The sequence below is a fragment of the Luteibacter sp. 3190 genome (assembly GCF_031456385.1).
Lineage (GTDB): Bacteria > Pseudomonadota > Gammaproteobacteria > Xanthomonadales > Rhodanobacteraceae > Luteibacter.
In genome coordinates this window covers 341,893-454,757 of sequence record NZ_JAVDUO010000001.1, presented here as the reverse complement: position 1 = coordinate 454,757, position 112,865 = coordinate 341,893, and the positions used below count along the sequence as shown (strand labels likewise).

The 112,865-nt window shown below is 68.3% G+C and carries 103 protein-coding genes and 6 tRNA genes (2 of these 109 only partly in view); 41 read left to right on the top strand and 68 right to left on the bottom strand.

Annotated features, from left to right (window positions below):
• Together thiD and J2X58_RS02120 are read left to right on the top strand one after the other, a co-directional pair.
• Positions 1–350 carry the final stretch of a bifunctional hydroxymethylpyrimidine kinase/phosphomethylpyrimidine kinase gene (gene thiD, locus J2X58_RS02125; protein WP_310046180.1) on the top strand. The gene continues 427 nt to the left of window position 1, outside the view, so only the last 350 of its 777 coding nucleotides appear in the window; its start codon lies beyond the left edge, outside the window; the stop codon is at positions 348–350.
• 100 nt (positions 351–450) lie between these two features.
• Positions 451–1,377, top strand: a complete 927-nt coding sequence (locus J2X58_RS02120; RefSeq protein WP_304441824.1) for an aspartyl/asparaginyl beta-hydroxylase domain-containing protein — start codon at positions 451–453, stop codon at positions 1,375–1,377.
• A gap of 45 nt (positions 1,378–1,422) precedes the next feature.
• On the opposite strand, the gene J2X58_RS02115 is transcribed toward J2X58_RS02120, so the two are convergent.
• The 3 genes from J2X58_RS02115 to grxC form a co-directional block, all read right to left on the bottom strand.
• Positions 1,423–2,445 carry an isocitrate dehydrogenase gene (locus J2X58_RS02115; protein WP_090054359.1) on the bottom strand — a complete coding sequence of 341 codons (1,023 nt, stop codon included), beginning with the start codon at positions 2,443–2,445 and terminating at the stop codon, positions 1,423–1,425.
• Positions 2,446–2,556: 111 nt separating this feature from the next.
• Entirely contained in the window at positions 2,557–2,946 is a 390-nt protein-coding gene (locus J2X58_RS02110; RefSeq protein ID WP_090054360.1) for a carboxymuconolactone decarboxylase family protein, read from the bottom strand.
• On the bottom strand, positions 2,946–3,215 hold the full coding sequence (gene grxC / locus J2X58_RS02105; protein WP_090054362.1) for a glutaredoxin 3: 270 nt from the start codon (positions 3,213–3,215) through the stop codon (positions 2,946–2,948). The genes J2X58_RS02110 and grxC overlap by 1 nt, the downstream gene beginning before the upstream one ends.
• A 158-nt stretch (positions 3,216–3,373) precedes the next feature.
• On the opposite strand from grxC, the gene J2X58_RS02100 reads away from it, so the two are divergent.
• The 9 genes from J2X58_RS02100 to J2X58_RS02060 all read left to right on the top strand — a co-directional run bounded on the left by J2X58_RS02100 (position 3,374) and on the right by J2X58_RS02060 (position 14,036).
• Positions 3,374–4,990, top strand: a complete 1,617-nt coding sequence (locus tag J2X58_RS02100; protein WP_310046177.1) for a M48 family metalloprotease — start codon at positions 3,374–3,376, stop codon at positions 4,988–4,990.
• A gap of 88 nt (positions 4,991–5,078) precedes the next feature.
• Positions 5,079–5,768 (top strand): phosphate regulon transcriptional regulator PhoB, encoded by a 690-nt coding sequence (gene phoB, locus J2X58_RS02095; RefSeq protein WP_045827901.1) that lies wholly within the window; start codon positions 5,079–5,081, stop codon positions 5,766–5,768.
• 58 nt (positions 5,769–5,826) lie between these two features.
• A complete protein-coding gene (phoR, locus tag J2X58_RS02090) occupies positions 5,827–7,104 on the top strand; it encodes a phosphate regulon sensor histidine kinase PhoR (protein ID WP_310046175.1) in 1,278 nt (425 codons plus the stop codon).
• Positions 7,105–7,204: 100 nt separating this feature from the next.
• Positions 7,205–9,277, top strand: a complete 2,073-nt coding sequence (ppk1, locus tag J2X58_RS02085) for a polyphosphate kinase 1 (protein ID WP_254779150.1) — start codon at positions 7,205–7,207, stop codon at positions 9,275–9,277.
• Positions 9,274–10,419 (top strand): glycosyltransferase, encoded by a 1,146-nt coding sequence (locus tag J2X58_RS02080; RefSeq protein ID WP_310046174.1) that lies wholly within the window; start codon positions 9,274–9,276, stop codon positions 10,417–10,419. The genes ppk1 and J2X58_RS02080 overlap by 4 nt, the downstream gene beginning before the upstream one ends.
• Complete coding sequence (locus J2X58_RS02075; protein ID WP_310046172.1) at positions 10,416–10,937, top strand: hypothetical protein; 522 nt, start codon at positions 10,416–10,418, stop codon at positions 10,935–10,937. The genes J2X58_RS02080 and J2X58_RS02075 overlap by 4 nt, the downstream gene beginning before the upstream one ends.
• Positions 10,938–10,981: 44 nt before the next feature.
• Positions 10,982–12,499, top strand: a complete 1,518-nt coding sequence (locus tag J2X58_RS02070) for a Ppx/GppA phosphatase family protein (RefSeq protein ID WP_090054374.1) — start codon at positions 10,982–10,984, stop codon at positions 12,497–12,499.
• 65 nt (positions 12,500–12,564) lie between these two features.
• Complete coding sequence (locus J2X58_RS02065; RefSeq protein ID WP_310046170.1) at positions 12,565–13,311, top strand: peptidylprolyl isomerase; 747 nt, start codon at positions 12,565–12,567, stop codon at positions 13,309–13,311.
• Positions 13,308–14,036, top strand: coding sequence for a UDP-2,3-diacylglucosamine diphosphatase (locus J2X58_RS02060; protein WP_310046169.1), 729 nt, complete (start codon positions 13,308–13,310; stop codon positions 14,034–14,036). The genes J2X58_RS02065 and J2X58_RS02060 overlap by 4 nt, the downstream gene beginning before the upstream one ends.
• Before the next feature lie 132 nt (positions 14,037–14,168).
• Here J2X58_RS02060 and J2X58_RS02055 read toward each other — a convergent pair whose 3' ends face one another.
• The 9 genes from J2X58_RS02055 to J2X58_RS02015 form a co-directional block, all read right to left on the bottom strand.
• Entirely contained in the window at positions 14,169–14,969 is an 801-nt protein-coding gene (locus J2X58_RS02055; RefSeq protein ID WP_310046168.1) for a ferritin-like domain-containing protein, read from the bottom strand.
• Between the two features lie 53 nt (positions 14,970–15,022).
• Entirely contained in the window at positions 15,023–16,501 is a 1,479-nt protein-coding gene (gene purF, locus J2X58_RS02050) for an amidophosphoribosyltransferase (protein ID WP_090177783.1), read from the bottom strand.
• Positions 16,502–16,517: 16 nt separating this feature from the next.
• Complete coding sequence (locus J2X58_RS02045; protein WP_090177785.1) at positions 16,518–17,150, bottom strand: CvpA family protein; 633 nt, start codon at positions 17,148–17,150, stop codon at positions 16,518–16,520.
• 43 nt (positions 17,151–17,193) lie between these two features.
• Positions 17,194–18,234 carry an SPOR domain-containing protein gene (locus tag J2X58_RS02040; protein WP_310046166.1) on the bottom strand — a complete coding sequence of 347 codons (1,041 nt, stop codon included), beginning with the start codon at positions 18,232–18,234 and terminating at the stop codon, positions 17,194–17,196.
• Between the two features lie 88 nt (positions 18,235–18,322).
• Entirely contained in the window at positions 18,323–19,588 is a 1,266-nt protein-coding gene (gene folC, locus J2X58_RS02035) for a bifunctional tetrahydrofolate synthase/dihydrofolate synthase (RefSeq protein ID WP_310046165.1), read from the bottom strand.
• Positions 19,585–20,211 carry a GNAT family N-acetyltransferase gene (locus J2X58_RS02030; protein WP_310046162.1) on the bottom strand — a complete coding sequence of 209 codons (627 nt, stop codon included), beginning with the start codon at positions 20,209–20,211 and terminating at the stop codon, positions 19,585–19,587. Before J2X58_RS02030 ends, folC begins: the two co-directional genes overlap by 4 nt.
• Positions 20,212–20,436: 225 nt before the next feature.
• Positions 20,437–20,856, bottom strand: coding sequence for a hypothetical protein (locus J2X58_RS02025; protein ID WP_090054390.1), 420 nt, complete (start codon positions 20,854–20,856; stop codon positions 20,437–20,439).
• A 77-nt stretch (positions 20,857–20,933) separates the two neighbouring features.
• On the bottom strand, positions 20,934–23,078 hold the full coding sequence (rlmKL, locus tag J2X58_RS02020; protein ID WP_090177794.1) for a bifunctional 23S rRNA (guanine(2069)-N(7))-methyltransferase RlmK/23S rRNA (guanine(2445)-N(2))-methyltransferase RlmL: 2,145 nt from the start codon (positions 23,076–23,078) through the stop codon (positions 20,934–20,936).
• On the bottom strand, positions 23,075–23,593 hold the full coding sequence (locus tag J2X58_RS02015; protein ID WP_090177797.1) for an alpha/beta hydrolase: 519 nt from the start codon (positions 23,591–23,593) through the stop codon (positions 23,075–23,077). Before J2X58_RS02015 ends, rlmKL begins: the two co-directional genes overlap by 4 nt.
• A 45-nt stretch (positions 23,594–23,638) precedes the next feature.
• Between J2X58_RS02015 and J2X58_RS02010 the strand changes: the two genes are divergently transcribed.
• The 3 genes from J2X58_RS02010 to J2X58_RS02000 are packed head-to-tail and all read left to right on the top strand — an operon-like array spanning position 23,639 to position 26,005.
• The gene (locus J2X58_RS02010; protein WP_310046160.1) at positions 23,639–24,193 is read left to right on the top strand and encodes an N-acetylmuramoyl-L-alanine amidase; all 555 of its coding nucleotides are present in this window, start codon (positions 23,639–23,641) and stop codon (positions 24,191–24,193) included.
• 49 nt (positions 24,194–24,242) lie between these two features.
• Positions 24,243–25,109 (top strand): acyl-CoA thioesterase II, encoded by an 867-nt coding sequence (gene tesB / locus J2X58_RS02005; RefSeq protein ID WP_090054397.1) that lies wholly within the window; start codon positions 24,243–24,245, stop codon positions 25,107–25,109.
• Between the two features lie 5 nt (positions 25,110–25,114).
• Positions 25,115–26,005, top strand: a complete 891-nt coding sequence (locus tag J2X58_RS02000; RefSeq protein ID WP_217642619.1) for a LysR family transcriptional regulator — start codon at positions 25,115–25,117, stop codon at positions 26,003–26,005.
• Here J2X58_RS02000 and J2X58_RS01995 read toward each other — a convergent pair.
• From J2X58_RS01995 to J2X58_RS01965, 7 genes are all read right to left on the bottom strand, one after another.
• Entirely contained in the window at positions 25,980–27,212 is a 1,233-nt protein-coding gene (locus J2X58_RS01995) for an MFS transporter (protein ID WP_310046157.1), read from the bottom strand. The genes J2X58_RS02000 and J2X58_RS01995 overlap by 26 nt on opposite strands.
• A gap of 103 nt (positions 27,213–27,315) precedes the next feature.
• Positions 27,316–27,771: a hypothetical protein gene (locus J2X58_RS01990; protein ID WP_310046155.1), complete on the bottom strand. Its 456-nt coding sequence runs from the start codon at positions 27,769–27,771 to the stop codon at positions 27,316–27,318.
• 55 nt (positions 27,772–27,826) lie between these two features.
• Positions 27,827–28,801, bottom strand: a complete 975-nt coding sequence (locus J2X58_RS01985) for a multidrug resistance efflux transporter family protein (protein ID WP_310046154.1) — start codon at positions 28,799–28,801, stop codon at positions 27,827–27,829.
• Positions 28,801–29,142: a hypothetical protein gene (locus J2X58_RS01980; RefSeq protein WP_090054405.1), complete on the bottom strand. Its 342-nt coding sequence runs from the start codon at positions 29,140–29,142 to the stop codon at positions 28,801–28,803. Before J2X58_RS01980 ends, J2X58_RS01985 begins: the two co-directional genes overlap by 1 nt.
• 96 nt (positions 29,143–29,238) lie before the next feature.
• The gene (gene recJ, locus J2X58_RS01975; RefSeq protein ID WP_310046149.1) at positions 29,239–30,951 is read right to left on the bottom strand and encodes a single-stranded-DNA-specific exonuclease RecJ; all 1,713 of its coding nucleotides are present in this window, start codon (positions 30,949–30,951) and stop codon (positions 29,239–29,241) included.
• Positions 30,948–31,859 carry a phosphoglycerate mutase gene (locus J2X58_RS01970; RefSeq protein ID WP_310046148.1) on the bottom strand — a complete coding sequence of 304 codons (912 nt, stop codon included), beginning with the start codon at positions 31,857–31,859 and terminating at the stop codon, positions 30,948–30,950. The genes recJ and J2X58_RS01970 overlap by 4 nt, the downstream gene beginning before the upstream one ends.
• Before the next feature lie 2 nt (positions 31,860–31,861).
• A complete protein-coding gene (locus J2X58_RS01965; RefSeq protein ID WP_310047877.1) occupies positions 31,862–33,751 on the bottom strand; it encodes an ATP-binding cassette domain-containing protein in 1,890 nt (629 codons plus the stop codon).
• 231 nt (positions 33,752–33,982) lie between these two features.
• Here J2X58_RS01965 and J2X58_RS01960 point away from each other — a divergent pair, with 231 nt between their 5' ends.
• The 6 genes from J2X58_RS01960 (at position 33,983) to J2X58_RS01935 (ending at position 38,372) form a co-directional block, all read left to right on the top strand.
• Entirely contained in the window at positions 33,983–34,267 is a 285-nt protein-coding gene (locus J2X58_RS01960) for a hypothetical protein (RefSeq protein ID WP_177191153.1), read from the top strand.
• A gap of 94 nt (positions 34,268–34,361) precedes the next feature.
• The gene (locus J2X58_RS01955; protein ID WP_310046145.1) at positions 34,362–35,396 is read left to right on the top strand and encodes an agmatine deiminase family protein; all 1,035 of its coding nucleotides are present in this window, start codon (positions 34,362–34,364) and stop codon (positions 35,394–35,396) included.
• A 45-nt stretch (positions 35,397–35,441) separates the two neighbouring features.
• Positions 35,442–36,332, top strand: a complete 891-nt coding sequence (locus tag J2X58_RS01950) for a carbon-nitrogen hydrolase (RefSeq protein WP_090054415.1) — start codon at positions 35,442–35,444, stop codon at positions 36,330–36,332.
• 22 nt (positions 36,333–36,354) lie between these two features.
• Positions 36,355–37,587 (top strand): TraB/GumN family protein, encoded by a 1,233-nt coding sequence (locus tag J2X58_RS01945; RefSeq protein WP_310046141.1) that lies wholly within the window; start codon positions 36,355–36,357, stop codon positions 37,585–37,587.
• Between the two features lie 96 nt (positions 37,588–37,683).
• Complete coding sequence (locus tag J2X58_RS01940; RefSeq protein WP_090054419.1) at positions 37,684–38,004, top strand: cytochrome c; 321 nt, start codon at positions 37,684–37,686, stop codon at positions 38,002–38,004.
• 17 nt (positions 38,005–38,021) lie between these two features.
• Positions 38,022–38,372 (top strand): cytochrome c, encoded by a 351-nt coding sequence (locus J2X58_RS01935; protein ID WP_090054421.1) that lies wholly within the window; start codon positions 38,022–38,024, stop codon positions 38,370–38,372.
• A gap of 97 nt (positions 38,373–38,469) precedes the next feature.
• Here J2X58_RS01935 and J2X58_RS01930 read toward each other — a convergent pair whose 3' ends face one another.
• On the bottom strand, positions 38,470–39,063 hold the full coding sequence (locus J2X58_RS01930) for an NfuA family Fe-S biogenesis protein (protein ID WP_310046140.1): 594 nt from the start codon (positions 39,061–39,063) through the stop codon (positions 38,470–38,472).
• 139 nt (positions 39,064–39,202) lie between these two features.
• On the opposite strand from J2X58_RS01930, the gene J2X58_RS01925 reads away from it, so the two are divergent.
• Positions 39,203–39,544 carry a 4a-hydroxytetrahydrobiopterin dehydratase gene (locus J2X58_RS01925; RefSeq protein ID WP_310046138.1) on the top strand — a complete coding sequence of 114 codons (342 nt, stop codon included), beginning with the start codon at positions 39,203–39,205 and terminating at the stop codon, positions 39,542–39,544.
• Positions 39,545–39,546: 2 nt separating this feature from the next.
• Positions 39,547–40,947: a CPBP family glutamic-type intramembrane protease gene (locus J2X58_RS01920; protein ID WP_310046136.1), complete on the top strand. Its 1,401-nt coding sequence runs from the start codon at positions 39,547–39,549 to the stop codon at positions 40,945–40,947.
• A 12-nt stretch (positions 40,948–40,959) separates the two neighbouring features.
• Here the strand turns inward: J2X58_RS01920 and J2X58_RS01915 are convergent, their stop codons facing one another.
• The gene (locus J2X58_RS01915) at positions 40,960–41,907 is read right to left on the bottom strand and encodes an RluA family pseudouridine synthase (RefSeq protein WP_090054429.1); all 948 of its coding nucleotides are present in this window, start codon (positions 41,905–41,907) and stop codon (positions 40,960–40,962) included.
• A 350-nt stretch (positions 41,908–42,257) separates the two neighbouring features.
• Here J2X58_RS01915 and rne point away from each other — a divergent pair, with 350 nt between their 5' ends.
• Positions 42,258–45,629 (top strand): ribonuclease E, encoded by a 3,372-nt coding sequence (gene rne, locus J2X58_RS01910; protein ID WP_310046135.1) that lies wholly within the window; start codon positions 42,258–42,260, stop codon positions 45,627–45,629.
• A gap of 95 nt (positions 45,630–45,724) precedes the next feature.
• Here the strand turns inward: rne and J2X58_RS01905 are convergent, their stop codons facing one another.
• A complete protein-coding gene (locus tag J2X58_RS01905) occupies positions 45,725–46,378 on the bottom strand; it encodes a response regulator (protein ID WP_090054433.1) in 654 nt (217 codons plus the stop codon).
• Between the two features lie 374 nt (positions 46,379–46,752).
• Here J2X58_RS01905 and J2X58_RS01900 point away from each other — a divergent pair, with 374 nt between their 5' ends.
• A complete protein-coding gene (locus J2X58_RS01900) occupies positions 46,753–46,911 on the top strand; it encodes a hypothetical protein (protein ID WP_310046132.1) in 159 nt (52 codons plus the stop codon).
• A 5-nt stretch (positions 46,912–46,916) separates the two neighbouring features.
• On the opposite strand, the gene J2X58_RS01895 is transcribed toward J2X58_RS01900, so the two are convergent.
• From J2X58_RS01895 to serC, 22 genes are all read right to left on the bottom strand, one after another.
• Positions 46,917–47,123 carry a hypothetical protein gene (locus J2X58_RS01895; RefSeq protein ID WP_310046131.1) on the bottom strand — a complete coding sequence of 69 codons (207 nt, stop codon included), beginning with the start codon at positions 47,121–47,123 and terminating at the stop codon, positions 46,917–46,919.
• A gap of 164 nt (positions 47,124–47,287) precedes the next feature.
• A complete protein-coding gene (locus J2X58_RS01890; RefSeq protein WP_310046129.1) occupies positions 47,288–49,510 on the bottom strand; it encodes a CBM35 domain-containing protein in 2,223 nt (740 codons plus the stop codon).
• A 100-nt stretch (positions 49,511–49,610) separates the two neighbouring features.
• Complete coding sequence (locus tag J2X58_RS01885; protein WP_310046128.1) at positions 49,611–51,857, bottom strand: alpha-galactosidase; 2,247 nt, start codon at positions 51,855–51,857, stop codon at positions 49,611–49,613.
• 4 nt (positions 51,858–51,861) lie between these two features.
• On the bottom strand, positions 51,862–52,788 hold the full coding sequence (locus tag J2X58_RS01880; RefSeq protein WP_310046126.1) for an aldose 1-epimerase: 927 nt from the start codon (positions 52,786–52,788) through the stop codon (positions 51,862–51,864).
• A 326-nt stretch (positions 52,789–53,114) separates the two neighbouring features.
• Entirely contained in the window at positions 53,115–53,840 is a 726-nt protein-coding gene (locus J2X58_RS01875; RefSeq protein WP_090054442.1) for a FadR/GntR family transcriptional regulator, read from the bottom strand.
• Between the two features lie 88 nt (positions 53,841–53,928).
• Entirely contained in the window at positions 53,929–54,129 is a 201-nt protein-coding gene (locus J2X58_RS01870) for a hypothetical protein (RefSeq protein ID WP_310046124.1), read from the bottom strand.
• A 162-nt stretch (positions 54,130–54,291) separates the two neighbouring features.
• Positions 54,292–54,504 (bottom strand): hypothetical protein, encoded by a 213-nt coding sequence (locus tag J2X58_RS01865; protein WP_090177843.1) that lies wholly within the window; start codon positions 54,502–54,504, stop codon positions 54,292–54,294.
• A gap of 415 nt (positions 54,505–54,919) precedes the next feature.
• Positions 54,920–55,174 (bottom strand): hypothetical protein, encoded by a 255-nt coding sequence (locus J2X58_RS01860; RefSeq protein WP_090054447.1) that lies wholly within the window; start codon positions 55,172–55,174, stop codon positions 54,920–54,922.
• Positions 55,175–55,282: 108 nt separating this feature from the next.
• On the bottom strand, positions 55,283–56,197 hold the full coding sequence (locus tag J2X58_RS01855; RefSeq protein ID WP_310046123.1) for an NAD(P)/FAD-dependent oxidoreductase: 915 nt from the start codon (positions 56,195–56,197) through the stop codon (positions 55,283–55,285).
• Entirely contained in the window at positions 56,190–56,639 is a 450-nt protein-coding gene (locus tag J2X58_RS01850) for an Rrf2 family transcriptional regulator (RefSeq protein WP_310046120.1), read from the bottom strand. Before J2X58_RS01850 ends, J2X58_RS01855 begins: the two co-directional genes overlap by 8 nt.
• A 54-nt stretch (positions 56,640–56,693) precedes the next feature.
• Positions 56,694–57,191: a carboxymuconolactone decarboxylase family protein gene (locus J2X58_RS01845; protein WP_345784555.1), complete on the bottom strand. Its 498-nt coding sequence runs from the start codon at positions 57,189–57,191 to the stop codon at positions 56,694–56,696.
• Between the two features lie 232 nt (positions 57,192–57,423).
• A tRNA-Leu gene (locus tag J2X58_RS01840) sits at positions 57,424–57,510 on the bottom strand.
• A gap of 76 nt (positions 57,511–57,586) precedes the next feature.
• Positions 57,587–57,662, bottom strand: a tRNA-Gly gene (locus J2X58_RS01835).
• Between the two features lie 19 nt (positions 57,663–57,681).
• Positions 57,682–57,755, bottom strand: a tRNA-Cys gene (locus tag J2X58_RS01830).
• An 80-nt stretch (positions 57,756–57,835) separates the two neighbouring features.
• Positions 57,836–57,911, bottom strand: a tRNA-Gly gene (locus J2X58_RS01825).
• A gap of 38 nt (positions 57,912–57,949) precedes the next feature.
• On the bottom strand, positions 57,950–58,564 hold the full coding sequence (gene pgsA, locus J2X58_RS01820; protein ID WP_090055814.1) for a CDP-diacylglycerol--glycerol-3-phosphate 3-phosphatidyltransferase: 615 nt from the start codon (positions 58,562–58,564) through the stop codon (positions 57,950–57,952).
• 48 nt (positions 58,565–58,612) lie between these two features.
• Positions 58,613–60,436: an excinuclease ABC subunit UvrC gene (gene uvrC, locus J2X58_RS01815; RefSeq protein ID WP_310046118.1), complete on the bottom strand. Its 1,824-nt coding sequence runs from the start codon at positions 60,434–60,436 to the stop codon at positions 58,613–58,615.
• A gap of 212 nt (positions 60,437–60,648) precedes the next feature.
• Positions 60,649–61,440, bottom strand: coding sequence for a 3-deoxy-manno-octulosonate cytidylyltransferase (gene kdsB / locus J2X58_RS01810; RefSeq protein WP_310046117.1), 792 nt, complete (start codon positions 61,438–61,440; stop codon positions 60,649–60,651).
• A 76-nt stretch (positions 61,441–61,516) separates the two neighbouring features.
• The gene (aroA, locus tag J2X58_RS01805; RefSeq protein ID WP_310046116.1) at positions 61,517–62,827 is read right to left on the bottom strand and encodes a 3-phosphoshikimate 1-carboxyvinyltransferase; all 1,311 of its coding nucleotides are present in this window, start codon (positions 62,825–62,827) and stop codon (positions 61,517–61,519) included.
• Positions 62,824–63,936: a histidinol-phosphate transaminase gene (gene hisC, locus J2X58_RS01800; RefSeq protein ID WP_090054461.1), complete on the bottom strand. Its 1,113-nt coding sequence runs from the start codon at positions 63,934–63,936 to the stop codon at positions 62,824–62,826. The genes aroA and hisC (J2X58_RS01800) overlap by 4 nt, the downstream gene beginning before the upstream one ends.
• Positions 63,933–65,033, bottom strand: a complete 1,101-nt coding sequence (gene pheA, locus J2X58_RS01795; protein ID WP_310046115.1) for a prephenate dehydratase — start codon at positions 65,031–65,033, stop codon at positions 63,933–63,935. The genes hisC (J2X58_RS01800) and pheA overlap by 4 nt, the downstream gene beginning before the upstream one ends.
• A gap of 81 nt (positions 65,034–65,114) precedes the next feature.
• Positions 65,115–66,200 (bottom strand): 3-phosphoserine/phosphohydroxythreonine transaminase, encoded by a 1,086-nt coding sequence (serC, locus tag J2X58_RS01790; protein ID WP_310046114.1) that lies wholly within the window; start codon positions 66,198–66,200, stop codon positions 65,115–65,117.
• Positions 66,201–66,334: 134 nt separating this feature from the next.
• Here serC and J2X58_RS01785 point away from each other — a divergent pair, with 134 nt between their 5' ends.
• Positions 66,335–72,988, top strand: coding sequence for a neuraminidase-like domain-containing protein (locus J2X58_RS01785; protein ID WP_310046112.1), 6,654 nt, complete (start codon positions 66,335–66,337; stop codon positions 72,986–72,988).
• A 4-nt stretch (positions 72,989–72,992) separates the two neighbouring features.
• Here the strand turns inward: J2X58_RS01785 and J2X58_RS01780 are convergent, their stop codons facing one another.
• Positions 72,993–73,763: an FHA domain-containing protein gene (locus tag J2X58_RS01780; protein WP_310046110.1), complete on the bottom strand. Its 771-nt coding sequence runs from the start codon at positions 73,761–73,763 to the stop codon at positions 72,993–72,995.
• 127 nt (positions 73,764–73,890) lie between these two features.
• On the opposite strand from J2X58_RS01780, the gene J2X58_RS01775 reads away from it, so the two are divergent.
• Together J2X58_RS01775 and infA are read left to right on the top strand one after the other, a co-directional pair.
• On the top strand, positions 73,891–74,166 hold the full coding sequence (locus J2X58_RS01775; protein ID WP_090177867.1) for a polyhydroxyalkanoic acid system family protein: 276 nt from the start codon (positions 73,891–73,893) through the stop codon (positions 74,164–74,166).
• Positions 74,167–74,268: 102 nt separating this feature from the next.
• Positions 74,269–74,487, top strand: a complete 219-nt coding sequence (gene infA, locus J2X58_RS01770) for a translation initiation factor IF-1 (protein WP_019466733.1) — start codon at positions 74,269–74,271, stop codon at positions 74,485–74,487.
• Positions 74,488–74,666: 179 nt separating this feature from the next.
• Here the strand turns inward: infA and clpA are convergent, their stop codons facing one another.
• Complete coding sequence (gene clpA / locus J2X58_RS01765; RefSeq protein ID WP_310046107.1) at positions 74,667–76,934, bottom strand: ATP-dependent Clp protease ATP-binding subunit ClpA; 2,268 nt, start codon at positions 76,932–76,934, stop codon at positions 74,667–74,669.
• 78 nt (positions 76,935–77,012) lie between these two features.
• Complete coding sequence (clpS, locus tag J2X58_RS01760; protein ID WP_090054475.1) at positions 77,013–77,345, bottom strand: ATP-dependent Clp protease adapter ClpS; 333 nt, start codon at positions 77,343–77,345, stop codon at positions 77,013–77,015.
• Between the two features lie 122 nt (positions 77,346–77,467).
• Here clpS and J2X58_RS01755 point away from each other — a divergent pair, with 122 nt between their 5' ends.
• The 3 genes from J2X58_RS01755 to hflD are packed head-to-tail and all read left to right on the top strand — an operon-like array spanning position 77,468 to position 79,710.
• Positions 77,468–77,956 (top strand): NUDIX hydrolase, encoded by a 489-nt coding sequence (locus J2X58_RS01755; protein ID WP_310046106.1) that lies wholly within the window; start codon positions 77,468–77,470, stop codon positions 77,954–77,956.
• A complete protein-coding gene (mnmA, locus tag J2X58_RS01750; protein WP_310046105.1) occupies positions 77,953–79,050 on the top strand; it encodes a tRNA 2-thiouridine(34) synthase MnmA in 1,098 nt (365 codons plus the stop codon). Before J2X58_RS01755 ends, mnmA begins: the two co-directional genes overlap by 4 nt.
• 33 nt (positions 79,051–79,083) lie before the next feature.
• The gene (hflD, locus tag J2X58_RS01745; protein WP_090054480.1) at positions 79,084–79,710 is read left to right on the top strand and encodes a high frequency lysogenization protein HflD; all 627 of its coding nucleotides are present in this window, start codon (positions 79,084–79,086) and stop codon (positions 79,708–79,710) included.
• An 80-nt stretch (positions 79,711–79,790) separates the two neighbouring features.
• Here hflD and J2X58_RS01740 read toward each other — a convergent pair whose 3' ends face one another.
• On the bottom strand, positions 79,791–80,732 hold the full coding sequence (locus J2X58_RS01740; RefSeq protein WP_090177875.1) for a LysR family transcriptional regulator: 942 nt from the start codon (positions 80,730–80,732) through the stop codon (positions 79,791–79,793).
• A gap of 215 nt (positions 80,733–80,947) precedes the next feature.
• Between J2X58_RS01740 and acnA the strand changes: the two genes are divergently transcribed.
• A complete protein-coding gene (gene acnA / locus J2X58_RS01735; protein ID WP_310046103.1) occupies positions 80,948–83,692 on the top strand; it encodes an aconitate hydratase AcnA in 2,745 nt (914 codons plus the stop codon).
• 63 nt (positions 83,693–83,755) lie between these two features.
• Here the strand turns inward: acnA and J2X58_RS01730 are convergent, their stop codons facing one another.
• The gene (locus tag J2X58_RS01730; protein WP_310046102.1) at positions 83,756–84,202 is read right to left on the bottom strand and encodes a hypothetical protein; all 447 of its coding nucleotides are present in this window, start codon (positions 84,200–84,202) and stop codon (positions 83,756–83,758) included.
• A 113-nt stretch (positions 84,203–84,315) separates the two neighbouring features.
• Between J2X58_RS01730 and J2X58_RS01725 the strand changes: the two genes are divergently transcribed.
• Positions 84,316–86,004, top strand: a complete 1,689-nt coding sequence (locus J2X58_RS01725) for an AMP-binding protein (RefSeq protein ID WP_310046101.1) — start codon at positions 84,316–84,318, stop codon at positions 86,002–86,004.
• A 33-nt stretch (positions 86,005–86,037) separates the two neighbouring features.
• Here the strand turns inward: J2X58_RS01725 and J2X58_RS01720 are convergent, their stop codons facing one another.
• A complete protein-coding gene (locus tag J2X58_RS01720; RefSeq protein ID WP_090055818.1) occupies positions 86,038–86,394 on the bottom strand; it encodes a PilZ domain-containing protein in 357 nt (118 codons plus the stop codon).
• A gap of 129 nt (positions 86,395–86,523) precedes the next feature.
• Positions 86,524–87,711 (bottom strand): DNA polymerase IV, encoded by a 1,188-nt coding sequence (gene dinB / locus J2X58_RS01715; protein ID WP_090054488.1) that lies wholly within the window; start codon positions 87,709–87,711, stop codon positions 86,524–86,526.
• A 394-nt stretch (positions 87,712–88,105) separates the two neighbouring features.
• Here dinB and J2X58_RS01710 point away from each other — a divergent pair, with 394 nt between their 5' ends.
• The 4 genes from J2X58_RS01710 to arsC all read left to right on the top strand — a co-directional run bounded on the left by J2X58_RS01710 (position 88,106) and on the right by arsC (position 91,638).
• Positions 88,106–88,912 carry a ScpA family protein gene (locus tag J2X58_RS01710; protein ID WP_217642649.1) on the top strand — a complete coding sequence of 269 codons (807 nt, stop codon included), beginning with the start codon at positions 88,106–88,108 and terminating at the stop codon, positions 88,910–88,912.
• Positions 88,913–89,012: 100 nt separating this feature from the next.
• The gene (gene scpB, locus J2X58_RS01705) at positions 89,013–89,852 is read left to right on the top strand and encodes an SMC-Scp complex subunit ScpB (protein ID WP_310046099.1); all 840 of its coding nucleotides are present in this window, start codon (positions 89,013–89,015) and stop codon (positions 89,850–89,852) included.
• Complete coding sequence (locus J2X58_RS01700; RefSeq protein ID WP_310046098.1) at positions 89,849–91,297, top strand: pseudouridine synthase; 1,449 nt, start codon at positions 89,849–89,851, stop codon at positions 91,295–91,297. The genes scpB and J2X58_RS01700 overlap by 4 nt, the downstream gene beginning before the upstream one ends.
• A 5-nt stretch (positions 91,298–91,302) precedes the next feature.
• Positions 91,303–91,638, top strand: coding sequence for an arsenate reductase (glutaredoxin) (arsC, locus tag J2X58_RS01695; protein WP_310046096.1), 336 nt, complete (start codon positions 91,303–91,305; stop codon positions 91,636–91,638).
• A gap of 92 nt (positions 91,639–91,730) precedes the next feature.
• Here arsC and hisIE read toward each other — a convergent pair whose 3' ends face one another.
• The 9 genes from hisIE to J2X58_RS01650 are packed head-to-tail and all read right to left on the bottom strand — an operon-like array spanning position 91,731 to position 99,072.
• Entirely contained in the window at positions 91,731–92,336 is a 606-nt protein-coding gene (hisIE, locus tag J2X58_RS01690; protein ID WP_310046094.1) for a bifunctional phosphoribosyl-AMP cyclohydrolase/phosphoribosyl-ATP diphosphatase HisIE, read from the bottom strand.
• A complete protein-coding gene (gene hisF / locus J2X58_RS01685; protein ID WP_310046092.1) occupies positions 92,333–93,103 on the bottom strand; it encodes an imidazole glycerol phosphate synthase subunit HisF in 771 nt (256 codons plus the stop codon). Before hisF ends, hisIE begins: the two co-directional genes overlap by 4 nt.
• Positions 93,097–93,849 carry a 1-(5-phosphoribosyl)-5-[(5-phosphoribosylamino)methylideneamino] imidazole-4-carboxamide isomerase gene (locus J2X58_RS01680; protein WP_310046090.1) on the bottom strand — a complete coding sequence of 251 codons (753 nt, stop codon included), beginning with the start codon at positions 93,847–93,849 and terminating at the stop codon, positions 93,097–93,099. Before J2X58_RS01680 ends, hisF begins: the two co-directional genes overlap by 7 nt.
• Positions 93,846–94,436, bottom strand: coding sequence for an imidazole glycerol phosphate synthase subunit HisH (gene hisH, locus J2X58_RS01675; protein WP_310046088.1), 591 nt, complete (start codon positions 94,434–94,436; stop codon positions 93,846–93,848). Before hisH ends, J2X58_RS01680 begins: the two co-directional genes overlap by 4 nt.
• Positions 94,436–95,500, bottom strand: coding sequence for a bifunctional histidinol-phosphatase/imidazoleglycerol-phosphate dehydratase HisB (gene hisB, locus J2X58_RS01670; RefSeq protein WP_090054506.1), 1,065 nt, complete (start codon positions 95,498–95,500; stop codon positions 94,436–94,438). The genes hisH and hisB overlap by 1 nt, the downstream gene beginning before the upstream one ends.
• A complete protein-coding gene (gene hisC, locus J2X58_RS01665) occupies positions 95,497–96,561 on the bottom strand; it encodes a histidinol-phosphate transaminase (protein ID WP_310046087.1) in 1,065 nt (354 codons plus the stop codon). The genes hisB and hisC (J2X58_RS01665) overlap by 4 nt, the downstream gene beginning before the upstream one ends.
• Positions 96,558–97,865: a histidinol dehydrogenase gene (gene hisD, locus J2X58_RS01660; protein WP_310046085.1), complete on the bottom strand. Its 1,308-nt coding sequence runs from the start codon at positions 97,863–97,865 to the stop codon at positions 96,558–96,560. Before hisD ends, hisC (J2X58_RS01665) begins: the two co-directional genes overlap by 4 nt.
• Positions 97,862–98,755, bottom strand: a complete 894-nt coding sequence (gene hisG / locus J2X58_RS01655; RefSeq protein WP_090054511.1) for an ATP phosphoribosyltransferase — start codon at positions 98,753–98,755, stop codon at positions 97,862–97,864. The genes hisD and hisG overlap by 4 nt, the downstream gene beginning before the upstream one ends.
• A complete protein-coding gene (locus J2X58_RS01650) occupies positions 98,752–99,072 on the bottom strand; it encodes a YerC/YecD family TrpR-related protein (RefSeq protein WP_090054513.1) in 321 nt (106 codons plus the stop codon). Before J2X58_RS01650 ends, hisG begins: the two co-directional genes overlap by 4 nt.
• 146 nt (positions 99,073–99,218) lie before the next feature.
• Between J2X58_RS01650 and J2X58_RS01645 the strand changes: the two genes are divergently transcribed.
• Positions 99,219–99,998 (top strand): response regulator, encoded by a 780-nt coding sequence (locus tag J2X58_RS01645; protein WP_090054515.1) that lies wholly within the window; start codon positions 99,219–99,221, stop codon positions 99,996–99,998.
• Here J2X58_RS01645 and J2X58_RS01640 read toward each other — a convergent pair.
• Entirely contained in the window at positions 99,919–101,808 is a 1,890-nt protein-coding gene (locus J2X58_RS01640) for an aromatic amino acid lyase (RefSeq protein WP_090177908.1), read from the bottom strand. The two genes, J2X58_RS01645 and J2X58_RS01640, sit on opposite strands and share 80 nt — an antisense overlap.
• A gap of 28 nt (positions 101,809–101,836) precedes the next feature.
• The gene (gene hisS / locus J2X58_RS01635; protein ID WP_310046082.1) at positions 101,837–103,222 is read right to left on the bottom strand and encodes a histidine--tRNA ligase; all 1,386 of its coding nucleotides are present in this window, start codon (positions 103,220–103,222) and stop codon (positions 101,837–101,839) included.
• A 154-nt stretch (positions 103,223–103,376) separates the two neighbouring features.
• On the opposite strand from hisS, the gene J2X58_RS01630 reads away from it, so the two are divergent.
• The 3 genes from J2X58_RS01630 to J2X58_RS01620 all read left to right on the top strand — a co-directional run bounded on the left by J2X58_RS01630 (position 103,377) and on the right by J2X58_RS01620 (position 106,324).
• Positions 103,377–103,453 (top strand) — tRNA-Pro (locus J2X58_RS01630).
• A 219-nt stretch (positions 103,454–103,672) separates the two neighbouring features.
• Entirely contained in the window at positions 103,673–104,215 is a 543-nt protein-coding gene (locus J2X58_RS01625) for a DUF922 domain-containing protein (protein ID WP_310046081.1), read from the top strand.
• A gap of 432 nt (positions 104,216–104,647) precedes the next feature.
• A complete protein-coding gene (locus J2X58_RS01620; protein ID WP_310046080.1) occupies positions 104,648–106,324 on the top strand; it encodes a beta-L-arabinofuranosidase domain-containing protein in 1,677 nt (558 codons plus the stop codon).
• Positions 106,325–106,378: 54 nt separating this feature from the next.
• On the opposite strand, the gene J2X58_RS01615 is transcribed toward J2X58_RS01620, so the two are convergent.
• From J2X58_RS01615 to J2X58_RS01590, 6 genes are all read right to left on the bottom strand, one after another.
• Positions 106,379–106,471, bottom strand: a tRNA-Ser gene (locus tag J2X58_RS01615).
• Positions 106,472–106,542: 71 nt separating this feature from the next.
• The gene (csrA, locus tag J2X58_RS01610) at positions 106,543–106,737 is read right to left on the bottom strand and encodes a carbon storage regulator CsrA (protein ID WP_090054525.1); all 195 of its coding nucleotides are present in this window, start codon (positions 106,735–106,737) and stop codon (positions 106,543–106,545) included.
• 304 nt (positions 106,738–107,041) lie between these two features.
• The gene (alaS, locus tag J2X58_RS01605) at positions 107,042–109,675 is read right to left on the bottom strand and encodes an alanine--tRNA ligase (RefSeq protein WP_310046078.1); all 2,634 of its coding nucleotides are present in this window, start codon (positions 109,673–109,675) and stop codon (positions 107,042–107,044) included.
• A 68-nt stretch (positions 109,676–109,743) separates the two neighbouring features.
• The gene (locus J2X58_RS01600; protein WP_310046077.1) at positions 109,744–110,250 is read right to left on the bottom strand and encodes a regulatory protein RecX; all 507 of its coding nucleotides are present in this window, start codon (positions 110,248–110,250) and stop codon (positions 109,744–109,746) included.
• Positions 110,237–111,277 (bottom strand): recombinase RecA, encoded by a 1,041-nt coding sequence (recA, locus tag J2X58_RS01595; RefSeq protein WP_090054529.1) that lies wholly within the window; start codon positions 111,275–111,277, stop codon positions 110,237–110,239. Before recA ends, J2X58_RS01600 begins: the two co-directional genes overlap by 14 nt.
• A 97-nt stretch (positions 111,278–111,374) precedes the next feature.
• A complete protein-coding gene (locus J2X58_RS01590; protein ID WP_090054531.1) occupies positions 111,375–111,884 on the bottom strand; it encodes a CinA family protein in 510 nt (169 codons plus the stop codon).
• A gap of 804 nt (positions 111,885–112,688) precedes the next feature.
• Between J2X58_RS01590 and J2X58_RS01585 the strand changes: the two genes are divergently transcribed.
• Positions 112,689–112,865, top strand: the beginning of a protein-coding gene (locus J2X58_RS01585; protein ID WP_310046073.1) for a hypothetical protein. The gene runs 240 nt beyond the window's last position; the window shows 177 of its 417 coding nt (coding positions 1–177); its start codon is at positions 112,689–112,691; its stop codon lies beyond the right edge, outside the window.

The following is a 112,865-nucleotide window of genomic DNA, read 5'->3' as shown; positions in this document are numbered from 1 at the left end:
CCGAAGCCGAAGCGCTGCTCGGCAGGGCGCTGGGGCGTGACATCGATGCGGCCGGGGCCGACCTGCTGGCCCTCGGCGCACGTGCGGTACTGCTGAAAGGCGGGCATGGGCGCGGGGCGGAGGTCGTCGACCGCTTTTACGACGCCCACGGCATGTTCGAGGTGCGCCATCCTCGCCTGCCGATCGAAGGCCACGGAAGCGGTTGCACGCTCGCGTCCGCCGTGGCGGCGGGCCTCGCGCGAGGCAAATCGCCGCACGCGTCCGTCCGCGCGGCGATCGCGTGGGTGGACAAGGCGTTCCGGCGCGGCTGGCGGCCAGGCGCGAGCGCCGTCCACGTGCTCGGACATTGAGCGCGGAGTATCCTATCGGCGTTGATACCGGCCCCCGGGGCCCCAGATATCGCCCGTCACCCTCGAGTCCAACCCCATGAATTTCCTCGGGCCGCGCTTCATCGTCCTGTACATCCTGATCCTCTTCACGCTGTGCGTCCTGCTCGTGCACCTGCGCGGCCGCTCGCGCCTGCGCTTCGATCGCCAGCTGGTGGATCACTCGGCGATCTTCGCTCCGTACAACCTGCTGATGTACGCGTTCTCCGCGGTGCCGGCGCGCCCGATCCTCGATCGCCGCGGATTCCCGCAACTCGACCTGCTGCAGAACAACTGGCAGGTCATCCGCGAGGAAGCGATGCACCTCTTCGACGAGGGGTTCATCCGCTCGGCGGAAAAGCACAACGACGCCTCGTTCAACTCGTTCTTCAAGCAGGGCTGGAAGCGCTTCTACCTGAAGTGGTACGGCGAGCCGCTCGCCTCCGCCGAAGCCCTCTGCCCGGAAACGGTGAAGCTGCTGAACTCGATCCCGAGCGTGAAGGCGGCGATGTTCGCGCTGCTGCCGCCCGGCAGCAAGCTCAACCCGCACCGCGATCCCTTCGCCGGCTCCCTGCGCTACCACCTCGGCCTCATCACGCCGAACTCGGACGACTGCCGCATCTTCGTCGACGGCGAGATGCACGCCTGGCGCGACGGCAAGGACGTCGTCTTCGACGAGACCTACGTGCACTGGGCCGAGAACCGCACCGACCAGACGCGCGTGATCCTCTTCGCCGATGTCGAGCGCCCGCTGAAAAGCGGCATGATGACGGCGATCAACAAGCGCGTCGGCGCCTTCATGGGCTCGATCACCGCGTCGCCGAACAGCGACGACGGCAAGGAGCAGGTCGGCTTCGTCAATCGCATGTTCGCGCTGAACCAGCGTGGCCGCGAGCGCACGCGGCGCTTCAAGAAAGCCAACCCGAAGCTCTTCCGCGTCGCCAAGTACATCGGCATCGTGCTGATGGTCTGGCTGATCTTCCTCGCACCGTACCCCTTCTTCCGGGGTTGACCGGACAAGAAAAACCCCGCTTTCGCGGGGTTTTCTTCGTTGCGATCAGGCCGTGGCCTTGATCCTCTCGACGATGGCATCGCCGAAGGTATCGGTCGTGCCGGTGCCACCGACGTCGGGCGTCGTGCGGTCGCGGGCGTTCATGACGTCGCTGATCGCGGCGCGCAGGCGCGTGCCCTTGGCCACCATGCCGAGATGATCGAGCATGTCGGCCGCGGCGAGCAGCAGCGCGCACGGGTTGGCCTTCTTCTGGCCGGCGATGTCCGGTGCCGAACCGTGGACGGCCTCGAAGATCGCCGCGTCCTTGCCGATGTTCGCGCCCGGGGCGAGGCCCAGGCCGCCGACGAGACCCGCGCAGAGGTCGGAGAGGATGTCGCCGAACAGGTTGGTGGTGACGATCACGTCGAACTGGTACGGGTTCATCACCAGCTGCATGCAGGCGTTGTCGACGATCATTTCCTGGAACTCGAGGTCCGGGAAGTCCTTCGCCACTTCGCGCGCCACGTCGAGGAACAGGCCCGACGAGGTCTTCATGATGTTGGCCTTGTGCACGGCCGTGACCTTCTTGCGGCCCTTCTGCCGGGCCATCTCGAAGCCGTAGCGGCAAATGCGCTCCATGCCCGGCCGCGTGTTGCGGATCACGGACACGGCGACCTCGTTCTCGCCCTCGCCCTCACGCGTCTGGCCCTCGGCCATGTACGCGCCCATGGTGTTCTCGCGGACCGTGATGATGTCGATGTTGTCGTAACGCGCCTTCGTGCCCGGGAAGCTGATCGCCGGACGCACGTTGGCGTAGAGGTCGAACTTGCGGCGCAGGGTGACGTTGATCGAGGTGAAACCGCCGCCGATCGGCGTGGTCAGCGGGCCCTTCAGCGCCACCTTGTGCTTGGCGATCGCATCGAGCGTGCCCTGCGGGAGCAGGTCGCCGTGCTTCTCGAGGGCCACCACGCCGGCATCCACGTAGTCGTAGGTCAGGCCGCAGTCGAGGGCATCGAGGACGCGGATGGTCGCGTCCATGATCTCGGGGCCGATGCCGTCGCCGGGGATAACGGCAATGGTCTTGCTCATGGGGTAACTCCTGGAGGAAAGCGGGTCGCATGCGCGCCGGGGACGCGCGCGGGGAGGAAAATCGCCCAATTATCGGCGATCCGGCCCGCTTCCTTCAAGGTTCACTGCGGCTCAGGCGGCCGGATGGTCCTCGCAGGCCGCCGCGTCCGCCGGGGCTTCGCCCTCGAGCGAATCGAGGAAATCGACCGCGCGACGCAAGTGCGGGATCACGATCGAGCCGCCCACGACGAGGCCGACGCTGAACACTTCGAAGAACTCGTCGCGATTCACCCCGGCTTCCTTGCACTGGGCGACGTGGTAGCTGATGCAGTCGTCGCAGCGCAGCACCATGGAGGCGACCAGACCGAGCATTTCCTTGGTCTTCACGTCCAGCGCGCCAGCCCGGTAGGTCTGGGTGTCCAGGGCGAAGAAACGGCGGACGACCTGATTGTCCTCACCGAGGATCCGCTCGTTCATGCGCTTGCGGAACGCGGTGAATTCCTCGACGCGATCGCCGGCCATCAGTGCGCCGCCTCGAGGATTTCGGCCAGGCGGCCGTTACGGTCGGCGGCCGCCAGGTCGTCGAAGCCGCCCACGTGCGTGCCGTTGATGAAGATCTGGGGCACCGTGCGGCGGCCGCCGCTCTTTTCGAGCATGACGTCGCGCTGTGCCGGATCCATGTCGATGCGCACCTCGTTCCAGGCCAGGCCCTTGGCCTTCAGGAGGTTCTTCGCCGCGACGCAATAGGGGCAGACGGCGGTGGAATAGATGGTGATGTCGGGGGTGGACATGGGAGGGTTTCCTGAAACCGGATGACCGCTAAATGACGGTTTGGCGCCCATTTTACAAGGCGGACGAACCGTTGGGCAGCGCCGCGGTCCAATGCGATCCGAGCGCCTCCGGCGTGGAGGTCGACTCATCGTTAAGTGATGGTATCGTCGCCGAACCTATGCGCCCCTCGTTCTCCCGCCTCGCCCTCGCCGCCGCCACCGCCCTCGTCACGCTCGTCGCGGGGGCGCAGGACGCCGTCCGCCTGCCCGATCTGGGCAGCTCGGCGAACGCCCTGATCAGCCCCCGCGAGGCCGATCAGTACGGGGCGATGATGCTCCGCCAGATGCACGCTCTCGACCTCACGGTCGACGACGCCCTGCTCGACCAGTACATCAACGACCTCGGGTTCCGCCTCGTCGCGGCGAGCGACCGGCCGAAGGACCACTTCCAGTTCTTCATCGTCCGCGACACCCAGATCAACGCGTTCGCCGCGCCGGGCGGCTACATCGGCGTGAACGCCGGCCTGATCAACATCACCACCAGCGAGGCCGAGCTGGCGGGCGTCATCGCGCACGAAATCGGGCACATCACGCAGAACCACCTGTATCGGGCATTCGAGGATTCCAAGAAGAACGCGCCCCTGATGGCCCTCGTCCTGCTCGGCGCCATCGCGGCGGGCGCCGGCGGCGGCGCGGGCGATGCCGCGCCCGCGGTGCTGATGGGCGGCCAGGGCCTGCTCCTGCAGCGGCAGATCAACTTCACGCGCAAGGACGAGATCGAGGCCGATCGCGTCGGCATCCAGACGCTCGCGAACTCGGGCTACGATCCCGACGCCATGGCCGACTTCTTCGGCCGCATGCAGGACACCATGCGCGTCGGCGAAGGCGAGGAAGCCCTGCCGGCGCTGTTGCAGACCCACCCCGTCACCCTGGACCGCATCAGCGACGCGCGGGCGCGGGCGCGCGTGCTGGAGGAGCGGATCGCGAACCGGCCGCCGCTGCCCACCATCGACAAGGCGACTTGGGAGAAATCCACCGCCCCGGTGCTGTTCGTCAAGGATCCCACGACCCTGATCTCCGCCGGCGCCAAGGTGGCGAAGGACAGTGTCGCCGATACCTACGCGCTCATGCGCGAGCGCGATCGCGTGCTGTCCGGCGATGTCCAGAAGCTGGCCGCGTACTACGCCACGAACCTGGAACGGAAGGATTTCGACACCGCCGCGAACCGCTACGGCTACGCGGTGGCGCTCATCCGCTCGAACCGCGGCGCCCAGGCCATCGGTCAGCTGCAACCGCTGCTCGCGCAGCAGCCCGACAACGTCGTCATCCGCCTGGCGATGGCCGACGCGTACGTCGACGCCGGCAGGCACGGCGACGCCATGGCGATCTACAAGGCGCTGCACGCCAACTCGCCCCGGAACCGCGCCGTGACCCTGGGCTACGCGAAAGCGCTGGCGGACACCGGCCGGGCAGACGACGCGCGCGCAGCCACGAGCCTGCTCAGGCCCATGCTCGACGACAGCGACGATCCGGAGATCTTCCGCACCTTCGCGCGGGCCAGCGAGCGCTCCGGCGACACCGTGCGCGCCGCCGAAGCCTATGCGGACAGCGCCTACCTTGCCGGGCGGCCGTTCGACGCCATGGAGCAGCTCAAGCGGCTCCTGAAGCGCGACGACCTCGACTACTACCAGCGCTCCCGCATCCAGGCCCGGATCAGCGACCTGACGCCCCTGCTGCTGGAGCTACGCAAGCGCCGGGTCAGCACCGACGACAACCCCGACGGCCGGAGCCAGTAAGAGGTTCCGGACAATTGTGACGATTGTCATTGCCGTGTAACACAGCATGGCTGCAATATGACCGTCATAGCCAATGAGCGGCCCCAGCGTGCACAAACGCATCCTTATCGTGGAAGACGAGGCTTCGATTCGCGACATGGTCGCCTTCGCGCTTCGCAAGGCGGGCATGGACGCGGCGCACGCCGCCGACGCCCGCGCCGCACAGATGGCCATCTCCGAGCGGGTCCCCGACCTGATCCTGCTCGACTGGATGCTCCCCGGCACCAGCGGTCTGGAGCTGGCCCGGCGCCTGCGCCGGGAGGAACTCTCGCGAGAGATTCCGATCATCATGCTCACCGCGCGCGGCGAGGAGATGGATCGCGTCAACGGCCTGGAGGCCGGGGTCGACGACTACGTCATCAAGCCCTTCTCCACGCGCGAGCTGATCGCCCGCATCAAGGCCGTCCTGCGCCGCAGCCAGGGTGACGACGGCTCCGGCGTCGTCGAGCTGGGCGGCCTGCGCATCGACGGTCCGGCGCACCGCGTCTTCGCCGGCGACGACGCCGTGCCCATCGGCCCCACCGAATACCGCCTGCTGTTCTTCTTCATGACGCACCCCGAGCGCGTCTACTCGCGTGCCCAGTTGCTCGACCACGTCTGGGGCGGCAGCGTCTACGTCGAGGAACGCACGGTCGACGTCCACATCCGTCGCCTGCGCAAGACGCTGGAACCCTGGAAGCTGGACGACATGGTCCAGACCGTCCGCGGCGCCGGTTACCGGTTCTCCGCGAACACCTAGGTATTCGCGGGCCGGGCGCGCTATGGTGCGATCCACCAGACCGTCACCGGCCCTTTCCATGCTCGACCGCTTCCTCGCTTCCTGGCGCCTGCCCGCCGCGTGCCTCGCCCTCCTGGCGGCGGGCGCGGGATTCGGTGCGCTCGCGGGCGCGCCGCTTGCCGGCGTGACCCTCGTCGCGCTGCTGGAAACCGTCGTGCTGCTGTCGCTGTTCCGTCACAAAACGCGGCCAATGTTGCAGCCGTCCGCGTCGACCCGCTCCGAACATGACCGTCTGATGACCCGCACCCGTCGAATCGCTTCCCGCCTGCGCGACCTGCGCAGCGCGGCCGGAACCCTGCCCGACGCGGTGGTCCTGCTGGATCACTCCTGGCACGTGCGCTGGTTCAACCATGCGGCCGAGGACCTGCTCGGCCTGAAGCGTCCGCGCGATCGCGGCCGCCTTATCGAAGACCTGCTGCGCAACTCGGAGCTCGCCGACTGGCTGGCCGACGGTGGCCGCGAGCCGCTCAACGACGCGACGGCGCCGGGTCATCCGAACCGCCACGTGACCGCGACGCTGCTGCCCTTCGGCAGCCGCCAGCGCCTGCTGCTCGCGCGCGATACCAGCCACCTCACCCGCCTCGAACAGATCCGCCGCGACTTCGTGGCGAACGTCTCGCACGAGCTGCGCACGCCGCTGACCGTGATCCACGGCTACCTCGAGCTGCTCGATCCCGAGGACGTCCCCGAACTCGCGCCGGTACTCGACGAGATGCGCGCGCAGTCCAAGCGCATGGGCCAGATCGTCGAGGACCTGCTGACCCTGTCGCGCCTGGAAACGCAGGACCACGTGGCCGACGAACAGGTGCAGATGGCACCGCTGCTGGCGAGCCTGCGCAAGGAGGCCGAAGCCCTGAGCCAGGGGCGGCACACCGTGACGCTCGACATCGCCACGTCGTACGACCTGCTCGGCTCGCCGAAGGACCTGCACAGCGCGTTCTCCAACCTCGTGAGCAACGCCGTGCGTTACACGCCGACCGGCGGCCGCATCGCCATTAGCTGGACGGGCACCGACGACGGCGCCCGGTTCGCGGTGCAGGATTCCGGTTTCGGCATTCCCGCCGCGCATATCGCGCGACTCACGGAACGGTTCTATCGCGTCTCGTCGAGCCGCTCGCGCGACTCGGGCGGCACCGGCCTCGGCCTGTCGATCGTCAAGCACGTGCTGAACCTGCACCAGGCCCGGCTCGTGATCGAGAGCGAGCCCGGCAAGGGTTCGACGTTCGCCTGTGTTTTCGGCAGCGATCGCCTGCTCGACGGCACGCGCCTGCAGGAAGCCGCGGGGCAGCACCCGTAGGCGGGGGCGGCCGATGGTTCCGGGGCTTGCTGCATCGCCGCTTTCCGGCATGATCGCGGATGAGACACCATCGGCTGTCATGAAGCGCGTGGCCAAACGAATGAGCGACATCGACCTCGGCGCCCCCGGGCTCTACATCAACCGCGAGCTCGCGGCGCTGGAATTCAACTTCCGGGTGCTGGCGCAGGCGCGCGATCCCGACGTCCCCGTGCTGGAGCGGCTGCGCTACCTCACGATCGTCAGCAACAACCTCGACGAATACTTCGAAGTGCGCGTGGCCGTGCTCAAGCACAAGCACGCGCTCGGCGCGGCCATCCCCGGCGCCGACGGCCTGTCGTCCACGGAAATCCTCACGCGCATCCGCGAACGCACGCTGGAACTCGTGGACGAGCTGTTCACCATCTGGCGCGAGGAACTGCAGCCGGCGCTCGCCGCCGACGGCATCCGCTTCCTCACGCGCGACACCTGGAGCGACAAGCAGCGCCGCTGGCTGCTGGGTTATTTCCAGAACGAGATCATGCCGGTGCTCTCGCCGCTCGGGCTCGATCCCGCGCATCCGTTCCCGCGCATCCTCAACAAGACGCTGAACCTCGCCGTGGTGCTGAAGGGCCGCGACGCGTTCGGTCGCGAAGGCCACATGGCGCTGGTGCGCGCGCCGCGCTCCCTGCCGCGCATCATCCACATCCCCGCCGAGGTCTCCGGCGGCGACGGCGACTTCGTCTTCCTCGCCGAGGTACTTCAGGCCTTCGCCGACGAGATCTTCCCCGGCTTCCAGGTCTGCGCCGCGTACCAGTTCAGGGTGACGCGAAACAGCGAACTGGTGGTGGAGGAAGCGGAGGTCGAGAACCTCGCGCGCGCCCTGAGCGAAGAGCTCGCCGGACGCGGCTACGCGCGACCGGTGCGCCTGGAGGTGGGCGAGGATTGCCCGCGCGCGATCACCGACATGCTGATCGCGAACTTCCAGTTGGAGGAAGCCGACGTCTATCGCTGCGACGGCCCGGTGAACATCATCCGCGCCGGGCTCGTCTACGACCAGATCGACCGGCCGGAACTGAAGTTCCCGCGTTTCACGCCGCGACTGCTGCCCGCGTTCGAGAAAGGCGTGAACGAGTTCGACGTGCTCGGCACGCGCGACGTGCTGCTGCACCATCCGTACGAATCCTTCGCGTCCGTGGTGGAGCTGCTGCGCCGCGCGTCGCAGGACCCGGGCGTCCTGGCGATCAAGCAGACGCTGTATCGCGCCGGCAAGGATTCGCCGCTGGTCGACCTGCTGGTCGAGGCCGCGCGCAACGGCAAGGACGTCACCGTCGTCATCGAGTTGCGCGCGCGCTTCGACGAGGAGGCCAACATCGGGCTGGCCAACCGCCTGCAGGAGGCCGGCGTGCAGGTGGTCTACGGCGTCGTGGGTTACAAGACGCACGCGAAGATGCTGCTCATCGTGCGTCGCGAAGGCAGCGGCCTGCGCCGTTACGTGCACCTGTCCACGGGCAACTACCACCAGGGCAACAGCCGCGGTTACACCGACATCGGCCTCATGACGGCCGACGCCGAGATCGGCGAGGACATCCACAAGGTGTTCCAGCAGCTCTCGGGCCTGGGTCCCATGATCCAGCTGAAGCGCCTGCTGCATTCGCCGTTCACGCTGTACAGCAGCGTCATGGCGAAGATCGAACGCGAGATCGAACACGCCGCCAACGGCCGGCCCGGCCGCATCGTCGCGAAGCTCAACGCGCTCAACGAAGCCCACGTCGTCGAGGCGCTGTATCGCGCGTCGGTCGCCGGCGTGCAGATCGACCTCATCATCCGTGGCGCCTGCACGCTGCGTCCGGGCATCCCCGGCGTGTCCGAGAACATCCGCGTGCGCTCGATCATCGGCCGCTTCCTCGAGCACAGCCGCGTGTACTGGTTCGGCAACGACGGCGCACCCGAGCTGTATTGCGCGAGCGCGGACTGGATGGAGCGCAACCTCATGCGGCGCATCGAGATCGGCGTGCCGATCCTCGATCCCGAACTCGCGCGCCGCGTCTACGACGAAACACTCGACAACTACCTGCGCGACAACACGCAGGCGTGGCTGCTCGGCAGCGACGGCCGCTACACGCGCAGCCATCCCGGCCGCGGCGAGGCGCCGCATAGCGCCCAGCAGGCGCTGCTCGCGGCCTATAGCGGATGACGAAGCGCATCCTGCTCCTGTCGGTATCCGCGGGAGCGGGACACGTGCGCGCCGCCGAGGCGCTGGAGGCCAGCGTGGCCGCTCTTGCCGCCGAAGGCCACGACGTCGAAGCGCGGCACCTCGATGTCATGGATTACGTCCCGTCGAGCTTCCGCCGCATCTACGCCGATTTCTACCTGCGCCTCATCACGCGGCATCCGCAGCTGTGGGGCATGCTCTATCGCATCACCGACGACACGCGGCCGGATGCCGTGACCGAGCGCATGCGCCGCACCATCGAGCGCCTGCACACGCGCCGCCTGCGCACGGCGATCGCCGCCTTCGCGCCGGACGCCATCGTCTGCACTCATTTCCTTCCCGCCGAGATGCTCGCCCGGCAGAAACGCAAGGGCCGCATCGAGGCACCGGTCTGGTTGCAGGTCACCGATTTCGACCTGCACCGCATGTGGATCATCCCCGGCATGGCGGGCTACTTCGCGGCCAGTCCCGAGATCGCCCGGCGCATGGCCGCCGTCGGCCTCCCACCGGAACGCGTGCACACCACCGGGATACCGATCATGCCGGCGTTCGCCCAGGCGCACGACCGGCGCGCGCTCGCCGCCTCGTTCGGTCTCGACCCCGATCGGCCCGCCTACCTCGTGATGGGTGGCGGGGCCGGCGTCGGCGCGCTCGACGAACTCGCCGAAGCGCTCCTCACGGACAGCGACGGCTTCCAGCTGGTGGTGCTCGCGGGGCGGAACACCGCGATGCTCGAACGGCTGCGCACGCTGGCCGCCACGCGCTACCCGGACCGCCTGTTCCCGCAGGGCTTCACGCGGCACGTCGAGCGGCTCATGGCCTGCTGCGATCTCGCCGTCACGAAGCCCGGCGGCCTGACCACGTCGGAATGCCTCGCGATGGGCCTGCCGATGATCGTCAACGCGCCGATCCCCGGCCAGGAAGAACGCAACGCCGACTATCTTCTCGAACAGGGCGCCGCGTGGAAGGCGATCGACGCCGTCGCGCTGGCCTGGCGGATCGGCCAGCTGCGCGCCGACCCGCCGCGACTCGCCGCGATGGCGGAGCGGGCACGCGCGATCGGACGGCCCCACGCCGCGCGCGACGTGATCCACACCGTCATCGCCCACCTGGACGCCGCATGATCCATTCTCCCGGACGGCGCGTGGCGTCCGTCGCCGCCACATTCCTGTTCACGCTGCTGCTCGCCTTCCTGTTCGCCCACGTGGAGATCGAGATCGAAGGCCCGCATGGCTGGGCGAGCAGCCTGCCGACCTGGCGGGTGGAGAATCACTGGCTGCTCGACCTGCTCTGGGGCGGCCGCGCGATGACGGGCTACCACGCCTGGGTGTTCCCGTTCATCGCCCTGTTCTTCCACTTTCCGATGGTGTTCCGCGGCTTCTGGAGCTGGCGGGCCCAGGTGCGCGCCATCGCCTGCGTGATGCTGTTCTGGGTGGCCGAGGACGGCCTGTGGTTCGTCCTCAACCCGGCCTTCGGGCTCGCGCGCTTCGACCCGGTCGACGTGCCCTGGCACCGGCACTGGTGGGGTCCGGCGCCCGCGGACTACTGGGTCTTCGGCTTTCTCTGCCTGCTGCTTTTCGCGCTATCGGCGATGCCGAAAGCCCGTCCTTCCCACGATCGCTCGCTTGCACGCAAGCCCTGACCCCATGCCAGAATCAACCGATAGCCCGCTGCGGACATTTCCCCTTGGCACCGACAGCTAAATCGCAGATCAACGAAGGCGAGCTCCTTGCCGCCGTCGACCTCGGCTCCAACAGCTTCCACATGGTGGTGGCGCGCTACGAACACGGCGAACCCCGGGTGATCGATCGCCTCCGCGACTCCGTGCGCATGGCGGTCGGCCTGCGCCCCGACGGCACGCTCGACGCCAGCCACCGCGCCGCGGCGCTCGCGAGCCTCGCCCGTTTCGGCCAACGGATCGCCGGCATTCCCGCCCTGCACGTGCGTGCCGTGGCGACGAACACGGTGCGCCGGCTCGCCTCGCCGCACGCATTCCTCTCGGCCGCCGAGGCCGCGCTTGGCCATCCCGTGGAAATCGTCTCGGGACGCGAGGAAGGACGCCTGATCTTCCTCGGTGCCGCGCACGACCTGCCGGCGTCGCGCGACCACCGCCTCGTGATCGACATCGGCGGCGGCAGCACGGAGTTCATCATCGGCCGCGGCACGTCGCCGGTGCTGACGGAAAGCGTGCAGGTCGGTTGCATCGCCTCCACACTGCGCTTCTTTCCCGGCGGCAAGATCACGCGCAAGCGCTGGCAGCGCGCGCGGCGCGAGATCGGCGTGCTGCTGCAGCAGTTTTCCGAGGACTATCGCGAAGCCGGCTGGGGTGACGCCTACGGTTCGTCCGGCACGGCGAAGGCCATCGGTGCCGTCGTTCGCGCGATGAAGCTCTCCGAGGACGGCATCACGCCGGAGTCGCTCGCCGCGATCCGCGAGGCGCTGATCGAGCAGGGCTCCTCCGCGACGCTGAAGCTGCCCGGCCTCGCCGACGATCGCGCGGAAGTCTTCGCCGGCGGCGTGGCGATCTTCGAGGCCGCGTTCGACGCGCTGGGCATCGATCGCCTGCGGGTATCGGAAAGCTCGATGCGCGAAGGCCTGCTGTGGGACCTGATCGGCCGTTCGGCCGGCACGGACCCGCGCATGGCCAGCATCGATTCGCTGGCCGCGCGTTACGGCGTCGATCGCGCGCAGGCGCGTCGCGTCGAAACCACCGCGCTGTCGCTGTTCGATCAGCTGGCGAAAGTCTGGAAGCTCGACGACGACGCGCGCGAATGGCTTTCGTGGGCGGCGCGCGTGCATGAACTGGGACTCGCCATCGCCCATAGCCAGCACCAGCGTCATGGCGCCTACATCCTCAAGCACGCGGACATGGCCGGCTTCTCGCGCCAGGAGCAGCAGCTGCTCGCCGCGATCGTGGAGTCGCACCGGCGCAAGCCCGAGAAATCCACGATCTCCGCCCTGCCCGTGCGCTACCGCGTGCTGGCCCGGCATATCACGGCCATCCTGCGCCTCGCCGTCCTCTTCCGTCGCGCGCGCCGGGCCGAAGCCCTGCCCAGGATCCGCGTGGTGGCGACGCGCCAGCGGCTGCGCCTGTCCCTCCCGGCGGACTGGCTCGACCAGCATCCGTTGACCGAGGCCGACCTGGAGCAGGAGCGTGAGCCCCTGGCCGAACTGGGCCTCGAGCTGGAGATCGTGACCGAATGAGGGCGATCGCACCCGCGAAGGGGGGTATCATGGCGGGATCGTTCCAGCGTCACGACCGGTCACCCATGTTCAGAGCCGTACTTGCCAGCGTCTTCCTCGCCCTGCCCGTCGCCGCGCTCGCGCAGCAGGCGGCCCGGCCCGCGGCATCGGCGCCTGCGGCGGTCGAGCATCCGCGCGTCGTCATGCACACGACGCAGGGCGACTTCACGCTGGAGCTGTTCCCCGAGAAAGCCCCGAAGAGCGTCGCGAACTTCCTCCAGTACGTGCGCGACGGCTTCTACGACGGCACGGTCTTCCACCGCGTGGTCGACGGGTACATGGTGCAGGGTGGCCTCTACAGCCGCGACCTGACCCAGCGCCGCACGCGTGCGGCCATCCCGAGCGAGGCAGACAACGGGCTGTCGAACCTGCGCGGCACCGTCGCCGTGGCGCGCGGCACCGACGCCAATTCCGGCACCTCGCAGTTCTTCGTCAATCTGGTCGACAACCGTCGTCTGGATTACGTCAGCAACCAGAGCGGCATGACCTGGGGCTTCGCCGTGTTCGGCAAGGTCGTCGCCGGCATGGATACCATCGACAAGATCGCCAAGCTGCCCACGCGTCCGCAGGGCCCTTTCGTCGGCGACGTGCCGAATCCCCTGGTGATCATCGATTCCGCGAGTGTCGTGGGCGAGGACAAGCCGGCGCCCGCCGGTGCCGCCACCGCCGGTCCTCCGGCCAAGGCCGCCCCCGCGACGGCCACGCCGGCGAAGGCCTCCGAGCCGAAGAAGGGCGAGAAGAAGCCCGCGGCGACGTCGTCGAAGCCGGCATGAGCACGCTGTTCATCGCGGACCTGCACCTCGACGACGCCCGGCCCGACATCACCGCCCTCTTCGAGCGCTTCCTCGCGTCCGACGAGGCGCGCGGCGCGAATGCCTTCTACATCCTCGGCGACCTGGTCGAAGCCTGGATCGGCGACGACGACGACGCGGAACTGCCCGCGCGCATCGCGACCGCGACGCGCGGCCTTCGCGACGCGGGCGTGCCGGTCTACTTCATGGTCGGCAACCGCGATTTCCTGCTCGGCGAGTCGTTCGCCGAACGGGCGGGCATGGAATTGCTCGACGATGGCACCGTGCACACGATCGAAGGCGTCCCGACCCTGCTGATGCACGGTGACGTGCTCTGCACCGACGACGTCGAATACCAGGCGGTGCGCGCGCAGGTGCGCACCGACGCCTGGAAGCGACAGATCCTCTCGATGCCGCTGGAGGCTCGTCGCGCGTTCGCCGCCAAGGCGCGCAGCGACAGCAAGTCGCGCACCGGCCGCATCGACGAGACGATCATGGACGTCAACCAGGGCGCGGTCGAAGCGACGATGCGCGATGCCGGCGTCGTACGCCTGGTGCACGGCCATACGCACCGGCCGGCCATCCACGACTTCGCGCTCGACGGCGCACCCGCCCAGCGCATCGTGCTGGGCGACTGGTACGACCACGGGTCGGTGCTTCGCATCGACGGTGAATCGACGGAACTGCGCGGACTGACTTCGTCCTGACCGCATCGCGGCAAGCGGTAACACACCCTGACGCGACCCTGTTGGAGCGCACCTGGGCGCGATCAGCTGCTCGCGACAAGCACCCAATCGCGCCCAGGTGCGCTCCAACGGCCGAGCAGCGGAGGCTGAGAATCAGCCGAGCGTCCGCAGCCAGACGAGTTCGGATTCCGAAAAGCCGGCCGCGCGGCGGGCATCGAGGTTGAACGGCCCGCGCAGTGAGCCGTTCATGTAGTCGTCGAGAAGCGTCGCGAACGTCGCTTCGGGATCGATGCCGTCGCGGGCGCAGCACCAGTGGAACCAGCGCGTGCCGGCGGCGACATGCGCGACCTCCTCGCGAAGGATGACCTCGAGGATCGCCACAGTGCGATCGTCGCCCTGACGGCGTAGCCGTTCCATCATGCCCGGCGTCACATCGAGGCCACGCGCTTCGAGCACGCGCGGCACCAGCGCCATGCGGGCGGTATCGCTATGGGCGGTCTTCTCCGCCATCTCCCACAAGCCGTTATGCGCGTCGAAGTCGCCGTACGCGTGGCCGAGTTCGGCGAGCCTTTCAGAGAGCATCGTGAAGTGCCGCGCTTCGTCGTTGGCGCACGATGCCCAGTCGCGGTAATAGGCGTCGGGTTTGCCGCGAAAACGATAGATCGCGTCCCATGCCAGATCGATGGCGTTGAATTCGATATGCGCGATCGCGTGGACGAGCGCGGCGCGCCCGGCCTCCGTCCCGAGGCCGCGCTGCGCGAGTTCGCGGGCGGGAACGAGCCGGGGCCGCGCGGGGCGGCCCGGAAGACCGATGGGATCCGGTGGCGGCGATGCGGCGTCAGGGCCGAGCGTGCCGGCGTTCAGCGCGGTCCACGCCGCGAAGGTCAGGCGGACCTTCTCCGCGGGCTCGGTCGCATCGAGGCAGCGGCGGGCGGCGGCATGGAGATCGTTCATGGCTGTAAAAAACGCTAGTGGGAAGCGCGCCAGCGCGCTTCCCACGACCGCCGTCAGGCGCTGCGCCGTTCGTTTTTCGCGGCGTCGGAACGCAGGGTCTCCTGCTGTTCGAGGAAACCCTCCGCGACGCCGGTGACGTACTCGCCGGAGAAGCACGAGGTGTCGAACTGCTTGAGGTCTTCGTTGCCGTCCGTGACCGCCCAGATCAGGTCGTCGAGATCCTGGTAGATCAGCCAGTCGGCGCCGAGCGCCTTCTCGACCTCTTCCACCGTGCGGCCCGCGGCGATCAGTTCGGACGCGGCCGGCATGTCGATGCCGTAGATGTTCGGGTAGCGCACCGGCGGCGCGGCGGAGGCGAAATAGACGTTCTTCGCGCCTGCGTCGCGGGCCATCTGGATGATCTGCTTCGACGTGGTGCCGCGCACGATGGAGTCGTCGACCAGCAGCACGTTCTTCTTGCGGAACTCCAGGTCGATGGCGTTGAGCTTGCGGCGCACCGACTTCACGCGTTCGCCCTGCCCCGGCATGATGAACGTGCGGCCGATGTAGCGGTTCTTGACCAGGCCCTCGCGCATCGGGACGCCCAGCGCCTGTGCCAGCGAGCTGGCCGCGGTGCGCGACGTATCCGGGATGGGAATGACGGCGTCGATGCCGTGGTCGGGGCCGCGCTCGCGCAGGATCTTCTCGGCGAGCTTCTCGCCCATGCGCAGGCGCGCCTTGTAGACCGAGACGTCCTCGATCATCGAATCCGGACGGGCGAGGTACACGTACTCGAAGATGCACGGCGCATGCACCGCGCCCTCGGCGCAGCGCTGGGCGTGCAACTGCCCGCCCTCGGTGATGATCACGGCTTCGCCGGGCTCGATGTCGCGCACGCGGCGGAAACCCAGGATGTCGAGCGCCACGGATTCGGACGTCACGGCGTACTCGCGGCCCTCGGCGGTGTCGCGCTCGCCGAGCACGAGCGGACGGATGCCGTTCGGGTCGCGGAACGCGATCAGGCCATAGCCGAGCACCAGCGCGATGCACGCATAACCGCCGCGGGCGCGGGCATGCACGCCTGCGATCGCCTTGAACACGTGCTCGGGCGTCAGATCGCCGCGATCCTCGACCTGCAGTTCGTGCGCGAGCACGTTGAGCAGCACTTCGGAATCCGAATCGGTATCGATGTGCCGGCGATCGTCCTCGAACATCTCCTTGCGCAGGGTCTCGGTGTTCACGAGGTTGCCGTTGTGCGCGAAGGCGATGCCGTAGGGCGAGTTCACGTAGAAGGGCTGGGCCTCTTCCGTGCCTTCGGAGCCTGCCGTGGGGTAACGGCAATGACCGATGCCGATGCGGCCGCGCAGCTTGCTCACGCCCGCCGAATTGAAGACGTCGCGAACGAGTCCGTTGCCCTTGTGCAGGCGCAGGCGCGCGCCATCCACGGTGGCGATGCCGGCGGCATCCTGCCCGCGATGTTGCAGGACGGTCAGGCCGTCATACAGGGCCGATGCCACTTCCGTGGTACCGACGATGCCGATGATTCCGCACATGGTGTTGCCTTCTGCTTTAAGGAGCCGCCGTGGACGCGGCGGCTGGGTGAGCTTTCGAATCTTGCGTTGGCCGCGCGGGTACCGTGAGGTCGCGCAGTTTCATCAGTTCTTCCCGGCTCGGCAAGGCGACGTCGGGCATCTTCATGTTTTTCAGCGACTCGGGCGGATGCATGTAGTCACGCACGTTCGCGGGAATCTGCTGACCCAGCCAGGCCGCCGGCGCCGCGAACTGCGGCAGCATCGTCGACTCGCGCCATAGCGGCTGGGCGGGCAGCGGCGTGAATTCCAGCATGAACACCACCGCGCTCACGATCAGTACGCCACGCGCCAGCCCGAACAGCGAGCCGAACAACCGGTCGACGCCGCCCAGCCCCGTGCCGGACACCAGCCGGCCGATCAGGAACCGGAACACCGCACCCACCAGCAGCACCACGATGAAGCACAACCCGTAGCCGATCGCCATCCGGGCGGTGGGCAGCGGCACGCTACCCTCGAAATACGTCGCCACCGTGGGCCCGAACATCCACGCCAGCCAGAACGCCGCGACCCAGATCACGAGCGAAAGCACCTCGGAAATGAGGCCTCGCATGAGGCCGATCAAGACCGAGAGGAACAGCACGGCAAGAATGACGTAATCGGCCCAGTTCACACGGCGCTCCCGGATTGACGGTGGCGTTGTCGTCGAAAGCGCCTTACGGCGCGGTCACGACGACGCCATCGAGGCCCACCTTGGCCTTGATCGAATCTTTCAGACGCACCGCGTCGTCGCGCTGGGTCTGCGGCCCGGCGCGGACGCGCCAGAGCTTCGCGCCGCTCGACGAGGCGATGCTGTCCACGTAGCCCGGGATGCCCGCGGCGCGCAGCCGGTCGCGCAGTCGCCCGGCCTCGGCCTCGCTGGACACCGCGGCGACCTGTACGGCGAAGCCACCGGCGCGCGGCGCGGCGGCCGGCACGGCCGGCGTCGCGGCGCCCGGGGCCGATGCGGGTGCGGCGCGAGCGGGCGCCGACGCGTCGGCCGTCTGGTTCTCCGCCTTCGTGGACAGGCTGGCCGGCGCGCCCGGTACCGCGGCGACGATCTTCAGCCGCGCCGCCTCGGCGGCGGCACGGGTCTCGAACGGACCGGCGTTGACGCGCGTGAGCGCCTTGCCCGCCTGGGTGGTCGACGCGGTGCTGACCGGATAACCGAGCGCCTTGACCTTCTGCACCAGGGCATCGGCCTTGGAGCGGTCCGCGTAGGCGCTGAGATTGATGCTGTAGCTGCCCCGCGCGGCGGTGCCCGGCGGCAGCGCCGGTGCCTCGGCGGGCGCCGCGGCGGGCGCGGGTTTCGTGGGCTTGGGCGACGGCGCGGGCACGGCCGGAGCGGGCTTGCTCGCGGCCGGCGCGTTGGCGAAGTCTTCCGGGAGCGCGTCCGCCGGCTTCCGCGAGGCGATATCCACGGAGGCCAGCTTGCCACCGGCGGCCGGGGTCACGGTCGCGGCGGGTGCCGAGGCCGGGGCGGCTGGCGTCGCAGCAGGAGACGTCTGCGCGGCCTGGCCGGCCGGCGCGCGCGGCGGCGTGCCGGGCGGGGCGACGTCGAGGGTACGCGTCTGCAGGTCGCGGTCGGGCGCCGGCGGGATGGCGAGGCTCACGGTCTGGTCGGTGTCCGTCTTCGGCGGCGTGCTGGAGAACATCATCGGCACGAACAGGACGATCAGCGCGATCAGGACAGCGGCACCCAACAGGCGTGTTTTCAAGGAAGGCTCCATACGACCGGTGCAAAGCGGATCGCGACGATTATACCCGGCATCGGGGTCCGCCCGATGCTTCCGGTCGGGCCGGCGTTCACGCCGATGCGGAGAGCGCCGCGCCCGCGACGAAGAACGAGCCGAACAGCAGCACCGTATCGTCGTCGGCCGCCGCCGATCGCGCCGCGGCCCATGCCTCGCCGACCGACGCATGGCGATCGAAGGCGGCAGCCGGAAGGACGCCCGCCAGCGCCGTCGCCAGGGCCTCCGCCGGGAGCCCGCGCGGCGTGTCGGCGTCCAGACCGGCGAGGAACCAATGATCGATGCGGTCGCCGAGCGCGGCGATGACACCGGCCACGTCCTTGTCCGCCAGCGCGCCGTAGACGGCCAGCACGCGGCCACCGTCGTTCCGCGCGTCCAGCCAATCGGCGAGGGCTCGCGCAGCCTGTGGGTTATGGCCGACGTCGACGAGCGTCCGCGGCCGGTCCGCTATGCGCTGCAGGCGCCCTCCGACCCGCACCGTCGTCAGCGCATGAGCGGTCGCCGCGACCGGGACGGTCACCCGGCCACCCAGCGCATGCAGCGCCGCGATGGCCGCCGCGGCGTTCGCCCTCTGCACGGGTGCGTCGAGCGCCGGCGACGGGAGCTCCAGCGACGTACCGTCGCGATGGGTCCAGCGCCACCCTGGCGCGGCGTCCTCCGCCACGAAATCGATTCCGGCCCGGACGATCGCCGCACCGATCGCGCTCAGCGCCTCGAGCAGACCCTTCGGAGGCGATGCCTCGCCGACGACGACCGGCCGGCCCGCCCGCGCGATGCCCGCTTTCTCCCGTCCGATGCTGTCACGGTCGCCGCCGAGCCAGTCCTGATGGTCGAGGTCGACCGTCGTCACCACGGCGACGTCCGCATCCACGATGTTGACGGCGTCGAGCCTCCCGCCCAGCCCGACCTCGAGAATCGCGACGTCCAGCGCGGCCCGCGACATCAGGTCGATGGCGGCCAGCGTGCCGAACTCGAAATACGTCTGCGGGATCGATCCGCGCGCGGCCTCGATGCGCTCGAAGGACGCGACGAGCGCGTCGTCGTCTGCGTCGACGCCATCGATGCGGATGCGTTCGTTGTAACGCAGCAGGTGCGGCGACGTATAACAGCCGGTGCGATAGCCCGCCGCCCGCAGCATGCCCTCGAGGAGCGCGACCGTGGAGCCCTTGCCGTTCGTCCCGCCGACGGTGATGACGACCGGCGCCGGACGCGGCGCGCCCATCGCATGCCAGACGCCTCGGACGCGGTCGAGACCGAGCTCGATGTCGCGCGGATGCGTCCGCTCCTGGTAGGTGAGCCATTCGGCGAGCGTGCGGGTCATGCGGATACCTTGGCGCGATCGAGTTCGCGCATCCAGAAATCGAGAACGTGGGGCGTCGCTTCGGCGTCGCCCGTTTCCTTCCAGGCCAGTGTGCAATGCATGCCTTCGGCCGGGATGTAACCGCGACCGCGCCAGAACGCCTCGTTGCCACGATAACCGGCCGGCGCACGAGGGTCCGCCGGGCTCCTGCGCACCGAACAGAACGCCGTCCAGCGAAACGGCCCGGCGGAACGCGCGTGGCTTTCCCGCGCGTCGAAGAAGGCATGCCCGATCCCACGCCCGCGAAACGCGGGCAGCAGCACCGATTCGCCAAAATAGAAGACGTCGTCGACCGGCAGGCCGCGCTCCAGGAACGGCTGGTGGAACGCTTCGCCGTCGTCGGCCAGCGGAATGCCGGTGGACACGCCTACGACGCGGCCGCCCTCTTCGCGCGCGACCACGCACACACTGCGGGACGACGCGGCGTACGCCGCGAGGTAGTCGCGCTCGTAATCGCGATCGCCGTCGTACAGGTAGGGCCACTCGCGGAAAACCGCGATGCGCAGGCCCGCGATCTCGTCGACGACACGCAGGATGTCCTGCCCGATGTGGACACGCACGTCGATGCCGGGAATGTCGCGCATGGAAGGATGGGCCGGAGCGAAAGCGGCAAGCTTAACGGCTCGCGTGCCCGCCGTGCGCGAGTTGCAGGAGCGGACCTGGCCGCGACGGCTTCTCGCGAAAAGCCCCCGGGCCCTGCTGCTCACACCCCCAAGAGCTGTCGCGGCCAGGTCCGCTCCTACAGGCCGGCCTCGCCGCACAAAAAAAGCCCCGGCGGTGCCGGGGCTTCTGTCGGGAACACGCGGCGATCAGTAACCGTAACCGTCGTCGCGGACGTAGCGGGTGCCGTAGCCGTCGTCGACGTAGGTCGTCGTGGTGGTCACGCGGCGGGTCACGACCGGCGCGTCGTCGTAGACCACCGTGGCCGGGCGGCTGTAATACACCGGGCGGTCGTAGACGACCGTGCGCGGCTGGGTGGCATTGGCGACCAGGCCGACCACCGCGCCGGCGACGATCGCGCCGGCGATCCAGCGGCCCGCGTGATCGTAGTGGCCACCGCGGTAATAACCGCCACGATAGCCGTAACCGCCACCGTAGTAACCGTGCCCGCCATGGTAGCCGTAGCCACCGCCGTAGTAGCCGTGGCCACGTGCGAACGCGCCCGGAGCGAAGGCCATGAGGCCCGCGGCGGCGAGGGCGAGAACCGGCTTGACGAACTTAGCTTTCATGACAGTTACCTCCGGGTGTTGAGCGCAGATTCGCGCTCCGGCACTGAATCCGGACTGAAGTTTTCTCGACCGAACCTTCACGTTTTCCATGGATTCACGAACGGCTTCCGAAGCAGCCAGCAGCCATGGATGTCGTGGCGCCTGGCGAAGTCGAACGGGATGCTCGGTGCGCTCCAGTCTTCGATGGAGAAATGGGGTTCGAGGGCCGCCCGATCAAGCTGGAAGCGGCGGAAGTTGTTGGAGAAAACGATCACGCCATCGGGCAGGAGGCGGTCCGCGCAGAGCATCAGCAGCTTCACGTGATCGCGCTGCACGTCGAAGTCGTCCGCCTTCTTGGAGTTGGAGAAGGTCGGCGGGTCGACGTAGATCAGCCCGTACTGCATCGAACGCTTTTCGAGGAAGGTCAGGGAGTCTTCCTGGACCAGCCGGTGCCGGTTGCCCGTGAACCCGTTCAGGGCCAGGTTCCGGGAGGCCCAATCGAGGTACGTGCCCGACAGGTCGACCGTGGTGGTGTCGCGGGCGTCTCCGGCGGCGGCGTAAACGCTGGCCGTGCCCGTGTAGGCGAACAGGTTCAGGAAATGCTTGCCCGCCGCCAGTTCGCGGATCTTCGCGCGGACCAGCCGGTGATCGAGGAACAGGCCGGTATCCAGGTAATCGGTCGGGTTGATGAGGAAGGAAAGCCCGCCCTCGTGGACCTCGATGAATTCGCCCTTCTGGTCGAACTGCCCGTACTTGGACCCGCCCTTGCCGCGCTCGCGCGTCTTCACGGCGATGCGGTCGCGCGGGATGCCGAACACCTCGCCCGCGACGCGCACGATCTCGCGCATGCGGATGCGGGCCACGTCGACCGGCACGTCCTGCGGCGCCTTGTATTCCTGGATGTGCAGCCACTCTTCGTAGACGTCGATGGCGGCGGCGTACTCGGGAAGGTCCTGGTCGTACGCGCGCCAGCACGTGATGCCCTCGCGGGCGAGGCGCTTGCGCAGGTGGCGGACGTTCTTCTCCAGCCGGTTCTTCAGCATCTGCGCGCCGTCGGAGAGCGGCTTCGCCTCGCGAGGCGCCTCGTCGCGCGCGCGCAGCGCGAACGTGAGCAGCGGCGTCTCGAGCGCGCCGTTGTACAGCGCGTAGCGCTTGTCCGGACTCAGGCGCAGCGCGCGCCCCAGCTCCTCGTCTCCTGCGAGCACCGCCGCGCGCCAGCCGGCGAAGCGGTCCTTCAGGGCCTGGCCGAGGTCGCGGTAGAGCACGGGCAGCTCCGCGCGATCGCCCAGGCGCTCGCCGTACGGCGGGTTCGTGATCACCAGTCCGAGCGGCGTGTCGGGTGGTGGCGCGACGTGCACGGCGTCGCGCTTGTCGAGGTGCACGAAGCCGGCGACACCCGCGCTCTGCGCGTTGCGCTTGGCGGTCTGCACCATGTGCGGATCGGCGTCGCTGCCGAAGAAGACCGGGCGCAGGGCGCGCAGGCCTTCGTCCGCGCGAGCCTTCGCCTCGTCATAGATCGTGCGCCAGAGGGCGTAATCGTGCTTGAGCCAGCCGAGGAATCCGAAATAGTCGCGGCGCAGACCCGGCGCGACGCCGGCGGCCATGAGCGCGCCTTCGATCAGAAGCGTGCCCGATCCGCACATCGGATCGACCAGCGCACCGCCCTCGGCGTAGATACGCGGCCACTGCGCCCGCACCAGCATGGCGGCGGCCAGGTTTTCCTTCAGCGGTGCCTCGCCCTGCTGCTCGCGCCAGCCACGGCGATGCAGCGGCGAACCGGAGAGATCGATGGACAGCGTCGCGCGGTCGCGGCGCAGGCGCACGTTGACGCGCAGGTCCGGCTCCTCGGGGTCGACGTCCGGGCGCGCGCCGCTGGCGGCGCGGAACTGGTCGACGATCGCGTCCTTCGTCTTCAGCGCGATGAACTGGCTGTGGGTGAGCTTGCTCTGCGCGGTGTTGGCATCGACGGCCAGCGTGCCATGCGCCGCCAGGTGCTCCGACCAGTCGATCGACTGCACGCCGGCGTAGAGGGCATCCGGATCGGCCGCGTCGAACTCGGCCAGCGGCAGCAGCACGCGACTCGCCATGCGCGACCAGAGGCACGCGCGATACGCCGTCTCGATCGTGCCGGCGAAGGACACGCCCGCGAGCGCCTCGCGCACGTCGGTGGCGCCGAGCGCGACGAGTTCGTCCTTGAGCAGGTATTCGAGGCCCTTCGGGCAGGTGGCGAAGAACGCGCTCATGCGAGGCCACCCAGGAAACGGCGGAACTCCGCTTCGATGTCGGGCAGCGTCGCACCGAGACGGTGGTCGTCCTGCACGAGGAGCGCCGGCATGGCATGGCCGCGGGCGAACGCCAGGGCCTCGTCGAGGGGACACACGTCGTCGGCGTAACCGTGCACGAGGAACGACGGCACGCCTGCCCGGGCGCCGAACGCCCGCGGGTAGCCGGGAATGCGGGCGGGCAGCGCCAGGAGGAACAGGCCCGCGACGGGGGCATCCAGCGAGGCCAGACCCGACACGAAGGCGCCCATGCTGGAACCGACCAGCACCGGCGGCACCGGCGAGGCGGCGATCGCCGCGGCGAGGCGGTCCAGGCGCGGCGGCACCGAGCCGGCATGGCCGCGGGCGTCGTCGTCGCGGTAATCGGGGCGCACGGTGGTCCAGCCGAGCGACTCCGCCACGACGGCCAGCGCGCTGACCTTGGTGGCGTCGGGGCCCGAATCGGAACCATGGGAAAGGATGATGTGGCCGCGCATGGCGGTCTCCGTACGCGGAATGACCGCCTATGTTATCAAAGCGGCATGATCGACATCCTTCACGCCCCCCTGCCCTACGAGGCCCTCCTCCCCGAACGGACGCCCGACGCCGTCGACCTCGTCGTGATCCACTGCACCGAACTGCCCGACCTCGCCATGGCCCGCGAGTACGGCGAGCGCGTGCTTTACGACTCGGGCGCCGGCGCCAGCGGCCATTACTACATCGACCGCGACGGCTCGGTGCTGTGCTACGTGGATCCGCTACGGGTCGCCAACCACACCCGCGGCTACAACCCGCGATCGATCGGCATCGAGCTGGTCAACACCGGCCGTTATCCGGACTGGTTCCACTCGGACCATCAGGTGATGACCGAGCCTTACCCGGCCCGCCAGATCGACGCCCTGCGCGCCCTGCTCGACCATCTGGTGGAGCGCTTCCCGTCGCTGCGCCATATCGCGGGCCATGAAGACCTCGACACTGCCATGGTCCCGGCCAGCGACGACCCGGACAACGAGGTGCCGCGCAAGCGCGATCCCGGTCCGCAGTTCCCCTGGGCACGCGCCTACGACGCCTCCCGCCTGAGCCGGCTCGCCGCATAGCCCCGCTATACTCGCCGCCTACGCACTGCCGCCTCTGCCAGGGACACCCATGTCGGACAACCACGTCGGCGAACTCGTCGAACTGCTCGAACTCGAGCGCCTCGAAGACAACCTCTTCCGCGGCCAGAGTCGCGACATCGGCACCCGCTTCGTGTTCGGCGGCCAGGTGCTCGGCCAGGCCCTCTCGGCCGCGCAGCGCACCGTCGACCCGAGGCGCGAGGCGCACTCGTTGCACGCCTACTTCCTGCGCGCTGGCGACATCAACGCGCCGATCGTCTACAGCGTCGAACGCACGCGCGACGGCGGCTCGTTCTCGTCCCGCCGCGTCGTCGCCATCCAGCATGGGCAGCCGATCCTCAACGGCTCGATCTCGTTCCAGGAGCCGGAAACGGGTTACGAGCACCAGATGTCGATGCCGGAAGTCCCGGCCCCGGAAGACATCGACCCCATGCCCGCGATGTCCGCGGAACAGCTGGCGCGGTTGCCGGAGAAGACGCAGCGCTGGCTCGGGATCGACGGTCCGTTCGAGTTCCGCCATGTCTGGCCGCGCGACGAACTGCGTCCGGCCAAGCGCCCGCCGTACCAGCACATCTGGTTCCGCCTCACCGCGCCCATCGACGACGCGCTCGCGCTGCACCAGGCCCTGCTCGCGTACGCGTCGGATTTCCACCTCGTCGGCACGGCCACGCTGCCGCACGGCATCTCCTACCTCACGCGCAACATGCAGATGGCGAGCCTCGACCATGCGCTGTGGTTCCACCGCCCGTTCCGCATCGACGAGTGGCTGCTGTATTCGTTCGACAGCCCGACGTCGCAGGGCGCGCGCGGCCTCGCGCGCGGCATGATCTACACGCGCGACGGCGTGCTCGTCGCATCCACGGCCCAGGAAGGCCTGATCCGCGTCCGGCCGGACTGACGCCGTTGGGCATCGAGCTCCGTCACCTGCGGTACTTCATCGCCGTGGCCGACGAGCTCCACTTCGGCCGCGCGGCCGAGCGCCTCGGCATCTCGCAGCCGCCGCTCAGCCAGCAGATCCGCGATCTGGAGGAACACCTCGGCGTCCGCCTGCTGCGACGGACGAACCGCCGGGTGGAACTCACGGACGCCGGGCGTGCCTACCTCGACGCGGCCCGCGACATCCTTGGCCGGGTCGACGTCGCCGGCGACACGGCGCGCCGCGCCGAGCGCGGCGAGATCGGCGAGCTGCGCGTGGCGTTCACACGCAGCATGCCGCTGATCGAGCGGTTCCCGCGCGCGATCCGCGCGTTTCGCGAGGCGTATCCCGCGGTGCGGCTGGTGCTGCTCGAGCGCACCACGCTGCAGCAGTTCGAGTGCCTGCTCGACGATCGCCAGGACGTCGGACTGATCCGCGGCGTCGCCCCTCCCGCGCCGCTCGTCGCCCACAAGCTCGTCGACGACCCGCTCGTGGCCGTCCTGCGCGCCGATCACCCGCTCGCGACGCGACGCCAGGCGTCGCTACGCATGGAAGAGCTCGCCGAGGAAAGCTTCGTCGTGTTCACGCGCGCCTCGGGCACGGGCATCCACGACCAGTTGCTGACTTTGTGCCGCCAGGCGGGCTTCATGCCGCGCATCGCCCAGGAAGCCGGCGAGTCCTCCACGATGGTCGGCCTCGTCGCGGCAGGCATGGGGGTCGCCATCCTGCCGCGCTCGCTGCAGCACGTGCAGATCGAGGGAGTCGCCTATGTACCGATCGCGTCGCCCGATGCGGCCAGCGCGCTCTACATCACCCATCGGCGCGACGACCCGTCGCCGCTGGTCAGGGCCTTCACGCGGCTGATCCGGAAGGCCTGACCGTGCGCAGCTTCACCGCGATGGCGAGCCCCGCGAGCACCAGCACGCCGACGTAGGCGGCGACACCGTTCCAGCCCGCGCACGTCCACGCGATGCCACCCAGCGAGCCGGCGATGCTCGAACCCATGTAGTACGAGAACAGGTAGAACGACGAGGCGTGGGCGCGCGCGAACACGGCGCGCTTGCCCACCCAGCTGCTCGCGATCGAATGCCCGCCGAAGAAGCCGAACGTCAGCATCGCGATACCCGCGACGATGGCCCAGAGCGACGCGCTGGCCGTCAGCGCGACACCGGCCGCCATCAGCAGCAGCGTCGCCCAGAGCAGGCGCGGACGCCCCACCCTGTCGGCGAGCGATCCGGCCCACGCCGAGCCGATGACACCGACGACGTAGACCATGAAGAGCGCGCCGACGTGCGACTGCGACAGCGAGAACGGCGGCGCGAGCAGGCGGAACGCCACGTAGTTGTAGATCGTGACGAACGCGCCCATGAGCAGGAAGCCCTCGGCGAACAGCCACGGGAGGCCCTTGTCGCGGAACAGCGCGGCGAACGTGCCGAGGAACGTGCGCGGGTCGACGCGGCGCTGCTCGAAATGCCGCGACGGTGGCAGGCCGCGCGCCACGAGCGCCGCCGCGATCAGGCCCAGCGCGCCAATGACGCCCACGGCGATCCGCCAGGACGCATGGTCGGCGGCGAAGCCCGAGATCAGTCGGCCACCCATGCCGCCGATCGCGTTACCGCCGATGTAGAGACCCATCGCGAGGCCGATGGATTCGCCGTGCACCTCTTCGCTGAGGTAGGTCATCGCCACGGCCGGCAGGCCCGCTAGCGTCACGCCGAGCAAGGCACGCAGGACGAGCAGCGACGGCCAGTTCGGCGCGACCGCGGTCGCCAGCACGAGCAGCGAGGAACCCAGCAGCGAGGCGAGCATGACGGGTTTGCGCCCGAACGCGTCCGAGATCGCCCCCGCGAACAGCATGCCGACGGCGAGCACGCCGGTGGTCAGCGACAGCGCGAGGCTGCTCGACGCGGCGTCGACACCGAACGCGTGCGAGAAGGCGGGCAGCAGGGGCTGCACGCAGTAGAGCAGGCCGAACGTGGCGAAGCCCGACGAGAACAGCGCGAGATTGGTGCGCCGGAACGCGGGTGTGCCATGCCGGATGCGCTGGTCGGGAAACGCCGGCGTGGCGGACGACGAACCGTCCACGGGTCACCTCCAGGGATTGAACCTTGGCAAAGGTTAGACCCTGAATTGAGTCGAATCGATACCGCGAAACGTCCCGTTCGATACGTCGGACGTATCGCAGAGCCTAGCGCGACACCGTGCCCGCCGCCCCGCCATCCCACTGCACCGCCGCGGCGAGTTCCTCGCTCGTCAGTGCCAGTTCGCCGCCGTCCGCCGCGCTCTTCACGGCGACCACGTGACCCGCGTGGCGCGACAGCTCGGTCGTGCCCGCGCTCTTCAGCGCCTGTTCCCGCCCGTCGTCGGCAGCGAGGAGTTCCAGCACCACGTGCTTTCCATCAAGGAAGCGCACCCCGCTCGTGGCGCCGGATGTGGCGAGGGCTTTCGACGCGAGGGGCACGGCGCGCACCTTGCCGACCCATCGTTGAGGCCCCACGAACGTGTATCCGGCGGCTTCGTCGCGCCAGACGAACCGCTTCATCGGCTGCGCGGCCGGCGCGTCGGCGCGATGCGCGCCTGGCGGTGTCTGCGCGGCGGCGAGCATCGGGAGGCCCAGCAGGATGGCGATGGCGAGCGATTTCATGGCGAGGACTCCCGGAAGACGCCGACCAGCCTACCCTGCCGCCGTCACGACGGCGTCAACCGCCTCGGTCGCCTTCGAGCACCTCGGAGGGCGGTGCTTCCCGACTGCTCGCCCACGCGAAGAGGACGATGCCGACGATGATCGCCAGCGCGCCCAGACCGGCCAGCGCACCGGGCGTGGCTTCGCCGAGGAACGCCGCGCCGATGACGGCCGCGAAAAGGAGCTCCGCCGCCTGCATGGCTTCGACGGCCGCGAGCGCGGTGGGCTGCCTGCCCACCCGCTCGGTGGCGTGGAAGAACAGGACGGTGGCGATCACGCCCGACGATAGCGCGACGCCGCCAGCGAGCAGGACCTCGCGCGCGGTCGGGGGCCCGACCTGGACCCACGTCACCGCGGCGAACACGATCCAGAGCGGCCAGCTCGCCAGCGTCATGCCGAAGACGCGTTGCACCGCTCCCAGGCGCGTGCCCGTCCGTTCGAGGTGGAGGAGGATCTTCCGGTTGCCGAGCGGGTACGCGAAGGCCGCGAACACCACCGCGGCGACCGCGAGCCACGCCTGCGTGTCGAGCGCACCATTGGCATGACCGTACTGGAGCAACGCGACGCCCACGACGATGAGCAGGCCGATCGCCAGCGCGCCGCCGTGCCAGCGAGCTCGCGTGTCACGGTAGATGAAGGGCGCCATGAGCGGACCGGCGAGGACCGTCATCTGGAAGCTCCCGGCGATGAGCCACGACGGCCCGCTGCTCGCGGCCCACGTGAGCGGAATGCCGAAAAGAAAAAACCCGACCGCGCTCCAGCGCATCCAGGGCAACGGATGCTTCCGTAACTCGCCCGGCAGGTCGCCGAGCCCGCCCTGGAACGGCAGCACCGCGGCGAGCAACGGGAGCGTGATCAGGTAACGCAGGATCACCGCCCACTGCCAGTGGCCGCCGCCGCTGACCACCGCGCGATTGAAGACATACGTGAAGGTGAAGAACAGCGCCGAGAGCAGCGCGATGCCCACCGCCTTCAGCGCGTTCGACCCCATCAGGCCGACTCGCTCAGTTCGAGGAAGAGCTCCTGCAGCTCGCCGCCGATCGGCCGGCCATCGACCTGCAGCGAGACGTCGCCTTCCATCCCGGCCACCGGACAGCCGCCATCGAGGATGCCCAGGAGGTTGGCGGTGGTCTCGACCATCGTGTGGCAGATGATCTCGATGAGGACGTGCTTGTTCTCCTCGTCGAGGCCGTTGAACAACGTGAGCGCGCGCACCCAGTGCGGATCGACCGCCTTGTCGACGGGCGTGCCACGGAACAGCTCCGTGTAGACGGCGAGGTTGTCGTGAACGACGGCCTTCTGCAGCGCCAGGACGAAACGTTCGGGGGTCATCGGAGGGACTCGGGGGTGGGATGACGCATTGGAACACCGATCGACGATACCGTCACCGTCACGTCGGCATGCACCGGCGCGGAGCGACGACATCGCTCAGCCCATCGGTTCCATGTGCGTCAGCAGCAGGCGCACGCTCTCCCTGCCCTGCCAGTCGTTGACCGACAGTTCGTACGCCACGCGCATGCGCGGCGGCGGCGGCGTGCCGTCGAAACAGTTGAACATGACCGCGTCGAGCGGCGCGCCGCCCTGCGTGTGGCGCAGCTGCAGGCGCAGGTGGCGGCTGCCCATCGGTTTCCACGACGCGCAGTCGAAGCGCGCTTCGAACAACGGCGGCGGGAATCCCTGGCCCCACGGTCCCGCGTGGCGGAGTTGCTTCGCGAGGTCGAGCGTGTGGTCGCGGTAGTCGAGCTCGCCATCGGTCTGCACGAGCGCCTGCAGGTGCTCGTCGTCGAGCTGGGCCCGCGCGGTGGCGTCGAAGATCGCCGCGAAACGATCGAAATCCGCCGCCCGCAGGCTCAGTCCCGCGGCCATCGCGTGGCCGCCGAAGCGCAGGATCAGCCCCGGATGCTTCGCATCGATCGCCGCGAGCGCGTCGCGGATGTGGAACCCGGGAATGGAGCGCGCGGAGCCGCGCAGCTCGTCCGTGTCGTCGCCTGCCGGCGCGAACGCGAGCACCGGGCGGTGCAGCTTCTCCTTCAGCTTCGAAGCGACGAGACCCACGATGCCGGCGTGCCAGCCGGGGTCGAAGAGCGCGACACCGACGGCGTCGACGTGCGCCGCGCGTGCGACCATCGACTCGGCCTCCTCGACCATGCCCGCCTGCATCTCGCGGCGCTCCTGGTTGATCGCCGAGAGCTGCTCGGCGTAGCGCCGCGCGATGCCGTGATCGTCGGTCAGCAGACAGGCCACGCCGAGCGACATGTCCTCGAGCCTTCCCGCCGCGTTGAGGCGCGGGCCGATGGCGAACGCGAGGTCCGTCGCACCCACCGTCGCCAGCGAACGTCCGCTCGCCTCGACCAGGGCCGTGATGCCCGCGCAGGCCTTCCCCGCGCGCATGCGCTTCAGCCCCGCCTCGACGAGCACGCGGTTGTTGAAGTCCAGCGGTACGAGATCGGCCACGGTGCCGAGCGCGACGAGGTCGAGCAGCGACGCGAGGTCGGGCGCGCCGTCGGGGAACAGACCCGCGTCGCGCATCGCCGCGCGCACCCCGAGCAGCAGGTAGAACATGACGCCGACGCCGGCCAGCGCCTTGCTGGGAAAACCGTCGTCCGCGAGGTTCGGGTTCACCATCGCGTCGGCGTCGGGAAGCGTGTCGCCAGGAAGGTGGTGGTCCGTAACGAGCACGCGGATGCCGCGCGCGCGCGCCGCCGCGACACCGGCGACGCTCGCCACGCCGTTGTCGACGGTGACGATGAGGTCTGGCGCCGGGTCCAGCGAGGCGACGAGCGCTTCGCTCAAGCCGTAGCCATGCACGAAACGGTTGGGCACCACGTGGCTGACGTGGCGCGCGCCGAGCAGCCGAAGGCCGCGCTCGGCCACCGCGGTTCCGGTGGCGCCGTCGCAATCGTAATCACCCGCGACGACGATGCGCTGATCGCCGGCGATCGCCTGCATCAGGAGCGCCACCGCGCGATCCATGCCGCCGAGAAGGTCGGGTGCGAGCATCCGCGCGAGGCGGTGTTCCGCGCCGTCCGGCGTGCAGACGCCGCGTGCGGCGTAAACGCGCTGGATCACCGGATGCACATGCCCGGGCCAGCCGCTCGGGGCGGTCGCGATGACGCGCCGGCGCCAGACGCGTGTCGTCATGCCTTGCGCCAGAAGCGCAGGCGGTGATGCTTGCGCAGCACCATGCGGACGCCGTCCGCGAAGGCGAGCCGTAGATCCGCGCCTTGCGCCAGGCGCGTCTCCAGCGCGGGCCACCAGGCCTGCGCGAACTCGCCGGGCTGGACGTCCTGCAGATCGAGCAAGCCGATCGCCGGCGAGTCCGCCGCGGCGTCGAACGCCGCGCGCCCCTGCACGTCGACATCGGCGCGATGCGCGAGCGCCCACGCCAGCAGGTCGTCGCTGTAGATGCGCGACAGGCCGCATTCGACCCATTCGGGCAACGCGCCCGGTCCCCAGAGCCACACGCTGTTGACCGGGGGCAAGCCTTCCGCCGCCCGGCGGCGGTTCACGGGGTGGTTGTGCAGCACGATCTGCGCCTCGTTGAGGAGCGCGCGCCATTGCCTGCCCTGATCGCCCTTGGGCAGCTGCTCGAACAGGTCCGCGCCGAGCGCGTCTTCCGGATCGGGGAACGGCGGGACGTCGACGTACGCGGGCAGCCGCAGCTGCCAGTGCTGCGCGTCGCCGACGAGGAGCGTCATGCCATCGGCCTGGAAGGTTTCGGCGAGCGCGTCGACGAGGCTCGCGGCATCCTCCGCCGTGAGCCCGATGTTGCCGATGGCGAGGAGACGCGCGCCATTCACCTCCGGCTGCACCCAGGCCGGATCCGCCGACAGCCAGAGCGATGTACCGGCATCGCCGGCGACCGACTGGCGCATGAGCGCGGCGGCGGGCAAGGGGCCATGCGGCCAGCGGAAGTGTTCGGCGAGTGCCGCGAGATAGCCCGGCACGGCGGCGGGCAGCGTGGTACCGCGCGCCAGCCATGCCGCGAACGCGGGCACGCCGGCGAGCTTGTCGCGGCCCGGGAGCAATACGTGGAGAACGTCGCCCATGGTCAGACCTCGATCTTCTCGAGGATGTCCATCCACTCCAGTTCCAGCGACTCTTTCTCGCCGCGCAATTCGGCCTGTCGCTGGCCGAGCTTCATCAGTTCGGCCGTCGCGCCGCCGTAGATCGCCGGGTCGGCGAGCTTGCCTTCGATGGTGGCCAGTTCCTTGTCCATCGACGCGATCAGCGACTCGATCTTCTTCACGCGGGCACGCAGGGGCTTTTCCTTCTCGCGCTCTTCGGCGCTGAGCTTGCGTCGTTCCTTCGCCGACTCCTGCACCGGCGCATCGGCCGGTGCCGAGGCGACCGCGGCGGTCTTGCGCGTGGTGGCGCGCGTGCGCAGCCATTTCGCGTAGTCGTCGAGATCGCCGTCGAACGGCTCGACCTTGCCGTCCGCCACGCGCCAGAACTCGTCGCAGACCATGCCCAGCAGATGGCGGTCGTGCGACACGAGCACCAGCGCGCCGTCGAAGGCCGCGAGCGCATCGGCGAGCGCTTCGCGCATGTCGAGGTCGAGGTGATTGGTCGGTTCGTCGAGGAGCAGGAGGTTCGGCTTGTCCCACGCGATCAGCGCGAGCGCGAGACGCGCGCGCTCGCCGCCGGAAAACGCGTCGACGGGCTCGAAGGCGCGATCCGCCGGGAAGTTCCACGTGCCGAGGTAATCGCGCAACGCCTGCGCGCCGGCCATGGGCGCCTTCTGCTGAAGGTGGTCGAACGGGCTGTGCCCTTCCTGCAGGCTCTCCACCGTGTGCTGCGCGAAGTAACCGATGCGCGTGTCCTTGTGGAAGCCACGCTCGCCGACCAGCGGCGCGAGCTCGCCCACCAGCGACTTCACCATCGTCGACTTGCCGGCGCCGTTCGGGCCGAGCAGGCCGATGCGATCGCCCGCTTCGAGACCGAAGGCGACGTCGTGCAGCACGACGTGCTCGCCGTAGCCCGCGTCGACGTGGTCGAGCTGCAGCATGGAGGTGGGCAGACGGTCCGGCGCCGGGAACGAGAAGCTGAAGGAACGCTCGGCGCGCACCGCTTCGGTACCCGCCATCTTCTCCAGCCGCTTCATGCGCGACTGCGCCTGCTTGGCCTTGCTCGCCTTCGCCTTGAACCGATCGATGAACGATTGCAGGTGCGCGCGCTCCGCCTGCTCGCGCTCGTGCGCGATCTGCTGCTGGCGCAGGTGTTCGGCGCGCTGGCGCTCGAACGCCGTGTAGTTGCCGGTGTAGAGCTTCGCCGTGCCGTCGTGCAGGTGCATCGTGTGCGAGATCACGCCGTCGAGGAACTCGCGATCGTGCGAGATGATCAGCAACGTGCCCTGGTAACGGCGCAGCCATTCCTCGAGCCAGAGCACGGCGTCGAGGTCGAGATGGTTGGTGGGCTCGTCGAGCAGCAAGAGGTCGGACGGCGCCATCAGCGCGCGGGCGAGGTTGAGGCGCACGCGCCAGCCGCCCGAGAAGGAGGCGACCGGCTGTTCATGCGTCTCCGGCGCGAAGCCGAGGCCGTGCATGAGGCGCCCCGCGCGCGATCGCGCGTCGTAGCCATTCACTTCCTCGATGCGCAGGTGCGCGGCGGCCACCGCCTCCATGTCCCCCGCGTCGAGCGCGTCGGATTCCGCCTTGAGCGCGGCGGCGACCTCGACGTCGCCGCCCAGCACGTATTCGATCGCCGGATCGGGAAGCGCGGGGGTTTCCTGCGCCACGGAGGCCAGGCGGACCTTCGACGGCATGTCGAGGTCGCCGACCTCCGGCTCGAGCTCGCCCTTGAGCGCCGCGAACAGCGTGGACTTGCCGCAGCCGTTGCGACCGATGACGCCGAGCGCCCACCCGGTCTGGATGGTGAGGTCCATGTGCGACAGCAGGGTGCGGCTGCCCCGGCGGAGGGCGAGATTGCGGAACGAGATCATGGAGACGGGCACGGCTGGAGGCGACTGCACATGATAGCGGCCAAGTCCGCCGCCGTCCGGGAAACGCGACGCAGCCCACAGCCGGCGTATCGACGCGGCGGCGCCCATGGCGTGCCTCCGGGCGATCTGTTACAACGGCGTCCTGCGCCGCATGGGGAGCGCGACGGAGCCATCATGAAGACCTTCAAGCCTGTTTTCACCGCGATCGCCGTGGCGCTCGTGTCGGCCGCCATGGCCCCGTCCGCCCGCGCCGGCGACACCCTGCTCATGCAGCGCGTGCAGCAGGAACAGGCCATGAGCCTCCCGACGAAGGGCATGAGCATGGCCGAGGTCGAACGCCGGTTCGGCCAGCCGACCTCGAAGCTCGACGCCCGCGGTGGCGGCAGCCGGAAGCAGCCCGTGATCAACCGCTGGATGTACCCGGGTTACATCGTGTACTTCGAACGCAGCCACGTGATCCACACCGTGCTGAACACGCCGGCCGGCAACAACACCAATCCCGCCAACCCGCAGTAACGCGGACGGCACGCGGGAGCGGCCGCGGCGTCCCGCCCAGGCACGCTCCCGGCACGGTAGAATGGCGGGCTTCCCCCATTCGCCCCCGCCCGACATGACCGAATCCTCCTATCGACTGCCCGCCGAGTGGGAACCGCAGGCCGGCGTCCTGATCGCCTGGCCCCACGAGGACACCGACTGGGCCGAGCGCCTGGCCGCGGTCGAGACGACGTACGTGGCGCTCGCCGCCGCGGTGACGCGTTTCGAGCCGCTGCACGTCGTCGTCGCCGACGCGGACCTGCGCGAGCGTGCGCGCCTGGCCATGGAGCAGGCCGGTGCGGACATGTCGCGCGTGCATTTCATCGAGCTTCCCTACGACGACACCTGGCTGCGCGACTCCGGCCCGATCACCCTGACGGGCCCCGATGGCGTGCTGCTCAACGACTACCGGTTCACCGGCTGGGGCGGCAAGTTCGGCGCCGAGCAGGACGACGCCCTCATCGCCGGCCTGCTGGAGCGCGGCGTGCTCTCCGGCCTGCCGCACCAGCGGATCGACTGGGCGCTGGAAGGCGGCGGCATCGAGAGCGACGGCAAGGGCACGATCCTGACCACCTGGAAGTGCCTCGCGCAGCGCCACCCGGAGCTGTCGCGCGAAGCGATGACCGAGACGCTCGCCACCACACTGCGCGCCAACCGCGTGCTGTGGCTGGACCACGGCTACCTTGAAGGCGACGACACCGACGCCCATATCGACACGCTGGCGCGTTTCAGCCCGGACGGCGGCATCGTCTACCAGGCCTGCGACGACGCCAGCGACCCGCACTTCGCCGAACTGGGCCGGATGGCCTCGGAGCTGGCGGCGCTGCGGTCGCCGGAAGGCGAGCCGTACCCGTTGCACCCGCTGCCCTGGGCGCGGCCGATCCTCGACGAAGGCCGCCGGTTGGCAGCGTCGTATGCGAACTACCTGATCGTCAACGGCGCGGTGCTCGTGCCGGCCTATGGCGACGAGGCGGACCACGAGGCGGCGCGCATCATCGGCCTGGCCCACCCGGGCCGCGAGGTGGTGCAGGTGCCCTGCCGTCCGTTGATCTGGCAGAACGGCAGTCTGCATTGCATCACCATGCAGCTGCCCGCCGCCGTCGCCGCCTGATCCCCATCTGCATGCGCGGCCCGACGCCGCGCGAGGAATGAGCCCATGACCCGCAAGACCCTCAAGGTCGCCCTCCTCCAGGAAACCGACCGCGGCAGCCGCGACGCGAACCTGGACGCGATCGAAGCCGGCCTGCGCGAGGCCGCGAAGGCCGGCGTCGAACTCGTGCTGCTGCAGGAGCTGCACAACGGCCCGTACTTCTGCCAGCGCGAGAGCGTCGAGGTGTTCGACCTCGCGGAAACCATTCCGGGCCCGGGCACGGACCGCATCGGCGCGCTCGCGGAGGAGCTGAAGCTCGTGGTCGTCGCCTCGATCTTCGAGAAGCGCGCCACGGGCCTGTACCACAACACCGCCGTGGTGTTCGACCGCTCGCGCGCGATCGCGGGCAAGTACCGCAAGATGCACATCCCCGACGACCCGGCGTTCTACGAGAAGTTCTACTTCACGCCGGGCGACCTCGGTTTCGATCCGATCCAGACGTCCGTCGGCAAGCTCGGCGTGCTCGTCTGCTGGGACCAGTGGTATCCGGAAGCCGCGCGCCTGATGGCGCTGGCCGGCGCCGACCTGCTGTTCTACCCGACCGCCATCGGCTGGGATCCGAGCGATTCCGACGAAGAAAAGGCACGCCAGCGCGAGGCGTGGATCACCGTGCAGCGCGGGCACGCCGTCGCCAACGGCCTGCCGCTGCTCTCGTGCAACCGCACGGGTTACGAGGCCGATCCGTCGGGCGTGGGCGGCGGCATCCAGTTCTGGGGCTCCAGCTTCGTCGCCGGCCCGCAGGGCGAGTTCCTCGCCCAGGCGGGCACCGACGGCCGCGAGCTGCTGATCTGCGACGTGGACATGGAGCGCAGCGAACACGTCCGCCGCATCTGGCCGTTCCTCCGCGACCGCCGCATCGACGCCTACGGCGACCTCACCAAACGCTTCCGCGACTGATCCCACAAGGACCACCGACCGCATGATTCCGGCCGAGAACGTCACCCTGCCCGCCGCCCTGGAAGGCCAGCCCATCGAGCGCATGACGCGCGACGGCGTCGAGTACGTCATCCTCGGCACGGCGCACGTGTCGCGCGCGAGCGTGCAGGCGGTCGACGCGCTGCTCGAAGCCGAACGCTTCGACGCCGTCGCGGTCGAGCTCTGCCCCAGCCGCGCTCAGGGCGTCCGCGATCCGGAAGCCTTCAAGCAGATGGACCTGTTCCAGGTCATCCGCCAGGGCAAGGCGGGAATGGTGGCGGCGAGCCTCGTGCTGGGTTCGTTCCAGAAGCGCCTCGCGGCGCAATACGGCATCGAACCGGGCGCCGAGATGAAGGCGGCGATGGACGGCGCGGACGCGCGTGGCATCCCCGTGTGGCTGGTCGACCGCGAAGTCGGCACCACGCTCAAGCGGGCGTGGCGCAGCGTCGGCTTTTTCCAGCGCTTCGGCCTGCTGGCCGGGATGCTCGGCAGCGTGTTCGAGCGCGAGGAGATCGCCGAGGAGGACATCGAGAAGCTCAAGCAGGCCGATCTCCTCGAAAGCGCATTCAGCGACTTCGCCTCGGGATCCGCGCCGCTCTATCGCGCGCTGATCGCCGAGCGCGACGAATTCATGGCGGCGAAGCTCCGCGAGAACGGCGCGGCCATGGACGCCGCGGCGCCCACCCGCAAGGTGCTCGTCGTCATCGGCGCGGGTCACCTGAAGGGCATGAGCGCCGAACTCGCCGGACAGCAGGGCGACGCTCGCGCGCTATCCGACGAACTGGCGGTGACGCCACCGGCCGCGAAGTGGCCCAAGGTGCTCGCGGTCGGCATCGTGCTGGCGATCTTCGCCGCGATCGCGTACGCCTTCTATCGCAGCCCGAGCCTCGGCGTCGATGCGCTGAAGAACTGGATCCTGCTCACCGGCGGCCTTTCGGCGCTCGGCGCGCTCATCGCCGGCGCGCATCCCCTCTCCATCGTGGCGGCGTTCGTCGCGGCACCGCTGAAACCGTTCCGTCCCGGCATTCCGTCCGGCGCCATCAGCGCCATGGCGGAAGCCTGGGTGCGCAAGCCGCGGGTACTCGACTTCGAGCGCCTGCGCGACGACATCACGCACTGGACGGGCTGGTGGAAGAACCGCGTGGCGCGAACGCTGCTCAACTTCTTCCTCGTCAGCATCGGCACGATCGCCGGCGAATACATCGCGGGCATCCACATCATCCGCAGCCTGTTCTGACGCCCCGGGCTCCCTGAGTTGTCCGCCGTCGCGACACGCCTCTATACTCCGACGGCTATTCAACCCCGGCCCCGCCCGGCACCCAGGGAACTCTTAATGAAGTGTCTGCATCTGGTTGGACTGATCGCTGTAGCTTTGTGCGCCACATCCGCCGCGCATGCCGAAGGGGACAAATCCAGGGGCCGTACGCTGGTCTACACCTGCCATGGTTGCCACGGCGTGCCGGGTTACGCCAACGCATATCCCGATTACCACGTGCCGCACATCGCGGGGCAGAACGAGCTGTACCTCGTCAACGCGCTGAAGGCCTATAAGACCGGCGAACGCAAGCATCCGACGATGGGCGCCCAGGCGCAGAGCATGTCCGACAAGGACATCGCCGACATCGCCGCCTACCTCTCCAGTCTCGCCAAGTAAGCCGCCGAGGACGAACGATGACCCGTGGGTTTTCCCTGATTGCCATCGGTGCGCTGCTCGCGCTGACCGCCACCCAGACCTTCGCCGCCGGTGACCCGGCGCGGGGCAAGACGAAGATCGCGACGTGCGTTGCCTGCCACGGCACGGACGGCAACTCGGTCGATCCGCAGTATCCGCGCCTCGCGGGCCAGTACGCCGACTACCTCGCGCAGGCGCTGCACGAATACAAGGACGGCCGCCGCGGCAACGCCATCATGAAGGGCTTCGCGGCCACGCTGTCGGATCAGGACATCGACGATGTGTCGGCGTATTTCAGCAGCATGCCCTCGAAGCTGAGCGGCCTCGAAGGGCACGTGCAGGGGGATTGATCTCCCGGTGCCGTCCGTGAAGAGCCCGCGCGAGCGGGCTTTTTCGTAAGCGGGAGCGGCGTCTTTCGCCGTCGGCCCTTCGGACGTTTCGTGACGATCAGCCCGCGGCGCGGGCGAAGTACGGCTTGTCGCCCGTTTCGTGATCGGTCGCGTCGCGCACTTCCGTGATTTCCGGAATGCGCTCGCGCAGCGTCTTCTCGACGCCGTTCTTCAGCGTGACGTCGACCATGCCGCAGCCGTGGCACCCGCCGCCGAAGCGGAGCACGACGACGCCGTCCGAGGTGACCTCGACCAGCGAGATGCGCCCGCCGTGCGAGGCGATCTGCGGCGCGATCTCGGACTCCAGGACGAACTGCACGCGCTCGACCATGCCGGCGCCCTCGCCCGGCGCGTCGCCCTTGATGCGCGGCGCGCGGATGTTGAGCTGGCTGCCGGTGGCCGTGGTTTCGTAGTCGATGGTGGCCGGGTCGAGCCAGCGCATGCTCTCGGTGTCGACATAGAGGTTGAAGCCGTCGCATTCGACGGTCCACTCGTCACCCGTGAGTTCGGAGGCCGGACAGAATTCGAGGTCGCACTGCGCCGACGGCGTGCCAGCCGCGACGACGCGCAGGCGGATGCCGAGGCCGTCTTCGTTCTGCTGCGCCACCAGGCGCTGGAAGTGCGCCTGGGCGCGTTCCGAGATGTCGATCATGGGGGCTCCGAAAGGGGTCCGGCCCGGGGATGCCGGAAACAGCACCATTTTAGTACGCTTTTGCACGTGGGCGCCCGCTTTTGACAATTCAACCGCGCGCGGCGACCCTTCGCGCTTCCCGACGCACGGATCCGCCGCCATGACGCTCTCCCCGCTCGCCTCCCAGCACTGCCAGCCCCGCAAGGGCGCGGAGAACGCCCTCGATCGCGCCGCCATCGACGGCTATCTGGCGGACCTGCCCGGCTGGGAGCTCAGCCCCGACGGCAAGGCGATCGTGAAGGATTTCCGTTTCCCCGATTTCCACCACACGCTCGGCTTCATCAACGCCGTCGGGTTCATGGCCAACCGGGAAGATCATCATCCCGACCTCGAGGCGGGCTACGGGCACTGCCATATCCTCTGGTCCACGCACGACGTGGGCGGGCTGTCGCTCAACGATTTCATCTGCGCCGCCCGGGTCGAGGCCCTGCTGGACCGCTGACGGTGCGCGCCGGCCGCCCATGGTCGTTCATCGCGGCGACGATCGTCGCGCTGGCGCTGCTCGCCCTGATGCCGCGGCTGGCCGCGGTGGTGGTCCGCGGCGCCATTGAGCGCGACAGCGCCGCCGAGCGCGCCACGTTCGAGGCGGGCGGCTCGCCATGGTCGTGGCGGTTCCGCGCGCCCGACGACGTCATCGCCGGCCGTGCGTTCGGCGGCGCGATCGTCGAGGGCGGCCGCGACGGACTCACCCTTCGGGCGACCGATGGCTCGGCCGCCGAAGTCGGGTTCCCCCTCTTCCGCACAGCGGACATCCGCCGCATCGACGAACTGCACCTTCAGGTCGCGGCGTCGGCCCCGGTGCACGCGTTCCTGGCCGTCCGCGAGGGTCTCGACGAGCCGACGCGCCATGCGGACGTCGGCGAGCTGATGCCCGGGGCGTCGGGACGGCGGATCGCCCTCCCGGCGCTGGACTGGCGCGACGACGACGGCCGGCCGATCGCGGCGCCCACGCGCGCGGCGATGCTCCGGCTCGGGGTGGTCATGCCTGTCGGCACCTCGGTCGTCCTGCGCTCGGCCGCCCTGCTGCCCTCGTCCGGGATCGTCGAACCCCACGCCGGCAGCCTTCCCGGGCGCCTCAGCGCGGAGGCGCTGCTGGCATGGCGGGACAATCAACGCGCCGCCGATCCCCTCGTCACGTTCGACCAGGGCCTGCGCCGGCCGGCGCCCGCCTGGCTCGAGGCGGTACCGCCGGCCGTCTACGCCGCGCTGCTCATCGTCGCCGCCGTCGCCTGGCGGCGGCCCGGGGCGCAACGGGCCAAGGACATCGCCAAGGCCTTGCTCGTGCTGGCCGGGCCGCTGTGTTTCATCGCCAGCCTCGGCTTCGACGGCAGGCCAGCGCTGGCGGGCATCGCCACCTTCGGCCTCGGCGTGGCCTACGCCGCGCTGCTCGCGTGGCGCCACGACCCGCCGGCATGGCACTGGGGCGGGGCCTGGCGAAGCGCCGGTTGGCCCTTCCTGGCCGTCGTCGTCGCGGCGGCGCTCGTCGCCCTCGTCGGCCATCGCCTGGCGTGGCCCCTGCCGGGACGGGCCCTCGTCTACGTCGCCTGGGCCGTTTTCCAGCAATGGCTGGTGCTGGCCGTCGCGGGTGCGCTGCTCGACCGCGCCCTGCCCCGGGCCTGGGCCGTGCTGCTGACCGCGCTGGCCTTCGCGCTCCTGCACACCCCCAACGGCGTGCTCATGCAACTGTGCTTCGTCGCCGAACTGGGCTGGGCGTGGTGGTTCCTGCGCCATCGCTCGCTGCTTCCCGTCGCCCTCGCCCACGCCGCGAGCGCCCTGCTGGTGCAGGCCGGACTGGCGGGCGGCATCCTGCGCTCGCTCGAGGTCAGCGGGCGCTTCCTCAACTAGACGCCACGCCGTTTACCCGCGGAGGTTGTCGAGGAACGCCTTGAGATCGTCCGGCAGGGGCGCCGAGAAGTCGTAGTTCCTGCCCCCGAGGTCGAAGCTCATCCGCGACGCGTGCAGGAACATGCGCTTCAGGCCCTTGGCGCGGAAGCGCTTGTTGGCCTCCTCGTCGCCGTACTTCGGATCGCCGGCCAGCGGATGGCCGATGTACTGGGCGTGGACGCGGATCTGGTGCGTGCGCCCCGTTCCCAGCGTGGCCTGCATGAGGCGCGAGGCCGGATACTGCTCCAGCTCCTGGAAGAAGGTCAGCGACGGCTTGCCGGCGTCGTCCACGCGCACCATGCGCTCGCCGCCGTGCATCACCGACTTCAGCAGCGGCGCGTTGACGTCGAACTTCGCCTTGCGGGGCGTCCCGGTCATCAGGCAGAGGTACTGCTTGACGACCTGGTTCTCGCGGATGAGCTCTTGCAGGCCCGTCAGGCCGGATCGCGAGCGCGCGAGCACGAGAACGCCGCTGGTGTCGCGGTCCAGCCGGTGGACGAGCTCGAGGTGTTCATTGGGACGGGCGGCCCGGAGCAGTTCGATCGCCCCATGGCTGACGCCGCTGCCGCCGTGGGCCGCGATGCCGACCGGCTTGTCGATCACGAGGAAGTGCTTGTCCTCGAAGATGACCGAGTCGGCGACCGCGCGGACCATGCCGGACGGGGCCACGGTCTCATCACGCTCCGCGACGCGAACCGGCGGAATGCGCAGCATGTCGCCTGCCGCGAGGCGCGTTTCCGGCTTCGCCCGCTTGCCGTTGATACGCACCTGCCCCGTGCGCAGGATGCGGTACACCAGGCTGCGCGGCACCCCCTTCAGGAGGGTCATCAGGGCGTTGTCCACGCGCTGACCGTCCCGCTCGGGACCGATTTCGACCAGGCGCACACCTTGGCCGCCGTCGAGGGAAGTTGCCGTCTGCATTGATAAAACTCGAAATTGATAGGATACTCGGCGAGCGCCAGGCTCCGCTGAAGACTCATCTCTCGCGGGGTGCCTGTATCGCCGCGTAGGGCGAGTGTCGCGCCATTCCGTCCGAGGGGCCGGTAGGCGAGGACACCCCACATCGTAGCGGTTCGGGTTGCGGTTGTCCGGCTAATCCGTAGGGACGCGGACCGGTTGCAAGGCGCTTATTCACGAATCACGCCGGGTCCAGGTATCGGTCCCGGATCCCATGCCGCTTGAAGCCTCACCGCTGCGGCGCGATCCCCGGCAGGCCGCCAAACGGGCGCCACCGCGGCGCGCGGCCGCGCGGCAAGGCCGAGGAACCCACAATGAAGCGTATGTTGATCAACGCGACTCAGCGCGAAGAGTTGCGTGTGGCCATCGTCGATGGTCAGAACCTTTACGATCTCGACATCGAAATCCCGTCCCGGGAACAGAAAAAGGCCAACATCTACAAGGGCCGCATCACCCGCGTCGAACCCTCCCTCGAAGCCTGCTTCGTCGATTACGGCGCCGAGCGCCACGGCTTCCTTCCGCTGAAGGAAGTGGCCCGCGAGTATTTCAATCCGAACGCGGAAGGCAAATCGAACATCCGCGAACTCCTGAAGGAAGGCCAGGAGATCATCGTCCAGGTCGAGAAGGAAGAACGCGGCAACAAGGGCGCCGCCCTCACCACGTTCATCAGCCTCGCCGGCCGCTACATGGTGCTGATGCCGAACAACCCCCGTGCCGGCGGCGTGTCGCGCCGCATCGAGGGTGAGGACCGCCAGGCGCTGAAGGAAGCCATGGAGCACCTCACGGTGCCCGACGAAATGGGCCTGATCGTGCGCACCGCCGGCATGGGCCGCGACGCTGAAGAGCTCCAGTGGGATCTCGACTACCTCCTGCAGCTGTGGAAGTCGATCTCGGCCGCCGCGAACTCGCAGAAGGCGCCGTTCCTGATCTACCAGGAATCGAAGCTCTTCATCCGCGCGCTGCGCGACTACCTGCGCAACGACATCGGCGAGATCCTGATCGACGAGGAATCGCTGTTCAGCGACGCCCGCGACTTCGTGCAGCAGGTGATGCCGAACAACCTGCGCAAGCTGAAGCTCTACCAGGATCCGACGCCGCTGTTCTCGCGTTACCAGATCGAGACGCAGATCGAGAGCATCTTCGAGCGCAACGTCCGCCTTCCCTCCGGCGGCTCGATCGTCATCGACCAGACCGAAGCCCTGACCGCCATCGACATCAACTCGTCGAAGGCCACCAAGGGCAGCGACATCGAGGAGACGGCGTTCAACACCAACCTCGAGGCCGCCACCGAGATCGCCCGCCAGCTGCGCATCCGCGATGCCGGCGGCCTGATCGTGATCGACTTCATCGACATGGATAGCCCGCGCCACCAGCGCGAGGTCGAGGAGCGCCTGAAGGAGGCCCTCAAGGCCGACCGCGCCCGCGTCCAGATCGGTCGCATCTCGCGCTTCGGCCTGCTGGAGATGTCGCGCCAGCGCCTCCGCCCGAGCCTTGGCGAAGCCACCCAGATCGTCTGCCCGCGCTGCGAAGGCCACGGCCACATCCGCAGCGTGGAATCGCTCGCGCTGTCGACCCTGCGCCTGATCGAAGAGCACGCGATGAAGGACAACACCGGGCAGGTCCTGGTGCAGGCGCCGCCGTCGGTCGCCAACTTCATGCTCAACGAGAAGCGCGCCAGCATCGTCGAGATCGAGCTGCGCCACAGCGTTCACGTGGTCGTCGTCGCCGACGACAAGCTGGAGACGCCGCACCTCGAGATCACCCGCATCCGCGAGGCGGACATGGGCGAGCACAGCAAGCCCAGCTACGAGCGCACCACCCCGACCGTCGCGACCGCGCTGCCGAAGATGGGCCAGGCCCTGGGCAGCGGCGAGCAGCCGCTGGTCACGGGTGTCGTGCCGTCCACCCCCGCGCCGCTGCGCGACGACGAGACCGAAGCGGCTCCGGTCGCGCCGGTGGCCCGTCCCGCCGCGCCGGCCCAGCCGGCGGGCGGTTTCTTCTCGCGCCTCTTCGGCAGCCTCTTCGGGGGCGGCGCCGCGGCGCCCGCACCGGCGGCCGCCCAGACGGCCTCCTCCACCCGTCGCGACGAGTCGCGCCCGAATGGCCGCAACGAGCGTAGCGGCGGTCGCCGCGACGAGCGTCGTGGCAACGAGCCGCGCAACAAGGGCGGAAACGAGCAGCGCGGCCAGGGTCAGCGCAAGGACAAGGACGGCGCCCAGCAGGGTCGCGGTCAGCCGCAGGCCAAGGGCAACAAGCAGGGCCAGGGTCGCGGCGAGCAGCCGCGCCAGGGCGAAGAGAAGCCCAACCGGCCGAAGGACGGTCAGCAGGGTCAGGGCCGCCAGGGCCGCACCGAAACGCCGGCCGCGCAGGGCGAGAACCGCCGTCAGCAGCAGCCGCGCGGCGAGCGTCAGCCGCAGGCCGACAAGCCGGGCAAGGACATCGAGAAGGCCGCCACGCTCGCCACCTCGGCCGTCGCGGCGACGACCGTGAACGCCGCGGAGGCGAGCGCGCCCGTCGCGCCGCGCCCGGCCGCCGAAAAGCCGGGCAGCGCGCCAGTCGCGAAGGCGGACGAGAAGCTGCCGACCGATGCGCCCATCGTCGAGGACGAGGCCAAGGCCGTCGCCGGAGCCGCCGATGCGCAGCCGGAAGGCACGAAGGACACCGAGGGTGGCCAGCGCCGCCGTCGCGGCCGTCGTGGTGGTCGCCGCCGTCGCCGCCAGGAAGACGGTGCGCAGGCTGGCGCCATCGAAGGCGCCCCGGGCGCCGATGACGGCGACGATGACGAGGGCGACGACGAGGCCGTCGAAACGACGGGCCGCGCGAGCCCGAGCATCCCGCCCATGCTCGACACCGCCGCCGCCGCGGAAAACGCGTTCGCCGTCGAAGCACCCTCCGCCGTGGCCAGCCGCCCGGCCGAGCCCGCCGACGACGAGTCCGTGCCGTCCGCGCTGACGCTGCCGTCGCTGCCCAAGCTGCCGCCGATCCCGGGGCACGCAGCGCCTGCGCCGGCGCCGCATGCGTCGGTGGATGTCGATACCGTGGCCACCCCCGCGGATTCGGCCGAAACACGGACCACGGAACGGCGTCAGACGGAATCCGACGCCCCGCTCAAGACCGCACCGGTGTCGGGATCCGCGCCGGTTCCGGCGGCAGCCCCGTCCGTATCGACGGAAACGGCGGCCGTGACGACCGAGGCCCCGGCCCCGGCGACGCAGCCTGCTCAGCCGGTGGCTTCCGAGGTCGCCGAAACCGTGGCGAAGGCTCCCGCGGCCATCGAAACCGCCGAACGCACGCCGCCGGCGTCCGTCCTCGACGCGCCGGCGCGTGGCATCCTGCCCGACCCGGTGGCCGAGGCCGATGAGGCGCCCATCGCGGACGCGGCACCTGTGGAGCCCGTGGCGGACGCCTCGCCGGCGCCCGAGAAGCCGCAGGCCAAACCTGCCGCTCCCGCACCGGAAAACGTCACGGCTCCGGCTGCTGCGGCTCCGGCTGCTGCGGCTCCGGCCACCGCGCCGGCCGTTCCGCCCGCGCCCGTGACGCCGAAGCTGCCCGAGGCGTCGAACGTGTCGCCGGTGTCGCATGCGCCGCCCGCCAACGCGGACCGTCCGGCCTGGACCCCGCCCGCCCAGGGCGATCTGCTGACGCGTCCGCGTCAGGAGCCGCAGGGCGAGCAGAGCGAGCACTGATCGTGCGACGGGAAGGGTTCCGCCCTTCCCGTCCGATCACGCACAAGAAAACGCCGGGCATTGCCCGGCGTTTTTTTCTGGTGTCGGACCCGAACTCAGCTACCGACCTGGTGATTGTGCGTGTCGAGCAATCCGTGGATGGTCATGAGATGGGCCAGGCCCACGACATGGTCGACATGCAGTTTCTCCATGAGCCGCTGCTTGTAAGTCGACACCGTCTTGGGGCTGAGATTGAGCCGCTCGCCGATGGAGGTGAGCGGCATGCCACGCACGAGCATCATCGCGACCTCCATCTCTCGCGTGGACAACGCGTCGAACGGCGAATCCGAGCCATCGAGCGTGGCAAGCGCGAGCTGCTGGGCTACAGTCGGCGCGAGGTAGCGGCGCCCCGACGCGACCGAGCGCACGGCGGTAAGCAGTTCGTCCGACGAACATCCCTTCGTGAGGTAGCCAAGCGCACCGGCGTCCAGAAGGCGCTTCGGAAAACGTGCGTCGTCGACCACCGTCAGAATGACGATGTTCGTGCGAAGCTTGGCGCGCACGATGCGCTCCGTCAGCTCGACCCCGCTCATGCCTGGCATGTGCACGTCGATGAGTGCGATATCCGGCGACTGCGCGCGGATGAGGCGCAGGCCCTCTTCCGCCGAACTCGCTTCCCCCCTGATCCGGATATCCGCCTGCTGCTGCAGGATCATCCGGAAACCGGTCCTGACCAGTTCATGGTCGTCGACCAAAACAACACTAATCATTCAATGCCCTCCCTGGGCCGACTGTACTTCGGGCGCATGGATTCGACCGCGCGCCGCCTGCTGATGCATACAATGCCAGATGTGCAGGCGAGACAACCAGCGTGGCGCTATGATCCGGGTCGGCCGCCGCACGCTGTAGCGGGATTTGCCGAAGCGCGTGAGGCGTGATCACCCGATGGCCGCGTCATCCGTGAGCGCAGCCGCTTGTAGGCAAGGCCTGACGCGCAACTGCCTTACCCTTGCGCAGCGCCCGCCCCAAGCATTTTCCGAACGTCGGCGCCTACTCGGCGACAGTTCGATCACGCGCCGGCCACGCGACGATGAGCCTCCCGGCGTCATCGTGGAACCTCCCCCCGAAAAGGTGAGTATCCATCATGGCTAATGAGAAAAATCGCCCGCCACAAACGCCCGGTCAGGACATTCCGCCGGAAGAGCGTAAGGGCCCCACGGAGCAGCGGCCGACAGACGCCTCCGGCGATGCCCTCGACGGTTCAGGCGAAGACAATCAGCGCAAGAAGAAAGAAGACTCCTGAGCCGCTCAACGGAGCGAGTCGATGTCGACATCCGCGATTTCGGCCCGTTCCCGGCGCGCCGCCCGTGCGGCGGCACGTTTCCTAAGCATCACGATGCCTGCAAGAATCAGGATGGCCGGGCCCCACCGACCACCGGTCGCCTTCGCCAGCAGCTTGCCCGCCGCGAGCGCACCGATGGTGTTGACGTGCGAACCCTCTGTGACGGTGACCATGGCTGTCTCCCCATTGCATTCCGCGAGTAAGCGTAGCCTCGCGATGCGTGCATTCGGGTAGCGTGAAGCGGAGAGCTAGACGATCTCCACGACGTTCGTCGATTTCACGGATCGATCGGCGGCGAACACGTCGCGGCGGGACACGCCGCGACGTGCTTTCCACCTTAGCGACAGTTCCGGGCGGATGCGCCAAGCCATGCGGGCAACACCTGCGGCGCGACGACGATGCGATCGAGGTCCGGCGCAGGCGCATCCGGATTGCCCAGGCGAATCGTGTTCGCACCCGCTTTCAGCGACACGTCGAGCACTTTCGCCACCGGATCGTCGAAACTGCTGCCGTCGAGGGCGAGCTTCGTCGGCGCGCCCCCGTTGACGGTGAGGTACAGCGAGCGCGGCCCGTTCGTCGCGTAGTCGATCTCGAGCTGGTACTTCCCGGACACGGGTACCGTGACGGCGGGGAACACCACGTCGTTGGCGATGCCACCGCCCACGTTGCCCGCCTTCGCGAGACCGGAGAAGTAGTTGCTGAAGCCCGCCGTCACGGCGCCACCGCGTTGCGCGGCCTCGGCCTCGTAGGTCGCCGACGCGGGCAGCGCGGCGTCCCCGCGACCGCGTACGACGATGCGATCGAGGTCCGGCGGATAGCTCGCCGCGTTGCCGAACCGGATACGGTTGTAGCCGCGGTGCAGGCAGACCGGCACCGTGCTGCTCGACGGAAGCTGGAAACTTCCGCCGCCCGAATTGAACGTCGACAGCGGGCCGTCGTTGACCTGGTAAAGGTAAGAACGCAGGCCGAGCGTAAGTGAGTCGATCTGCATCAGATACGTACCGTCTCGCGGCGCGTACACGTTGTCCACGCTCACGGCGTTCTCGGCGCCGAGACCCAGGCCGCCCACCTTCGTCGTGCCCGAGCAACCGCTGCACGAGGCCGGCGCGGCGTTACCCGACAGCGATGCGGTTTCGGCTTCGTAGCTCGTCGACGGCTCCGACGGCACTTGTCCAGGCAGCGCGTCGACGAGCAGCAGCTGCGTTCCGTGCGCCGGAAGCTCCGTGCGATAACTTCCCAGCGACGGTCCCTGTTCGCGATGACGCCAGAGGTCGCGCGTGCGTTTCGCGCCGATGATGCCGATGGTCTTCCAGGGCAGCTCGACCACCGCCTTCGTCGCGTTCATGTTGAACAGCGCGACGTAGTAGCGGCCGTTGCCGAGATCGCTCACCCATACCGGCAGGTCGCCGCCGAGCGCCTGCTTCGCCGGCCGCCCCGACTGGTTCACGGCGATCACCTCGTCGTTCGTCGCCAGCGCCTTGCCCGCGGGATCCAGTTTCGTCAGGTCGCCACCGAGGTACATCGGCGCGTTGGCCATGGCCCACAGCGTCACCGCCGAACGCTTTTCCTCGAGCGTGAGCCCGTCACGCTCGCCGTCGCCGATGTCGAGCGAATCCAGGTCGTTCCAGCCCTTCGTGGGGCCCGTGGCGTCCTGCCAACCCGGCAGGTCACGGAAGCGCTTCTCGATGCGCGGCCAGTTCGTCAGCGTGGCGCAACGCCCTTCGCATTCGACGTCGTCGTCGATGCGGCGCGCGTTGGAATGGGGAATCCAGATGTCCTGGTAGTCCTTGTCGACCTGCCAGGAGATCGTCATCCAGATCGGCCGCCCGGTGCGAGCGATCGCCTTCGACCAGGCCACCACGTCGTCACGGTTGTCGATCGAAAGGTCGTCGCTGTACGAGCCGGGCGTGACGCCGTCGAGCTTGATGAAATCGAAGCCCCACGACGAGAACAACGCGACGACGGAGTCGATGTATTCCTGCGCGCCGGGCCTGGAGAAGTCGATCTTGTAATGGTACGGATTCTCGCCCGGCCCGCCGAACGCGTTGCCGGCGCGGTGTGGCAACGCGAGGATGTCCTGGATGTGCAGCGACGTGCCGAGGATCGGCGAGTTGGCCTGCACCGCCGGCTCCTCGACCCCGGGAATCCAGTAGATGCCGGCCTTCTGCCCGTTGCGGTGGATATGGTCGACCATCGCCTTGATGTCGGGGAACGTCGCGAGATCGGGCGTGGGTCGGCCGTTCGCGTCGAAGCTTCCCTGCCAGCCGGAATCGAGGTTGATGTACGTGTAACCATGCGCCTGCAATCCGGACGATGCGAGCGCGTCGGACTGGATCAGCATGTTCGCCTGCGTCAGGAACGCGGGTTCGATGGTCTGCTGGCTGAAGCTGCTCCAGCCGAGGTAGGGCTTCTGCCCTGCCCCGTTGACCTGCGCGGAGGCATCGGCCGCGAACGCGACGAGCGCGCATGCGAGCGCGGTGCGCGCGAGGTTCGGGAGATGCCGGCGGCTTTCGCGGCGACGGCTGGGCGGGAACGGTGGCACGGCATGACTGGCGTTCATTGGCGCACTCCGATGGTTGCGGCGCCCCGGGGCGGGGCACCGATCGAAAAGCTTCGTCGAACGTGTCGTGCGCCGCGAAAGGGCGGCGCACGCGGGCGGGTCAGCGCGATCCGCGTGGTGCGCCCTCGCGATCGAACACGAGTCCGGCGGCCTGCAGGTCGCCGCGCATCGCGATGTCGATACCGCGCTGCATCCAGTACGCGCCGCTGGCGACCTCCGGGGTACCTGGCGCGACCTTGCCGTGGATCAGGCGATAGCGGTAACGCGCCTTCGGATCGAGGCCGCGCAGCGCGAGCGTCGGGAACGGACGCGCTTCCTCGCCCTGGCGCTGGAACGCGAACAGCACGGCCTGGTGCCGGTCCTGCGCGACGGACAGCGTCGCCGACCAGGGCGCCCGATCGCGCGGCGAGAGGAGGCGATAGAGGTCGCCCCGCTGGACCGTTTCGCGGATGGTCTTGTACGCCGCGACGTAGCCGCGCGCGGTCGCCTCTTCCGCCGGCGTCCACTCGAGCAGGTTCGCGCCGATGCCGAGGCCGCCCTGCATCGACGAGAGAAAACGGAAGTCGAGCGAACTGACGCGGTTGTTCACCCAGTTCGGTGAACCCGTCACCCACGCCATCATCGTCGCAGGTGCGTACGCGTAGCTGAAGCCGTCCTGGATCGAGAGGCGATCGGACGGATCGGTGTTGTCGGAGGGCCACACCTCGTCGGTGAGCGCCATGATGCCAAGGTCGACGCGCGCGCCACCGCCCGAACACGACTCGATCTCCACCTTCGGATGCCGCGCGCGCAACTGGCGAAGTATGTCGTAGAGGTTGCGCACGTAGGTCACGTAGACCTTCTGCTGCTCCTCGGGCGCGACTTCGGGCCAGCCCGGCTCGGACCAGTTCCGGTTGTAATCCCACTTGAGGAACTGGATGTCGTTCTCGGTGAGCAGGCGGTCGAGCACGTCGAGCACGTGCGCCTTGACGTCCTCGCGCGCGAGGTTGAGCACCATCTGATGGCGCCCTTCGCTGCGCGGCCTTCCGGCGAAGTTGAGCACCCAGTCGGGATGCGCGCGATAGAGGTCGCTGTCCGCGTTCACCATCTCAGGCTCGACCCAGAGACCGAACGTCATGCCGAGCCCATGGACCTTGTCGATCAGCGGCTTGAGGCCGTTCGGAAACTTTCGGCGATTCACGACCCAGTCGCCCAGCCCCGCATGGTCGTTGTCACGCGCCCCGAACCAGCCGTCGTCGACGACGAAGCGCTCGACGCCAAGCGCCGCCGCTTTCTCCGCGAGCTTTTCCTGCCCCGGCTCCTCGACCTTGAATTCCGTGGCTTCCCACGAGTTGTACAGCACCGGACGAAGTGGCGCCGACGCGCCACCGGGAAGCACGCGATCGCGCTCGAACGCGTGCATCAGGCGCGAGGCCTCGCCGACACCGTCCTTCGTGTAACCCGCGTAGAACACCGGCGTGTCGAGCGACTGGCCGGGCTTGAGCCGATAACCGAAGTCGAACGGGTTGTATCCGCCCACCACGCGCACCTGGCCGAGGATGTCCTCTTCCACGCGGATGCTCCACGAACCGCTCCAGGCGAGCGCGCCGAACCAGACGTCGCCGTGCTCTTCGTTCCACGCGTCGCCGCGACCGATCGCGAACCACGGATTGTTCTCGTCGCCGGTGCTTCCGCGTCGGCTCTCGAGCACGGTCGCGCCTGGCGTCACCGGACGCGTCTGCAGGTGCCACTCGCCCGCCCAGGTGCCCGTCAGGTAGCGCAGCGAGTAATCCGGCGCGCGAGGAAGGTTCCACGTCGCGGCGGCGGCGCTGTCGATGGTCAGTGCCTGCTTGCCCGTGTTCTCGATGTGCGCCGAGCGCCCGACGATGCCGGTCGCTTCGTCCGCCGTGTAACGCAGGATCACGGTCACCCCCGCCTTCGCGTCGCGCATCGTCACGGCGAGCGCGTCCTTCTCGAGACGGTGACTGTCGTAACGCAGCACCAGGTCGCGGTTGCCGTCGTCGAACTTCACCTTCAGCGCCGGTGTCGCGGTCAGATTGCCGCCCCATCCCGCGTATTCCTGCGGTGTGAGCGCGCCCGCGGAGTCGAACGACGAACGCTCCGGCGCGGGAAGCGCCGGGCCGAGGGGATCGTCGGCCGGAAGGCGCGCGCCCCAGTAGAGGGTCTGCAGCATGCCATCGGCGTTGACACCCATCGCGTAGGTCACGGCACCCGCGTCCAGACGAAACACACGTTGCGACTGGTCGAAACGCGCGGAAGCGTTGCCCTGGGTCGCGGCGACCGCGGGGACCGCGAGCAGGCCGCCGGCGAGACAGACCGCCACGCGGATCATCGAAGAAGAAAACATCACTTCACCTCATGGTTCGTGGCGTGCGATCCATCGCCTCCACGCGAAACGCGAACGCATGCTCCAGGCTCCGGCCCGGCGCGAGCTCCGTCATGCCGTTGGCGATCGCGCCTCCGGGCAGGTGGACGGCGTTGATGGGATGGTCCACGGGCTCGAAGCAGAAGAACGCCTCGCCTTCCGGCACGTAGATCACGTAGGTATCGACATCGGACGACACGTGCAGACGCAGCGATTGATCCGGCCATTCGATCGTGGCCCGGCCATCCCATCCCTGGAACGCATGGTTGAGCCCACCCGCGGGCAACGGCACCGTGTCGCTGAAATCCCACGCCGCGGGCACGGCCTCGCGGCGCACGGGCATCGGATCGTGGCCATCGTTGAGCCAGACCTCGGTGGCGGGCGCGCGGAGCCGGGCGCCACCGTGCAGCGGGAAGAATGGATGGAGCCCGAGGCCGAACGGCAGCGCGTGGGGCCCGGCGTTGATGACGCGAAGCGTGACGCGCAACGTATCGCCCATGACCCGGTAGCCGAGCGTCGCCCGGTACGCGTAGGCGTCGGGCGTATTGTCCTCGAGCACGAGCAGCAGCGTGTCCGCGCTGTGGGTCAGCGTCGTCCAGGCGCGCTGCCAAGCGCTGCCATGAATCGGCCAGGCGTCGCCCGCACGGTTGAGTTCCAATGCCACCCGTCGCCCGCCGTAAAAAAAGCCGCCGTGGGCGATACGATTGCTCCACGGCAGCAGGGGGTAACAGGCGAGGCGGTTGGGATCGACGACGCCGGCGGCGTCGACATCCGATGGAAGGGTCGGACGCATCAGCGGCACACTGTGGCCGTCGACGAGCGCATCGAAGGCGACGATGCCGCCACCTGCGCGCGGCAGAACCGACAGGCTGAGCCTTTCGTTGCCGATCCGGAGCGCGTCAGACAAGCTCATCGTCACACGGTGGCATCCATGAAGACCGGGCCACGATGGTGAGCCCGTCGCCTGCGCTGCGATCGGACGGCCGTCGATGTCCGGCATTTCCCCTGGCGACGTGCACGGCGTCGATGCGCTTTCGCACGGCACCCGAATGGCGCCCTTGGAACTCGGGTGCCGCGGATTATCTAGCGACTTAATTGTAGTATTTTATGAGTAGCGAGGCGCAAGCTGCGTCGCAGCATTCGCGATGACGGCAGTCATACCATGCGGTTCGCCGTTCTCTGCTGCCGGCGGTGGCTCGAGACCCCACCGCGCGGCAAGCCCGGCGAATGCGACATGCATCACGCTTCGGCGGAGGCGCGCCTCTTCCGGGGCCGCTTGCCCATGTTTTCGCGCGACTCGGCCACCATCGACGCCATCGCCTTGCGCGCCACTTCCGGGCGCTTGCGCCGCACCGCCTCGTAGACCTCCTGGTGATAGGGCAAGGCGGCCTTGAAATTCCCGGCGTTGCGAGCGGAGAGCAGGAAGAACGTGCCCAGCGCCGTTTCGATCACCGAGAACAACGACACCATCAGCTCGTTGTTCGTCGCCTTCAGCAGGGCCTGGTGGAAGGCGAGGTCCGCCTCGGCCCACGCATCGAGGTCCGCGGACGCGGCCATCGCCTCGTACGCGGCCTTGAGGTCGGCGAGCTGGGCTTCGGTCCTGCGCTTCGCCGCCGCGGCCGCGGCGCCGGGCTCGATCAGCTCGCGCATCTCCACGAGTTTCTCGACGAAACTGTCGGTGGGCATGGAGGCGCAACGCCAGCCGAGCACGTCGGCATCCAGCTGGTTCCAGTTGACCTCGTCGCGCACCCTGGCGCCCGTGCGCTGCCGTGATTCGATCAATCCCTTCGCCACCAGCACCTTCATGGCCTCGCGCAAGGCGGTGCGGCTCACCTGCAGGCGTTCGGCGAGCACTTCCTCGCGCGGCAACCCCGAGCCAGGCGCCAGTTCGCCACTGACGATCAACCGGCCGAGTTGCTGGACCACCAGATTGTGCAGGCCGCGCGCGGCGACGGGCTTGACCATGCATTGCTCCCGAATGCGAAGGGCTGTCTGCGAGCCACCTTAGCGCAACGCGGTGGTGTCGCGCTGCGTCATTCGCATCGCCGGATCGTCAGGTCCGCTGGGCCGCGCCCAGCACCAGCTCGCGTCCGCTGGCGCTGAGGCGCCAGCAACCGTCGTCGTTCTGCCTGACCAGGCCCTGCGCCTGCAGTTCGCGGCACGCCGTTTCGGACAATGTCCCCACGCACAGGTGCCGCGTATCGCTGAGCTTGAGCAACGCCTGTTGCTGCTCCGGTGTGAGCAATCCCCACATCGATTCGTCCCCGTGGATCCCCTGACGAAATAGTGCCGCAGCATGTCGGCCGGCCGCGTGAAAACGGCCCTCCGATACGCCGCAAATTGCAGGCAATTCCGGCAAGCGCCCACGTCCGTCGTGGAAGAGGACGATCAGGATCCGGCGCGCGGTGGCGCAGGGTTACCCGCGCAGCCGATCGATCCGGGCCCGGCCCGCTTCGCGTGCGGCTTCCCGCGCCGATACCTCGTCGGGGAACGGCCCCACCACGTCTTCCTCGCGTGCGGCCGAACCCGGCGCGTCGTCATTGCGGGCAAGCGACCAGCGGCCGCTGAAGCGACCGTCGGCCTGGGTGGTGGTGACGTGCAGGGTGTAGTTGCCGATGGTCTCGATCACGGGCGTGCTCCGACGGGTCGATGCGGCTCCGTCGTCCCATCGACGCGTCGCCGCGGCGCATGATCGGGCCGGACCGGTGATCGCTTCGTCACGGCCCCGGGCGGCGCCGGCGGAACGCGGTCCGTACGCCCGGAATCCGGGCCCCGGCATTCTTCGGAAGGTTCACGAGCGTAATGAAGAAGGCGAACACGCCAATGGTTGCGAGCGCAGTCATGCTGCCACCGCCCGATGTCTCGTCTTTCCTGGCACGTTCGAGCCTCTGTCCCCTGACCGGACGTTACATTACCGGCCGGAATGTGACGCGTCTGTAGGCGTAATCCTACAAAACGAAGAAAGCGACTTGCCGTGGCCCTCGCCAGGATGGCCATCCGGCCTACGCGCTTCGCAGACACACGCCGCCCTGCCCTCAGGATCTCTACATGACGTAGGTGCCGCTCAGCACGCGCTCGGTCCGTGCGGCATCCTCTTCCGCCTGCTGGAGGGCATCGGCCTCGACACGGAAACCGGCCGTCCGCCCCGAGACCGCGGAGCGGATGCGTTCGGGTTGACCAACTTCCATCGCGGCGGCGAGTTCCTTGTAGAGAGCCCATTGCGCGCGCCACTGACCATCCGACGTCGCGGTGGTCTCGATCACGGCCCAGTGGGCCCCTACCTTCAGCGCATTCGCCATCGGTGGTCGCTCGCTCCCTTACGATACGACGATGGTGCAAGAGGCGCGGCAGGCTGGCAACCCGCCGCCGCGGGTCCTTCGCCCGGCTCCGGGTGGGTGGTGCGGACCTCAGCCCTGCAGGCCGAACATCAGACTGCGATGCGCGGAAACGCCCGCAAGCGCACCGTCACCGACAGCGAAGGCGACGCTGCCTGCCATCCGCGCCGCGTCCCCGCAGGCGAAGACGCCCTCCACCGAGGTCTGTTTCACGCCATCATTGCGAATGAAGGGCCCCATGGGTCCCTCTTCGAACGCGCAGCCGAGTTGCGCCGCGACAGGCGATGCGACGTCCGTGCGGGACAACGTGAACAGGCCATCCATTGCGAGATGTCGTCCGTCCGCCAGTTCGACCGTCGCGTCGCCCGACAGCCTTACGACACGCGAACGCTCCAGCACGACGCCACGATCGTTCAGTGCCCGCAGATCTTCGGCCGTCGGCTCGAAGGCAGCGTTCAGAAAGAGCGTCGTCGCGCCCCAGTCCGGAAGCATCAACGCGTGATGCATCGACATGGCGCTCACGCCAAGCACGCCGATGCGACCCCCATCCAACTCATAACCATGACAATACGGGCAATGAAAGACATGTCGACCCCAGCGTTCGGTCAGACCCTCGATGGGGGGCAGCTCGTCCGTGACACCCACGGCGAGGATCAACCGCTTGCCGATGTGACGGTCACCTGCTTCGAGATGGACCTCGAACGCGTCATCGACGCGCGACGCATGTTGCACGCTGCCCTCGACCCAGGTTACCGATGGATAGGAGAGCAGTTGGGCTTTGCCGATGGACGCGATGACGTCCGGTGCGACACCGTCCTGGCCGAGAAAGCCGTGGGACGTATCGGCAAAGCGGTTGCGGCGCCGTCCCGCATCCACGACCAGTACGCGACGCCGCGCCCGGGCCAGTTGTAACGCGGCCGACATACCCGCATAGCTTCCGCCCACCACGATGACGTCGAACGCGGACGCCGCTGTATCCTCAGACATGTGCGTGTCCCTTGTGCTGCACGATGTGACGACGGTTGAAATCCGTGGACAGGTCGGCGAGCGAGATCGTCGAAAGACGTGCCACGAGCAAGGCCTCGGCCTCGAGAAACGCCTCGTTCAGTGCGTTGTTCACGGCCTGCTCCACCAGGCACTCCGGATGCTCCACGCGGTTGCCCATCGCGAAGACGGTGGGTGCCCCCACCGCTGTGTAGATGTCGTGCAGCGTGACTTCATTCAGATCGCACGAGATGACCCAACCACCGCCATGTCCCTTGCTCGCCGACACGTAGCCGAGCTCGCGAAGATTCGCCAGCACGCGCCGGACGAGCACGGGGTTGGTGGAAAGATACGAGGCCAGCTGGCCGGACGTGAGCGGCTGATCGCTGTGCGCCATGTGGAGCATGACGTGCAGGATGGAAGAAAGTCGGCTGTCGCGGTTCATGTAACTAACGATATTACATTTGATGCGACGGCGCCACCGGGCGCGCCGGACAGCTCATTGATCGGGCCTGGCCCGCGGCTTCAGGCGAAAGCTGACGCCCATCCGGTTGATCGCGTTCATCGCCGCGATGGTGAGGGTCAGGTCGACCAGGTCCTTCTCGGAGAAGACGCCAGCGGCGGCGGCGTACGCCTCGTCGGAAGCCTGCGTTTCACCCACGCGCGTCACCTCCTCGGCCCACGCCAGCGCCGCACGCTCCTGGTCCGTGAACAGGTAGGCGGCCTCGTGCCAGACCGGTACCAGCACGAGCGTGTCGATCGACATGCCCGCTTTGATGAGATCCCGCGAATGGATGTCGATGCAATGCGCACACCCGTTCATCTGCGACACGCGCAGGAAAACGAGGTGGACCAGCTTCGCCGGCAGCGCGGTGCCCGTGGTGACGAAGTGATGCAAGCCGCCGAGCGCCTTGGCGCCTTCGGGGGAAACGGTAAACCAGTTGGCGCGATTCATCGTCAGGATCCTCATCGATACAGGTGTGCGACCGAGCGACATGCCGGCCGATCACTACCCAGACGATTCACGACCCGCCGTTGTGACACTGACGGGGATGAGCCTGTCTCCACCCCAACGTCGCAGATGTATCGACGACCCCGGGGGCGAGAGACGCCGCGCACTCGAATACGAACGCTCTTCGATCCGCGGCCATGGAATTCGGGGCACAAAAAAAGCCAGCATCGTGCTGGCTGGTCTGCGTCATCGGGACAGCTACGTACGGACGGCGCGTTGGTGCCCGGAGTGGGACTCGAACCCACATACCCTTTCGGATGAGGGATTTTAAGTCCCTTGCGTCTACCGGTTTCGCCATCCGGGCAGATGCGAGTCACGGAGGATATCCGTGCGGCCCCGAAAAGACAAAACCCCGGCATGGCCGGGGCTTTGTGAGTACATGGAGCGGGAAACGAGACTCGAACTCGCGACCCCGACCTTGGCAAGGTCGTGCTCTACCAACTGAGCTATTCCCGCTTAAATTGTGTCGCGGCGATGGAGGCCGAGGTCGGAATCGAACCGGCGTACGCGGATTTGCAGTCCGCTGCATGACCACTCTGCCACCCGGCCATCGCTTGCGCAGCGCGAAGAATATCCGCGTGGCGCTTAAAAAACAAAACCTCGGTTCCCCGAGGCTTTGTGGAAATACTTGGAGCGGGAAACGAGACTCGAACTCGCGACCCCGACCTTGGCAAGGTCGTGCTCTACCAACTGAGCTATTCCCGCGTCGTTGTCCAGCTATTTTAGATCAGATCGGGAATGTGTCAACCACTTTGCACCGGTTTTTTTTCGGTTTGTTTCACGTCGCCCGAATCCCCGCGCAAGCTCGGCCAGGCGGCACGCAGATAGTCCAGGCCGGACCAGATGGTGAGCACGCCCGCGATCACCAGCAGCGCCTCGCCGATGTGGTACAGCCGCAGCGTCTCCGCGTCCTTCTGCAGCAGGAGCACCACCAGCGCCACCATCTGCATCGCCGTCTTGAGCTTGCCGAGGAAGGCGACCTTCACCTTCGAACGGGCACCGATCTGCGCCATCCACTCGCGCAGCGCCGACACGCTGATCTCGCGTCCGACGATGACGGAGGCCGTCACGGCCATCAGCACGCCCTGCCACCCGCCCGGATGCGACTGCACGAGGAGGAAGAGCGTGACCGCGACCATGAGCTTGTCGGCGACCGGATCCAGGAAGGCGCCGAACGCCGAGGTCAGGTTCATTCGCCGGGCGAGGTAACCGTCGAGCCAGTCCGTGACGCCCGCGAGAACGAAGACGATCGCAGCCGTCAGGTTCGCTCCGCGAAACGGCAGGTAGAAGACGACGACCATCACCGGCAGCAGGAGCACTCGGAACAGGGTCAGCCAGGTGGGTAGGTTGATTCGCATGAGTTCGGCCGTGGCGGGAGGCGGGTGGATGGCCACGCCTCCGTTCGATCAGGGGTGCAGCATGGCATAGATGCGTTCGGCGAGACCGCGATCAATGCCTTTGACGCTCATCAGTTCTTCCACGCCCGCGGCCTCGACACCCGCCAGGCCACCGAAGGCCTTGAGCAACGCCGCGCGGCGACGCGCGCCCACGCCCGCCACGTCCTCCAGCGTGCTCCGCTCGCGAGCCGCCTCGCGTCGGCGGCGGTGACCGCTGATCGCGAAGCGGTGGGCCTCGTCGCGCACCGCCGCCACGAGGTGGAGCGCGGGCGACGACGTACCGGGATGCAGCGTCTTCCCGCTGTCGGCGAGCACGAGGGTTTCCTCGCCGGCGCGTCGACCCGGACCTTTCGCGACACCGACCACGCGGATACCGTCGACACCCAGCCCGCGCAGGACGTCGACGGCCTGGGCCACCTGCCCCGTGCCGCCGTCGATCAGGAGGATGTCGGGCTTGGCGCCGCCCTCCACCACCTTCTTGAAGCGGCGGGTGAGCGCCTGATGCATGGCGGCGTAATCGTCGCCGGGCGTGATCCCCGTGATGTTGAAGCGCCGGTAATGCGACTTCTCCGGGCCTTCGGGACCGAAGACCACGCACGATGCGACGGTCAGCTCGCCCCGCGTATGGCTGATGTCGAAGCACTCGATCCGCCGGGGCGCCGCGTCGAGCTCCAGCACCTTCTGCAGGTCGTCGAAGCGGACGAGCAGCGTGTGCCGGCTGGCGAGCCGCGACGTCAGCGCGGCGCTGGCGTTGCGCTGCGCCATCTCGAGGAAACGCGCGCGTTCGCCGCGCACGCTGGGTTTCAGCGATACGACGTAGCCCGCGTGCTCCGACAGCACCTGCGCAAGCACGTCCATGTCCTCGACGGCGTCGCTGAGAACCAGCTCGCGCGGTACCTGGCGCTCGAGGTAGTACTGCGCGATGAACTGCGAAAGGACGTCCGACACCGAGGCATCCGTGGGCAGCCGCGGGAAGAAGTCGCGCGAGCCGAGACTCACGCCGTTGCGGAAGAACAGCACGCTCACGCATGCCATGCCACCTTCCATGCAGCACGCGATCACATCCATGTCGGCACTCGCGCCCTGCACGAAATGCTGCGCCTGGATCTTGCGCAACGCCGCGACCTGGTCGCGCAGTGCCGCCGCGCGCTCGAACTTGAGGTCGCGCGAGGCCTGCTCCATCGACACGGCCAGCTCGTCGATCACGGCGCTGCTACGCCCTTCGAGGAACATCTCGGCGTGGCGCACGTCGTTGCGGTAGTCGTCGACCTCGATCAATCGCACGCAAGGTGCGCTGCAGCGACCGATCTGGTGCTGCAGGCAAGGGCGCGAGCGATTCTTGAAGTAGCTGTCCTCGCATTGCCTGACCTTGAACAGCTTCTGCATCAGGCCGAGGCTCTCGCGCACGGCGAACGTGCTCGGGTACGGCCCGAAATAGCGCCCCGGCGCGCTCTTCGCCCCGCGATGGAACGCGAGGCGCGGATAATCCTCGCCACCGGAGAGGAAGATGTACGGGTAGCTCTTGTCGTCGCGAAGCACGATGTTGTAACGCGGCTTCAGCGATTTGATCAGCTGGGACTCGAGCAGCAGCGCCTCGCCCGCGGTGCGCGTGAGCGTGACTTCGGCGCGCGCGATCTGCGACACCATCGACGCGATGCGCGGGTCCATCGGCGGCTTCAGGAAGTAGTTGCCGACGCGCTTCTTGAGGTTCGCCGCCTTGCCGACGTACAGCAACTCGTCGTCCGCATCGAAGTAGCGGTAGACGCCGGGCGAGGTGGTGAGGTGTCGGACGAAGGCCTTGCCGTCGAACGGGTGCGACTCGGTGTGCTCCATGCCGCCATTTTACCGCGTCGGCGCATGCCCGACGCGAAAAGACGCCGGCACGTGGATGAGTCGTGCCGGCGTCGCCGTCCATGGATGCGCCGCCGTCCTGTCAGGGGTGCGTGTGGCGACGGGGGACAGATTACGTCCGGGCCCATGGCGGCGCGCCCGGCGCGGGCCGCGAGAAGGCGCCCGCGAAGCCCTCGCCGGAGACCGGAAATCGCCTACAGCCCGCGCCCCTGCCCCGCCAGCCAGCGCTCGGCGCGGGTCAGGTCCTCGGCCGTGTCGATCCCCGGCGGGAACGGCTCCGGGGTCGGACGGACGGAAATGGCGTAGCCATGCTCGAGGGCCCGAAGCTGCTCCAGCGATTCGGCCTGCTCCAGCGGCGTGCGCGGGAGCGCGGCCAGCCGGCGGAGGAAGCCGGCCCGGTAGGCGTAGATGCCGATGTGGCGGAGAAACGGCACGCCGCCGGGAAGAATGGAGCGGTCGTGGGCCAGGGCGTCGCGGGCCCAGGGCGCCGGCGCGCGCGTGAAATACAGCGCCCGTCCGTTCGCGCCGCGCACGACCTTCACCACGTTCGGGTCGAACAGCTCGTCGATGTCCTCGATGGGGGTCGCCAGGGTCGCCATCGGGGCGTCGTCGCCCGCAAGGGTCGCCACCACGGCGCGGATGCCCGACGCCGGCGCGAAGGGCTCGTCGCCCTGCAGGTTCACGATGACGGTGTCCTCCGGCCAGCCGAAGCTGGAGGCGGTCTCCGCGATGCGATCGCTGCCCGACGCATGGTCGGGGCGCGTCATGCAGACGAGGATGTCGTCACCGCAGCCGCGCAGCTCGTGGGCGACGCGATCGTCGTCGGTGGCCACCACCACCTGCGCCGCGCCCGCCTGCGTCGCGCGGCGGGCGACACGGCGGATCATCGATTCTCCCGCGATCTTCAGCAGCGGCTTGCCGGGCAGGCGCGTGGAACCGTAGCGGGCGGGCACCACGACGACGAACGGAGGGATCTTCTCGGCCATGGCGGCATCCGGCTGCGGGAGATGGAAAGCGTAACGCCTCCGCGCGCGGCGTGGAACGTCCGGCGCGGAGGGGCCGTCACGGCGCCGGATGCAGATCGAACCCCGTCAGGTTGGCCAGTTCCATGAAGCCGGGGAACGACGTGGCGACGTTGGCGCAATCGCCGATCGTGATCGGTGCCGAGGCGACGAGACCGGCGACGGCGAAACTCATCGCGATGCGGTGATCGCCGTGGCTGTCGACGAAACCACCGCCGATCCTGCCGCCGCGGATGATCGCGCCGTCCGGCAACTCGTCGATCAGCACGCCGCACGCCTTCAGCCCGTTGGCCATGGCGGCGATGCGATCGGACTCCTTCACGCGCAGCTCGGCCGCGCCACGGATCGTGGTCATGCCGTCCGCGACGGCCGCCGCGACGAACAGCGCGGGAAACTCGTCGATCATGTCCGGGACGATGTCCAGCGGCAGGGCCACGCCGCGCAGGCGGGCGTGCCGGACCACGAGGTCGCCGATGGCTTCGCCGCCGCTCGTGCGTTCGTTTTCCACCGTGATGTCGGCCCCCATGAGCTCGAGGGCCGCGAGGAGCCCGGTGCGACGCGGATTGAGTCCCACGCCCTTCAGGCGCAGCAACGAGCCCGGCACGATGCACGCGGCCACGATGAAGAACGCGGCCGAGGAAATATCCGCGGGCACTTCGACGTCCACCGCGCGCAACGTGTGGCCGCCTTCCAAACGCGCGTGGCCGGGGGCGTAGTCGATCGGCCAGCCGAACGCCTTCAGCATGCTCTCGGTGTAATCGCGCGTCGGGTGCGGCTCGATCACCTCCGTCGCACCGTCGGCGTAGAGGCCGGCAAGCAAGAGGGCCGACTTCACCTGCGCGCTGGCCACCGGCGAACGATAGGTGACGCCGCGCAACGGCGCACCACCGTGGATCCGCAGCGGCGGACGCCCGTCGTTGGTGTCGATCGACGCGCCCATCGTCGTCAGCGGATCCGTCACGCGGCGCATCGGCCGGCGCGACAGCGACTCGTCGCCCACGAGCACCGAATCGAACGCCTGTCCCGCGAGCAGGCCCGCGAGCAGACGCATGCCCGTGCCGGCGTTGCCGCAGTCGAGCGGCTCGGACGTGCCGCGAAGGCCGTGCAGGCCCACGCCATGGACGATGCGCTCGCCCGGCGCCGGCGTTTCGAAACGCACCCCGAGCCTGCCGAGGATCGCCGCCGTGGCGCGCGTGTCCTCGCCTTCGAGGAAGCCGCGGATATGCGATACGCCCTCGGCGATCGCGCCGAACATCAGCGCGCGGTGCGACACCGACTTGTCACCCGGCACGACGACCTCCCCCAGCAGCTCGGTTCCGGTGGGTTCGCTGATCCAGTCGAGGCGCGTCATGGCAGGTTCTCCAGCAAGCGTTCGAGTTCGGCGCGGCTGCCGACGCTCACGCGCACCGTATGCGGCAGCCGGTATCCGATCATGGGCCGGACGATGACGCCGCGTTCGAACAGATGTGCCTCGGTGTCCGCCGCATCGCGGCCGAGGTCGACGAGAAGGAAGTTGGTCTGCGACGGCAGCACGCGCAGGCCGCGCGCCGTCAGTTCACCGGCGAGCCAGTCGCGGTCGCGCCGGTTCGTTTCGCGCACGCGGGCGCGGTGTTCGTGATCCGAGAGCGCGGCTTCCGCGGCGGCCAGCGCGACGCCATTGACGTTGAACGACTCGCGGAGCCGCTCGCATACGGCGGCGACGGACGGATGGCTGAGCATGTATCCGATACGCAGGCCGGCCAGCGCGTACGCCTTGGAAAACGTGCGCGTGACGATCAGGTTCGGGAAGCGCGCGAGCAGGTGCAGGCCCGTGCTCAGCCCCTCGGCATCCACGTACTCGTGGTACGCCTCGTCGACGACCACGAGGGTGTCGCTGGAAACTTTCGTGAGGAAGGCCTCGAGCGCGGCATCCGTGAACCAGGTGCCGGTCGGGTTGTTCGGATTGGCGAGATAGACGATGCGCGTATCGGCCGTGACCGCCGCCGCGATGGCATCGAGGTCGTGGCCGTACGGTGCCTCCGGATGATCCGCGGGCAAAGCGGGCACCGCGACCGCTGGCGCGCCGGCGGCCGCCGCGGCGATCGGGAAAACGGCGAATCCATACTGCGAGTGCACCACCGGATGAGCGGCGTCGGCGAAACACTGCGCCAGCAGCATCAGCAGTTCATGCGATCCATTGCCGAGCGTGATGCCCGACACCGGGAGGCCCAGTTCCGACGACAGCTTCGCCTTGAGCGACGCGCCGAGCGGATCGGGATAGCGCCAGATGTCCTCGAGCACGCGCGTCGCCGCGCGCATCGCGAGCTTGCTGGGCCCGAGCGGATTCTCGTTGGAACCGAGTTCGGAAAGCACCGCGCCGAAGCGCAGGCGCAGGGCGGGAAGATCGTGACCGGGATCGTAGGCGCGCAGGGCCGACGTCGCCCGGTTGGCGAGCGCGGCCGCGTCGAAGCTGGCGGTCATGGCAGGGCGACGGGGTAGGAACCGAGCACGCGCACGTCGGCGGCGGCGGGTTTCATGGCCTCGAGGGCGTTCTGCAGGGCGGGATCGTCCACGTGCCCCGACACGTCGATGAAGAACGCGTACTGCCACTTGCCCGTGTGGGCAGGGCGGGATTCGATGCGGTTCATGCTGATGCCTTCCTTCGCGAGCGGACTCAGCACGTCGTACAGCGCGCCGGGCTTGTCGCGGACCGACACCAGCAACGACGTGCGATCGTTGCCCGACGGCGGGAAGATCGAACGCCCGATGACGAGGAAGCGCGTGGTGTTGTCCGAGCGGTCCTCGATCGGACCGGCGACGGTCTTCAGGCCGTACACGCGGCCGGCGGTCTCGCCGGCGATCGCCGCCGACTCGGGCGACAGCCGCGCGGTGCGCGCGGCTTCGGCGTTGCTCGACACCGCGATGCGCTCGGCATGCGGCAGGTTGACGCGCAGCCAGCCCTGGCATTGCTGCAGCGACTGCGGGTGCGAGTACACCCGCTTGACGTCCGTCAGCTCGCCGCTGAGCGAGAGCAGGTTCTGGTGCACGCGCAGCTCGACTTCGCCGCAGATCGTCGCCTTCGACACGAGGAACATGTCCAGCGTCATCTGGATCATGCCCTGCCCGGAGTTCTCCACGGGCACCACGCCGAAATCGGCATTGCCGGCGGCCACTTCCTGGAACACCTCCTCGATGCTTCCCAGGGGCAGGCCGTAGGCGGCATGGCCGAAATGCTTGCGCACGGCCTGCTCGCTGAAGGTGCCCTCCGGACCCAGGAAGCCGATCTTCAGCGGCTGCTGCTGCGACAGGCACGAGGACATGATCTCGCGGAACAGCCGGACGAGTTCGCCATCGGGCAGCGGGCCGTCGTTACGATCGATGACGCCGCGAAGCACCTGGGCTTCCCGTTCGGGTCGGTAATACTCCACCGCCGCCTTCAGCGGGCCCTTGGCCCGGCCGACCTGCTGCGCCCACCGGGCGCGCTCGCTGATGAGCGATTGCAGTTGCTGATCGATGCTGTCGATGCGCGTGCGCGCCTCGGCCAGCGTGGCTTGCTTATCGGCGGGGGTCTTGCTCATGGCTTCCAACGGCTGAAAAGTGGTTGCAGATGAAACGGTTACCGCCGCCACCATCATGTTGCGGTGCGGCGACCTCCGACTTTAACCGTGCCGCGCCGCAAAGTCCCGCATGAATTTCACGAGTTCGTCCACGGCGGGTTCCGACACCGCGTTGTACAGCGACGCGCGCATGCCGCCGATGGCCTTGTGGCCCTTCAGACCGATGAAACCGGCGGCTTCCGATTCCTGCAGGAACACCGCGTCGAGCGCCGTGTCGTGCAGCACGAACGAGACGTTCATGCGCGAACGCGCGCTCCGCTGCACATCGTTTCGATAGAAACCGTCCGAGCCGTCGATCGCGGCATACACCGTCGCCGACTTCCGCGCGTTGCGCTCGCCCATCACCGCGAGCCCGCCCTGCCCTTCGATCCATTCGAACGTGAGCCCCGCCAGATACCAGCCCCACGTGTTCGGCGTGTTGAGCATCGAATCGTTCTTCGCCTGCTCCGCGTAGCGCAGGATCTTCGCGATCGGCTGCGGCGCTCGCTCGAGGAGGTCGTCGCGCACGATCATCACCACCAGACCCGACGGCCCGATGTTCTTCTGCGCGCCGGCGTAGATGAGACCGAAGCGCGAGACGTCCAGCGGCGCGCCGAGGATGTTCGACGACATGTCCGCGACGAGCGGCACGTCGCCGACGTCGGGGACGTCGTGGAATTCGAGGCCGCGGATCGTCTCGTTGGGCGTGTAGTGCACGTACGACGCGGACGGATCGAGCCTCCACGTGTCGCGCGGCGGCAGGCTGCGGAAATCGTCGGCCTCCGAGGTCGCCGCCACGTTCGCGTTCACGTGGTACGCCGCCTCGCTCACCGCCTTCCGGCTGAACACGCCCGTGACGATGTAGTCGGCGCTGCCGTCACGCGGCGCGAGGTTCATCGGGATCTGCGCGAAGTGCTGCGTCGCGCCGCCCTGCAGGAACAGCACGCGATAGTTCGCGGGGATGCCCATCAGGCGGCGCAGGCGCTCTTCGGTCGCCGCGGCGAGTTCCATGAAACGCTTTCCCCGATGGGAAAGCTCCATCACCGAGGCGCCCGATCCATTCCAGTCGAGCAGGTCGGCCTGTGCCTTGCGCAACACCGCTTCCGGCAACGCCGCCGGTCCCGCGCTGAAATTCCACGCTCTGTCCACGCCAGCCTCCACGTCGAAAGATGCCCATTATGCGCGTACTTGACGTGCCGCGCGCCCTGGCGGAAAACGATGACGTCGATGGGGCCACGCGAGGACGCGCCCCTGTTCCACCGCCGAGCCATGGAGTGGCGCGCATGAATACTCAAGACAATTCCCCGTCGCCCTATGCGGCCCGTGCCGATCTCATCGCGGCGGTCGAATCCCGCGGCTATACGTCCGTCTTCGACATCGTGCGGCAACCGCGGGAGACCTTCGTCGCGACCATGCAGCACGACGAGGCGGACGCGATCTACGACGCGGCCGAACGACGCGCCGCCTACGTGGCGCGCGTGCACAACGCCCTGCTCCGTCGCGAGGAACCGGCCGTCCGCGGGATCGCGAAGCTCGGCGCCGGCAACGGCCCAGAGCGGATCACGCCACTGGGGCTGGGCGAAGGCACCGATTACGACCACTGGTTCGCGCACAACGGCGTCTACGCCGACGACGCATCGATCGCTTCCCTGTTCTCGCCGGGAAATTATCTCGTCGAGCTTTACCACGTCGCCCACCTCCTGCATGGCGAGAGTCACGCCCTGAACCTCGCCAGGCGACGGCCGGACATTCCGAAGCTCGCGCTGACGCAGGAGAATCTCGACACCGAGGTCCGCACACTGGATCTGGTCAACGAGATCCTGCTCGAAAGAACGGGCGGCACGAGCTCCCTGGCGGCGGAGCCCTTCCCGTTCCCGCTGCCGTACGACCATGACGCCAGCACGCTCGACAAGAGCATGCCGGTGCTGGCGAAGCCGTCGTGGGACTTCGTGAGGCGCCTGAAGACGACGGTCGCGGACTGGAAGCCCGACTTACGCGACATATTGTTTGCTCAACTCGACTTCGGCGCGCGATTCCCCGCCGAGTGGGCGAGGTCGGTCCTCGGCCTGTGCCCCGCCACCTACGCGAGGATGATCGCGCCGGACACCGCACCGGGTGGCTCCGCCTGGTGGGCCGGCAAGGACCCGGCCACCCTTCCACTTTCCGAACTGCTTCAGATCACCGGCCTCTCGCTGGCGGAGCTGAACGACCTCATCGGGACGGAAGGCCTGTATGGCTGGACCCATATTGACGGGAGGCCCGAGAGTGTCACTTCCAGGCCTCGTTACCACGGCTCACGCTTCCTCAATTTCGCCGGCGCCAACGACATGCCTTCGGTCGCGATCAAGTTCGGCGAGGATGACACGGCTGCCGGATTGGCATACACCACTCCCGCGCGGTTCGAGCGCATGCAGCGCATGATCCGCCTGCATGCGGCGACAGGTGGCACATTCGAGGCCCTCGACTACATCGCTACCGCCGACCGCGGCGAGCGCACGCTCGCGCAGGGTCTCAAGCACCTGGCGCATATGAAGGTGTTGCGCGACGAGTATGCGCTCGATCCCTGGGTCTACGCCGGCATTGTCAGCGCGGTCCCCAACATCGCGCGTCGCGGACACGCCTCGCAGATCGAGCAGCGCTTCGGTCGCAACGTCGCAGCACACGTGGGGGCAAGGTCGGAAATCGACTTCGCGAGCGCACTGGGCGACGTCGACGAGCCCTCGCGCGCCGTGCGCGCGAATCTTTGCGCCGGGCTCGGCATCGACGACTCGATGCTCGTGCGCCTCGTGAGCGTCTACTGCACCCAAAACGGCGTCACGGACAAGACCAGGGTCCCCGTGAGCGATGCCCTTGTATCGGCCGCGTTCCGCATCTGCGAGATCGCCCGTGTCTCGACGTTCACGCTCGACGACCTGTTCCGGCTGTGGTCTGCCATGGCACCGGACCGTGACATCCCCCTCCTCTTGTCGATGGACGTCAATGCCGAGCAATTCGACGAATCGTCGGTCGTCGCCACCATCGTGCTCGATGCGACGCTCTCCTTGTCGCGCTGGGCGCGGGAACGCGCACTCGCCCCCGAGGTGCTGACGACCATGCTGTCGACGTCGTATCGGGATACGGCCACGCCGCTGATCGACACGTTCGTCGCGAGCGTGAAGGAGAGCACCGTGGCGCCGTCGTCCCTGCGCGGCCTCGATGTATCGGCGGATGAGGCGATTCGCGGCCAGTTGTCGCGACACGTCGGTACCGCTTTCGGCCTGACGGCGACGGTGTCGGCTGCCATGCTGCGCTGGATCGACCGCGTCCTGCCCCGTCTGGGAGAGCCCCTGACGACCTATTCCATGGTGACGTTCTGGAACGACGTCCACGGGAACAGGAGCACCCCCGTCCCGACTGCGATGATCGCCTACTGCCAGGTCCTCGCGCGGTTCTCGCTCGCCTGCCAGTTCGCGGGTTTGACCGAGCGCGACATCGCGCTGATCGTGGCACCCGACGGAGACGTTTCACCGCTCACCGGCGGGGCCGCGCCCGTGCTCGACCTCGATGGCATCTACTGGCTCGGCGAATACGCCGCGTGGCGCGACTCGCTCGGCGAGTTCACGCCGGACGCACTGGACTGGCTGCACCGGGCCGCCATGAAGCCGGACATACAGGAAGGTGGGCTCGCCGCGCTTCATGGATGGAACGAGACCATGATGGACGAGATGGCGGCGCTGCTCGGCCTCACGGCGGCGCCTCCGCGTACGTTCCCCGACGTACACCCGTTGTGGCGATGGATGACCACGGCCCTCGATCACGGCTTGTCGCCTCGGGACCTGCACGACCTGGCCACCCTGTCGCGCAGCGACGACGTGATGGCCCAGGAGACCACCGCCTGCCGCGCGCGTGCGGCCGCGTTCGTCTCCGCGGCCGCCCATGCGAAGACGGGCCGCGGGGGGCGCAACGACACACTGGACGGCGCCGTCGCCGAAGCCCTGCGCACGGCATGCGTCGGCTACACCATTCAACACCTCGGCGACGCGGGCGGCCTACCCGCGGATATCGCGAAGAAGATCGTCACCGCCGACGACCTCTACGAATACCTGCTGGTCGACACGAAGATCAGCGCGGTGCTGACGACGTCCCGTATCGCCGAAGCCATCGCCAGCGTGCAGCTGTACATCCACCGCTGTCGCGACGGCCTGGAACCCGGCGTGGACGCCACCGCGCTGGCGAACCATGCGAAGGCCGATGGCTTCTTCTCCCGCTGGGATGCGTACCATCGACGCTATGCGACGTGGGCGGGCCTGCAGCGCCTCATACGTTATCCGGCCAGCTATATCGAGCCGTCGTTGCGTTACCAGAAGACGGCGCAATTCAAGGCCTTCGAAGAGGCGCTTTCCCAGGGGCGCCTGACCGGCGCGACGGCAGACGCCGCATTCCGGGCCTTCGTGGCCGACACATGCCGCATGCTCGACCTGACCTGGCTGGACGGGTATCAGATCGACAACTTCGGCAGGCAGGCATGGTTTCTGGCCCGGGACAACGGCGCGACGCCCCGCTACTACTGGCGACTGGCTTCGCCCGTCAGCGAAGAGCAGAGCTACTGGTCGGGATGGACGCCCATCGACGCACCCATCAGACCCATGATGAGACGGCCTTCGATCGTTTACTTCGCGGGGAAACTGCGTGTCGCATGGATCGAGTGGAAGGAAACGCGGCTGCACGCCGTCCTCGATGGCGCGATCTGGGCATCCGCGAGCACCTCCGGCTCCGCCCCCGCCGAAGCGCACGGACCGCCGCCCCTGCCCGGCTCCCATAGTCCGTACGCCGATGAAGTGGACGGCGAAACGGCCATGGCCGCCTATTTCATGCTCGCATCCCGCAACGACGACGATACATGGGCCATGAACGCCTACCCACTTGAAGAGTCGCCGCTAGAGAAAGCAAAGCTGCTCAAGGTGCAGTCGCTCGAGCATTTCTGGGTCACCACCTACGAATTTCACGACGAAGAGCATCTCTTCGTAAGAGTGTCCGACTTTGAAAGGGGCGAGTTTGAAAGTAACGGACTTACCCTTCGCGACTTTCACATCAATGCGCGACTCGTGGCAAGCAAGGATGAGTTCATCTTCTGGTATGACAAGGGCGGACCTGGCTATTCCACTCGGGCGGTCCGATATACGAGTCGCCCAGGATGGAGGGAAAAGTTGACGCACCCCGGCGTGGACCCCGGCATGCATTTCGTTGGGTCCGCCGTTGACGGCAACCTCTACTACGTAGGCGTAGACGCCACGAGGGATCTGCATGCCGTGCAGTTGTACGACGGCCAGGGCCTCCATACGGAGTTCCTCGACCTGAAGAAGGGCCAGCGTTACGAGAAGAAAGCACCGACCATGCCAAACTGGTGGCGCTCATACGAAGTCGACCAGACGGCCTATAAATCCGGCCCGGTGGCGGTGGAGGTTTCCTTAAAGCGTACGGGCTATCTCATGGGCGCGCTCGAAGGCGGGTGGGCCAATATAGATCTCGCAATCCGGTCCAGCGCCCTCGCCACCTTCGCGGCACCTCGGCTATTGAAGCGCCTCAATGACGGCGTGAGCCGACTCCTGGACTACGAAACGCAGACGATCGATTACGAGCCCAAGGAGCACGGCACCAAGATGAGGCTGGTCGGAGCCGTCGGGCTCTACCTTTCGGAGATCTTCCTGCACGCGCCGTTTCTCATCGCGTCGCGCTTCCTCGACGAGCACCGCTTCGACGAGGCCGAAGTCTGGCTGCGGTACCTCTTCCGGCCCGACGGCTTTCACGACAGCGCCGGCCATCTGCGAAAGGACACCGCCGGCAATCCACTGTACTGGGGCTACCGCCCGCTTCAGGACGATACCGAAAGTGACACGGCACCTCCCGACACCGACGACCCCGATGTCGCCGCCCGCGCCGAACCACTGAATTACCGGCTTGCGATCTTCCTGCGCTGGATCCGCCTGCTGGTCGAACGCGGCGACGCGGCCTTCCGCGAGCAGACGCGCGACAGTCTGGTCGAAGCGCGGCGGTGGTACGTGCAGGCCGCGCAGATGCTCGGGCCGCGGCCTCTTACGCACACCCTCCCCGCCAACCGGTGGCCCGACCCCACCGTCGAGGCGGCCGAGAAGGCCATCAACACGTCGCTCGACGACCTGGACCGCCTGCTGCCGGATCCGGAGGCGCGCGACGACGCGCCCCGAATGGACCATGTCCGGCTCGCCGACGGCCTGTTCCTCGCCCCCGTGGACAGCGCCACGCTGCACTGGTGGGACGTCGTCGAGCAGCGGCTCTACAACCTGCGGCACGGGCTTTCCATCGACGGCCTGCCGATGCTGTTGCCGCTTTACGAAACGCCTGTCGACCCACGCGAACTGCAGATGCGGCGCGTCGCCGCCGACAGTGGTAGTCCGCTCCCGGGTGCCGGCACGCAGACGACACCGTCGCATCGCTTTCCGGTCCTTCTCGATCGCGCACGGGCCGCCGTGCAGAACCTCATGCCGTTCGGCAGCGGATTGCAGGGCGCGCTGGAACGTCGCGACGGCGACGCGCTCACCGTGCTGCAACAGGCCCACCACACTTCCCTCTTCGAGCTCACCCGCGCGATCCACGAGCGCAACATCGAGTCGATCGAGCGCTCGCTGGAGTCACTGACCGTCAGCAAGCGCGCAGCCCAGGAGCGCGCCGCTCACTTCACTCGCCAGATCGCCACCTACATGCTTCCGGAAGAGATCACGGGCATGGCGCTGCGAACGGCCGGCGGTGCGTCCGCCGTCGCATCGGGTGCAGGCATGGTGCTCGCCGGCGCGCTCGACACGGCCCCCAACATGTTCATAGCCGGCGTGGCGTCTGGCGTGGGCGGCTCGCGCTGGTCGGGCATCTCGATGGGCGTCGCCAACGCGCTAGCCATGGCGGGACAGGCGCTCGAGAGTTCGGCGACGAACATGGAGATGGCGGCGACGTACCGGCGACGCGCCATCGACTGGCAACGCGAGGTCGCCGAAGCGGAAGCTACGCATGCCTCGCTCGAAAAGCAGGAGCTCGCCCAACGCGCCAGTCTCGCCGCCGCGCGGGCGCAGCTGTCGTTGATGGACAGGGAACAGGGCCATGCGCAGGCCGTGCTGGATCTCCTCGGGAGTCGTTTCAGCGCTCGCGCGCTCTACGACTGGCAGGCGAGCCGTCTGAGCACGCTGTACTACCAGCTCTACGACGCCTGCCTCGGCCTCTGCGCGCAGGCGCAGCAGGCCTACGCCTTCGAAACGGGCGACAAGGACATCATCATCAAGCCCGGCGCGTGGGACGACCGCTATCAGGGCCTGCTTGCCGGGGAACACCTCCTGCTCAGCCTGCAACGCCTCGAACAGGCGTGGCTGGAACACGACGCGAGGTGCATGGAAATCGAACGCACCGTGTCGTTGCAGGCGCTTGCGCCCGATGCACGGCTTTCCGAACTGATTGCCCTCGCGAAAATGAACGGCTCGTCGGGCGGAGAGAACCTCGAGCTCTCCTACGAAGACGAGATACTCCGCATCGAGGCGCCCCTGCCTGGCATGAAGCTGGCCGACGACTACCCGGACGACATGGGCGTCGGTAGCGAACGACGCATCAAATCGATCGCGGTGACGCTGCCGGCCCTGCTGGGGCCGTACGAGGACGTGCGCGCGGTATTGAGCTACACCGGAGAATATGCGTCGACGCTGCCGGCAGGCTGTTCCGCGGTGGCCGTGTCGCGCGGCCTGGCCGACAGCGGGCAATTCGTCCTCGACTTCAACGACGGACGCTACCTGCCGTTCGAAGGCATCCCTGTCAACGATAAAGGGACATTCGCGCTGAGCTTTCCGGACACCGCACAGCGGCCGCAGACAACGCTGCTCGACAGCATCACCGACATCATCCTGCACATCCGTTACACCGCGCGTCAGGGGGCGGGCCCGTGATGGCTCAGAAGTGCACGAACAACACGGCGGCGATGCCGAGCGCCAGCAGCGCCGCGGTGAGAATGAGCCACCAGACCTCGCCGCCTCGCGACGGCTCGACCGGGGCGGTCGCCGTGTCCGCTTCAGGCTCCGCGACGACCGGGACGGGTTCCGCCGTCCAGCCGGGCCCATCGACGATGAACCGGTGCGCGGCGATGCCGATCTGGTCGCCGGGCTGCACGGACGTGCGCACGATCTTGACGCCATTGACGCGCACGGCATGGCGGGCCGGAACGCGCAACGCGTCGAGCACGAGTTCGTCGCCGTCCCACGACAGGGTGAGCAGCGCGGGATCGTTGCCCGGCAGCTCGAGCGGCAGCGCGCCGTGCGTCGAGCCCAGTTCGAGACGATCGCCCACCGCGACCACGCGGCCCGAGAGCGGACCCGCGACGGGGCGCAACGCCACCGTGCAGCGCGACTCGGTGGGCGCGAGCGTTTCGCGTGCGTCGAGGTCGGCATCGTCGCGCAGGAGCATGCGGCAGTCGCCGAGCGAGAGGCTGTCGCCCGGCCGGAGCAGCGCGCGCTCGCGCACGGGGCGCGCATTGACGTACACGCGGCCGGCATCCGGCGACACGGAAAGCACGAGGCCGCGACGGTCCCGCTGGATGGTGACGTGGCGCGCGGCGACCTGGGGCTCGGACACCACGAGGTCGTTGTCGTCCCCGCGGCCGATCGTGAGCACGGGTCGTGACCAGTGGAAATCACCGCGAGCCGAGCTGACGAATTCGATGCGCATGGAGGAACCGGGACGTTGACGACACGACTTTAGCAGAGTGCGGTATCTGTTTGAACGCAAAGGTGTACGCATCATGCACGTCCGCCGCTGCTAGACTCCCGCCTTTTCCAGCCGCGAGGAGTCCACGATGGCGAAGATCGATATCCGCCGCCCGCATGGCAAGACGGTCGCCGAGGCCCGTGCCGTCGTCGACGCCGTGGCGAGCCGCATGAACGAGAAGCTCGGTACCGAAGGCGGCTGGCAGGGCGACACCTACCTCTTCGCGCGTTCGGGCGTGAAAGGCGCGATCGCCGTCTCCGCGGCCGACGTCCACGTCACCGCCGAGCTGGGCATGCTGCTGACGCCGATGAAGGGCATGATCGAGAACGAGATCCGCCAGAAGCTCGACGAGAAGTTCGCCTGAGCCACCGCCCCGCCCGGCCTCGCCGGGTGGCCTGATCCCAGCCCCTGTGCCATAATAGGGGACTTATGCGGCCACTCCGGCCGTTCATCCGACCCGGAACACATGGCAAAAGACGACGTCATCGAAATGGAAGGCACGGTCCAGGAGACCCTGCCCAACACCATGTTCCGCGTGCAGCTCGAGAACGGGCACGTCATCACCGCCCATATCTCCGGTCGCATGCGCAAGCATTACATCCGCATCCTCACGGGCGACAAGGTGAAGGTCGAAATGACCCCTTACGACCTCACGAAGGGTCGCATCACCTATCGCATGAAGTAAGGCGCGCTTCGCGCCGGCTTCGGTGGAACGAAAAAAGCCGCGGCTCACGCCGCGGCTTTTTTCGTTGCAGTTGTAGGAGCGGACCTAGCCGCGACCGCTTTTCGCGCCAGTCCGGAATCTGGCGCGCCAGCTCCGGGGTTCGGCGAGAAGCTGTCGCGGCCAGATCCGCTCCTACATCCTTACGCCTCCGCCGTCGCCGGCTCCGCCGACTCCGTCTCGACGTGCAGCTCGTCGCCATCGACCGACAGGGTCACCTTGCCGCCTTCGGCCAGCTTGCCGAAGAGCAGCTCGTCGGCCAGCGCGCGCTTCACCTTGTCCTGGATCACGCGAGCCATCGGGCGGGCACCCATCTGCGGGTCGAAGCCGTGCTCGGCCAGCCAGCGGCGGGCCTCCGGCGTCACATCCACCGCCACCTTCTTCTCGGCCAGCTGGGCTTCCAGCTCGATCAGGAACTTGTCGACCACGCGCAGGATGTGGTCGAAGTCCAGGGCGTTGAACTGGACGATGGCGTCCAGACGGTTGCGGAACTCCGGCGTGAACAGGCGGCGGATCGTCTCCATCGCGTCCAGCGTGTGGTTCTGCTTGACGAAGCCGATGCCGCGACGCGACGCCAGCTGCGCACCCGCGTTCGTGGTCATCACGATGATCACGTTCTTGAAGTTCGCCTCACGGCCGTTCGTGTCCGTCAGCACGCCCCGATCCATGACCTGGAGCAGGATGTTGTAGACGTCCGGATGGGCCTTCTCGATCTCGTCGAGCAGCAGCACGCAATGCGGATGCTTGGTGATCTGCTCGGTCAGCAGACCGCCTTGATCGAAACCGACGTACCCCGGAGGGGCGCCGACCAGGCGCGACACCGAATGCGCCTCCATGTACTCGGACATGTCGAAGCGGACCATCTCGATGCCCAGCTGCATCGCGAGCTGACGGGTGACCTCCGTCTTGCCGACGCCCGTGGGGCCGGCGAGCAGGAAGCTGCCGATCGGCTTCGACGGATCGCCGAGACCCGAGCGGGCCATCTTGATCGACGACGCGAGCGCTTCGATCGCACCGTCCTGGCCGAACACGACCATCTTGAGGTTGCGCTCGAGGTTGCGCAGGACGTCGCGATCCGAGGCCGAGACCTGCTTGGCCGGAATGCGCGCCATCTTGGCGACGATGTACTCGATCTCGGGCACGTCGACCTTGCCGGTGCGCTCGTCTTCCGGCAGCAGGCGCTGGCGGGCACCGGCCTCGTCGATCACGTCGATGGCCTTGTCCGGGAGCAGGCGGTCGGGGATGTGCTTGACCGACAGGTCGACCGCGGCACGCAGGGCCTCACCCGTGTATTCCACGGAGTGATGCTCTTCGAAACGCGTCTTCAGACCCTTCAGGATCTCGATCGAATCGGCCACGGTGGGCTCGGCCACGTCGATCTTCTGGAAGCGACGGGCCAGGGCGCGGTCCTTCTCGAAGACGCCGCGGAACTCCTGGAACGTCGTCGACCCGATGCAGCGCAGCTCGCCCGAGGCCAGCATGGGCTTGATCAGGTTCGAGGCATCCATCGTGCCGCCCGATGCCGAACCCGCACCGATGATGGTGTGGATCTCGTCGATGAACAGGATGGCGTTCGGCTGCTTCTTCAGCTGGCCGATGACCGCCTTCAGACGCTTCTCGAAGTCGCCGCGATACTTCGTGCCGGCGACCAGCGCGCCGAGATCGAGCGACCAGATCGTGCAGTCTTCCAGCACTTCCGGCACCTGCCCTTCCACGATGCGCTTGGCCAGGCCCTCGGCCAGGGCGGTCTTGCCCACGCCGGCCTCGCCCACGTAGAGGGGGTTGTTCTTACGGCGGCGGCAGAGCACCTGGATGGTGCGCTCCACTTCGTCCTGGCGGCCGATGAGGGGATCGATCTTGCCCTGGATGGCGAGCTCGTTCAGGTTCGAGGCGTATTCGCTCAGGGGGTTGCCCTTGCCCTCGCCGCCTTCCTCGCCGTCACGCTCGGCATTCGGGGCCGCGGCCGCCGACTCGTCGCCGATCTTGGCGATGCCGTGCGAGATGTAGTTGACGACGTCGAGGCGCGTGATCTCCTGCTGGTGCAGGAAATACACGGCGTGGGAGTCCTTCTCGCCGAAGATCGCCACGAGGACGTTGGCGCCCGTGACTTCCTTACGGCCCGACGACTGGACGTGGTACACGGCGCGCTGGAGCACGCGCTGGAAGCCCAGCGTGGGCTGGGTGTCGCGCTCGTCGCCGGCCGGCAGCACCGGCACGGTTTCGGCGATGATCCGCTGCAGATCGGCCGCGAGGCGCGGCAGATCGACGCCACATGCCCGCAGGGCGGACAGGGCGGAGGTGTTCTCCGTGAGGGCGAGCAGCAGATGCTCCACGGTCATGAATTCGTGGCGCTGCTCGCGGGCCTGCTTGTAGCAGTGTCCAATGGTGACTTCGAGATCCTTGCTGAACATAACGGACCGTCTCCGATAGCTGTGGGCGGCGGGGACCAGCCCCTGTCGATGCCGCATGAACTCCAGATGGGGTATCGGCTACATCTTTTCCATAGTGCACAAAAGCGGGTGCTGATGAGACCGGGAGTACTCGTTGACCTGAGTCACCTTCGTTTCTGCCACCTCCCGGGTGAATACGCCGCAGACGCCCTTGCCACGGGTGTGGACATGGAGCATCACCTGGACCGCCCGTTCCTGATCCATGCCGAAGAAACTGCGCAATACCTCGATCACGAAATCCATGGGCGTGAAGTCGTCGTTCAGCAGGACGACCTGGAACAGCGGGGGCCGTGCGGTTTCGGGACGGGTCGTCTCGACGGCAAGGCCGTGTCCGCGCTCGCTTTCCTGATCGTGTTCGTGTTCTTGGGACATTAATTCGGAACCTTCGGTACGCGATTCGTTTATACACCGGAAATCGACCGTCCTTCCGGGTCGATTTCCACAGGTGATGGCACAATATGCCTTTTTCCAGAGCCACCTACGCCATAAAGCCGATGTCCCAGCCTGCCTCCGCCAACGAATCCGTGTGGTGCCCCCGGGCCACCGTCGCCTGCGTCATCGCACGCGGCGATCGCTTCCTCATCGTGGAGGAGGACATCGGCGGACGCATCGCGTACAACCAGCCGGCCGGGCACCTCGATCCGGGCGAAACGCTGCAGGCCGCCGCCGTGCGCGAGACGCTCGAGGAAACCGGCCACCATGTCGCGCTCGACGCCTTCCTCGGCGTCTGGCAGTGGATGAGTCCCGAGCACGGCGAACAGGTGCTGCGCTTCGCCTTCGCGGGCCACGTGCTGTCGCACGATGTCGGCCGCCCGCTCGACACCGGCATCCAGCGTGCCCTGTGGCTGCGCCGCGACGAGATCGAGGCGCTGGGCGACCGCCTGCGCACGCCGCTGGTGCTGTCGGCCATCGACGCCTGGCTCGACGGCCGCCGCCTGCCGCTCGACGTCGTGTCGAGCCTGCTCCCGGGGGCCGGCGCGTGAAGGTGATCCTTGGCGTTTCCGGTGGCGTGGACTCCTCGGTCGCGGCCCTCCTGCTCCAGCAGGCGGGACACGAGGTCGAAGGCATGTTCATGCAGAACTGGGAAGAAGACGACCGCTCGGGCCCTTGCACCACCGACGAGGATCGCAAGGACGCCGTCGCCGTCTGCGGCCGGCTCGGCATCCCCTTCCATGCGCGGAACTTCGCCGGGGAATACTGGGACGGCGTGTTCGCGTATTTTCTTGCGGAGTACGCCGCCGGCCGCACGCCGAATCCCGACGTGCTGTGCAATCGCGAGATCAAGTTCAAGACGTTCCTCGACCACGCGCAGGCGCTCGGCGCGGAGAAGATCGCGACGGGTCACTACGCGCGCGTCGATTTTCGCGACGGTCGTTACCGCCTGCTGCGCGCGGTCGACGCGGCGAAGGACCAGAGCTACTTCCTCCACGCGCTCGGACAGAAGCAGCTCGCGGCGACGTTGTTCCCGGTCGGCGAGATCGAAAAGCCGCGCGTGCGCGAGATGGCCCGCAACGCCGCCCTGCCCACGCACGCGAAGAAGGATTCGACCGGCATCTGCTTCATCGGCGAGCGAGATTTCCGCGCTTTCCTGTCGCAGTACCTCCCCGCGAAGCCCGGCGCGATGGTGGATCCCGATGGCCGCGTCATCGGCGAACACCAGGGCGTGATGTATTACACGCTGGGCCAGCGCAACGGGCTGGGCATCGGCGGCCGGGCCGACGCGCCGAACGAGCCGTGGTACGTCGTCGGCAAGGACGTCGCCGGCAACACGCTGATCGTGGCGCAGGGCGGCGAGAACCGCTGGCTTCAATCGACGCGCCTTCACGCCACCGACGCCACCTGGGTCGCCGGGGAACCGCCGGCGCTGTCGTTCCGCTGCACGGCGAAGACGCGCTACCGCCAGGCCGACCAGCCATGCACGATCGAGGTTCGCGGCGACACGCTGGACGTCGTCTTCGACGAACCGCAGCGCGCCGTGACGCCTGGCCAGTCCGTGGTGCTCTACGACGGCGAGGCCTGCCTCGGCGGCGCGGTGATCGCCGCCACCGACGCGCCCTATGGCGGGCTCGTCGCATGAACCACCCCACCCCCTTCCTCCCAGGCTTTCCGCATGAATGAAGAACGCGTCCTCGCCCTCGCCGGCGTCTTCCAGGGCGCCGCGCTGGCGCAGCAGCTCGCCAGCGAGGGCCGCTGCGACGAAGCGCAGTACGAGGCGAGCCTCGCCAGCGTGTTCCGGATCGACGCGGATTCGGTCGCCGCGGTGTACGGCGGGGTCTCGGGCGTGCGGCGCGGCCTGCGCACGCTGGTCGACCAGTTCGAGGACCAGACCCGCGACGTCGCGGTGATGCGCATGGCGATCACCGTGCTGCGGCTGGAGCGTTCGCTCTCGCGGAACCGTGCCCTGCTCGATCGCCTGCGGGAGGGCATCGTCGCCACCCAGCGGCAGGTCGAGCATTTCGGCCTCGGCCACCCCAACGTGTCGGCCCGGCTCGCGGAGCTCTATTCGTCCACGCTCTCGACGCTGAAACCGCGCGTGATGGTCACCGGCACGCCCGCCCATCTCCAGCAGAAGACGAACGTCGATCGCGTGCGCGCCGCGCTGCTCGCCTCCGTGCGCTCCGCGGTGCTCTGGCACCAGATCGGCGGCCGTCAATGGCAGTTGCTGATCTCGCGCCGGCAGTGCGCGATGCTGGCCCGGGGGCTCCTCACGGGATCGACCCTCGACGACGGCGGCTGAAAAGCCGATCCGTAGGAGCGCGCCCTGCGCGCGACATGTGTTGGAGCCGTGAGCGACAGGGCCTCTGGCTCCTGGCGCCCCTACGAGGGGGCGGCGTCCAGCCCCGGAATCGCCTCGGCCAGCGCGCGCAGCAGGTCGCCGAACCGCGCGAGGTCCTCGCGCCACGGCGTGGCGCTTCGCCAGAACAGCGCGATGTGCCGCCCGGGCCGCGCGCCCTCCACCGCCGCGAGGACCACGTTCGGGATGGAGCCGAGGCGGTCGTGCGCCAGGATCGGCACGAGGGTATAGCCGCCGCGCAGCGCCACCAGCGTGGCCAGGCTCTCCAGGCTGAGATCCTGGATGCGCTCGGGCCGCGCCGAGCCGGTCATGCCCAGGTCGGACATGCCGTTGCCGTGGCTTTCGGTCATCAGCGTGGCGTCGGCGGCGTCCAGGTCCGCCAGCGCCATCGACGGCCGGTGTGCCAGGGGATGCCCCCGGTGCAGCAGCAACTCGTAGGGCTCGAAGAACAGCGCGGTCTCGTCCAGCCCCGTCACCGAAGCGGTGGGAGGTGCCAGCACCGCGTCCAGCTCGCCCTCCTGCAGCCGGCGCAGCAGGCCGCGCGGCTTGCCTTCGGAAATGGTCAGCCGGGCCCCGGGAAACCGCTGCGGGAACGGTTCGATGAAATGCGGCAGGAGGTACGGGCCCAGCGTGGACGGCACGCCGAGCCGCAGCTCGCCTCCGAAGGCGACGTCGCCGGCGCGGGCGGCGTGCTCGAGGTGCTCGGCCGAGGCCAGCACCTCTTCTATATAGCCAAGCAGGCGCTGCCCGCTGGCGGTGGGCACCACGCGGCGGCCGCCGCGCTCGAACAGGGGCACCCCAAGGGCCTGCTCCACCTTCTGCACCTGGTGGGACAGCCCAGACGGGCTGATGTACATGGCGCGCGCGGCGCTGTTGAAGCTGCCTTCACGCGCCACCGCCTGCACCAGCGCCAGGTCGCGCAGCGAGACCGACGACAGGGCCATCGAAATCATCGAACGCTGCATGCCATCAAATACGTTTGCGCCCATGGACCGCCGCCCTCATCCTTTTGCCGCCCCGATTCCAGCGCGGCCAGCCCGTCGAACCGGCATTCTAGCCGGGCCCCGTCTCACGACGGTCGCACGGCGGCGCCGGACTGCGCGATAATCGACGCCTTTGGACGGCCCGCCTCCGGTCCGTCCGGCCTCCCCAGCAAAGAACGTCACGCCAGGAGTACAGCATGAAAGACTCGTTCTCGGTACGAGACAGCATCGAAGTCAACGGCAAGCGCCACAGCATCGCCAGCCTGGCCAAGTTCGGCGAGAAGTTCGACATCAAGCGCCTGCCCTTCTCGATGAAGATCCTCCTCGAGAACCTGCTCCGCCAGGAAGACGGCGTGAACGTCACCTCGAAGGAAATCGAGGCCGTCGCGCAGTGGGACGCCAAGGCCGAGCCGGATACCGAAATCTCCTTCATGCCCGCCCGCGTGGTCCTCCAGGACTTCACCGGCGTGCCCTGCGTGGTCGACCTCGCGGCGATGCGCGACGCCGTCGCGAAGCTCGGCGGCGACCCGAACCGCATCAACCCGCTCGCCCCCGCCGAACTGGTCATCGACCACTCGGTGCAGGTCGACGCCTTCGGTTCCGAGTCGGCCCTCGAGAAGAACGTCGAGATCGAGTTCGAGCGCAACCAGGAGCGCTACTCGTTCCTGCGCTGGGGCCAGAAGGCCTTCAACAACTTCAAGGTCGTGCCGCCGCGCACGGGCATCGTCCACCAGGTGAACCTCGAGAACCTGGCGCGCGTCGTGTTCGTCAACGATCAGAACGGCGAGTCGTTCGCGTACCCGGACAGCGTCTTCGGCACCGATTCGCACACGACGATGATCAACGGCATCGGCGTGCTGGGCTGGGGCGTGGGCGGCATCGAGGCCGAGGCCGCGATGCTCGGCCAGCCGTCGTCCATGCTGATCCCGCAGGTCGTCGGTTTCCGCCTCACCGGCAAGCTGTCGGAAGGCGTGACCGCCACCGACCTCGTGCTCACCGTCACCCAGATGCTGCGCAAGCTCGGCGTCGTCGGCAAGTTCGTGGAGTTCTTCGGCAACGGCCTGCAGAACCTGCCGCTCGCCGACCGCGCCACGATCGCCAACATGGCCCCGGAATACGGCGCCACCTGCGGCATCTTCCCGATCGACCAGGAAGCCGTTAACTACCTGCGCCTGTCGGGCCGCGACGAAGCGCAGATCGCGCTGGTCGAGACCTACGCCAAGGCCCAGGGCCTGTGGCACGACGCGAATTCGCCGGAGCCGGAATTCACCACCGTGCTCGAACTCGACCTCGCCGACGTGAAGCCGTCGCTCGCGGGTCCGAAGCGTCCGCAGGACCGCGTCCTGCTCGAAGGCGTGCAGCAGAGCTTCCTCGACGTCGTCGGCCCGCTCACGGCCAACCGCAAGACGAAGAACGGCGACACCTCGCGCTTCAGCAACGAAGGCGGCGGCACGGCCATCGGCAACGAAGCCAACGCCGTCACCGAGGAAGGCGTGCTCGTCGAGAAGGACGGCAAGAGCTTCCGCATCAACGACGGCTCGGTGGTGATCGCCGCCATCACCTCGTGCACCAACACCTCCAACCCGGCCGTGATGCTCGCCGCCGGCCTGGTCGCGAAGAAGGCCGCCGCGCGTGGCCTGACGTCCAAGCCGTGGGTCAAGCCCTCGCTCGGCCCGGGCTCGCTGGTCGTCACCGAATACCTCAAGAAGACCGGCCTCCTCGAGGAACTCGAGAAGGTCAACTTCTACGTCGTCGGCTACGGCTGTACCACCTGCATCGGCAACTCCGGTCCGCTGCCGGCCGAGATCAGCAAGGGCATCGCCGAGGGCGACCTCGCCGTGGCGTCCGTGCTCTCCGGCAACCGCAACTTCGAAGGCCGCGTGCATCCGGAAGTGAAGATGAACTACCTGGCCTCGCCGCCGCTGGTGGTCGCCTACGCGCTGGCCGGCACGCTGAACATCGACCTGACCAAGGACGCGATCGGCACGGGCAGCGACGGCCAGCCGGTCTACCTGAAGGACATCTGGCCGAGCAACCAGGAAATCTCCGACCTCATCGCCGGCGCGATCAGCCCGGAGATGTTCAAGGGCGCGTACGCCGACGTCTTCAAGGGCGACAGCCGCTGGAACCAGATCGCCTCGCCGGATGGCCAGACGTACGCGTGGGACGATTCCACGTACATCAAGAACCCGCCCTACTTCGACGGCATGTCCGCCGAGGCCGGCACGATCGAAGACATCCACGGCGCGCGCGCCATGGGCATCTTCGGCGACTCGATCACCACCGACCACATCTCGCCGGCCGGTTCGATCAAGAAGGACAGCCCGGCGGGCCGCTTCCTGATCTCCAAGGGCGTGGAGCCGAAGGACTTCAACTCCTACGGTTCGCGTCGCGGCAACGACGACGTCATGGTCCGTGGCACGTTCGCCAACATCCGCATCAAGAACCTGATGCTCGACGGCGTCGAGGGTGGCTACACGAAGTACATCCCGACGGGCGAGCAGATGGCGATCTACGACGCCGCCATGAAGTACAAGGCCGACGGTACGCCGCTGGTCGTGCTGGCCGGCAAGGAGTACGGCACCGGTTCGTCGCGCGACTGGGCGGCCAAGGGCACGCTGCTCCTGGGCGTCAAGGCGGTCATCGCCGAGAGCTTCGAGCGCATCCACCGTTCCAACCTGGTCGGCATGGGCGTGCTGCCCTGCCAGTTCCTCGACGGCGAGAACGCGCAGACGCTCGGCCTGAAGGGTGACGAGGTGTTCGACATCACCGGCCTGGAAGGCGGCGAGTCGAAGCGCGCGACGGTGAAGGCCACGCGTCCGGACGGCACCAGCAAGGAGTTCACCGTGAAGGTGCTGCTGCTGACCCCGAAGGAGCGCGAGTTCTTCCGCCACGGCGGCATCCTGCAGTACGTGCTTCGCCAGCTGGCGAAGGCGGCCTGATAGCCGACCGACGAAACGCCCCGGGAAACCGGGGCGTTTTTTTTCGTCCGGGCGCCAGGGGAATTACAGCGCGCGCTTCCATGTCGCGGTGAAGCATCGCCAGTCGCCGCCCTCCCTGCGCCAGCCCGTCTCGACGACGTACGCCCCGGCGTTCTCGGGCAACACACCCGCGCCCGCCGTCAGCGTCACCGTGAACGTGGCGGTCATCCGCTCGCCGCGACGGTCCACGTCGACGGGCCCCATGAGCACGTGCACCTTCTGGCCGCGCAGCGCGAACACCCGCACGAGGTTCGCGAGCGAACGCCGGTCGAGCTGCCCTGCGTTGCCGTCGAAATCCTCGGTGAGCGCAGCGACCGTGTCGCCCGCCTTGCCCGCTTCCGCGGCCTCCGCCGTCGCGGCGATGGCGTCGCGGACGCGTGTCTCGTCCGGCGCATGGCGGCATCCGCCCAGCCCCGCGAGCGCGAGCGACATCGCCACCGCCGCCACCTTCCACATACCGTATTTGCCCATGTTTTTTCCCGTTGCAATGCGGCTTGCCGCTATACGCGGGCGTATGCTCCAATGCCGCGATCGTACGACGGCGAGCGCCGTGCGAATGTCACTTTCTGGAGTCCGTCCGATTCATGAGCATTGAGCGTCCGTGGCTTGACCATTACCCGGCCGGCATTCCCGCCGACATCGACGTCAACGCGTACCGCTCCGTGGCGGCCGTCTTCGAAGAGTCCTTTGAGAAATTTCGCGACCGCCCCGCGTTCTCGAACTTCGGCAAGGTCCTCACGTACGGTCAGGTCGACGAACTTTCCCGCGCCTTCGCCGGCTACCTCTCCGGCGAGCTGGGCCTGAAGAAAGGCGACCGCCTGGCGATCATGCTGCCCAACCTGCTGCAGTATCCGATCGCGCTGTTCGGTGCGCTTCGCCTCGGCCTGACCGTAGTGAACACGAATCCGCTGTACACGACGCGCGAACTGCATCACCAACTGGAAGACTCGGGCGCGAAGGCGCTGCTGGTGCTCGACAACTTCGCCGCCACGGCGGAGAAGGCGCTCGACGGCACCAAGGTGCAGAACGTCATCACGACGGCCGTCGGCGACATGGTCGGCTTCCCGAAGGGCAACATCATCAACTTCGTGGTGAAGACCGTCCGCAAGGAAGTCCCGCCGTTCCGCCTGCCGAAGGCCGTCCGCTTCCGCGACGCCCTCTCGCGCGGCAAGGCGCACGCGCTGCCGTCGGTGCAGATCGATCACGACGACCTCGCGTTCCTGCAGTACACGGGCGGCACCACCGGCGTGGCCAAGGGCGCCATGCTCACGCATCGCAACATGGTCGCGAACATGCTGCAGACGCGCCCATGGGTCGCGGGCCATGCCACGCCGGGCGCGGAAACCGTGATCACGGCGCTGCCGCTGTACCACATCTTCTCGCTGACGGTGAACTGCCTGATCTTCACGAGCCTCGGCGGACTCAACCACCTGATCACGAACCCGCGCGACATGAAGGGCTTCGTCAAGGAGCTTCGCGCCACGAAGTTCACCGCGATCACGGGCGTCAACACGCTGTTCAACGGCCTGCTCAACACGCCGGGCTTCGATCAAGTGGACTTCTCGCACCTGCACCTGTCGATGGCGGGCGGCATGGCGCTCCAGCGTGCGGTCGCCGAGCGCTGGAAGAAGGTCACGGGCAAACCGATCATCGAAGGTTACGGCCTGACGGAAACCTCCCCGGTCGCCTTCGCGAATCGCGTCGACATCACCGACTACACGGGGTCCATCGGCTTCCCGATTCCCGGCACCGATGCGCAGATCCGTGGCGACGACGGCGCCGTGCTGCCGATCGGCGAGGTGGGCGAGCTGTGCATCCGCGGCCCGCAGGTGATGAAGGGCTACTGGAGCCAGCCGGACGAAACCGCGAAGGTGCTCGACGCGGACGGCTGGCTGCGCACCGGCGACATCGCGCGCATGGATCCGACCGGCCAGGCGTTCATCGTCGATCGCAAGAAGGACATGATCCTCGTCTCGGGTTTCAACGTGTACCCGAACGAGATCGAGGACATCGTCATGCGCCATCCGGGCGTGGCGGAAGTGGCGGCCGTCGGCGTCGACGACGAGCACTCCGGCGAGGTGGTGAAGCTGTTCGTGGTCCGCAAGGATCCGTCGCTCACGGTGGAGGCGCTCAAGGAGTACTGCCGCGAGAACCTCACCGGCTACAAGCGTCCTAAGCAGATCGAGTTCCGTGACGCGCTGCCGAAGACCAACGTCGGCAAGATCCTGCGCCGCGAACTGCGCGACGAAGAGCGGAAAAAAGCGAAGGCCTGACAGGAGCTACCCACCCCTCGGGTGGGAGCGCCGCTATTCGTCGTGCCACGCCTCGAGCGTGTCGGCATAGCCGCCGAGCAGCTCCCAGAGCGAGGCCTGCTTGTCCTCGGGAATGAGCGTGTAGGCCATGCCGATCTGCCGCGCGGAGACGCGGGCGACCGACGCCTCGAGGTGGATGTGCAGGTCGTGGCCGAAGATCATGTCGAGGATCCAGGTCTGCCCCGGTTCGCCGCGCCAGCCGAGCGGACGGCGCAGCAGCGCGCCGGTCGCCGAGATGTCGACCAGGTCGGTCGGGTGCGCCTCGCCGCCACGGCTCATCAGCACCGCCGTCTGTACCCGCATGCGGGCATGGCGATAGCGCGTATTCGCGTCGTCCTTGTCACTCGACATCACGTCCTCCACCCAACCTGTCATTCGGTCCCTGCCCGTGCCTGGCATGGCCGCACCTCGTCGCGTTACCTTCCGTGTCACAAACGGACACATTAGCGCAGTCCCGGTGCCACATGCCGCCGTCTGCGTTCATTCGCTGCCGCGCGTCTTCAGTACGCCGGCGCGGACCAGCGCCCCGGCGCCGAAGCGACCGTTGATCATGTCCTGTACGCCGTCGGAGCGCTTGTCCGAAGCGGGCGCCGCGAACATGTCCTGCTGCTCGTCGCCGCGCCGGGCGTCGAACCCCGACAACGTGACGCCCAGCAGGCGAAGCCTCGGCCTGGGATGCTGGTTCCACCAGACCTGAAGCAAGCGCCGTGCCACGGCATAGATGTCGGGCGTGGCATTGCCCGGCACCGGCATCTGGGCCTGCCGGCTATGGGTCACGAAGGGCGGCTCGCGCAGCTTCACCGACACGGTGCGCGCGTCGACGCCACGGCCCCGCGCCCTGGCCCCCACCTTTTCGCACTGCCGCAGCAGCCAGGCCTCCGCGATCGCCAGTTCCTCGAGGTCGTATTCGAACGTCCATTCCGAACCGATCGAGACTTCCGGGGCGTCGGTCACCACCGGCCGGCGATCTTCGCCGCGGCACAGCTCCCGCAGTTGCGCGGCATGGCGTTCGCCGACGGCCCGGTTCAGCCGCCAGGCGTCCGAGCGGACGAGGTCGCCGATCGTACGGATGCCGGCTTTCTGCAGGGCCTCCTCGGCCACCTTGCCCACGGTCCACATGCGGCCGACCGGCAGCGGATCGAGGTATCCGCGCACGTCCTCCGGCGCGATGGCGAGGAAGCCGTCGGGCTTGGACAGCTCGCTGGCCAGCTTGGCGAGCAGCTTGTTGTGCGACATCCCCACGGACGCGTTGAGGCCGGTGCGCTCCCGGATCGTGTCCTTCACCCAGCGCCCGATCGCCTCCATGGAATGGAACAGGCGCAGGCTGGCGGTGACGTCGAGGAACGCCTCGTCGAGCGACAGGCCCTCGATCATCGGCGTGACCTCGGCGAACACGCCGAACACGACGGCGGAGATCGCGGCGTAGCGGTCGTGCCGGGGGAAAATGTAGACGCCGTCCGGACAGCGCCGGCGGGCTTCCGAGGTGGCCATGGCCGAGCGGACGCCGTACTTCCGCGCCTCGTAGTTCGCCGTGGAGACGACGCCCCGGCGGCCGAGGCCCGCCACGATCACGGGCTTGCCGACCAGGGAGGGATCGTCCAGCTCTTCCACGGACGCGTAGAACGCGTCCATGTCGACGTGGATGATGGCTCGCTGACCCGGCTGCATGCCCTCTATTGTGCCGCAAGGGCATGCCGCCGGGCGGCCCGGCCGCTGGACTTGCGCAGGCGCAGGCGATACCCTGTATGTCAATCGGGTGAACTTTTTTCGGGCGTCGCGCCCTCACCGGTCCCTTTCACGGACCGGCCGCGCTCTGCTCCCGACGTTCCTTCACAGACGGTGACCCTCCTGGGGTGTCCAGTGGCCTGCCCTTCGCTCGTCGGCGACGATGCGTGGCAAGCGCGGACGAGGTGGCGGTACAGCCGCCGGACGGCATCGATTGTTGCGTTCCTGGTCGCACTCGCGACCCTTCTGACGTGTGCCGATGACTAACGAGACAACCGACGTCCAGGTGGTCGAAAAAACTCAGGGTGCCTTCGCGGGCATCCCGCAGCAGCAGGAAATGCCTCTCGCGCTGGTGCGCGGGCAGCCTGTGCTGCAGATGCCGCAGGATCTCTACATCCCGCCGGACGCGCTCGAAGTCATCCTCGAATCGTTCGAAGGGCCGCTGGACCTGCTGCTGTACCTGATCCGCAGGCAGAACCTCGACATCCTCGACATCCCTGTCGCCGAGATCACCCGGCAGTACATGGACTACATCGACATGATGCGCGAGGTGATGCGACTGGAGCTGGCGGCGGAATACCTGCTGATGGCCGCGATCCTCGCGGAGATCAAGTCCAGGCTGCTGCTGCCCCGGCCGCCGGCCGAGGAAGGGCTCGAGGAGGATCCCCGCGCCGAACTCGTTCGTCGCCTGCAGGAGTACGAACGCTTCAAGAAGGCCGCGGCGGACATCGAAGAACTGCCCCGGCTGGAACGCGACACCACGGTGGTCCACGCCTTCGTCGGCGAGCACAACGTGGTCCGCGTGCCGCCACCGCTCGATCTGAAGGAACTGCTGCTCGCGCTCAAGGATGTGCTCAACCGCGCGGATCTGTTCACGCACCATGCGATCCAGCGCGAACCGCTCAGCGTCCGCCAGCGCATGGGCGACCTGCTCGGCTCGCTCGGCGAAACCGGCGGCTTCCACCGCTTCGAAACATTGTTCGACGTCACCGAGGGCCGGCTCGGCGTCGTGGTCACCTTCCTCGCCATGCTCGAACTGGCTAAGGAAATGCTCATCGAGATCGTTCAGGAAGAAGCCCTCGGGCCGATCTACCTGAAGACCAAGGTACACACGGAGGCCGCGCCGGAAGAAGCGCTCGCCTGACGGCCCCGCGAAGGGGCACGACACCGGGACGTCGCGGAAGCGATCCTCCCGCGTACGAACCGACCTGACCGCGCCAGACGGGCGCGGCACACATAGGCCTATGCAACCCGAACAACTCAAACCCATCGTGGAAGCGGCGCTGCTGGCGTCGACCCAGCCGATGACGATCGCGCAGTTGAAGGCGATCTTCGGCGAGGACGAAGAGGTCGGTACGGACGAACTGAAGCAGACGCTCGACGCGCTCGCGGCGGATTGCGAGGGGCGCGGCGTCGAGTTGCTCGAGGTCGCCTCGGGCTGGCGCTACCAGGTGCGCCGCGAGGTGCATGGCTGGGTGTCGCGGATGTGGGCCGAGAAGCCGAGCCGCTACTCGCGCGCCCTGCTCGAGACGCTCGCGCTGATCGCCTACCGCCAGCCGATCACCCGCCCGGAAATCGAGCAGATCCGCGGTGTGGTCGTTTCCTCGAACATCATCAAGACCCTGGAAGAACGCGAGTGGATCCGCGTGGTGGGTTACCGCGACGTGCCGGGCAAGCCCGCCCTGTTCGGTACCACCCGCCTCTTCCTCGACTACTTCAACCTGAAGTCGCTGGACGCGCTGCCCCCGCTGTCCGAGATCCGCGACCTCGACGAGCTCAACCCGCAGATGCGCCTCGAAGGCGACGCGGTGCCGCCGGCGGCGCGGGCCGCGCTGCCGGACGATGGCACCGGCGAAAGTTCCACGAATACCGAAGACGACGATGATGTCGTGGCGCGGTCCACGACGATCGAAGACACCGCCGCCCCGATCGACGCCGCCGAAGGCGACGCGAGCGGAGCCGCGAACCAGCTGCCAGACGGCGACGATGTCGCCGCGGCTTCCCCCACTGCCGATGAGGCAGAGAACCCCGAAGGCGACGTCGAAGACGACGCCGAGAAAGATACCGAGGAGTCACGCGCATGAATGCGCCCCAGCGATCCCTGCTCACCCTGAAGCGCGGCGGCGGCGACGCCACCGAATCCACCGCCCAGCTTGAAGAGCGCCTGCACAAGGTGCTCGCCAATGCCGGACTCGGCTCGCGCCGGATGCTCGAACAGCGCATCCAGGCCGGCGAAGTCGAGGTCAACGGCACCGTCGCGACCATCGGCGCGAGCGTCCACGCGGGCGACCGCGTCGTCCTCGACGGCAAGCAGTTCGTCGTCGCCACCGACAACCGCAACGACGCCGAAGTGCTCGTCTACCACAAGCCGGAAGGCGTGGTGACGACGCGCGAGGACACCGAAGGCCGCCCCACCGTGTTCGAACAGCTGCCCCGCCTGCGTGGCGCGCGCTGGGTCGCCGTGGGCCGCCTCGACATCAACACCACTGGCCTGCTCCTGCTCACGACCGACGGCGAACTCGCCAACGCGCTGATGCATCCGAAGAGCGGCCTCGAGCGCGAATACCTCTGCCGCGTCCACGGCGAAGTCCCCGACGAGGTGATCGAACGCCTCAAGGCCGGCGTGGAGCTGGAAGACGGCCCCGCCCGCTTCGACGAGATCGCCGTGATCAGCCGTGGCGGCAGCCACAGCTGGTTCCGCGTGACGATCCGCGAGGGCCGCAACCGCGAAGTCCGCCGCCTGTGGGATTCGCAGGGCTTCCTGGTCAGCCGCCTGAAGCGCATCCGCTACGGCACGGTGGAACTGCCCCGCGCCCTGCGTCGCGGCGACTGCGAGTCGCTCGACGAGACGGCCATCAAGGAACTGCGCGAACGCGCGGGCCTCGGCGCCCCGGCACCGGTGCTCACGCTGAGCGCCGTCGTGCACCAGCGCCGCGCGCCGCGCCATGTCACGGAATACCGTCCGGACAATCGCGCGACCGGCGCCTGGAGCTCGGGCCGCCATGACGAGGCGCGCGAGCTGACCGCGTTCGATCGCATCCGCGACGACAACCCGCGCGGCGGTCGTGGTGGTCGCGGCGCCGCGGGCGGTCGCGGCGGCCAGGGCGGCGGTCCGCGCCGCGAAGTCAACGGCAACGTGGCTCGTCCCGAGCGCGCTGCGGGCGGCGGTCAGCGCAAGTCGCGCCGCGTGGCCCCGGGCCAGGAACTGCCGTCGATCCGCACCTGGTTCGCGGGCGACAGCCGCACGGGTGGCGGCAACGCCGGCGGCGGCAATACGACGGGCAACCGTGGTCCTCGTCCGGGCGGTCGCGGTGGTAACGCCGGCGGCAACCGCGCGGCGGGCCCGGGTCGCGCCGAGGGCAACCGCGCGCCGGGTGCCCGCTTCGAAGGCGGCGGCAACCGTGGCCGCGGCCCCGGTGGCGGCGGCAACCGGGCGGGCGGTCCGCGTCCCGGCGGCAACCGTGGCGGCCGTCCGGGCGGCGGTGGCGGCAACCGTGGCGGTGGCGGCAATCGCGGCGGCAATCGCTGATCACGATGCTGACGATCTGGCATAACCCGCGATGCTCGAAGTCGCGGGAAACGCTGGCCCTGCTCGAAGCGCGGGGCCTGTCGCCGCTGATCGTGGATTACCAGAAGACGCCGCCGTCGGCGGCCGAGCTCGAGCGCGTGCTCGGGCTTCTCGGTATCGAGCCGCGCGCGCTCATGCGCAAGGGCGAAGCCGAATACGCCGGGATTCCGGTTGACGCATCACGCGATGCGCTGATCGCCGCGATGATCGCGACGCCGAAGCTCATCGAGCGTCCCGTGGTGATCCACGGCGAGAAGGCCGCGATCGGTCGTCCACCGGAAGGGGTGCTCGCGATCCTTTAGCGCGGGCGGCGCTGGCGCGACAACCGATCGCGTCGCCGTGGGCACCGGCGCACGCCGGTATCCACGGCCCCGGTTCCCGGGGCGGCGACCGCCTATCCCGTGTGCCGCTCCACCAGCTTCGCCGCCACCGCGTCGAACCCGAGGCCGCGCGCGCGCAGCACCACCATGAGATGGAACACCAGATCGGCGGCCTCGCCGATCAGCGCGTCGTCGTCTTCCGCGACCGCGGCCAGCGCGGTCTCGACGCCCTCCTCGCCCACCTTCTGCGCGATGCGGCGAATGCCGCCCTCGAACAGCCTCGTCGTGTAGCTCCCAGCGGGCCGCTCCGCGTACCGCGATGCGACCAGCGCGTCGAGTTCGGCGAGGAAGCCCAGCGGCGGCGACACGTCGTCGCCGAAGCAGCTCGACGTACCGGTGTGGCAGGTCGGTCCCGCCGGCAGGGCGCGCACCAGGATCGTATCGGCGTCGCAATCCAGGCGCAGGTCCACGAGCGCGAGCGTGTCGCCCGACGTCTCGCCCTTCGTCCACAGCCGCTGCTTGCTGCGGCTGAAGAACGTCACGAGACCGAGCTCGCGCGTCGCGGCCAGGGCCGCCGCGTCCATGTACCCGAGCATCAGCACCTCGCCCGTGCGCGCATGCTGCACGATGGCGGGGAGCAGCCCGCCGCCCTTGGCGAAATCCGGATCCCGCATGCTCATGACCTCACCTCGATACCTTGCGCGCGCAGCTCGCGCTTCAGCGCGGGAATGGCGATGTCTCCGCCGTGGAACACGCTGGCGGCCAGCGCCGCGTCCACGTCGGCCTCGATGAATACGTCCACGAAATGCGCCGGCGTGCCAGCGCCGCCCGACGCGACCAGCGGCACGGAACAGACAGCGCGCGCGGCCTTCAGTTGTTCGATGTCGTAACCGCGGCGCACCCCGTCGGTACCCATGCAATTGAGCACGATCTCGCCGGCGCCCAGGCCTTGCACCTCCTCGATCCAGTCGAGGGTGCGCTTGCGCAGCGCGCGCGTTCGGGACGGATCGCCCGTGTACTGGCGCACGCGCCACTCGCCGTCGTCGTCGCGGAGGCTGTCGACGCCGACCACCACGCATTGCACGCCGAACGCGTCGGCGATCTCGCGCACGAGTTCGGGCCGCTCGAGCGCGGGCGAGTTGATCGAGATCTTGTCCGCGCCCGCGTGCAGCACCTCGCGCGCATCGTCCGCGCTGCGGATGCCGCCCGCCACGCAGAACGGAATGTCGATCTCGCGCGCCACGCGCTCGACCCAGTCGCGGTCCACGCGGCGACCTTCGGGGCTCGCGGTGATGTCGTAGAACACCAGCTCGTCGGCGCCCTCGTCGCGGTAGCGCAACGCGAGTTCGACGATCTCGCCGACGACGACGTGGTCGCGGAACCGCACGCCCTTGACCACCTGCCCGTCGCGGACGTCAAGACAGGGAACGATGCGCCGGCTCAGCATGTCGCATCCGCCTTCGCCGCGACGGCGAACGCATCGCGCAGACCGAACGCGCATTCCAGCAACGCGCGGCCGAGGATGATCCCGGCGACGCCCTGCAACGCGAGGCCTTCCACATCGCCGAGCGAGCTCACGCCACCGGACGCCTGCACGCGAAGCGTCGGCGCCAGGGCCGCGACGTGCCGGTAGAGCGCCGTGTTCGGCCCGGTCATGGTGCCGTCCCGATCGATGTCGGTGCACAGCAGGTGGCGCGCACCGGCCGCCTCATACCACGGCAGCAGTTCGTCGAGCGTGCGCGCCTCGTCGGCCGTCCAGCCCGCGCTGGGCAGTTTCCACAGGCCGTCGCGAAAACGGGTGTCCAGCGCCAGCACGATGCGCTCCGCGCCGTACCGCGCGATCCACGTGGCGACGGTTTCCGGATCGCGCGAGGCGAGGCTGCCGACGACCACGCGCTCGACACCGGCTTCGAACAGCCGGCGCACGCCGTCCTCGTCGCGGATGCCGCCACCCGCCTGCACCCGCAAGCGTCCGGCGGAAGCGATACCGGCGATGACCGCGAGATTCTCGAAGCGGCCAGAGCGCGCGCCGTCGAGGTCGACGACGTGCAGCCACGAGGCGCCTTCGTCGGCGTAGCGCGCGGCCAGGGCCTCGGGCTCGAAGGCGAACGTGGTCTGCTGGGCGTAGTCGCCCTTGAACAGGCGCACCACTTGGCCCTCGCGGAGGTCGATGGCGGGAATGGGTAGCGTCATAGCGAAAGGAAGTTCCGTAGGAGCTGCGCACCGAGGGACGCGGAGCGCTCAGGATGGAATTGCATGCCCATGAAATTGCGGTGGGCGACGATCGCCGCGAACGGTATGCCGTGCTCGCTCTCGGCCAGGGTCCAGTCGCCGGTGGGGACCGCGTAGCTGTGCACGAAATACGCGCTGTCGCCATCGCGCACGCCGTCGACGAGCGGATGCGTCGACGTGACGCGCAAACCGTTCCAGCCCATGTGCGGCACGCGCAGTCCCGGCGCCTCGGCGAACCGGCGCACCGGCGCGGGAATGACGCCGAGGCATTCGGTGTCGGCCTCCTCCGAGCGCTCGCACAGCAACTGCATGCCCAGGCAGACACCGAGCACGGGCTGCGTCAGTCCGCGCATGACGTCGACGAGCCCCGCTTCGCGCAGCCGCCGCATGCCGGGGCCCGCGGCACCCACACCGGGCAGGATCACGTGGCTGGCCGCGCGGATCGCGTCGGCGTCCGCCGTGAGCTCGGCGTCCGTGCCCAGGCGCTGCAGCGCGTAGCGCACCGAGCCGATGTTCGTGCCGCCGGCATCGACGAGGACGACGGCCATCAGAGCGTCCCCTTCGTGCTCGGCAGCTCCTCGCCCTCGCGGCGGATCGCCTGCCGCAGCGTGCGCGCGACGGCCTTGAAGCAGCCCTCGACCATGTGGTGCGCGTTCTCGCCGTGCACGGTCAGGTGCAGGTTCGCGCCCAGCGTCTCGCACAGCGAGCGGAAGAAATGCGGCACGAGCTCGGTCGGGATGTCGCCGACGCGCTCGCGCGGAAAGCTGCCGTCGAACACGAAGTACGGCCGACCCGACAGGTCGAGCTCCGCGCGCGCCGCGCTCTCGTCCATCGGCAGCGCGAAGCCGTAACGGCCGATGCCGCGCTTGTCGCCGAGCGCCTCGCGCAGCGCCTGCCCGAGCGCCAGCGCCGAGTCCTCGATGGTGTGGTGTTCGTCGACGTGCGTGTCGCCGTCGCAGCGAAGCCGCAGCGCGAAACCGCCGTGCTTGCCGATCTGCTCGAGCATGTGATCGAAGAAGCCCAGCCCGGTATGCACGACGGGATCGGCCACCCGGTCGAGGTCGACATCGACCTGGATCGACGTCTCGCGCGTGCGGCGCACCACCTGGGCGGTACGCGGCGCGTCGAGCAGCGCATGCGCCACTTCGCCCCATGTCATGCCTTCGGGGCCGACGCGGAAGCCACGCACGCCCATGTTGGCGGCGAAGGCGAGATCGGTCTCGCGGTCGCCGACCATCGCCGACTGCGCGCGGCTCCAGCCGTCGTCCGCGAGCCAGTGGCGCGCGAGGCCCGTGGCCGGCTTGCGCGTGTCGCGATGTTCGTGCGCGAAACTGCGGTCGATCAGCTGCTCGCGGAACGCGATGCCCTGGGAGGCGAAGATGCGCAGCATGAGCGCATGCGGTCCGTCGAAGGCCTCCTGCGGGAACGACGGCGTGCCGAGGCCATCCTGATTGCTCACCATCACCAGCTCGTAGCCGGCGGCGACGCAGCGCTGGAGGGCGGCGATCACGCCAGGCATCAGGGCCAGCTTGTCGAAGCTGTCGATCTGCTCGTCCGCCGGCTCCTCGATGAGGCAGCCGTCGCGATCGACGAAGAGGATCTTGCGGCTCATGCGCCCGCTCCCGCACGCAGTACCGCGAGCACGCGGTCGTTCTCGTTGCCCGTGCCCACGGTGATGCGCAGGGCATCCTCGAGGCCGGGGTATTTCGTCACGTCGCGGACGACGATGCCCGCGGCGATCAGGCGCCGGTAGGTTCCGGCCGGATCGTCGAAGCGGACCGTGAGGAAGTTCGCGTGCGAAGGCAGCACGTCGCGAACGCCCGGCAGGCCCGGCAGCGCCGCGAACATCCGCGCACGCTCGCCGAGGATCTCCTGCAGGTGATGGCGCTGCACGCGCCGGCCCTCGTACGACAGCGCGCCCAGCGCGGCATCGACGCACGGCGACGGCAGCGGGTACGGCGGGATGATCCGGCGCAGCAGTCCGATCACCTCGGGCCGTGCCACCAGCGCGCCGACCCGCGCGCCCGCGAGCGACCAGGCCTTCGACAGCGTGCGCAGCACGGCAACGTTGTCGTGGGCGTCGATCAGCGACGTGGCGCTCGGCGCGCCGCTGAACTCCGCATAGGCCTCGTCGACGACGAGCACGGCACGGCCCGACAGCTCGCGCGCGAGATGCGCGAGCACGTCGTGCCCGATCAGGTTGCCGGTGGGATTGTTCGGCGTGCAGACGAACACGAGCTTCGTCGAGGGCGTGACCGCCGCGAGCAGCGTGTCGGCGCGCAACGCACCCGAGGGTTCGAGCGGCGACTCGATGACGGCGGCGTTCTGGATGCGCGCGCAGACGGCGTACATGCCGAACGTCGGCGGCGAAATCAGCACCGCGTCCTCGCCCGCGCGGCAGAACGCGCGCACGAGCAGATCGATCGCTTCGTCGCTGCCGCGCGTCACCAGGATGCGGTCGGGGCCGCTGTCGTAGAGTTCGGCGAGGGCGTCGACCAGCGCGCGCGGCTGCGGGTCGGGATAGCGGTTCAGGCCGTCGCCGCCCGGGATGTTCGGCGGCCGGGACGATTCGTTCGCGTTGAGCAGCACGGTGCCGCCCTGCGCTTCCATGCGTGCGCTGGAGTAAGGCGAGAGCGCCCGGATTTCGGCGCGGGCCAGGTCGAGGACGCTCATGCGGCGGCATCCATCGCGGCGAGGCGCAGGGTCACGGCGCGGCGGTGCGCCTCGAGCTGCTCGGCCCCGGCCAGCGTCGCGGCGCACGGGCCGATCGCGCGCAGGCCGTCGGCGGTGACTTCCTGCACGGTCACCTGCTTCTGGAAGCTCGCCACCGACACGCCGCTGTAGCTGCGCGCATAGCCGTACGTCGGCAGCACGTGGTTGCTGCCGCTGCAGTAGTCGCCTACGGACTCGGGCGTCCACTCGCCGAGGAAGACCGAGCCGGCGGATTCGACGCCGTCGAGCAGCGAGCGCGGGTCCGCCGTCTGCACGATCAGGTGTTCCGGCGCGTAGCGGTTGCTGACGTCCAGCGCTTCGGAGAGATCGCGCACCAGCACCAGCCGGCTTTCGCCCAGCGCGATGGCCGCCACGTCCGCGCGCGGGAGCAGCGCGCACTGGCGATCGACCTCCTCCGCCACGCGATCGAGCAACGCCGCCGACGGGCTGACCAGCAGCACCTGCGAATCGGGGCCGTGCTCGGCCTGCGACAGCAGGTCGGCGGCGATGAACCGCGGGTCCGCGCCATCGTCGGCGATGACGAGCACTTCCGACGGGCCGGCGGGCATGTCGATCGCCGCGCCCGCGGGATCGCCGGCCACCTGCAGCTTGGCTTCCGTCACCCACGCGTTGCCGGGGCCGAAGATCTTGTCGCAGCGGGGCACCGACGCCGTGCCGTAGGCCATCGCGGCGACGGCCTGCGCGCCGCCGAGCTTGAACACGCGGTGCACGCCGACCGCACGCGCCGCGAACAGCACGGCGTCGTCGCAGCGACCGTTCGCCTGCACCGGCGTGCACAGCACGACCTCGCGGCAACCGGCGATCGCGGCCGGCACGCCGAGCATGATGGCGGTGGACGGCAGCGGCGCGCCACCGGCGGGCACGTAGAGGCCGACGCGTGCGATCGGGCGCAACACGCGCTCGACCCGCACGCCCGGCGCGGTATCGACCGCCACCGGCCGCGGCGCGGCCGCGCGGTGGAACGTGTCGATGCGGCCGACGGCTTCGAGCACCGCGGCTTTCAGTTCGGCGGACAGGCGCGCTTCCGCGGCGTCGAATTCGTCGTCGGTCACGGCGAGCGCGTCGAGGGTGCTGCCGTCGTAGCGGGCCGTGAGTTCGATGAGCGCGGCATCACCGCGCGCGCGGACGTCGGCGACGATGGCCTCCACGCCCTGGCGAAGTTCGGCCGCGCGGGATTGCGCGGGGCGCGCGAGCGCCTCGTCGCGGCCGCTCTCGTCGAGGGTGTTCCAGTCGATCCGTTTCATGCCAGCATCTTCTCCACCGGCAGCACCAGCATGTCGCGGGCCCCGGCGCGTTTCATGTCCTCGAGCTGTCGCCAGCTCACCGATCCGGCGCAGAGCGCCTGCAGCACCACCTGATCCGGCGCGCCGTCCACGGGCGTGAGCGTCGGCACGGGGCTGCCCGGCAGCAGGCGGGTGATCGCGGCCAGCGCGTCGCGCGGCGCCTGCATCAGGATCAGGCGCGAATCGCGCACCTGGATGACCCCATCGAGGCGCCGCAGCAGCAGTTCCGCGATTTCGCCGCGCTCGTCCGTCGGCAGCTCGCGATGACCCGCCAGCACGGCTTCGCTCTCGACCACGACCGCGGCCTCGCGCAGCTGGTTCGCCACCAGCGTCGCGCCGCTCGAAACCAGGTCGCAGATGGCGTCGGCGGTGCCGAGGCGAGGCGCGATCTCCACCGAACCGGCGAGCATCACCACCTTCGCGTCCACGCCGTTCGACCGGAGCCATTCGCCGAGCAGACCGGGATACGAGGTCGCGATGCGCAGGCCTTCCATCTGGGCGGGGCCGTCGTAGGCGTCCTCCTGCGGGACGGCGATCGACAGGCGGCAGTGGCCGAAGCCAAGCGAGCGCAGTTCGTCGAGGCCCGCACCCGGCTCCGGATTGGAGAGCTGGAACTCACGCAGCACGTTGCGGCCAACGATGCCGAGGTCGCACACGCCCTCGGCGATCAGCCCGGGAATGTCGTCGTCGCGGACGAGGAGGAGATCGACGGGCTCGCCTTCGCCGAAGCAGAACAGCTTGTCGCGGCTCTGCCGGAACTTCAGGCCGCAGCGCGCCAGCAGCTCCTGCGCCGGCTCGGTCAGGCGTCCCGATTTCTGCATGGCGATGCGCAGGCGGTCGCGGGACTTCATGCGGCACCCCCGAGCAGGTTCCGCCGCGCGGCGGCGGCCATGTAACCGCCACTGCCCTGGTTGAGGTAACGGGCGACCCGCCCGATCGTGGTGATGCTGACGGCCGTGCGCTCGTGGATTTCGCGGTAGGAGCGCCCCTCCAGCAGGTGCGGCACCACGCGCCAGCGGTCGACCATGACCTCGATCTCCGCGGGGGTGCAGAGGTCGTGCAGGAAGGCGCGCATCTCGTCGACGCTGGAGAGTGCGGCCATCGCCTCGCAGAGGCTGGTCTCGGCCGAGTCGGCCGGGGTATCGGGATCGAGCGAACGACGCTTCATAGTGTACTAACGTGTTAATACGATAACGCATCGTAACTCTGCAACGGGACCGTGGCAACCGCCGACGCGAAATTGCGCTTTTCTTCCATATATTTCGGATTCAGCGATCGCCACCATGGCGGGCATTTCCATGCCATGAGCCCGCCATGTCGAGTTCCGTGATCATTGCCGACGACCACCCCGTCGTCGTCGCAGGGGTCGAGACCATCCTCCGGGCCCACCGCTACGACGTCGTGGCACGCGCCCACGACACGGACACCCTGTTCGAGACCCTCCGCGACAACCCCTGCGACGTCGTCGTCACCGATTATTCGATGCCCGAAGGCTCGCAGCCCGACGGCATGCCGATGATCCGCCGCATCCGCACGGTCCGCCCGGACGCCGGCATCGTCGTGCTCACGATGCTGTCCAATCCGGCCATCCTGCGCAGCCTGCTGGACATGGGCGTCGCCGCCATCTTCGACAAACGCACCAACCTCCGGGACATCCCGGTGGCCGTGCATGCCGCGGAAGTCGGCCGCTCGTACCTCAGCCCCGCGATACGCCGGCTCTTCCATGAGGCCGATTGCGCCTCCGGACACGACGAGCTCGCCACGCGGCTGTCACCGCGCGAGATCGAGGTCCTCCGCGCCTACGCGCAAGGCCATGGGCAGGCCGCCATCGCCGAGATGATGGGCCGCAGCTTCAAGACGATCAGCCGGCAGAAGCGTTCGGCCATGGCGAAGCTGGGTCTGGTCAACGACGCCCAGCTGTATCAGTTCCTCGCCGGGGTGCGCGCGGCATCGCTCGACGACTGGTCGCCGGCGATCGAAGCCGCCGCGAAGCGCATCGTGCCCGGGGGCGGCGTCAGGCGACGAGCCGCCCCGACGCCACCAGCTCGCAAACCACGCGCACGTCGCCGTCCATCGCGCGATCCCGCTGCATGAACGCGACGTGGTCGCGCAGCGTCTTCAGCGCGGCGCGCACGGCCACGCCGCCATGGAAGTCGTCCGCCGACGCCAGGGCGTCCATCAGCGCCCGCACTTCCGCCTCGAACCGGGCGTAGTGCGGCGAATCCGAGCGAGGCGCACCCGAGATCTTCGATGCCAGGGCCTGCCAGTCGCCGCGATGCGCAAGGGTGCGAGCGGCGTTGAGCATGTCCTGGCGGTATTCCAGCGCCTGGGCGGCGGTGTAGAGCTCCATGGCCAGGACGTGGCCGAGGTCTTCGGTCATCTCCAGCACGTGGCGGGCTTCGTTGGCGCCCATCGACACATGGTCCTCAGCGTTGGCGCTCGTCGGCACGGAATACACCGACGCCGGATGCGCGCGCGTCGCGAGGTCGTTGACCAGCGCCGCGGCGGTGTACTGCACGATCATGAAGCCGGAGTCCGTGGCGTCCTCGTTGCCGATGAGGAACGCCGGCAGGCCGTCGTTGTTCGCGGGATCGACGAGCTTCGCCGTGCGGCGCTCGGAAATCGAGGCGAGCACCGGAATGGACGCCTTCACGTAGCTCATCGCGAGCGCGAGCGGCATGCCGTGGAAGTGGCCGGCGGAGATGACCTGATCCTCGATGACCTCGGCATTCTCGGCGTCCGGGAAGACCAGCGGGTTGTCGGTCACGGCGTTGAGTTCGACGTCGAACACGCGGCAGGCCTGTTCCCAGGCGTCGCGCACGGCGCCGTGCACCTGCGGGGCGCAGCGCAGGCAGTACGCATCCTGCGGCTGGTGCTTCTTTCCGCCCTTGAAGGGCAGGAAGCGCGAATAGAAGGCTTCCTTGCCGTGACGCTGCGTGGCCGGAACCCAGTCCCAGCCGATGTCGAAGCGATGGCCCTGGTCGGCCGGATCGGCCCAGGAGTCCGACAGCCACGGACGGAACCGCGGCACGAGGTGATACGCGATATCCGCCAGCGTCGAGCCTTCCAGCAGACCGCGGATGTTGCGCGCCGCCGCGACCTGACCCGGATGCGGGCGCAGCGCGTGGACTTCTTCGGCGTAGGCGCCGGTGCGGCCGGCGAACGCGTCCAGCGTCATCGCGGCGGCGAGGTCCGCCGTGCGGATCAGCATGTCCATGGTGTCGAGCGCGAGCACGCCCGTCGCGAGCATCTGCGTGGTGCCGTTGTTGAGCGCGAGGCCCTCCTTGAACGACAGACGCACGGGCTCGAGACCGGCGGCGGCCAGCGCCTCCGCGCCCGGCATGCGCCGCCCTTCGTAGAACGCCTCGCCACCGCCAAGCAGCACGATCGCCAGGTGCGACAGCGGCGCGAGATCGCCGCTGGCCCCGACGGAACCCTTCTCCGGAATCACGGGAATGACGTTGCGATTGAGCAGCTCGGCCAGCGCGCGCAGCGTTTCGACCCGGATGCCGGAATGACCGCGCATGAGGGTGTTCACGCGGATGGCCAGCATCGCGCGCACGACGTCCACGGAGAACGGCTTACCGACGCAGACCGCGTGCGTGATGATGAGGTTGTGCTGCAGTTCTTCCAGCAGCGTGCCCGAGCGCGGTTCGGGGTTGCCGCCGGGCAGTTCGTCGCGCACGCGGTGCGCGCCCAGCAGCTTGTCGGCATTGCTGCCGAACCCCGTCGTGACGCCGTAGATCGGCTCGCCGCCACCCACCTTCTCGGCCAGGAAATCCGCGGCGCGCTTCACCTTCACCAGTTGCGCCTCGTCGAGGCGGATCGTGGCGCCCTGGCGCGCGATGGCGGCGACCTGCGCGCGCGTGAGGCTGCGGCCGTCGAGGAGGATGCTGCTGGTCATGGTTGGCGCCGTGCGGAAGGGTGGAGGGTCAACGACCGATTTCGGCCTGGGCGAGCTCGACGCGGAGTGTCTTGACGAGATCCGCGCGCGGCACCTCGAACTGGTCCTCGCGGCGCAGGTCCTTCACCGTGACGACGCCCTTGGCGATTTCGTCCTCGCCGAGGACGACGACGAAGCGGATGCCGGCCCGATCGGCGTACTTGAACTGCTTGCCGAGCTTGCCGCCCTCAAGCACCACTTCGGTGGCGATGCCCGCGCTGCGGAGCTCCGAAGCCACCGCGAGGTAGACCGGCATCTGCGCCGCGTCCATCTGCGTCACGAGGACGTCGACCGTGCTGCGCGCCGTCGAGACGAGGCCGGCGTCGCGCAGCTGCCAGTAGAGGCGCGTGAGGCCGATGGAAATGCCGACGCCCGGCAGGTGCGACTTGGTGTACTGGCCGGCGAGGTTCTCGTAGCGACCGCCGGAACAGATCGAGCCGATGCCCGGGTGGTCGTTGAGCGTGGTCTCGTAGACCGTGCCCGTGTAGTAATCGAGGCCGCGCGCGATCGACAGGTTCAGCGCGAAGTGCGTCTCCGGCACGCCGAAGTCGCGGATCAGGCCGAGCACTTCCTTCAGCTCCGCCCTGCCCTGCTCGAACGTCTCCGAACCGCTGCCGAGCGCGTCGAGCTTCGCGAACGCGTCGTCGACCGAGGTCGAACGCACCTGCACGAACGCGAGGATCTTCGCGGCGACCTCGGCCGACAGGCCGAACGCGTCGCCGGTGAGCGTCTCGCGCACGTAATCGGCGCCGCGCTTGTCGAGCTTGTCCACCTCGCGCAGCACGAGCATCTGCTGCTCCGGATCGGCGACGCCCAGGTTCTCGAAGTAACCGCGCATCAGCTTGCGGTTGTTGAGCTGGATCGTGAACGCGCCGATGTTCAGTTCCTTGAACACGCTGTAGATCACCGCCGGGATCTCGGCGTCGTAACGCACCGAGAGGGAATCCTTGCCGATGACGTCGATGTCGCACTGGTAGAACTCGCGGAAGCGGCCGCGCTGGGCACGCTCGCCGCGATAGACGCGCTGCATCTGGTAGCGACGGAACGGGAAGCTCAGGTCGTGCTCGTGCTCGGCGACGTAGCGCGCCAGCGGCACCGTGAGGTCGAAGCGCAACGCCAGCTCCGGCACGCCACCCTTTTCGGCCGCCGCGCCCAGCGCGCCGGTCGACTGGACGAAGTACACCTGGCGCTCGGTCTCCCCGCCCGTCTTGGTCAGCAGCACATCGCTATGCTCGATCACCGGCGTCTCGATCGGCAGGAAGCCGAATCGCTCGTAGTTGCGGCGAATCGTGTCCAGCATGCGCTGGAAGGCGATCTGGTCGAGCGGAAGGAGCTCGAGGACACCGGGCATGGTGCGGGCCGGGGTGAGTGCCATGCAATTCCTCTTCGGACAGGCTGTACGGGCGCCGCCATGCGGCAGCCGCATAGATTAGCAGATGGCCAGGGACGCCCCGGACGCCCGCGTGTAAAAAATATGCGACGACCTGTTGCCAAGGGACCGGGCCATGGCTAATATACGCGGCTCCCGTCGGGGTGTAGCTCAGCCTGGTAGAGCGCTACGTTCGGGACGTAGAAGTCGCAGGTTCGAATCCTGTCTCCCCGACCAATATTCGAAGTTTAAAGGCCCTGAAAACCGCGTCCGCGCGAGCTTTCAGGGCCTTTTTCTTTGCCGGCCTCGCGCCCGCCCCGCTCCTTGCCGGAGCCATCGCGGACATCGCCGGTCGTCCGCGGACGCGGCCCAGGGTGCTAACGGCGCGCCGCGACGCGGTCGCCGCGCTGGCACACGCCTTGCTCGTCCACGGCATCGCCCTCACGGACCGAAGCCATGCTCTTCGCCGTACCGCCCGTCGTCGTTCCGGAACCCGTCGTTCGGGAACACATCGCCTACTACGCGATCACCGGGTCGCGAGAAGAAGACCTCGTGAAGGAGATGAACCGTAAAGGTCCGACGAAGCCGGATGGAAGGTACTGGGCAATGACGGACGCAGGCGTGTCCTGGAGCTACGACGTCCGCCTGGCAGGCGGCACCTGCGCCCTGGTCAAGCCGAGCGTGCTCGTCACGATCGACATCACCCTTCCCTCGTGGAAACCACCCCTCGGTGTCGACGCGACGATCGTCGCGAAGTGGAACCGCATGCTCGACGCGCTGAAGAAACACGAGAACGAACACGCGCAGTTCAGCCGCGACACCGCCGACGCGCTCACCTCACTGATGCGCGAGCACGCATCGGACACGACCTGCGCGCGACTCGACGCGACGCTACGGGCGCGCGGACGCGCGATCCTCGACGCGGAGAAAAAACGGAACGCCGAACTCGACGCCCGCACCGCGCACGGCAGCTCGGAAGGCGTCGGTATCGCGTGGTGATCGTTCGCCTTCGTCGCCATGCGCCATGACGCGACACCCCTCTCGCGAAAATGTCATACATTACGATTCCGGTCGACAGCGAGAGGATCTTCCCGAATGCGTGAGTCCCACCTTTCAGGCCGGCGCGGATTTCTCCGCGCATCCGTCATCGGCGCACTGACGCCATGGTTGCCGGCAGCGGAGACTGTCGCACCATCGAAACCTCCCGCCGCAGCGACATTCCCACGGCCACCTCTCGCACCGCAACCATTCCAGCTGCTTCCCGCCGGATCGATTCGGCCGTCCGGATGGCTGCGCCGGCAACTGGACATCCAGGCGTCCGGACTTGGCGGCCGCGTCGATGAGACATGGCCGGATCTTGGCCCTCGAAGCGGATGGCTTGGTGGCGACGGCGAGGCGTGGGAGCGCGGTCCGTATTTTCTCGACGGCCTGTTGCCGCTCGCCTGGCAGCTCGACTCGCCGACGCTGAAGGCGAAGGCGCAGCGGTTCATCGACTGGACGCTCGAGAACCCCTGGCCGAACGGCATGTTCGGTCCGAAGAGCAACGACGACTGGTGGCCGCGCATGGTCATGCTCAAGGTGCTCGCGCAGTACCAGGAGCTGACCGGCGACGCGCGTGTGGTGCCGTTCATGACGCGCTACTTCCACTACCAGCTGAGCGCCCTGCCCGACCGCCCGTTGCGCGACTGGGGCCGCATGCGCTGGCAGGACGAGGTAGCCGTGATCGTCTGGCTGCACTCGCGCACCCAGGATCCGAAGCTGCTGGAGCTGGCGGCGCTGCTGAAAAGGCAAGGCTACGACTGGCAGGCCATGTTCGCGGACTTCCCCTTCCGCGAGAAGACCGACGCGAGCGTGGTCGAGGCGAAGGGCGGCAAGAACGCTTTCATGGAAGACGACGGGCTTCAGGTGCACGGCGTCAACGTCGCCCAAGCGCTTAAGGCCTCGGCAGTGTGGTCGCTGATATCGCGCAACGCGGACGACCGATCCGCCGTACGCCACCAGCTCGCGCAACTCGACCGGTACCACGGGCTCGCCAACGGCATGTTCTCGGCCGACGAGCATCTCGCCGGGCGCAGCCCGTCGCAGGGTGTGGAACTGTGCGCCGTCGTGGAAGCCATGTATTCGCTCGAAGTCGCGCTCGCGATCACGGGCGACGCCACGCTGGGCGATCGCATCGAGCGCATCGCCTACAACGCGTTGCCGGGCGCGTTCACCGACGACATGTGGGCACACCAGTACGACCAGCAGCCCAATCAGGTGGAATGCAGCCTGCACAAACGTCCGTGGACGACGAACGGGCCGGAAGCGAACCTGTTCGGCCTCGATCCGCATTTCGGTTGCTGCACGGCGAATTTCCACCAGGGCTGGCCCAAGCTGACGGCAAGCTTATGGATGGCCAGCGCCGACGGTGGCCTCGCGGCGGCGCTGTATGCGCCCTGTCGCGTCAGCACCTTGGTGCGCGGCGTTCCGGTCGACATCGACGAAGACACCGACTATCCCTTCCGCGACGACATCGCTGTGACGCTGCGCCCCGCATCGCCGGTGGCGTTTCCGGTTCGCCTGCGCATACCGGCGTGGTGCCGCTCGCCATCCGTGCGGATCAACGGCGAAGCCGTGAAGACGGCACCGGTCGATGGCTTCGTCACGGTGGAGCGCCAGTGGAAAGCGGGCGACACGATCCAGCTATCGTTCCCCGCCGAGGTCGTGGCCGAGACGGGATTCAACGAATCCGTGAGCTTCAGCCGCGGCCCGCTGGTGTTCTCGTTGCCGATCGGCGAAGCATGGGTGAAGTGGCGCAAGCGCGGCCTGACCAACGACTGGCAGGTGTATCCGACGTCGTCGTGGAACTACGGGGTGCTGCCCGGAGCGACGGTGGAGCGCCATCCGATCGGCGAACGCCCCTTCGCTGGCTCGAACCCGGCGATGACGCTCAACGTGCGCGGGCGACTCGTGGCGTGGAAGGCGGAAGAAGGCGCGGCCGACCCGGTGCCGGCGAAAGTGATCGCCGAGGGCGACCCCGTCACGACGCTTCGACTCGTGCCATACGCGGGTGCCAAGCTGCGCATCACGTCGTTCCCGGCGCTCAAGGCCGACAGCCCGACCGGCTGACAAGCCTGGCCTCCGCCCACAAAAAAGCCCTGATAAACAGGGCTTTTTGCAAACTGGCGGAGAGTGAGGGATTCGAACCCTCGATAAGGCTTTTGACCCTATACTCCCTTAGCAGGGGAGCCCCTTCGGCCTCTCGGGCAACTCTCCGGATCGTTCGTCGAGGTAGGCACCTTAACGAGCCAGCAAGGATACTTGGCCTTGCACGGCCCGACAAGTCTTTACTTCTCGTCCCCGGAGTGGCCGGTATCGCCCTCGTTCTTGATGCGCTGGTAGATTTCCTCGCGATGCACAGCGACGTCCTTCGGCGCATTGATGCCGATGCGCACCTGGTTACCCTTGACACCCAGAACGGTAACGGTCACCTCGTCGCCGATCATCAGGGTTTCACCGACCCGGCGGGTCAGAATCAGCATGATTGATACTCCATAAAATCAGGTATTGGCTTCCCCACCAACGACAACCTCACCCCGAGTGCTTGCCGTCAATGGATCGACGTTTCGACCATCGAAGGCCGAACTGCCTTCCCCGGCTCTAGTTGTGTGTGTCGCTGACCAGCTGTCCTGCCATCGCGATCCGATGGATCGATGTCGACGGATGCATTTCGACATTCGGATCATACTAGCCGAGCCAAAGCGGGGGACGCAACGCACATGGCCGCTAATGCGTGCACCGGAGCGCCTTTACGGCAATCCGGCGCACACCCCGGCCATCTGCCGTTCAGCGCAGGCGCGCCTCCACCCAGGCGGGAATGCCCGCGAGGATGCCCGGCAACGCGGGACTGTCGACGCCGCCGCCCTGCGCCATGTCCGGACGACCGCCGCCCTTGCCTTCGATCCGTGAGGCGACCTCGGCCACCAGATCGCCGGCCTTGACCCGCCCCAGTGCCGAGCCGCCGACGCCCGCCACGAGCGACACCCGGCCGTCCACCGCGCCGGCGAGCACGATCGCGCTGTCGCCGAGCTGCTGCTTGAGGACATCCATGCTGTCGCGCAGCGACTTGGCGTCGAGGCCTTCGAGACGCGCGGCGACGACCTTGATGCCGTTCACGTCCACGGCCGACGCCGCGAGGTCCGCCGAGGCCGAGCTGGCGGCCCTGGATTTGTAGGATTCGATCTCGCGTTCGAGTTTCTTCTGCTTGTCGAACAGCTGTCGCAGCTTCTCGACGACGTCGTCACCCTGCGCGGCCAGGAGGCCGGAGACTTCGGCGAGGATGCGCTCCTCGTCCGCCACGCGCGCGATCGCGCCGGCGCCGGTGACGGCCTCGATGCGGCGAACGCCCGCGGCCACGCCGGACTCCGACACGATCTTGAACAGGCCGATATCGCCGGTGCGCGACACGTGCGTGCCGCCGCACAGCTCGGTGGAGAAGCCACCCATCTTCAGTACGCGCACTTCGGAGCCGTACTTCTCGCCGAACAGCGCGATCGCGCCGAAGTCGATCGCCTCGTCGTAGCCCATGTGATGGACTTCGGCGTCGTCGTTATGACGGATCTGATCGTTCACCATGCGCTCGATCTGCGCCAGTTCTTCCGGCGTGAGCGGCTTGAAATGCGAAAAATCGAAGCGCAGGCGCTCCGGCGCCACCAGCGAGCCCTTCTGGGCGACGTGATCGCCAAGCACCGTGCGCAGGGCGGCGTGCAGCAGGTGGGTCGCGGAGTGGTTCAGGACCGTGGCCTTGCGCTGGGCCGCATCCACCGACGCGGCCACGACGGCGCCGCGCAGGAGCGGCGCGGAGCCCTGCCACGAGCCGAAGTGGGCGAAGAACGCGCCACCGACCTTCTGCGTATCCGAGACGGCGAACGCACCGGACGGATTGCTGAGCATGCCGGTATCGCCGACCTGGCCACCGGACTCGGCGTAGAACGGCGTGCGGTCGAGCAGCACGAAGGCGTCCTCGCCCTCGGAAAGGGACTCGACCGCCTTGCCGTCGCGGACGATGGCGACGACCTTCGCGTCGGCGAGGTCGAGGTCGTCGTAGCCCGTGAAGATCGTCGGCGCCACGGCGCTGGCGACCTCGGCCGGCAGCTGGGCCTTGGTGCCGAAGTTGCTGGCCGCGCGCGCGCGGGCGCGCTGCTCGCCCATGGCGCGCTCGAAGCCTTCCATGTCGACGCTCATGTCGCGCTCGCGCGCGATGTCGGCGGTGAGATCGACCGGGAATCCGTAGGTGTCGTACAGGCGGAACGCGTCCGCACCGGGGATGATCTGGCCCGACTTCGCCGCGATGTCGTCGAACAGGCGCATGCCGTGCTCGAGCGTCTCGCCGAAACGGTCTTCCTCGGTCTTCAGCGCCTGCTCCACGAAGGCGCGCTTTGCCGCGATCTCGGGATAGGCCTCGCCCATCTCCTCCACCAGCGGCGCGACCATCTTCCAGAAGAAATCGCCGCGCACGCCGAGCATCCATCCGTGGCGCAGCGCGCGACGGATGATGCGACGGAGCACGTAGCCGCGCCCCTCGTTCGAAGGCAGCACGCCGTCGACGATGAGGAACGAGCAGGCGCGGATGTGATCGGCGATGACGCGCAACGACTTGTTCGAGAGATCGGCCGTGTTCGTCAGCCGGCCCGCTTCACGGATCAGGTGGGCGAACAGGTCGATTTCGTAGTTCGAATGCACGTGCTGCAGCACGGCCGCCAGACGCTCCAGGCCCATGCCGGTGTCGACGCACGGCGCGGGCAGCGGCGTCAGCGTTCCGTCCGGCGCGCGGTCGAACTGCATGAAGACGAGGTTCCAGATCTCGATGTAGCGATCGCCATCCTCGTCGGGCGAGCCCGGGGGACCGCCGGCGACATCGGCGCCGTGATCGTAGAAGATCTCCGTGCACGGGCCGCAGGGACCGGTGTCGGCCATCTGCCAGAAGTTGTCGGAAGCGAACGGCGCACCCTTGTTGTCGCCGATGCGCACGATGCGCTCCGCTGGCACGCCGACTTTCTCGTGCCAGATGTCGTAGGCCTCGTCATCGGTGTGATAGACGGTGACCCACAGGCGCTCGGCCGGCAGCTTGTAGACGGCCGTGAGCAGTTCCCAGGCATAGCGGATGGCGTCGCGCTTGAAGTAGTCGCCGAACGACCAGTTACCGAGCATCTCGAAGAACGTGTGATGCCGCGCCGTGTAGCCGACGGCGTCGAGGTCGTTGTGCTTGCCGCCGGCACGCAGGCAGCGCTGGACGTCGGCCGCGCGCACGTAACCCGGCTTTTCGCTGCCGAGGAAGACGTTCTTGAAGGGCACCATGCCCGAATTGGTGAACAGCAGCGTGGGGTCGTTCGACGGCACCAGCGATGCCGAAGGCACGATGGTGTGGTCCTTGGAACGGAAGAAGTCGAGGAAGGTCGAACGGATTTCGGCGGTTTTCATGAGCGATCGTGGCTTGGGAGCTGCGAGGTCGCGCAAGACGCTCCGTCCAGAATCAAGGCTCGCTGCCTTCAGTCGTCGTCGGCGTCTTCCGCATCGGCGTGGGTAAGAACACGTACTGTGGCGGCGGCGAAGCCGCGACGCAAGAGGAATTGAGCCCGTCGAGCCCGCTCAGCGGGGTCGGCGGAGGGGCCGCCATACCGTCGGCGCAGCTGATTGGCCGCCAGATCGTGCCAGTCGACGTCGGCCGATTCGATCAGTTCGCGGACCGCGGCGTCACCGATACCCTGGCTGCGCAGCTCCGCGCGAATGCGGGCCGGCCCATAGCCCTGCCCCACCCGGCTGCGGACGAGCGCTTCGGCGAAGCGGCTGTCGTCCTGATAGCCCTGGTCGCCCAGGCGCTCGACGGCGGCCGTCGTTTCTTCACGCGCGAAACCGCCGCGCTCGAGCTTCTGCTTGAGTTCGCGGCGGGAGTGTTCGCGTCGCGCCAGGAGCCCCAGCGCCTTGTCGTAGGCCGTGCGGGAAGGGCGATCGGCCTTGCCGTCGCCCTTCCCCGTGCCCTTATCAGACTTCCTCAAGCTCGTCGGCCTCGGTCGAGGCTTCGGACTTGGTACCCGGCTTCACGAGCAGGCGGGCGCGGAGTTCGGCATCCACCTCGTTGGCGATGGCCGGGTTGTCGCGCAGGAACTGGCGGACGTTTTCCTTGCCCTGGCCGATGCGATCGCCCTTGTAGCTGTACCAGGCGCCGGACTTGTCGATCAGGTTCTCGCGGACGCCCAGCTCGATGATCTCGCCTTCGCGCGACGTGCCCTCGCCGTAGAGGATCTCGAACTCGGTCTGGCGGAACGGCGGCGCCACCTTGTTCTTCACGACCTTCACGCGGGTCTCGGAGCCGATGACCTCCTCGCCCTTCTTCACCGCGCCGATGCGGCGGATGTCGAGGCGCACCGAGGCGTAGAACTTCAGCGCGTTACCACCGGTGGTGGTTTCCGGGCTGCCGAACATCACGCCGATCTTCATGCGGATCTGGTTGATGAAGATGACCAGGCAGTTCGACTTCTTGATGTTGGCGGTGAGCTTGCGCAGCGCCTGGCTCATCAGGCGGGCGTGCAGACCCACGTGCGAATCGCCCATCTCGCCTTCGATTTCGGCCTTCGGCGTCAGCGCCGCCACCGAGTCGACCACCACCATGTCCACCGCGCCGGAGCGCACCAGCATGTCGGCGATTTCGAGGGCCTGCTCACCGGTATCCGGCTGGCTGACCAGGAGATCGGCCACGTTCACGCCAAGCTTCTCGGCGTAGGTGGGATCCAGCGCGTGCTCGGCGTCGACGAACGCCGCCGTGCCGCCGTTGCGCTGGCAGGACGCGATGGCCTGGAGCGTGAGGGTCGTCTTGCCCGAGGATTCCGGGCCGTAGATCTCGACGATGCGGCCACGCGGCAGCCCGCCGATGCCCAGGGCGATGTCGAGGCCGAGCGAACCGGTCGACACGGTGTCGATCTGGTCGTCGACCCGGTCGCCAAGACGCATGACGGCACCCTTGCCGAACTGCTTTTCGATCTGGCCGAGGGCACTCGCCAGCGCCTTGCGCTTATTGTCGTCCATCGTGGTTTCCGATCTCGTGTGTAGGTAGGTATCTTGCCGCAGCGTGATCTCAGGGACTGCGATCCGCGACCGGCAAGTTTGCCACAGGCGGCCGGGTTCAGCCCTGCAGTTCGGCGGTCATTCCAGCAAGCGCGGCCGCCACCGTCTGCCGCCGGACCGCCTCGCGATCCCCGTCGAAATGGAACAGCTTCGCGTGGGCATAGCCCCCGCGCCGTTTCCAGCCGATCCAGACGGTGCCAACGGGCTTGTCCGCGGTACCGCCCGACGGCCCGGCGATCCCCGTGACAGCCACCGCCACGCCCGCCCCGTAGCGCGCCAGCGCGCCCGACACCATCTCGAGGACCGTCTCTTCGCTGACCGCGCCCGTGCGCTCGAGCGTCCGCGGATTGACCCCGAGCAGGGACTCTTTCGCGCTGTAGCTATAAGTGACCACGCCCGCCTCGAACCAGGCCGAACTGCCGGGAAGGTCCGTCAGCGTCTTCGCGATCCATCCGCCGGTGCACGACTCGGCCGTCGCGACCATGACGCGCCTTTCCTGCGCCGCCGCGGCCACATCTTTCGCGAGGGCGGTCAATTCGGCGTCGGAAGGGGAGGTTTCGAGGGCCATGCGGGCTCCTTGGTAAAAGGCCACGTTCTACTCCCGGCTCCCCGCCTTGTCGATGCCGCAAGGGCGCGCCCCCGGCCCAACAAGGGTGCGCCCACCGCCTCCTTCCGCTTCCCACCTACCGAATCATCAGCCGCATCCTCTGCATCAGGCTGCCCGCGTTCAGGATCATACGAACCACGCAGCCAAGGCCTTAGCGACATCGACGGCGGCTTCCACGCCACGCGAGAAGCCCCGCAGCCGGTTCGGACGCAAAACACAATGCTTTCGTGCGATCAATGCGATTCGAACGTCACTGATACGTGACATAGAACGCCAGTGCAACCAGTGACGACCGCCTACCGCCGCGTCTGACAGGGAGAACAAAGAAACCACTAGCCAAAGCTACGCAAGTCGTTTATCGTCCCGCCCCGCGCACTTCTCGGGTGCCAGGATCATAAGATTCGACACCCGATACGTGCCATGTCGCGGCCAGATGAGCCGATGACGATCGAACCGGAGGACGCGTGCCCGACCAGGCGCCGTCGCCCAACTACAGGATGTAGTAACGATGAAGCAGCAATCTCTCGCCCCTCTCGCGGTGTCCGTCCCCCGCGCTGTCGGCGCTTCAAAGCAAGCCCATCGATCTTTCCGGTCGAGACCGCCGGCAAGTTGCGCCCGGAACCGCCTCTCCAGCGCCACCGCCTGACCGTCGCCGTGTCCCGCGCCGACCGGCGCGAACACTCGCTACCTGTGCCCGCGAGCCGCTTCCACCGGCAACGCGCTCGCGCGCGCCTGCAAACCACCACCCTGCCTATCGAGTCCGACGTGAAGAACTTCCCGCACCCGCTCCTGGCCCTGCTGCTCATTGCCACCCTTGCCGGCTGTGGCGTGCCCGGCCCGAAGGATTTCGGCGGACGCTGGCGTCCCGTGAATCGCTTCGACGACAAGGTCGTCGAGATGCCTTTGGAAGCACCTTATACGTACTACGTCGCGCCGATGGAC

Bases quoted from the DNA above. Each gene is read 5' to 3' on its own strand.
- J2X58_RS01945 (WP_310046141.1), top strand. From the start codon at position 36,355: ATGATTCCGGCCGAGAACGTCACCCTGCCCGCCGCCCTGGAAGGCCAG.
- J2X58_RS01985 (WP_310046154.1), bottom strand. From the start codon at position 28,801: ATGGGGTCGAACGCGCTGAAGGCGGTGGGCATCGCGCTGCTCTCGGCG.
- J2X58_RS01720 (WP_090055818.1), bottom strand. From the start codon at position 86,394: ATGTCGAGTGACAAGGACGACGCGAATACGCGCTATCGCCATGCCCGC.
- clpA (WP_310046107.1), bottom strand. From the start codon at position 76,934: ATGTTCAGCAAGGATCTCGAAGTCACCATTGGACACTGCTACAAGCAG.
- J2X58_RS01860 (WP_090054447.1), bottom strand. From the start codon at position 55,174: ATGGCGAATGCGCTGAAGGTAGGGGCCCACTGGGCCGTGATCGAGACC.
- recJ (WP_310046149.1), bottom strand. From the start codon at position 30,951: ATGACGACACGCGTCTGGCGCCGGCGCGTCATCGCGACCGCCCCGAGC.
- rne (WP_310046135.1), top strand. From the start codon at position 42,258: ATGAAGCGTATGTTGATCAACGCGACTCAGCGCGAAGAGTTGCGTGTG.
- infA (WP_019466733.1), top strand. From the start codon at position 74,269: ATGGCAAAAGACGACGTCATCGAAATGGAAGGCACGGTCCAGGAGACC.
- rlmKL (WP_090177794.1), bottom strand. From the start codon at position 23,078: ATGAGCGCGTTCTTCGCCACCTGCCCGAAGGGCCTCGAATACCTGCTC.
- dinB (WP_090054488.1), bottom strand. From the start codon at position 87,711: ATGCAGCCGGGTCAGCGAGCCATCATCCACGTCGACATGGACGCGTTC.
- J2X58_RS01625 (WP_310046081.1), top strand. From the start codon at position 103,673: ATGCTCTTCGCCGTACCGCCCGTCGTCGTTCCGGAACCCGTCGTTCGG.
- J2X58_RS01775 (WP_090177867.1), top strand. From the start codon at position 73,891: ATGGCGAAGATCGATATCCGCCGCCCGCATGGCAAGACGGTCGCCGAG.
- J2X58_RS01955 (WP_310046145.1), top strand. From the start codon at position 34,362: ATGACCGAATCCTCCTATCGACTGCCCGCCGAGTGGGAACCGCAGGCC.
- J2X58_RS02110 (WP_090054360.1), bottom strand. From the start codon at position 2,946: ATGGCCGGCGATCGCGTCGAGGAATTCACCGCGTTCCGCAAGCGCATG.
- J2X58_RS02100 (WP_310046177.1), top strand. From the start codon at position 3,374: ATGCGCCCCTCGTTCTCCCGCCTCGCCCTCGCCGCCGCCACCGCCCTC.
- J2X58_RS01895 (WP_310046131.1), bottom strand. From the start codon at position 47,123: ATGGTCACCGTCACAGAGGGTTCGCACGTCAACACCATCGGTGCGCTC.
- J2X58_RS01925 (WP_310046138.1), top strand. From the start codon at position 39,203: ATGACGCTCTCCCCGCTCGCCTCCCAGCACTGCCAGCCCCGCAAGGGC.
- J2X58_RS01940 (WP_090054419.1), top strand. From the start codon at position 37,684: ATGAAGTGTCTGCATCTGGTTGGACTGATCGCTGTAGCTTTGTGCGCC.
- J2X58_RS02115 (WP_090054359.1), bottom strand. From the start codon at position 2,445: ATGAGCAAGACCATTGCCGTTATCCCCGGCGACGGCATCGGCCCCGAG.
- J2X58_RS01970 (WP_310046148.1), bottom strand. From the start codon at position 31,859: ATGGGCGACGTTCTCCACGTATTGCTCCCGGGCCGCGACAAGCTCGCC.
- folC (WP_310046165.1), bottom strand. From the start codon at position 19,588: ATGACCCGCACGCTCGCCGAATGGCTCACCTACCAGGAGCGGACGCAT.
- hisH (WP_310046088.1), bottom strand. From the start codon at position 94,436: ATGGCCGTCGTCCTCGTCGATGCCGGCGGCACGAACATCGGCTCGGTG.
- aroA (WP_310046116.1), bottom strand. From the start codon at position 62,827: ATGACGCGCCTCGACTGGATCAGCGAACCCACCGGAACCGAGCTGCTG.
- hisF (WP_310046092.1), bottom strand. From the start codon at position 93,103: ATGCTGAGCCGGCGCATCGTTCCCTGTCTTGACGTCCGCGACGGGCAG.
- J2X58_RS02065 (WP_310046170.1), top strand. From the start codon at position 12,565: ATGTTCAGAGCCGTACTTGCCAGCGTCTTCCTCGCCCTGCCCGTCGCC.
- J2X58_RS01990 (WP_310046155.1), bottom strand. From the start codon at position 27,771: ATGAAATCGCTCGCCATCGCCATCCTGCTGGGCCTCCCGATGCTCGCC.
- hisD (WP_310046085.1), bottom strand. From the start codon at position 97,865: ATGAAACGGATCGACTGGAACACCCTCGACGAGAGCGGCCGCGACGAG.
- hisC (WP_090054461.1), bottom strand. From the start codon at position 63,936: ATGACCGCCAGCTTCGACGCGGCCGCGCTCGCCAACCGGGCGACGTCG.
- uvrC (WP_310046118.1), bottom strand. From the start codon at position 60,436: ATGGAGCACACCGAGTCGCACCCGTTCGACGGCAAGGCCTTCGTCCGA.
- J2X58_RS02060 (WP_310046169.1), top strand. From the start codon at position 13,308: ATGAGCACGCTGTTCATCGCGGACCTGCACCTCGACGACGCCCGGCCC.
- J2X58_RS01890 (WP_310046129.1), bottom strand. From the start codon at position 49,510: ATGAACGCCAGTCATGCCGTGCCACCGTTCCCGCCCAGCCGTCGCCGC.
- J2X58_RS01755 (WP_310046106.1), top strand. From the start codon at position 77,468: ATGTCCCAGCCTGCCTCCGCCAACGAATCCGTGTGGTGCCCCCGGGCC.
- pheA (WP_310046115.1), bottom strand. From the start codon at position 65,033: ATGAGCAAGACCCCCGCCGATAAGCAAGCCACGCTGGCCGAGGCGCGC.
- J2X58_RS01965 (WP_310047877.1), bottom strand. From the start codon at position 33,751: ATGATCTCGTTCCGCAATCTCGCCCTCCGCCGGGGCAGCCGCACCCTG.
- ppk1 (WP_254779150.1), top strand. From the start codon at position 7,205: ATGAGCGACATCGACCTCGGCGCCCCCGGGCTCTACATCAACCGCGAG.
- J2X58_RS01640 (WP_090177908.1), bottom strand. From the start codon at position 101,808: ATGACCAGCAGCATCCTCCTCGACGGCCGCAGCCTCACGCGCGCGCAG.
- recA (WP_090054529.1), bottom strand. From the start codon at position 111,277: ATGGACGACAATAAGCGCAAGGCGCTGGCGAGTGCCCTCGGCCAGATC.
- J2X58_RS01740 (WP_090177875.1), bottom strand. From the start codon at position 80,732: ATGCAGCGTTCGATGATTTCGATGGCCCTGTCGTCGGTCTCGCTGCGC.
- J2X58_RS01645 (WP_090054515.1), top strand. From the start codon at position 99,219: ATGTCGAGTTCCGTGATCATTGCCGACGACCACCCCGTCGTCGTCGCA.
- alaS (WP_310046078.1), bottom strand. From the start codon at position 109,675: ATGAAAACCGCCGAAATCCGTTCGACCTTCCTCGACTTCTTCCGTTCC.
- tesB (WP_090054397.1), top strand. From the start codon at position 24,243: ATGTCGGACAACCACGTCGGCGAACTCGTCGAACTGCTCGAACTCGAG.
- arsC (WP_310046096.1), top strand. From the start codon at position 91,303: ATGCTGACGATCTGGCATAACCCGCGATGCTCGAAGTCGCGGGAAACG.
- J2X58_RS01875 (WP_090054442.1), bottom strand. From the start codon at position 53,840: ATGGTCAAGCCCGTCGCCGCGCGCGGCCTGCACAATCTGGTGGTCCAG.
- J2X58_RS02025 (WP_090054390.1), bottom strand. From the start codon at position 20,856: ATGAAAGCTAAGTTCGTCAAGCCGGTTCTCGCCCTCGCCGCCGCGGGC.
- J2X58_RS01785 (WP_310046112.1), top strand. From the start codon at position 66,335: ATGAATACTCAAGACAATTCCCCGTCGCCCTATGCGGCCCGTGCCGAT.
- purF (WP_090177783.1), bottom strand. From the start codon at position 16,501: ATGTGCGGAATCATCGGCATCGTCGGTACCACGGAAGTGGCATCGGCC.
- J2X58_RS01845 (WP_345784555.1), bottom strand. From the start codon at position 57,191: ATGTCGCTCGGTCGCACACCTGTATCGATGAGGATCCTGACGATGAAT.
- phoR (WP_310046175.1), top strand. From the start codon at position 5,827: ATGCTCGACCGCTTCCTCGCTTCCTGGCGCCTGCCCGCCGCGTGCCTC.
- J2X58_RS01870 (WP_310046124.1), bottom strand. From the start codon at position 54,129: ATGTGGGGATTGCTCACACCGGAGCAGCAACAGGCGTTGCTCAAGCTC.
- J2X58_RS02055 (WP_310046168.1), bottom strand. From the start codon at position 14,969: ATGAACGATCTCCATGCCGCCGCCCGCCGCTGCCTCGATGCGACCGAG.
- J2X58_RS01960 (WP_177191153.1), top strand. From the start codon at position 33,983: ATGGCCCCGTCCGCCCGCGCCGGCGACACCCTGCTCATGCAGCGCGTG.
- J2X58_RS01680 (WP_310046090.1), bottom strand. From the start codon at position 93,849: ATGACGCTACCCATTCCCGCCATCGACCTCCGCGAGGGCCAAGTGGTG.
- J2X58_RS01950 (WP_090054415.1), top strand. From the start codon at position 35,442: ATGACCCGCAAGACCCTCAAGGTCGCCCTCCTCCAGGAAACCGACCGC.
- J2X58_RS01885 (WP_310046128.1), bottom strand. From the start codon at position 51,857: ATGTTTTCTTCTTCGATGATCCGCGTGGCGGTCTGTCTCGCCGGCGGC.
- J2X58_RS02080 (WP_310046174.1), top strand. From the start codon at position 9,274: ATGACGAAGCGCATCCTGCTCCTGTCGGTATCCGCGGGAGCGGGACAC.
- J2X58_RS02075 (WP_310046172.1), top strand. From the start codon at position 10,416: ATGATCCATTCTCCCGGACGGCGCGTGGCGTCCGTCGCCGCCACATTC.
- J2X58_RS02015 (WP_090177797.1), bottom strand. From the start codon at position 23,593: ATGCGCGGCCACATCATCCTTTCCCATGGTTCCGATTCGGGCCCCGAC.
- acnA (WP_310046103.1), top strand. From the start codon at position 80,948: ATGAAAGACTCGTTCTCGGTACGAGACAGCATCGAAGTCAACGGCAAG.
- hflD (WP_090054480.1), top strand. From the start codon at position 79,084: ATGAATGAAGAACGCGTCCTCGCCCTCGCCGGCGTCTTCCAGGGCGCC.
- J2X58_RS01850 (WP_310046120.1), bottom strand. From the start codon at position 56,639: ATGAACCGCGACAGCCGACTTTCTTCCATCCTGCACGTCATGCTCCAC.
- J2X58_RS01590 (WP_090054531.1), bottom strand. From the start codon at position 111,884: ATGGCCCTCGAAACCTCCCCTTCCGACGCCGAATTGACCGCCCTCGCG.
- grxC (WP_090054362.1), bottom strand. From the start codon at position 3,215: ATGTCCACCCCCGACATCACCATCTATTCCACCGCCGTCTGCCCCTAT.
- J2X58_RS01700 (WP_310046098.1), top strand. From the start codon at position 89,849: ATGAATGCGCCCCAGCGATCCCTGCTCACCCTGAAGCGCGGCGGCGGC.
- J2X58_RS01915 (WP_090054429.1), bottom strand. From the start codon at position 41,907: ATGCAGACGGCAACTTCCCTCGACGGCGGCCAAGGTGTGCGCCTGGTC.
- pgsA (WP_090055814.1), bottom strand. From the start codon at position 58,564: ATGCGAATCAACCTACCCACCTGGCTGACCCTGTTCCGAGTGCTCCTG.
- clpS (WP_090054475.1), bottom strand. From the start codon at position 77,345: ATGTCCCAAGAACACGAACACGATCAGGAAAGCGAGCGCGGACACGGC.
- J2X58_RS01905 (WP_090054433.1), bottom strand. From the start codon at position 46,378: ATGATTAGTGTTGTTTTGGTCGACGACCATGAACTGGTCAGGACCGGT.
- J2X58_RS01980 (WP_090054405.1), bottom strand. From the start codon at position 29,142: ATGACCCCCGAACGTTTCGTCCTGGCGCTGCAGAAGGCCGTCGTTCAC.
- J2X58_RS01900 (WP_310046132.1), top strand. From the start codon at position 46,753: ATGGCTAATGAGAAAAATCGCCCGCCACAAACGCCCGGTCAGGACATT.
- J2X58_RS01780 (WP_310046110.1), bottom strand. From the start codon at position 73,763: ATGCGCATCGAATTCGTCAGCTCGGCTCGCGGTGATTTCCACTGGTCA.
- scpB (WP_310046099.1), top strand. From the start codon at position 89,013: ATGCAACCCGAACAACTCAAACCCATCGTGGAAGCGGCGCTGCTGGCG.
- J2X58_RS01730 (WP_310046102.1), bottom strand. From the start codon at position 84,202: ATGGGCAAATACGGTATGTGGAAGGTGGCGGCGGTGGCGATGTCGCTC.
- J2X58_RS01650 (WP_090054513.1), bottom strand. From the start codon at position 99,072: ATGAAGCGTCGTTCGCTCGATCCCGATACCCCGGCCGACTCGGCCGAG.
- hisS (WP_310046082.1), bottom strand. From the start codon at position 103,222: ATGGCACTCACCCCGGCCCGCACCATGCCCGGTGTCCTCGAGCTCCTT.
- hisIE (WP_310046094.1), bottom strand. From the start codon at position 92,336: ATGAGCATGCGGGATCCGGATTTCGCCAAGGGCGGCGGGCTGCTCCCC.
- hisB (WP_090054506.1), bottom strand. From the start codon at position 95,500: ATGAGCCGCAAGATCCTCTTCGTCGATCGCGACGGCTGCCTCATCGAG.
- J2X58_RS02010 (WP_310046160.1), top strand. From the start codon at position 23,639: ATGATCGACATCCTTCACGCCCCCCTGCCCTACGAGGCCCTCCTCCCC.
- kdsB (WP_310046117.1), bottom strand. From the start codon at position 61,440: ATGGCCGAGAAGATCCCTCCGTTCGTCGTCGTGGTGCCCGCCCGCTAC.
- hisG (WP_090054511.1), bottom strand. From the start codon at position 98,755: ATGAAGTCCCGCGACCGCCTGCGCATCGCCATGCAGAAATCGGGACGC.
- J2X58_RS01710 (WP_217642649.1), top strand. From the start codon at position 88,106: ATGCCTCTCGCGCTGGTGCGCGGGCAGCCTGTGCTGCAGATGCCGCAG.
- J2X58_RS01855 (WP_310046123.1), bottom strand. From the start codon at position 56,197: ATGTCTGAGGATACAGCGGCGTCCGCGTTCGACGTCATCGTGGTGGGC.
- J2X58_RS02030 (WP_310046162.1), bottom strand. From the start codon at position 20,211: ATGCGCGACATTCCCGGCATCGACGTGCGTGTCCACATCGGGCAGGAC.
- J2X58_RS01880 (WP_310046126.1), bottom strand. From the start codon at position 52,788: ATGAGCTTGTCTGACGCGCTCCGGATCGGCAACGAAAGGCTCAGCCTG.
- J2X58_RS01930 (WP_310046140.1), bottom strand. From the start codon at position 39,063: ATGATCGACATCTCGGAACGCGCCCAGGCGCACTTCCAGCGCCTGGTG.
- J2X58_RS01725 (WP_310046101.1), top strand. From the start codon at position 84,316: ATGAGCATTGAGCGTCCGTGGCTTGACCATTACCCGGCCGGCATTCCC.
- hisC (WP_310046087.1), bottom strand. From the start codon at position 96,561: ATGAGCGTCCTCGACCTGGCCCGCGCCGAAATCCGGGCGCTCTCGCCT.
- J2X58_RS01935 (WP_090054421.1), top strand. From the start codon at position 38,022: ATGACCCGTGGGTTTTCCCTGATTGCCATCGGTGCGCTGCTCGCGCTG.
- csrA (WP_090054525.1), bottom strand. From the start codon at position 106,737: ATGCTGATTCTGACCCGCCGGGTCGGTGAAACCCTGATGATCGGCGAC.